The sequence below is a fragment of the Cupriavidus sp. 05T41 genome, assembly GCF_056396525.1.
On record NZ_JBFTLQ010000010.1, the window covers coordinates 1 to 113,204 of the forward strand.

The 113,204-nt window shown below is 68.0% G+C and carries 98 protein-coding genes and 2 pseudogenes (1 of these 100 running past the window's edge); 54 read left to right on the forward strand and 46 right to left on the reverse strand.

What is annotated here, in order from left to right; genetic code table 11:
• Positions 1-49 precede the first annotated feature (49 nt).
• From AC1DKV_RS07965 to AC1DKV_RS07980, 4 genes are all read right to left on the reverse strand, one after another.
• Positions 50-778 carry an amino acid ABC transporter permease gene (locus tag AC1DKV_RS07965; RefSeq protein WP_441613604.1) on the reverse strand — a complete coding sequence of 243 codons (729 nt, stop codon included), beginning with the start codon at positions 776-778 and terminating at the stop codon, positions 50-52.
• A gap of 63 nt (positions 779-841) precedes the next feature.
• Positions 842-1,741 (reverse strand): glutamate/aspartate ABC transporter substrate-binding protein, encoded by a 900-nt coding sequence (locus tag AC1DKV_RS07970; RefSeq protein WP_441613605.1) that lies wholly within the window; start codon positions 1,739-1,741, stop codon positions 842-844.
• 409 nt (positions 1,742-2,150) lie between these two features.
• A complete protein-coding gene (locus tag AC1DKV_RS07975; protein WP_441643555.1) occupies positions 2,151-3,458 on the reverse strand; it encodes a Glu/Leu/Phe/Val family dehydrogenase in 1,308 nt (435 codons plus the stop codon).
• A 118-nt stretch (positions 3,459-3,576) separates the two neighbouring features.
• Positions 3,577-4,554, reverse strand: a complete 978-nt coding sequence (locus AC1DKV_RS07980; protein WP_441613607.1) for a LysR family transcriptional regulator — start codon at positions 4,552-4,554, stop codon at positions 3,577-3,579.
• Between the two features lie 174 nt (positions 4,555-4,728).
• Between AC1DKV_RS07980 and AC1DKV_RS07985 the strand changes: the two genes are divergently transcribed.
• Together AC1DKV_RS07985 and AC1DKV_RS07990 are read left to right on the forward strand one after the other, a co-directional pair.
• Positions 4,729-5,298, forward strand: coding sequence for a cysteine dioxygenase family protein (locus tag AC1DKV_RS07985; protein WP_441613608.1), 570 nt, complete (start codon positions 4,729-4,731; stop codon positions 5,296-5,298).
• 68 nt (positions 5,299-5,366) lie between these two features.
• On the forward strand, positions 5,367-5,825 hold the full coding sequence (locus AC1DKV_RS07990) for an Lrp/AsnC family transcriptional regulator (RefSeq protein WP_441613609.1): 459 nt from the start codon (positions 5,367-5,369) through the stop codon (positions 5,823-5,825).
• Positions 5,826-5,884: 59 nt separating this feature from the next.
• Here the strand turns inward: AC1DKV_RS07990 and AC1DKV_RS07995 are convergent.
• Both AC1DKV_RS07995 and AC1DKV_RS08000 read right to left on the reverse strand, forming a co-directional pair.
• Positions 5,885-5,974: pseudogene (locus AC1DKV_RS07995) on the reverse strand (ABC transporter permease); the annotation flags it as partial.
• A gap of 59 nt (positions 5,975-6,033) precedes the next feature.
• A complete protein-coding gene (locus tag AC1DKV_RS08000) occupies positions 6,034-7,929 on the reverse strand; it encodes an ABCB family ABC transporter ATP-binding protein/permease (RefSeq protein ID WP_441613610.1) in 1,896 nt (631 codons plus the stop codon).
• Between the two features lie 228 nt (positions 7,930-8,157).
• Between AC1DKV_RS08000 and AC1DKV_RS08005 the strand changes: the two genes are divergently transcribed.
• From AC1DKV_RS08005 to AC1DKV_RS08015, 3 genes are all read left to right on the forward strand, one after another.
• Positions 8,158-8,562, forward strand: a complete 405-nt coding sequence (locus AC1DKV_RS08005; protein WP_441613611.1) for an acyl-CoA thioesterase — start codon at positions 8,158-8,160, stop codon at positions 8,560-8,562.
• A gap of 269 nt (positions 8,563-8,831) precedes the next feature.
• The gene (locus AC1DKV_RS08010; RefSeq protein WP_477137589.1) at positions 8,832-11,036 is read left to right on the forward strand and encodes a TonB-dependent receptor; all 2,205 of its coding nucleotides are present in this window, start codon (positions 8,832-8,834) and stop codon (positions 11,034-11,036) included.
• A gap of 77 nt (positions 11,037-11,113) precedes the next feature.
• On the forward strand, positions 11,114-11,797 hold the full coding sequence (locus tag AC1DKV_RS08015) for a Fe2+-dependent dioxygenase (RefSeq protein WP_441613612.1): 684 nt from the start codon (positions 11,114-11,116) through the stop codon (positions 11,795-11,797).
• Between the two features lie 40 nt (positions 11,798-11,837).
• Here the strand turns inward: AC1DKV_RS08015 and AC1DKV_RS08020 are convergent, their stop codons facing one another.
• The 7 genes and pseudogenes from AC1DKV_RS08020 to clsB all read right to left on the reverse strand — a co-directional run bounded on the left by AC1DKV_RS08020 (position 11,838) and on the right by clsB (position 21,690).
• Positions 11,838-12,614 (reverse strand): enoyl-CoA hydratase, encoded by a 777-nt coding sequence (locus AC1DKV_RS08020; protein ID WP_441613613.1) that lies wholly within the window; start codon positions 12,612-12,614, stop codon positions 11,838-11,840.
• A 48-nt stretch (positions 12,615-12,662) separates the two neighbouring features.
• Entirely contained in the window at positions 12,663-13,619 is a 957-nt protein-coding gene (locus AC1DKV_RS08025) for a DegV family protein (RefSeq protein WP_441613614.1), read from the reverse strand.
• A 174-nt stretch (positions 13,620-13,793) separates the two neighbouring features.
• Positions 13,794-14,993, reverse strand: coding sequence for an acetyl-CoA C-acyltransferase (locus AC1DKV_RS08030; RefSeq protein ID WP_441613819.1), 1,200 nt, complete (start codon positions 14,991-14,993; stop codon positions 13,794-13,796).
• Positions 14,994-15,011: 18 nt separating this feature from the next.
• On the reverse strand, positions 15,012-17,438 hold the full coding sequence (locus AC1DKV_RS08035) for a 3-hydroxyacyl-CoA dehydrogenase/enoyl-CoA hydratase family protein (protein WP_441613615.1): 2,427 nt from the start codon (positions 17,436-17,438) through the stop codon (positions 15,012-15,014).
• Between the two features lie 169 nt (positions 17,439-17,607).
• A pseudogene (locus AC1DKV_RS08040) lies at positions 17,608-19,329 on the reverse strand (acyl-CoA dehydrogenase C-terminal domain-containing protein); the annotation flags it as partial.
• 75 nt (positions 19,330-19,404) lie between these two features.
• A complete protein-coding gene (locus AC1DKV_RS08045) occupies positions 19,405-19,995 on the reverse strand; it encodes a TetR/AcrR family transcriptional regulator (protein ID WP_043343612.1) in 591 nt (196 codons plus the stop codon).
• Positions 19,996-20,367: 372 nt separating this feature from the next.
• Positions 20,368-21,690 (reverse strand): cardiolipin synthase ClsB, encoded by a 1,323-nt coding sequence (gene clsB, locus AC1DKV_RS08050; protein WP_441613617.1) that lies wholly within the window; start codon positions 21,688-21,690, stop codon positions 20,368-20,370.
• 130 nt (positions 21,691-21,820) lie between these two features.
• Here clsB and mobB point away from each other — a divergent pair, with 130 nt between their 5' ends.
• A complete protein-coding gene (gene mobB, locus AC1DKV_RS08055) occupies positions 21,821-22,327 on the forward strand; it encodes a molybdopterin-guanine dinucleotide biosynthesis protein B (RefSeq protein ID WP_441613618.1) in 507 nt (168 codons plus the stop codon).
• 45 nt (positions 22,328-22,372) lie between these two features.
• Here mobB and AC1DKV_RS08060 read toward each other — a convergent pair whose 3' ends face one another.
• A complete protein-coding gene (locus AC1DKV_RS08060; protein ID WP_441613619.1) occupies positions 22,373-23,074 on the reverse strand; it encodes a short chain dehydrogenase in 702 nt (233 codons plus the stop codon).
• A 65-nt stretch (positions 23,075-23,139) separates the two neighbouring features.
• Here AC1DKV_RS08060 and AC1DKV_RS08065 point away from each other — a divergent pair, with 65 nt between their 5' ends.
• On the forward strand, positions 23,140-24,036 hold the full coding sequence (locus AC1DKV_RS08065; protein ID WP_441613620.1) for a LysR family transcriptional regulator: 897 nt from the start codon (positions 23,140-23,142) through the stop codon (positions 24,034-24,036).
• Between the two features lie 123 nt (positions 24,037-24,159).
• Here AC1DKV_RS08065 and AC1DKV_RS08070 read toward each other — a convergent pair whose 3' ends face one another.
• The 7 genes from AC1DKV_RS08070 to AC1DKV_RS08100 form a co-directional block, all read right to left on the reverse strand.
• Positions 24,160-24,936 (reverse strand): endonuclease/exonuclease/phosphatase family protein, encoded by a 777-nt coding sequence (locus AC1DKV_RS08070; RefSeq protein ID WP_441613621.1) that lies wholly within the window; start codon positions 24,934-24,936, stop codon positions 24,160-24,162.
• Complete coding sequence (gene nudB / locus AC1DKV_RS08075; RefSeq protein ID WP_441613622.1) at positions 24,933-25,406, reverse strand: dihydroneopterin triphosphate diphosphatase; 474 nt, start codon at positions 25,404-25,406, stop codon at positions 24,933-24,935. The genes AC1DKV_RS08070 and nudB overlap by 4 nt, the downstream gene beginning before the upstream one ends.
• 171 nt (positions 25,407-25,577) lie before the next feature.
• On the reverse strand, positions 25,578-26,471 hold the full coding sequence (locus AC1DKV_RS08080; RefSeq protein WP_441613623.1) for a hypothetical protein: 894 nt from the start codon (positions 26,469-26,471) through the stop codon (positions 25,578-25,580).
• A 228-nt stretch (positions 26,472-26,699) separates the two neighbouring features.
• The gene (gene aspS / locus AC1DKV_RS08085) at positions 26,700-28,505 is read right to left on the reverse strand and encodes an aspartate--tRNA ligase (protein ID WP_441613624.1); all 1,806 of its coding nucleotides are present in this window, start codon (positions 28,503-28,505) and stop codon (positions 26,700-26,702) included.
• 43 nt (positions 28,506-28,548) lie between these two features.
• On the reverse strand, positions 28,549-29,250 hold the full coding sequence (locus tag AC1DKV_RS08090) for a DUF502 domain-containing protein (RefSeq protein WP_441613625.1): 702 nt from the start codon (positions 29,248-29,250) through the stop codon (positions 28,549-28,551).
• A 14-nt stretch (positions 29,251-29,264) separates the two neighbouring features.
• Complete coding sequence (locus AC1DKV_RS08095; RefSeq protein WP_477137590.1) at positions 29,265-29,621, reverse strand: FmdB family zinc ribbon protein; 357 nt, start codon at positions 29,619-29,621, stop codon at positions 29,265-29,267.
• A 198-nt stretch (positions 29,622-29,819) separates the two neighbouring features.
• The gene (locus AC1DKV_RS08100) at positions 29,820-31,256 is read right to left on the reverse strand and encodes a high affinity choline transporter 1 (RefSeq protein WP_441613627.1); all 1,437 of its coding nucleotides are present in this window, start codon (positions 31,254-31,256) and stop codon (positions 29,820-29,822) included.
• A gap of 449 nt (positions 31,257-31,705) precedes the next feature.
• On the opposite strand from AC1DKV_RS08100, the gene AC1DKV_RS08105 reads away from it, so the two are divergent.
• Positions 31,706-32,320 carry a hypothetical protein gene (locus tag AC1DKV_RS08105; RefSeq protein WP_441613628.1) on the forward strand — a complete coding sequence of 205 codons (615 nt, stop codon included), beginning with the start codon at positions 31,706-31,708 and terminating at the stop codon, positions 32,318-32,320.
• 131 nt (positions 32,321-32,451) lie between these two features.
• On the opposite strand, the gene ubiB is transcribed toward AC1DKV_RS08105, so the two are convergent.
• The 9 genes from ubiB to AC1DKV_RS08150 form a co-directional block, all read right to left on the reverse strand.
• The gene (ubiB, locus tag AC1DKV_RS08110) at positions 32,452-34,029 is read right to left on the reverse strand and encodes a ubiquinone biosynthesis regulatory protein kinase UbiB (protein WP_441613629.1); all 1,578 of its coding nucleotides are present in this window, start codon (positions 34,027-34,029) and stop codon (positions 32,452-32,454) included.
• Positions 34,030-34,116: 87 nt separating this feature from the next.
• Positions 34,117-34,803 (reverse strand): ubiquinone biosynthesis accessory factor UbiJ, encoded by a 687-nt coding sequence (locus tag AC1DKV_RS08115; protein ID WP_441613630.1) that lies wholly within the window; start codon positions 34,801-34,803, stop codon positions 34,117-34,119.
• Between the two features lie 235 nt (positions 34,804-35,038).
• Entirely contained in the window at positions 35,039-36,025 is a 987-nt protein-coding gene (locus AC1DKV_RS08120) for a Tim44 domain-containing protein (RefSeq protein ID WP_441613631.1), read from the reverse strand.
• A 51-nt stretch (positions 36,026-36,076) separates the two neighbouring features.
• On the reverse strand, positions 36,077-36,808 hold the full coding sequence (ubiE, locus tag AC1DKV_RS08125; RefSeq protein WP_441613632.1) for a bifunctional demethylmenaquinone methyltransferase/2-methoxy-6-polyprenyl-1,4-benzoquinol methylase UbiE: 732 nt from the start codon (positions 36,806-36,808) through the stop codon (positions 36,077-36,079).
• Positions 36,809-36,851: 43 nt separating this feature from the next.
• On the reverse strand, positions 36,852-37,265 hold the full coding sequence (locus AC1DKV_RS08130) for a gamma-butyrobetaine hydroxylase family protein (RefSeq protein ID WP_441613633.1): 414 nt from the start codon (positions 37,263-37,265) through the stop codon (positions 36,852-36,854).
• A 51-nt stretch (positions 37,266-37,316) separates the two neighbouring features.
• Positions 37,317-39,191 (reverse strand): ABC transporter ATP-binding protein/permease, encoded by a 1,875-nt coding sequence (locus tag AC1DKV_RS08135; protein WP_441613634.1) that lies wholly within the window; start codon positions 39,189-39,191, stop codon positions 37,317-37,319.
• Between the two features lie 137 nt (positions 39,192-39,328).
• Positions 39,329-39,763 (reverse strand): HIT family protein, encoded by a 435-nt coding sequence (locus tag AC1DKV_RS08140; protein WP_441613635.1) that lies wholly within the window; start codon positions 39,761-39,763, stop codon positions 39,329-39,331.
• Positions 39,760-43,734 (reverse strand): DUF3683 domain-containing protein, encoded by a 3,975-nt coding sequence (locus tag AC1DKV_RS08145; protein WP_441613636.1) that lies wholly within the window; start codon positions 43,732-43,734, stop codon positions 39,760-39,762. Before AC1DKV_RS08145 ends, AC1DKV_RS08140 begins: the two co-directional genes overlap by 4 nt.
• A 156-nt stretch (positions 43,735-43,890) precedes the next feature.
• Positions 43,891-44,469 carry a YqaA family protein gene (locus tag AC1DKV_RS08150; RefSeq protein ID WP_441613637.1) on the reverse strand — a complete coding sequence of 193 codons (579 nt, stop codon included), beginning with the start codon at positions 44,467-44,469 and terminating at the stop codon, positions 43,891-43,893.
• Positions 44,470-44,793: 324 nt separating this feature from the next.
• Between AC1DKV_RS08150 and AC1DKV_RS08155 the strand changes: the two genes are divergently transcribed.
• The 8 genes from AC1DKV_RS08155 to AC1DKV_RS08190 all read left to right on the forward strand — a co-directional run bounded on the left by AC1DKV_RS08155 (position 44,794) and on the right by AC1DKV_RS08190 (position 53,173).
• Positions 44,794-45,282, forward strand: coding sequence for a (2Fe-2S)-binding protein (locus AC1DKV_RS08155; RefSeq protein ID WP_441613638.1), 489 nt, complete (start codon positions 44,794-44,796; stop codon positions 45,280-45,282).
• A gap of 10 nt (positions 45,283-45,292) precedes the next feature.
• Positions 45,293-47,671, forward strand: coding sequence for a xanthine dehydrogenase family protein molybdopterin-binding subunit (locus tag AC1DKV_RS08160; protein ID WP_441613639.1), 2,379 nt, complete (start codon positions 45,293-45,295; stop codon positions 47,669-47,671).
• A 14-nt stretch (positions 47,672-47,685) separates the two neighbouring features.
• Positions 47,686-48,486, forward strand: a complete 801-nt coding sequence (locus AC1DKV_RS08165; RefSeq protein ID WP_441643137.1) for an FAD binding domain-containing protein — start codon at positions 47,686-47,688, stop codon at positions 48,484-48,486.
• Positions 48,487-48,748: 262 nt separating this feature from the next.
• Positions 48,749-49,642 (forward strand): AAA family ATPase, encoded by an 894-nt coding sequence (locus AC1DKV_RS08170; protein WP_441613641.1) that lies wholly within the window; start codon positions 48,749-48,751, stop codon positions 49,640-49,642.
• A 3-nt stretch (positions 49,643-49,645) separates the two neighbouring features.
• Entirely contained in the window at positions 49,646-50,953 is a 1,308-nt protein-coding gene (locus tag AC1DKV_RS08175) for a vWA domain-containing protein (RefSeq protein WP_477137591.1), read from the forward strand.
• Positions 50,944-51,525: an SRPBCC family protein gene (locus AC1DKV_RS08180; protein WP_441613643.1), complete on the forward strand. Its 582-nt coding sequence runs from the start codon at positions 50,944-50,946 to the stop codon at positions 51,523-51,525. The genes AC1DKV_RS08175 and AC1DKV_RS08180 overlap by 10 nt, the downstream gene beginning before the upstream one ends.
• Entirely contained in the window at positions 51,498-52,526 is a 1,029-nt protein-coding gene (locus AC1DKV_RS08185) for an XdhC family protein (RefSeq protein WP_441613644.1), read from the forward strand. Before AC1DKV_RS08180 ends, AC1DKV_RS08185 begins: the two co-directional genes overlap by 28 nt.
• A 38-nt stretch (positions 52,527-52,564) precedes the next feature.
• The gene (locus AC1DKV_RS08190; protein ID WP_441613820.1) at positions 52,565-53,173 is read left to right on the forward strand and encodes a nucleotidyltransferase family protein; all 609 of its coding nucleotides are present in this window, start codon (positions 52,565-52,567) and stop codon (positions 53,171-53,173) included.
• A 27-nt stretch (positions 53,174-53,200) separates the two neighbouring features.
• Here the strand turns inward: AC1DKV_RS08190 and otsA are convergent, their stop codons facing one another.
• The 3 genes from otsA to otsB all read right to left on the reverse strand — a co-directional run bounded on the left by otsA (position 53,201) and on the right by otsB (position 57,250).
• The gene (gene otsA, locus AC1DKV_RS08195; protein WP_441613645.1) at positions 53,201-54,592 is read right to left on the reverse strand and encodes an alpha,alpha-trehalose-phosphate synthase (UDP-forming); all 1,392 of its coding nucleotides are present in this window, start codon (positions 54,590-54,592) and stop codon (positions 53,201-53,203) included.
• 35 nt (positions 54,593-54,627) lie between these two features.
• The gene (locus AC1DKV_RS08200; protein ID WP_477115742.1) at positions 54,628-56,391 is read right to left on the reverse strand and encodes a glycoside hydrolase family 15 protein; all 1,764 of its coding nucleotides are present in this window, start codon (positions 56,389-56,391) and stop codon (positions 54,628-54,630) included.
• Positions 56,392-56,476: 85 nt separating this feature from the next.
• Positions 56,477-57,250 (reverse strand): trehalose-phosphatase, encoded by a 774-nt coding sequence (gene otsB / locus AC1DKV_RS08205; RefSeq protein ID WP_441613647.1) that lies wholly within the window; start codon positions 57,248-57,250, stop codon positions 56,477-56,479.
• A gap of 260 nt (positions 57,251-57,510) precedes the next feature.
• Between otsB and ilvA the strand changes: the two genes are divergently transcribed.
• Together ilvA and queF are read left to right on the forward strand one after the other, a co-directional pair.
• Positions 57,511-59,037, forward strand: a complete 1,527-nt coding sequence (ilvA, locus tag AC1DKV_RS08210) for a threonine ammonia-lyase, biosynthetic (protein WP_441613648.1) — start codon at positions 57,511-57,513, stop codon at positions 59,035-59,037.
• Positions 59,038-59,121: 84 nt separating this feature from the next.
• Positions 59,122-59,955, forward strand: coding sequence for an NADPH-dependent 7-cyano-7-deazaguanine reductase QueF (gene queF / locus AC1DKV_RS08215; RefSeq protein WP_441613649.1), 834 nt, complete (start codon positions 59,122-59,124; stop codon positions 59,953-59,955).
• A gap of 31 nt (positions 59,956-59,986) precedes the next feature.
• Here queF and AC1DKV_RS08220 read toward each other — a convergent pair whose 3' ends face one another.
• Entirely contained in the window at positions 59,987-61,315 is a 1,329-nt protein-coding gene (locus tag AC1DKV_RS08220) for a carbohydrate porin (protein WP_441613821.1), read from the reverse strand.
• Between the two features lie 335 nt (positions 61,316-61,650).
• Here AC1DKV_RS08220 and AC1DKV_RS08225 point away from each other — a divergent pair, with 335 nt between their 5' ends.
• From AC1DKV_RS08225 to AC1DKV_RS08245, 5 genes are read left to right on the forward strand one after another with little or no spacing between them, the layout of a single operon-like run.
• A complete protein-coding gene (locus tag AC1DKV_RS08225) occupies positions 61,651-62,358 on the forward strand; it encodes a TetR/AcrR family transcriptional regulator (RefSeq protein ID WP_441613650.1) in 708 nt (235 codons plus the stop codon).
• Positions 62,359-62,390: 32 nt separating this feature from the next.
• Complete coding sequence (locus tag AC1DKV_RS08230; protein ID WP_441613651.1) at positions 62,391-63,365, forward strand: HlyD family secretion protein; 975 nt, start codon at positions 62,391-62,393, stop codon at positions 63,363-63,365.
• The gene (locus AC1DKV_RS08235) at positions 63,362-64,393 is read left to right on the forward strand and encodes an ABC transporter ATP-binding protein (protein ID WP_441613652.1); all 1,032 of its coding nucleotides are present in this window, start codon (positions 63,362-63,364) and stop codon (positions 64,391-64,393) included. Before AC1DKV_RS08230 ends, AC1DKV_RS08235 begins: the two co-directional genes overlap by 4 nt.
• Positions 64,390-65,577, forward strand: coding sequence for an ABC transporter permease (locus AC1DKV_RS08240; protein WP_441643138.1), 1,188 nt, complete (start codon positions 64,390-64,392; stop codon positions 65,575-65,577). Before AC1DKV_RS08235 ends, AC1DKV_RS08240 begins: the two co-directional genes overlap by 4 nt.
• Positions 65,578-65,588: 11 nt before the next feature.
• Positions 65,589-67,172 carry an efflux transporter outer membrane subunit gene (locus AC1DKV_RS08245; RefSeq protein ID WP_441613654.1) on the forward strand — a complete coding sequence of 528 codons (1,584 nt, stop codon included), beginning with the start codon at positions 65,589-65,591 and terminating at the stop codon, positions 67,170-67,172.
• On the opposite strand, the gene AC1DKV_RS08250 is transcribed toward AC1DKV_RS08245, so the two are convergent.
• The 4 genes from AC1DKV_RS08250 to AC1DKV_RS08265 form a co-directional block, all read right to left on the reverse strand.
• Positions 67,149-68,342 carry a pyridoxal phosphate-dependent aminotransferase gene (locus tag AC1DKV_RS08250; protein ID WP_441613655.1) on the reverse strand — a complete coding sequence of 398 codons (1,194 nt, stop codon included), beginning with the start codon at positions 68,340-68,342 and terminating at the stop codon, positions 67,149-67,151. The two genes, AC1DKV_RS08245 and AC1DKV_RS08250, sit on opposite strands and share 24 nt — an antisense overlap.
• Before the next feature lie 193 nt (positions 68,343-68,535).
• Entirely contained in the window at positions 68,536-68,844 is a 309-nt protein-coding gene (locus AC1DKV_RS08255) for a hypothetical protein (protein ID WP_441613656.1), read from the reverse strand.
• A 122-nt stretch (positions 68,845-68,966) separates the two neighbouring features.
• On the reverse strand, positions 68,967-74,897 hold the full coding sequence (gene uvrA, locus AC1DKV_RS08260; RefSeq protein WP_441643139.1) for an excinuclease ABC subunit UvrA: 5,931 nt from the start codon (positions 74,895-74,897) through the stop codon (positions 68,967-68,969).
• A 306-nt stretch (positions 74,898-75,203) separates the two neighbouring features.
• A complete protein-coding gene (locus AC1DKV_RS08265) occupies positions 75,204-75,956 on the reverse strand; it encodes a GntR family transcriptional regulator (RefSeq protein ID WP_441613658.1) in 753 nt (250 codons plus the stop codon).
• A gap of 160 nt (positions 75,957-76,116) precedes the next feature.
• On the opposite strand from AC1DKV_RS08265, the gene AC1DKV_RS08270 reads away from it, so the two are divergent.
• The 5 genes from AC1DKV_RS08270 to AC1DKV_RS08290 are packed head-to-tail and all read left to right on the forward strand — an operon-like array spanning position 76,117 to position 80,604.
• Positions 76,117-76,398, forward strand: coding sequence for a UxaA family hydrolase (locus tag AC1DKV_RS08270; RefSeq protein WP_441613659.1), 282 nt, complete (start codon positions 76,117-76,119; stop codon positions 76,396-76,398).
• Positions 76,399-76,452: 54 nt separating this feature from the next.
• Positions 76,453-77,628, forward strand: a complete 1,176-nt coding sequence (locus tag AC1DKV_RS08275) for a UxaA family hydrolase (RefSeq protein WP_441613660.1) — start codon at positions 76,453-76,455, stop codon at positions 77,626-77,628.
• Entirely contained in the window at positions 77,628-78,563 is a 936-nt protein-coding gene (locus AC1DKV_RS08280) for a hydroxyacid dehydrogenase (RefSeq protein WP_441613661.1), read from the forward strand. Before AC1DKV_RS08275 ends, AC1DKV_RS08280 begins: the two co-directional genes overlap by 1 nt.
• Positions 78,560-79,564 carry an Ldh family oxidoreductase gene (locus AC1DKV_RS08285; protein WP_441613662.1) on the forward strand — a complete coding sequence of 335 codons (1,005 nt, stop codon included), beginning with the start codon at positions 78,560-78,562 and terminating at the stop codon, positions 79,562-79,564. Before AC1DKV_RS08280 ends, AC1DKV_RS08285 begins: the two co-directional genes overlap by 4 nt.
• A 56-nt stretch (positions 79,565-79,620) precedes the next feature.
• Entirely contained in the window at positions 79,621-80,604 is a 984-nt protein-coding gene (locus AC1DKV_RS08290; protein ID WP_441613663.1) for a Bug family tripartite tricarboxylate transporter substrate binding protein, read from the forward strand.
• A 25-nt stretch (positions 80,605-80,629) separates the two neighbouring features.
• Here AC1DKV_RS08290 and AC1DKV_RS08295 read toward each other — a convergent pair whose 3' ends face one another.
• Positions 80,630-81,562 (reverse strand): LysR family transcriptional regulator, encoded by a 933-nt coding sequence (locus AC1DKV_RS08295; protein ID WP_441613664.1) that lies wholly within the window; start codon positions 81,560-81,562, stop codon positions 80,630-80,632.
• Positions 81,563-81,769: 207 nt separating this feature from the next.
• Here AC1DKV_RS08295 and AC1DKV_RS08300 point away from each other — a divergent pair, with 207 nt between their 5' ends.
• The 8 genes from AC1DKV_RS08300 to AC1DKV_RS08335 all read left to right on the forward strand — a co-directional run bounded on the left by AC1DKV_RS08300 (position 81,770) and on the right by AC1DKV_RS08335 (position 89,431).
• Positions 81,770-82,483: a succinate dehydrogenase/fumarate reductase iron-sulfur subunit gene (locus AC1DKV_RS08300; protein WP_441613665.1), complete on the forward strand. Its 714-nt coding sequence runs from the start codon at positions 81,770-81,772 to the stop codon at positions 82,481-82,483.
• Entirely contained in the window at positions 82,480-82,833 is a 354-nt protein-coding gene (locus AC1DKV_RS08305) for a succinate dehydrogenase (RefSeq protein ID WP_441613666.1), read from the forward strand. Before AC1DKV_RS08300 ends, AC1DKV_RS08305 begins: the two co-directional genes overlap by 4 nt.
• Positions 82,830-83,183 carry a succinate dehydrogenase, cytochrome b556 subunit gene (gene sdhC / locus AC1DKV_RS08310; protein WP_441613667.1) on the forward strand — a complete coding sequence of 118 codons (354 nt, stop codon included), beginning with the start codon at positions 82,830-82,832 and terminating at the stop codon, positions 83,181-83,183. Before AC1DKV_RS08305 ends, sdhC begins: the two co-directional genes overlap by 4 nt.
• Before the next feature lie 65 nt (positions 83,184-83,248).
• On the forward strand, positions 83,249-84,244 hold the full coding sequence (locus AC1DKV_RS08315) for a Bug family tripartite tricarboxylate transporter substrate binding protein (RefSeq protein ID WP_441613668.1): 996 nt from the start codon (positions 83,249-83,251) through the stop codon (positions 84,242-84,244).
• A 106-nt stretch (positions 84,245-84,350) separates the two neighbouring features.
• Positions 84,351-85,226, forward strand: coding sequence for a fumarate hydratase (locus AC1DKV_RS08320; RefSeq protein WP_441613669.1), 876 nt, complete (start codon positions 84,351-84,353; stop codon positions 85,224-85,226).
• 2 nt (positions 85,227-85,228) lie between these two features.
• Complete coding sequence (locus AC1DKV_RS08325; protein ID WP_441613670.1) at positions 85,229-85,843, forward strand: fumarate hydratase C-terminal domain-containing protein; 615 nt, start codon at positions 85,229-85,231, stop codon at positions 85,841-85,843.
• Positions 85,840-87,567 (forward strand): L-aspartate oxidase, encoded by a 1,728-nt coding sequence (locus AC1DKV_RS08330; protein WP_441613671.1) that lies wholly within the window; start codon positions 85,840-85,842, stop codon positions 87,565-87,567. Before AC1DKV_RS08325 ends, AC1DKV_RS08330 begins: the two co-directional genes overlap by 4 nt.
• A gap of 238 nt (positions 87,568-87,805) precedes the next feature.
• On the forward strand, positions 87,806-89,431 hold the full coding sequence (locus AC1DKV_RS08335) for a thiamine pyrophosphate-binding protein (protein ID WP_441613672.1): 1,626 nt from the start codon (positions 87,806-87,808) through the stop codon (positions 89,429-89,431).
• A gap of 27 nt (positions 89,432-89,458) precedes the next feature.
• Here the strand turns inward: AC1DKV_RS08335 and AC1DKV_RS08340 are convergent, their stop codons facing one another.
• On the reverse strand, positions 89,459-90,229 hold the full coding sequence (locus AC1DKV_RS08340) for a sulfite exporter TauE/SafE family protein (protein WP_441613673.1): 771 nt from the start codon (positions 90,227-90,229) through the stop codon (positions 89,459-89,461).
• 222 nt (positions 90,230-90,451) lie between these two features.
• On the opposite strand from AC1DKV_RS08340, the gene AC1DKV_RS08345 reads away from it, so the two are divergent.
• The 5 genes from AC1DKV_RS08345 (at position 90,452) to AC1DKV_RS08365 (ending at position 94,116) form a co-directional block, all read left to right on the forward strand.
• Positions 90,452-91,402, forward strand: coding sequence for a LysR family transcriptional regulator (locus tag AC1DKV_RS08345; protein WP_441613674.1), 951 nt, complete (start codon positions 90,452-90,454; stop codon positions 91,400-91,402).
• Positions 91,403-91,565: 163 nt separating this feature from the next.
• Positions 91,566-92,549: a Bug family tripartite tricarboxylate transporter substrate binding protein gene (locus AC1DKV_RS08350; protein WP_441613675.1), complete on the forward strand. Its 984-nt coding sequence runs from the start codon at positions 91,566-91,568 to the stop codon at positions 92,547-92,549.
• A 37-nt stretch (positions 92,550-92,586) separates the two neighbouring features.
• The gene (locus AC1DKV_RS08355) at positions 92,587-93,114 is read left to right on the forward strand and encodes an FAD-dependent oxidoreductase (protein WP_441643142.1); all 528 of its coding nucleotides are present in this window, start codon (positions 92,587-92,589) and stop codon (positions 93,112-93,114) included.
• Positions 93,115-93,152: 38 nt separating this feature from the next.
• Positions 93,153-93,611, forward strand: coding sequence for an FAD-dependent oxidoreductase (locus tag AC1DKV_RS08360; protein ID WP_441613677.1), 459 nt, complete (start codon positions 93,153-93,155; stop codon positions 93,609-93,611).
• A gap of 292 nt (positions 93,612-93,903) precedes the next feature.
• On the forward strand, positions 93,904-94,116 hold the full coding sequence (locus tag AC1DKV_RS08365; protein ID WP_441613678.1) for a hypothetical protein: 213 nt from the start codon (positions 93,904-93,906) through the stop codon (positions 94,114-94,116).
• 56 nt (positions 94,117-94,172) lie between these two features.
• On the opposite strand, the gene AC1DKV_RS08370 is transcribed toward AC1DKV_RS08365, so the two are convergent.
• Positions 94,173-95,684, reverse strand: a complete 1,512-nt coding sequence (locus tag AC1DKV_RS08370; RefSeq protein WP_441613679.1) for a class I adenylate-forming enzyme family protein — start codon at positions 95,682-95,684, stop codon at positions 94,173-94,175.
• Positions 95,685-95,881: 197 nt separating this feature from the next.
• Between AC1DKV_RS08370 and AC1DKV_RS08375 the strand changes: the two genes are divergently transcribed.
• Positions 95,882-96,565, forward strand: coding sequence for a Crp/Fnr family transcriptional regulator (locus AC1DKV_RS08375; RefSeq protein ID WP_441613680.1), 684 nt, complete (start codon positions 95,882-95,884; stop codon positions 96,563-96,565).
• A 33-nt stretch (positions 96,566-96,598) separates the two neighbouring features.
• Here the strand turns inward: AC1DKV_RS08375 and AC1DKV_RS08380 are convergent, their stop codons facing one another.
• On the reverse strand, positions 96,599-98,380 hold the full coding sequence (locus AC1DKV_RS08380; RefSeq protein WP_441613822.1) for a cytochrome c biogenesis protein DipZ: 1,782 nt from the start codon (positions 98,378-98,380) through the stop codon (positions 96,599-96,601).
• Between the two features lie 246 nt (positions 98,381-98,626).
• Here AC1DKV_RS08380 and AC1DKV_RS08385 point away from each other — a divergent pair, with 246 nt between their 5' ends.
• Both AC1DKV_RS08385 and AC1DKV_RS08390 read left to right on the forward strand, forming a co-directional pair.
• Positions 98,627-99,370, forward strand: coding sequence for a response regulator (locus AC1DKV_RS08385; RefSeq protein WP_441613681.1), 744 nt, complete (start codon positions 98,627-98,629; stop codon positions 99,368-99,370).
• Positions 99,367-100,698: a sensor histidine kinase gene (locus AC1DKV_RS08390; RefSeq protein ID WP_441613682.1), complete on the forward strand. Its 1,332-nt coding sequence runs from the start codon at positions 99,367-99,369 to the stop codon at positions 100,696-100,698. The genes AC1DKV_RS08385 and AC1DKV_RS08390 overlap by 4 nt, the downstream gene beginning before the upstream one ends.
• Positions 100,699-100,736: 38 nt before the next feature.
• Here the strand turns inward: AC1DKV_RS08390 and AC1DKV_RS08395 are convergent, their stop codons facing one another.
• Complete coding sequence (locus AC1DKV_RS08395) at positions 100,737-101,789, reverse strand: alpha/beta fold hydrolase (protein WP_441613683.1); 1,053 nt, start codon at positions 101,787-101,789, stop codon at positions 100,737-100,739.
• A 153-nt stretch (positions 101,790-101,942) separates the two neighbouring features.
• The gene (locus AC1DKV_RS08400) at positions 101,943-102,506 is read right to left on the reverse strand and encodes a thioredoxin family protein (RefSeq protein WP_441613684.1); all 564 of its coding nucleotides are present in this window, start codon (positions 102,504-102,506) and stop codon (positions 101,943-101,945) included.
• Positions 102,507-102,948: 442 nt separating this feature from the next.
• On the opposite strand from AC1DKV_RS08400, the gene AC1DKV_RS08405 reads away from it, so the two are divergent.
• The 4 genes from AC1DKV_RS08405 to AC1DKV_RS08420 all read left to right on the forward strand — a co-directional run bounded on the left by AC1DKV_RS08405 (position 102,949) and on the right by AC1DKV_RS08420 (position 106,562).
• Entirely contained in the window at positions 102,949-103,689 is a 741-nt protein-coding gene (locus AC1DKV_RS08405) for a response regulator (RefSeq protein ID WP_441613685.1), read from the forward strand.
• Positions 103,686-105,002 (forward strand): ATP-binding protein, encoded by a 1,317-nt coding sequence (locus AC1DKV_RS08410; protein WP_441613686.1) that lies wholly within the window; start codon positions 103,686-103,688, stop codon positions 105,000-105,002. Before AC1DKV_RS08405 ends, AC1DKV_RS08410 begins: the two co-directional genes overlap by 4 nt.
• A gap of 414 nt (positions 105,003-105,416) precedes the next feature.
• Positions 105,417-106,010 (forward strand): copper resistance protein CopQ, encoded by a 594-nt coding sequence (locus tag AC1DKV_RS08415; RefSeq protein ID WP_441613687.1) that lies wholly within the window; start codon positions 105,417-105,419, stop codon positions 106,008-106,010.
• Positions 106,011-106,142: 132 nt separating this feature from the next.
• Positions 106,143-106,562 carry an organic hydroperoxide resistance protein gene (locus AC1DKV_RS08420; RefSeq protein ID WP_441613688.1) on the forward strand — a complete coding sequence of 140 codons (420 nt, stop codon included), beginning with the start codon at positions 106,143-106,145 and terminating at the stop codon, positions 106,560-106,562.
• A gap of 130 nt (positions 106,563-106,692) precedes the next feature.
• Here AC1DKV_RS08420 and AC1DKV_RS08425 read toward each other — a convergent pair whose 3' ends face one another.
• Positions 106,693-107,154 (reverse strand): MarR family winged helix-turn-helix transcriptional regulator, encoded by a 462-nt coding sequence (locus tag AC1DKV_RS08425; protein WP_441613689.1) that lies wholly within the window; start codon positions 107,152-107,154, stop codon positions 106,693-106,695.
• A gap of 149 nt (positions 107,155-107,303) precedes the next feature.
• On the opposite strand from AC1DKV_RS08425, the gene AC1DKV_RS08430 reads away from it, so the two are divergent.
• On the forward strand, positions 107,304-107,459 hold the full coding sequence (locus AC1DKV_RS08430; protein WP_441613690.1) for a hypothetical protein: 156 nt from the start codon (positions 107,304-107,306) through the stop codon (positions 107,457-107,459).
• On the opposite strand, the gene AC1DKV_RS08435 is transcribed toward AC1DKV_RS08430, so the two are convergent.
• Positions 107,432-108,772: an MFS transporter gene (locus AC1DKV_RS08435; RefSeq protein WP_441613691.1), complete on the reverse strand. Its 1,341-nt coding sequence runs from the start codon at positions 108,770-108,772 to the stop codon at positions 107,432-107,434. The genes AC1DKV_RS08430 and AC1DKV_RS08435 overlap by 28 nt on opposite strands.
• Positions 108,773-109,056: 284 nt before the next feature.
• Between AC1DKV_RS08435 and AC1DKV_RS08440 the strand changes: the two genes are divergently transcribed.
• The 5 genes from AC1DKV_RS08440 to AC1DKV_RS08460 all read left to right on the forward strand — a co-directional run.
• Positions 109,057-110,031 carry a chromate resistance protein ChrB domain-containing protein gene (locus AC1DKV_RS08440; protein WP_441613692.1) on the forward strand — a complete coding sequence of 325 codons (975 nt, stop codon included), beginning with the start codon at positions 109,057-109,059 and terminating at the stop codon, positions 110,029-110,031.
• Between the two features lie 40 nt (positions 110,032-110,071).
• Positions 110,072-111,277, forward strand: coding sequence for a chromate transporter (locus AC1DKV_RS08445; protein WP_441613693.1), 1,206 nt, complete (start codon positions 110,072-110,074; stop codon positions 111,275-111,277).
• 18 nt (positions 111,278-111,295) lie between these two features.
• The gene (locus AC1DKV_RS08450; RefSeq protein ID WP_441613694.1) at positions 111,296-111,886 is read left to right on the forward strand and encodes a superoxide dismutase; all 591 of its coding nucleotides are present in this window, start codon (positions 111,296-111,298) and stop codon (positions 111,884-111,886) included.
• A gap of 37 nt (positions 111,887-111,923) precedes the next feature.
• Positions 111,924-112,385, forward strand: a complete 462-nt coding sequence (locus AC1DKV_RS08455) for a chromate resistance protein ChrB domain-containing protein (protein ID WP_441613695.1) — start codon at positions 111,924-111,926, stop codon at positions 112,383-112,385.
• 76 nt (positions 112,386-112,461) lie between these two features.
• Positions 112,462-113,204, forward strand: the 5' portion of a protein-coding gene (locus tag AC1DKV_RS08460; protein ID WP_441613696.1) for an MFS transporter. 490 nt of this gene lie beyond the right edge of the window; only the first 743 of its 1,233 coding nucleotides appear in the window; the start codon lies at positions 112,462-112,464; its stop codon lies off the right edge, out of view.

The following is a 113,204-nucleotide window of genomic DNA, read 5'->3' on the forward strand; positions in this document are numbered from 1 at the left end:
GTCGCGTTGATCGAGCTGAAATCGAATGTATATGCCATGACGTGTCCTCTTACTTGCCGCCGATGAAGCCGGGCACGCGCGTGCGGCCTTCGACCCAGCGCATCAGCAGCATCACGACGATGTTGATCAGCGCGTACATGAGGGTCACCGCGATGAAGGACTCATACGGGCGCGCCGTGTAGTCCACCAGTTGCCGGCCTTGCGCCGCCAGTTCCAGCAGGCCGATCGTCGACGCGACCGCGGAATTCTTGAAGATGTTCAGGAACTCGGAAGTCAGCGGCGGCACGATGACGCGGAACGACATCGGCAGCAGCACGAAGCGGTAGGTCTGCGCCAGCGTGAAGCCCATCGCCAGGCCCGCGTTGCGCTGGCCGGGCGGCAGCGAGTTGATGCCGGAGCGGACCTGTTCGCAGACACGGGCCGCGGTGAAGGTGCCCAGGCAGAGCATGGCTGCCAGGAACTGCTGCGCGAACGGGTTCATCTGCTTGAACATTTCGCCGCCGGGCAACAGCTCGGGCATGACGAAGTACCAGATGAACAGCTGCACCAGCAGCGGAATATTGCGGAAGATCTCGACGTAGGTCGCGGCAAGGCCGGACAGCCACTTGTTGGGCACCGTGCGCAGCACGCCGAGCACCGAGCCAATGACGAGGGCGATCACCCACGACGAGAGCCCGAGCGCCAGCGTGACCTTGAGCCCGGAAATCATCCAGTCAAGATAGGTCTCGTTCTGGGCGGCTTGTTCGAGGAATACACCCCAATGCCAGCTGTAATTCATGATGAGTCCTCAAAAAGAAACGGAAGGACATGCCTTCCGTTTCGCACAACCGGAATCCCAGGATCAGTCGAGCGCCTTGTCATTCGGCGTCTTGAACAACGCCTTCATGTCTTCGGACAGCGGGAAGTCCAGGTTCAGGCCCTTCGGCGGCACCGGCTGCTGGAACCACTTGGTGTAGAGGGTGTTGATCGAACCGTCCTTCATCATGCCGGTGATCACGGTGTCCGACAGCTTCTTGAACGGTGCGTCGTCCTTGCGGATCATGCAGCCGTAGGACTCGCGCGATTGCGGCTTGCCCACCACGATCCAGTCGTTCGGGTTCTTGGCCTTGGCGCGTTCGCCGTACAGCAGCGCGTCGTCCATCATGAAGGCGACCGCGCGGCCCGATTCCAGCGTCAGGAACGACTGGCCGTGGTCCTTGGTGCTGATGATGTTCATGCCCAGCTTCTGGTCATCGTTCATCTTGCGCAGCAGGCGCTCCGACGTAGTGCCGGCGGTGGTCACCACGTTCTTGCCCTTGAGGTCGGCCCAGTCCTTGATGCCGCCATCCTTCTTCACCATGATGCGGGTGCCGATGATGAAGATGCTGGTGGTGAACGATGCTTGCTTCTGGCGCTCGAGGTTGTTCGTGGTCGAGCCGCACTCGATGTCGATGGTGCCGTTCTGCAGCAGGGTGATACGGTTCTGCGAGGTGATCGGGATTTCCTTGACCTGCAGGTTCGGCAGCTTCAGGTGGTCCTTGATGGCTTCCACGATCTTGACGTTGATATCGTAGGAATAGCCGACCTGGCGCACGCCGCCGAGGTTGTAGTTGAACGGAATCGACGATTCACGAACGCCAAGCGTAATCACACCGGTGTCTTTGATCTTCTGCAGCGTGCCCGTCAATTGCTCGGCTGCTTGCGCGGTACCGCAAAGCACGCCGGCTGCAATCATCAGGGAAGCCAACTTGGCAACATTCATAACATCTCCTTGACCATGAAGAGAGAAAGGCGGGACTCTAACAAAAAACCACCCGCCGACGAAATAGTATTGCGCAGGCAGACACCCAAGACAACGGGTTTTTCCCCTAACAAAGCCAATACAGGCATGGTTTGCGGGGGAGTCGGGCCATGCCTCGCCCCCACCCCGCGCATGCCGCGCCAAACCGCTTTTTCCCATTTCCGCAACACCGGACGCCGCCCGGAGCCGGCAGGCAGGAAGCCGTCGCCGGCCCGTTATCCGGCCGCCCGGCGCCAGCGCCGCGAGGCAGGAAACATACGACAACGCGGCTGCCGGGAAGCCCGACAGCCGCGTTACCAAAAGTCCGGCCCGGTTGCTGCGACGCAGCATCACCAATTGGCGATGCCGCAACGGCAACCGGCGTTGAGGATCAGGGGTAGAGACCGCGCATTTCGCGCGCCTGCAGAATCCGCGTGCACGCCACGATGAACGCGGCCGTGCGCAGGGTCACCTTGTTTTCCTGGGCGACCTGCCAGATCGCACGGAATGCCTCTTGCATGATTCGTACCAGGCGCTGGTTAATTTCCTCTTCGGTCCAGAAAAAGCTGGAAAAGTCCTGCACCCACTCAAAATACGAAACCGTGACGCCGCCGGCATTGGCGATGACGTCCGGCGCCACCAGGATGTTGCGCTCGCGCAGGATGTCGTCGGCCTCGGGCGTGGTCGGGCCGTTCGCACCTTCAATGACCATGCGTGCCTTGATGTGGGGCGCGTTCTTGGCGGTGATCTGCCCTTCCAGTGCGGCCGGGATCAGGATTTCGCAATCGACCTGCCAGAACTGCTCGGCGGAGATGGTCTCGCCCTGGAAGCCTTCGATGGTGCCGCTATGCGAGGCGTATTCCATCATGGCGGGCACGTCCAGGCCGGCCGGGTTGTACAGCGCGGTGCGGTGATCCTGCACGGCCACCACCTTGGCGCCGGCTTCGTGGAACAGCTTGGCCGCCACGGCGCCGACATTGCCGAAGCCCTGCACCGCCACGCGGGCGCCCTTGATATCCAGGCCAATGTTGCGTGCCGCCTCGGATCCGACCACGAACACGCCGCGGCCGGTCGCCTCGTGGCGGCCCAGCGAGCCGCCCAGCGAGATCGGCTTGCCGGTCACCACGCCGGTCGCGGTGCTGCCCGAATTCATCGAGTAGGTATCCATCATCCAGGCCATCACCTGCGCGTTGGTGTTGACGTCGGGCGCCGGGATGTCCTTGTTGGGCCCGATGATGATGTTGATCTCGCTGGTGTAGCGGCGCGTGATCCGTTCCAGTTCGCCCTGCGAGAGCGTGCGCGGGTCGACGCGGATGCCGCCCTTGGCGCCGCCGTAGGGCACGTTGACCGCTGCGTTCTTGACCGACATCCAGGCCGACAGCGCCATCACTTCCGACAGCGTCACGTCCTGGTGGAAGCGCACGCCGCCCTTGCCGGGGCCGCGCGACAGGTTGTGCTGCACGCGGTAGCCCTCGAAGTGGGCGATGGTGCCGTTGTCCATCTCGATGGGCACGTCAACGACCAGGGCGCGCTTGGGGCGCTTGAGGGTCTCGACCCAGCGTGCGAGCGAGCCCAGGTAGGGCGTGACACGATCGACCTGCTGCAGGTAGATGCCCCAGGGGCCGAGCGCCTCGGGATTGAGGTAGGACGGCAGCGTGTGAGTCATGACGGCAGGATTGGACGGCGCGGCGGAAGACATCGTTTGGTCTCGGTGTGAAAGTGCGGCCAGCTTAGAGGAGGCCGCCCCGCCGAAGCCAATGCCGTTTGATTATCCCGTTATGCACCGATTGCATAACCTTGCGGCGACATCCGTGCGCCTATGCGCCCGGCGGCGCGGACATGGGCAGGCTGCGCGCCGCCAGCGAGTTCCACACGCGATCCACCAGCTGGCGCTTGTTGCGCAGCTGCGCGCTGCGCCGCTCGCTGGCCTGCTCGCCGGGTTTTTCACGGTAAAGCCGGATCTCCATGTCGATCGACAGCGGCGCGCCGCGCGCCGGCTCGGCACGCACCAGCCGGTGCCGGGCCAGGTCCTCGCGCACCGCGCTCTCGGGCAGGAAGGCCATGCCATGCCCCGCCAGCGCCATCACCTTGAGCGCCTCGGCCATATCCGTCTCGTAGCACTTGTCGAGCTTGAGGGCGTCGGGGGTCTCGTCGAGCAGCATGTCCACCATGCGGCCGAGGAAGGCGTTCGGCGTGTAGCTCAGGAAGGGCACCGGCTTCTTGTCCGTGCCCGGCAGGCGGTACAGCGGCTTGCCCGCGGCGTCCGGCACGCTGTACGGCGACAGCCGCTCGATGCCCAGCACCATCATGTCGTAGTGCGCCGGATCGAGCTGGATGGCCTGGCGCGCGTGGTGGTAGACCATGACCAGGTCGCAGCCGCCGTCGACCAGCGCCAGCACGGCGTCGTGGACGTTGAGCGCGCGCAGCCGGCACGGCAGGGTGCCGATCTCGCGCTCCACCGCCTTGAGCCACTCCGGGAAGAAGGTCAGCGACAGCGTATGCGGCACCGCGAATTCCAGCACCTGGGCATTGGCCGAACGCTGCCCCCGCATCAGCGCGCGCGTCTCGCTGACCTGCGCCAGCATCGCCAGCGCCTGCTCGTAGAACACCTTGCCCGCCGGCGTCAGGCTGGTGGGATAGCTGGAGCGGTCGATCAGCTCCGTGCCCACCCAGGACTCCAGCGACTGGATCCGGCGCGAGAACGCGGGCTGTGTCACATGACGCTGCTCGGCCGAGCGCGAGAAGCTGTGCGTCTCGGCCAGGCTGACGAAGTCTTCAAGCCATTTGATTTCCATGAGGCGGCATTATCCACCGGCTTCCCCCGTCCGGCGCGCACTCAGGAACAAAATTCTACTATCTTGAGTTTTTGTGGAATCAGATTACACTGCAACCTAGATTTGCACGACAAGACGCACGCGTTTGCTACGGACCGGGCGCTATGATGGGCGCATACCAACAAGGAGCCCGTCATGGCCACCCAGCAAGCCGGCACGCCCGGCCCCGTCGCCCACCCCGCGCCCGGCGCCCCGCCCGGCGCCCTCTTCGCCCCGCTGTCCGACGGCATGTCTTCGGCCTTCGCGGCGAGCGCGCGCATGGTGGCCGAGGGCATCGAAGCCGGCCTGCCCGACGCCGCGGCCCTGCTGGCACTGCTGCCCGAATCGCTGCGCGAAGGCTCGCCCCACGGCTATGTGCGCCACCTCGTCCACGCCGATCCGCTGGCACGCTTCTCGGCCATGCTGATCGTGTGGCGGCCCGGCCAGCACAGCCCGGTGCACGGCCACCAGACCTGGTGCGCCTACCGCGTGTTGCGCGGCACGCTGCACGAGCGCCACTACCGCTGGGATGCGCAGGCGCGGCGCGCGCGGCAGTGCGGCGAAATGCCGCGCACGGCGGGCGACACCTTCAGCGTGCCGGCCGGCCTGCGCCATATCCACGCGCTCGGCAACGACAGCGATGAAGTGGCCGTGTCGCTGCACATCTATGGGGTGGACCAGGAGCACATCTGCAGCGGTGTGAACCTGCTGGTGGACGCTGCCTGATCCGCGGGCGTGCGTGCGGCCGGACACCGACCGATGCTGCACGACAGGAACCCGACAGGAACCACGCCATGGACCGCTACGACCGCCAGATACTCGCCGCCCTGCAGGAGGACGCCACCTTGCCCGTGGCCGAACTCGGCGAGCGCGTCGGCCTCACCTCCACGCCTTGCTGGCGGCGTGTGCAGAAGCTGGAGGAAAGCGGCGTCATCCGCAAGCGCGTGGCGCTGCTGGACCCGGCCCTGCTGAATGTGGGCGTAACCGTATTCGTCTCGGTCCGCACCAACCAGCACAACGCCAAGTGGCTCAAGACCTTCCACGACCTGGTCGCCTCGATTCCCGAAGTCACCGAGTTCTACCGCATGGCGGGCGATACCGACTACCTGCTGCGCGTGGTGGTGCCGGATATCGCCGCCTACGATCGCGTCTACAAGAAGCTGATCCAGGGGGCCGAGCTGGCCGATGTCAGCTCCAGCTTTGCCATGGAGCAGATCAAGTACACCACGGCGCTGCCCCTTGACTATGCGTAGGCGAGGCTGGCGAGACTAGCGAGGCTGGCCGCACAAGCCAGACCGGCACACACCCGCCCTCACCCGCGGCTGGCCCAGCCCGTCATGCGCCGCTCCACCACCGCGAAGAACTCATACATCACCATCGCCATCACCGCGATCACCACCAGTCAAAGGCGCGTGCCATGATCTGGCGCACCCGCGCCTGTCCGATGCGGACCGTCGCGCCTCAGGCGTCCTGCGTGGCGTCGCCCGCTTCGATGGCCAGCGTCGCGTCTTCCACCGGTGTGGCGTTCTGCGCGGCGCTGCGCGCCTGGATGCGCCACATCTCGGCGTAGCGGCCATCCATGCGCATCAGGTCGGCGTGCGTGCCGCGTTCGATCACGCGGCCGTGGTCCATCACCAGGATCTGGTCGGCATGCACCACGGTCGAGAGCCGGTGCGCGATCAGCAGCGTGGTGCGGTTCTGCGCCAGCCGGATCAGCTCGGCCTGGATGGCCTGCTCGGTGCGCGAATCCAGCGCCGAGGTGGCTTCATCGAAGACCAGGATGGGCGGGTTTTTCAGCAGCGTGCGCGCGATCGCCACGCGCTGCTTCTCGCCGCCGGAGAGCTTGAGGCCGCGCTCGCCCACCGGCGTGTCGTACCCCTGCGGCAGCTCGCGGATGAAGGTGTCGATCTGCGCCGCGCGCGCCGCCGCGATGACTTCATCGTGGCTGGCCTCGGGGCGGCCGTAGGCGATGTTGTAGTAGATGCTGTCGTTGAACAGCACCGTGTCCTGCGGCACGATGCCGATGGCGCCGCGCAGGCTGTCCTGGGTGACCGCGCGGATATCCTGCCCGTCGATCTCGATGGCGCCGCTGCCGACGTCGTAGAAGCGGAACAGCAACCGCGCCAGCGTGGACTTGCCCGAGCCGCTGTGCCCGACCACCGCGGTGGTGGTGCCCGCCGCGATGGTGAAATCCACGCCATCCAGGATCGTGCGGTTGCTCTCGTAGCCGAAGCCGACATGGGCGAAACGCACCGCGGCGCCCCGCACCCGCAGCGGCTGGGCGCCCGGCGCATCGGCGACTTCGCGGTTGGTGCCCAGCAGCACGAACATGCGGTCCATGTCGGTGGTGGCCTGCTTGATCTCGCGATAGATCACGCCGAGGAAATTCAGCGGGATGTACAGCTGGATCATCAGCGTATTGACCAGCACCAGGTCGCCCAGCGTGAGCTTGCCGGCTGCCACGCCCACCGTGGCGCGCCACAGGATCAGGATCAGGCCGGTGGCGATGATCGCCTGCTGGCCAAAGTTGAGCAAAGACAGCGAGTTCTGCGAACGGATTGCCGCGGAGCGGTAGGTGAGCAGGTTCTCGTCATAGCGGCGGGCTTCATACTCCTCGTTGCCGAAGTACTTCACGGTCTCGAAGTTGAGCAGCGAATCGATCGCCTTCTGGTTGGCGCGCGAATCCAGCTCGTTCATCTTGCGCCGGAAGTGCGTGCGCCACTCGGTCACCACGATCGTGAACACGATGTAGCTCACCAGCGCGCAGCCGGTGATGGCGGCGAACCAGATGTCGTAGTGCAGGATGAAGAAGCCCATCACCAGGCCCATCTCGACCAGGGTCGGCAGGATGCTGTAGAGCGAATAGGAAATCAGCGACTGGATGCCGCGCGTGCCGCGCTCGATGTCGCGGCTCATGCCGCCGGTCTGCCGCTCGAGGTGAAAGCGCAGCGACAGCGCGTGCAGGTGGCGGAACACCTGCAGCGCAATCTCGCGCACCGCGCTCTGCGTGACCTTGGCGAACAGGATCTCGCGTAGTTCGGTAAACAGCGTGCCGGACAGCCGCAGTACGCCATACGCCAGGATCAGCCCCACCGGCACCACCAGCAGCGCGGTGGCGCTGCCGGCAGGCACGTTCATGTTGTCCACCAGCTTCTTCATCAGCACCGGCACGCCGAGGTTGGCCACCTTGGCCGCGACCAGGCACACCAGCGCCAGGATCACGCGCCATTTGTAGTGCCAGACGTAGGGCAGCAGGTTGCGCACGGTCTGCCAGTCGCTGCGGGGAGCGCCTGGCTTGCCGAACAGGGAAGCGGGCTGGGCGGGGGACGGCTCGGCCGACGAGGAATAGCGTCGCATACGTTAGAATTTGGGCGAATATGCGATTGTGGCAGAGATCGGCTGGCTCAGCCGGCACCACCCTGGCATCCGTCTTTGTCGCGGCTGTGTTCCGGCCATGCCACCATGCCGGCGCCGTGCGGCGGCCAGCTCACTCCGTCCACTCCGGCAAGCATCGCCATACCGTAGCGGCATCGCGCCGCGATCCCGGCGCCCCGCCCCAACCCTGTTTTCCTGCCTCAAGCCATCATGAATCAAGCCACCGTCCTACCCTGCCTGCCGCCCGGCAAGAATCCCGCACTGCGTGTGGTCCCCATGCCTGCCGACGCCAATGTGCACGGCGACGTGTTCGGCGGCTGGATCATGGCGCAGGTCGACCTGGCCGGCTCGATCCCCGCGGTGGAGCGCGCGCAGGGCCGCGTGGCCACGGTGGCGGTGAACTCCTTCCTGTTCAAGCACCCGGTCTTCGTCGGCGACCTGGTCAGCTTCTACGCCGATATCGAGAAAACCGGCCGCACCTCGATCACTGTGTCGGTGGAGGTCTACGCGCAACGCATGCGCCACAGCAACGAAATCGTCAAGGTGACGGAAGCCACGCTGACGTATGTGGCGACCGATGACACGCGACAGCCGCGGGTGCTGCCGAAGCTCTGAGTTGCCGGCCCGCCGGCGCGGCCCTTGCGCGGCATCCTGAACCAGGCTGAACCAGGCTGGCTCGGGAGCCCACCCTCCCCGCGACCCGCCTGCGGTCCTCCCTGAAGCGTCCCGCGCACATCGCGGGGCGCAATCTCCCCGCCCCGCCCCTCCCGTCCGCCCGGAAGAAAGCAGAAATTTCTGCCTGCGCGTTCAGACATTTCCAATTCCTTCACCTCGCTCCACGCACTTAAATGCAAATGATTCTCAAATGCACTTAGGAGCATGGAATGAGCCGATACATAAGATCCGCCGCGCTGCCGCCGCGTCGCCCCCTGGCCTGCGCCGTCCTGGCAATGGCGACCTGCGCCGCGCCAGTGCTGGCGGACGACCGCGAACGGCAGGGCAGGCCTGTCGAGCTGGAGCCTGTCACCGTACGGGGAACGCCGCTGCCCGGCGCCAAGGTCGATGTCTCCGGCTCGGCCAAGTACGCCGCGCCGCTGCTCGACACCCCGCAGACCATCTCGGTGGTGCCGCAGCATGTGATGGAAGAACAGAACGCCCTGAGCCTGCGGCAGGCGCTGTACAACGTCTCCGGCATCACCTTCAACGCGGGCGAGGGCGGCGCCGGTTCGGGCGACAGCATCAATATCCGCGGCTTCAGCGCCAACGCGAACATGCAGGTCGACGGGCTTCGCGACAGCGGGCAGAACAACCGGACCGACCTCTTCAACGTCGAGGCGGTCGAAGTGATCAAGGGGCCGAACTCGGTCTTCGGCGGCGCCGGCACCACCGGCGGCAGCATCAACATGATCAGCAAGCAGCCCGGGGCGGAGCGGTTCACGCATGCCGGCGCCGGCCTCGGGACCGACAATTTCCGCCGGCTGACCCTCGATACCAACCAGCCGCTGCCGTGGGGCGGGGGGTCCTCCGCGGTGCGCCTGAACCTGATGGCGCACGAGAACGACGTGCCGGGGCGCGGCCCCGTCGACCGTCGCCGCTGGGGCATCGCGCCGTCGATCGTATTCGGCCTGCAATCGCCGACGCGCCTGACGCTGAGCTACTTCCACCAGCGCGACGACAACCTGCCCGACTACGGCGTGCCGGCGCTGCATGGCAACCCGCTCGCGGGCGTCGGCCGCCACAGCTACTTCGGCTGGCGCAACCTGGACAAGGAGGACATCACCACCGATGCCGTCACCGCCAGGTTCGAGCATGAGTTCAACGGCAGCCTCAAGCTGCAGAGCCTGACCCGCTACTCGCGTCTTCACCGCGACACGGTGATCTCCGCCTCGCACGTGGACCTGTCGGGCCTGCCGCCCGGCCGCTACAAGCCGGCCGGCCCGCAAGGCTATGGCCGCGACTCGACCAGCGGCATGTGGATCAACCAGACCAACCTGACCAGCCACTTCGGCACGTTCGGGCTGGGGCACACGCTGGTCACCGGCTTCGAGATCTCCCGCGAAACCTACGACCGCTCCACCTATTCCTACAATCTCGCCAGGTACTATCCCGCAAACGGCTTCGACCTCCGGAATCCGCCTGGCTTCTGGAGCGGCCCGATCGCCAGGCAGGACAGCGCGAGCAACAAGACCTGGCTGGATGTCAAGGCGCTGTACGCCCTCGACACCATTGCCCTGGGCAAGCACTGGGACCTGAATCTGGGCCTGCGCTACGACTGGATCGACGGCACCTCGGAGAGCACCCCGACAGGCAAGGCGACGGAGCGTGCGGACAGCTCGGACCGGCAGCTCAGCACCCGGGCGGGGCTGGTGTTCAAACCCGCGGATAACGGCAGGATCTACGTTGCCTACGGCACCGCCTTCAACCCGTCCGCGGAATATCTGGTCACCACCGGCTCAGGCGTGGACAAGGCCACCGGCTCGCTCGCGCCGGAGAAGAACAAGACGTATGAGGTGGGCAGCAAATGGGAGTTCATGGCGCGGCGCCTGGGACTGAACGCAGCGCTGTTCCAGGTCGAGAAGAGCAATGCACGCGAACGCCTGGCCGACGGCAGCTACGCCCTGGCGGGCAAGCAGCGCGTGCGCGGCGCAGAGCTGGGCGTGGCCGGCAAGCTGACACCGCAATGGGAGATCCTGGCCAACTACACCTACCTGAACAGCAGCACGCTCCGGTCGCGGGCCACGCCCGAGCGCGAGGGCAAGGCAATGGCCAACACGCCGCCCCATACGCTCAGCCTGTGGACCACCTACCAGCTCCCGTCCCGCTGGACGCTGGGCTATGGCGCGCGCTATGTCGGCAAGCGCAACGTCACTTCCGCGGGTGACGGCAAGCTCGGCGGCTACTGGCTGCACAACGCCATGCTCGGCTATGCGCCGAACCGGCACCTGCGGTTCCAGCTGAACATCGACAACCTGTTCAACAAGGCCTATGTGGACCGCGTGCGCCAGGTGCTGGGCAACGCATCGCGCTCGTCGGCGATCGAGTACGGCGATGGCCGCTCGGCCGTGCTGAGCGCCGTCTATTCTTTCTGATCCGCCTGCCTGCCGAGCGCAGGATTCCAAGCCGTGGCCCCGCCCGAGGCGGGGCCCGCGAGCCCGAGGTCTAAGCGATGATGGTGCATATCCCCGGCGTGCTGACGCCGGAACAGGTACGGGAAAGCGTACGCCTGCTGATGGAGGCCGACTGGGTCGACGGCAAGGGGACCGCGGGATTCCAGTCCGCGCTTGCCAAGGACAACCTGCAGTTGCCGCACGACTCCCGCCAGGGCGCGCATATCGCCGCGATGATCGAGCAGGCGCTGCGCCGCCATCCGCTGTTCCTTTCGGCGGCGCTGCCTGCCAGGATCTATCCCAAGCTGTTCAACGCCTACCAGGGCGGGCAATCGTTCGGCACCCATGTCGACAATGCCATCCGCTATCTTCCGGACAGTTCGGGCAGCATCCGCACCGATCTCTCCGCCACGCTGTTCCTGCGCGGGCCCGACGACTACGACGGCGGCGAGCTGATCGTCGAAGACACCTACGGCACGCACGCGGTCAAGCTGCCCGCTGGCGACATGATCCTGTACCCGGCCTCGAGCCTGCATCGCGTCAGCCCGGTGACCCGCGGCACGCGGCTCTGCTCGTTCTTCTGGATCCAGAGCCTGGTGAGGAACGATGCCCGGCGCGCCCTCCTCTTCGACCTGGATACCGCCGTCCAGGAAACCGCGCAGGCGCTCGGCCATGGGCACGCCACCACGGTGCGGCTCACCGGCGTGTACCACAACCTGCTGCGCGAATGGGCGACGCCCTGATGCCCTGATGCCCTTTCACGCCCCCCGGCGCCGGCGCGGCTCAGTTGAAGCGGGAGAAATCCGGGCGGCGCTTCTCGAAGAAAGCGGTGAAGGCTTCCTTGGCCTCAGGCGCCTGCAGCATGCGCCGGAACGACTCGCCCTCCTCCGCCATCCTGGCCTGCACCGCGTCCTTGTCGCCGCCCTTCATCAGCCGCTTGGTCTCGCGCAGCGACGACGCCGGCAGCGCAGCCAGCTTGCGCGCCTGCTGCAGCACGAAGTCGTGCAGCTCGGCCACCGGCAGCACGCGCGTGACCAGGCCGATCTGCTGCGCTTCCTGCGCACCGAAGGGCTCGCCCAGCAGCAACTTCTCCGCGGCGCGCTGGTAGCCCAGCAGGCGCGGCAGCAGCATGCTCGAGGCGGCTTCCGGGCACAGCCCGAGCTGCGCGAACGGCAGCGACAGCCTGGCCGTCTCGGAGGCATAGACCAGGTCGCAATGCAGCAGCATGGTGGTGCCCACGCCAACCGCTGGCCCGCTCACCGCCGCCACCAGCGGCTTGCCGGCCTGGCTGATCTGCTGCAGGAACTGGAACACCGGCGCCGGCTGGTCGCCTTCGACCGAGGTGGGCGGGCGCTGCATGAAGTCCTCGAGATCGTTGCCCGCCGTGAAGACTTCCGGCTTGCCGCGCAGCACGATCACGCGCACGGCGGGGTCGGTCTCGGCGGCGCGCAGCGCGTCGGCCAGGGTCTGGTACATGGCCGCGGTGATCGCGTTCTTCTTGTCCAGACGATCGAACTCGATGGTCAGGACGCCTTGCTCGATGTTGGTCAGGATGCTCATGGAATCGTCTTCTCCTTACTGCCTGGTTGACTTGTGTATCGCCGCAGCCTATTCCAGCGGCGGCGGATCCTCGCAAAGATAGCTCATCCCGAACGCATTCGCGCCGACGTTGAGCGCGACCGTCAGGCTCATCGGCGCGAGCATCAGCTCCACCTCGTGCCGTTGCGCGGTGCGCGCCAGCGACTGGAAGGCGGCGGTGGCGCGGATCGCCTCGGGCGGTCCCGCATAGCTGAGGGAAACTGCCGGGCTGAGCAGGCGGCCGCCGCGGATGCACCGTTCGGCATGGGCCATCACGCGGCGCATGCCTTCGTCAGCGCCGCGCACCTTGGCCACCGCCTCGGTCTGCCCGCGGTGCATATGCACGACGGGACGGATATTGAAGGCGCTGCCCAGCATGTAGCGGCCCCAGGTGATGCTGTTCTCGCCCTTGTGCCGCGCCCGCGTGTACATATAGAGCAGCTCGTCCGGCACCAGGAACATGTGCGCCGCGTCGCGCAGGCGCGCCTCCACGGCCTCCACGACGGACTGCGCGCTGGCGCCGCCGGCCAGCATGCGGGCGGCCTCGCGCACGATCAGCGCCTGCCCCGGGCCGATCGCGCCGGTGTCGATCACGGTCAGGTCGAACAGGCCGCTGCGCCCCGCATCCTTGCGTGCCTTGAAGCTCTTGGCCACGGTCCCGACCACCGCGCCGGACGCGTGCGCGTACAGCTTGCTGCGCGTGCTGGCGATGGTAAGCAGGAGCGCGCGGTCGCAAGTGGTCACCACATGCTTGAGCAGGTGGTCCTCGATCTCCCGCTCCAGCAAGGGAATCGATTCGGCGTAGTGATCCTGCTTGCCGACCAGGTATTGCGCGTAAAGCGTGGGCAAGGCCGGCTCGTCGCGCACATCGGCCACGAAGCGATCCCCTGCGCGAATGCGGAACGGCAGCGTCTGTACCCCGAGTTGGGCCATCAGCGCGCGCGGCATGTCGCACGCGGCGTCGGCCACGATGACTGTCTCCTGCATCTTGTTGTTTCCTCCCTGTCCGGTGAGCCGCATCGTGGCGGCAGCTGTCTCCTTGTCATGGCACTGCTTTCTTCACCTGATCGAGAGAGTGGCGAAATGGGCCGCGGGGCTGCGGGGCCACGGGGCCACGGCGCGAAACCGTGTCCCCGTGGCCCCATTTCGCCGGCGGCGCGTTCAGACGCGCTCGAAGATCCCTGCCGCGCCCATCCCCGTGCCGACGCACATGGTCACCATGCCGTACTTGAGGTTGTGGCGGCGCAGGGCGTGCACCACGGTGGCGGAGCGGATCGCGCCGGTGGCGCCGAGCGGGTGGCCCAGGGCGATGGCGCCGCCCATGCGGTTGACCTTGGCGGGGTCCAGTGCCAGGTCGCGCGTCACGGCCAGCGCCTGCGCGGCGAAGGCTTCGTTGAGCTCGATCCAGTCGATCTGGTCCTGCGTCAGGCCGGCCGCCTTCAGCGCCGCGGGAATCGCTTCCTTGGGGCCGATGCCCATGATCTCGGGCGGCACGCCGCGCACCGCGAACGAGACGAAGCGCGCCAGCGGCACCAGGTTGAATTGCTTGAGGATCTTTTCCGAGACCAGGATCAGCGCACCGGCACCGTCCGAGGTCTGCGAGCTGTTGCCGGCGGTGACGCTGCCCTTGTTGGCGAACACCGGGCGCAGCTTGGCCAGGCCTTCAAGCGAGGTCTCCGGGCGCGGGCCTTCGTCGAGCGAGATGGTGCGCGTCTTGATGCGGACTTCGCCGGTGGCCAGGTCGGGAAATCGCTCGACGATCTCCACCGGCGTGATCTCGTCGTTGAACTCGCCGGCCTGCTGGGCGCGGATGGCCTTCTGGTGCGACGCCAGCGAAAAGGCATCCTGGTCTTCGCGGCTGACCTTCCATTTCTGCGCCACCTTCTCGGCGGTCAGGCCCATGCCGTAGGCGATGCCGATGTTCTCGTCGCGCTCGAAGATCGACGGCGACATCGACGGCGAGTTGCCCATCATCGGCACCATGCTCATCGATTCCACGCCGGCGGCGATCATCACGTCGGACTCCCCCACGCGGATGCGGTCGGCCGCCATCGCTACCGCCGACACGCCCGAGGCGCAGAAACGGTTGACGGTGATGCCGCCCACGCTGACCGGCAGGCCCGACAGCAGCGCGCCGATGCGCGCCACGTTCAGGCCCTGCTGCGCCTCGGGAATCGCGCAGCCGACGATGGCGTCCTCGATCAGCGCCGGATCGAGGTCAGGCACCTGCGCCACGGCCGCGCGCAGGATGGTGGCCAGCAGGTCGTCCGGGCGGGTGTTCTTGTACGCGCCCTTGGGCGCCTTGCCGATCGGCGTGCGGGTCGCGGCAACGATGTATGCGTCTTGCAGTTGTTTCATGATGTCGGTTCCTCGCTTGCCTTAGTTGCGCACCGGCTTGCCGGTCTGCAGCATGCCCATGATGCGTTCCTGGGTCTTGCCCGTGCCGAGCAGCTCGACAAAGGCACGGCGTTCCAGCGCCAGCAGCCATTCCTCGCTGACCAGCGAGCCGGCTTCCACGTCGCCGCCGCAGACGGCTTCGGCGATGCGGCTGGCGATCACGAAATCGTGCGCGGAGATAAAGCCGCCATCGCGCATGTTCGCCAGCGACGCCTTGATGGTGGCGATGCCCGAGCGGCCGGCCACCGGCACCAGCGTGCCCGGCACCGGCGCGCGGTAGCCGGCGCTGGCCAGCGCGCGCACTTCGTTCTGCGCGACGTACAGCAGCTCATGCACGTTGAACACGATGGTGTCCGACGGCTGCAGGTAGCCCATCGCGCGCGCCTCCAGCGCCGAGGCCGAGACCCGGGCCATGGCCGCGTTCTGGAAGCGGCTGGTGACGAACTGCAGGTAGTTGGTGCTGCCGGCCGCCTGCGCCGCGCGTGCCGCGGCCAGCGCGGCTTCCTTCAGGCCGCCGCCCGCCGGCACCAGGCCCACGCCCACTTCCACCAGGCCGACATAGGTCTCCAGCGCGGCCACGCGCCTGGCCGAATGCAGCATCAGCTCGCAGCCGCCGCCCAGCGCGATGCCGGACGCCGCCGCCACCACCGGCACCGCGCTGTACTTCACGCGCATCATGCCGTCCTGGAATTTCTTGACGAAGGGTTCGATCCCCTTGGCGCCGCCCATCATGAAGGCCGGCATCGCGGCTTCCAGGTTGGCGCCCGCGGAGAACGGGCCGCCCGGCGCGCCGAGCTGCAGCGAGGTGGGCTGCCACACCACCAAGCCCTTGTACCCGGCTTCCGCCAGGTCGATCGCGCGCGTGAGGCCGTCGATCACGTCCGGCCCGATGGTGTTCATCTTGCTCTTGAACGAGACCACCAGCACGTCGTCCTGGCCATCGCTGACCCAGATGCGCACCGCATCGTTCTCTTCCACGGTGCGGCCCGCCTTGCGGGGATCGGCCGCGGCCGATCCCTTGAGCGCGGCGCGGAACACCTGGCGCTCATAGACCGGCAGCGCGTTGCGCTGCACGAAGGCCTGCGCGGCCGGCGACCACGAACCCTGCGCGGCATGCACGCCCTGGTTGTCGGCCACCGGGCCGGAGAACACCCATGCCGGCAGCGCGGCGCTGGACAGGCCCTTGCCCGCGTCGACATCTTCCTTCACCCACTCGGCGACCTGCGTCCATCCGGCCGACTGCCAGTCCTCGAAGGGACCGGAGTTCCAGCCGAAGCCCCAGCGGATCGCCAGGTCGATGTCGGCGGCCGAGCCGGCGATCTGCTCGAGGTAGACGCCGATGTAGTGGAACACGTCGCGGAACACCGCCCACAGGAACTGCGCCTGCGGGTTGGTGGATTCGCGCAGCAGCCTGATGCGCTCGGCCGGCTCCTTCTTCAGCATGCGCACCACGATCTCGTCGGCCTTCTTGCCCGAGTCGACGTACTGGCCGGTCTTGGGGTCCAGTACCTTGATGGCCTTGCCTTCCTTCTTGTAGAAGCCGGCGCCGGTCTTCTGGCCCAGCGCGCCCGCGTCGACCAGGCCCTTGAGCACGGCCGGCGTCTTGTACACCGGCGCGAACGGATCGTCCTGCAGGGTGTCCTGCATGGTCTTGATGACGTGGGCCATGGTGTCCAGGCCCACCACGTCGGCGGTGCGGAAGGTGGCGGACTTGGCGCGGCCCAGCTTGGCGCCGGTCAGGTCGTCCACCACGTCGAACGGGATGCCGTACTTCTCGGCCTCGGCGAACACGGCCAGGATCGAGAAGATGCCGACGCGGTTGGCGATGAAATTGGGCGTGTCCCTGGCACGCACCACGCCCTTGCCGAGCGTGGAGGTGAGGAAGGTCTCCAGGCGGTCCAGGATGGCGGGCTGCGTGGTGGCGGTCGGGATCAGCTCGACCAGGTGCATGTAGCGCGGCGGGTTGAAGAAGTGCACGCCGCAGAAGCGCGACTTCAGGTCCGCGTCGAAGCCTTCGGACAGCGCGGTGATCGACAGGCCCGAGGTATTGGTGGCGAAGATGGCATGCGATGCCAGGTGCGGGGCGACCTTCTTGTACAGGTCATGCTTCCAGTCCATGCGCTCGGCGATCGCCTCGATCACCACGTCGCATTCCTTGAGCAGGGCGAGGTTGTCCTCGTAGTTGGCAACCTGGATCAGCGCGGCTTCGTCCTTGATGGCGAGCGGCGCGGGCGAGAGCTTCCTGAGGTTGTCGATGGCCTTGAGCGAAATGCCGTTCTTGGGGCCTTCCTTGGCCGGAAGATCGAACAGCACCACCGGCACGCGGGCATTGACGAGATGCGCCGCGATCTGCGCTCCCATGACGCCGGCACCCAGCACGGCGACCTTCTTGACGATGAAATTGGACATGCGCGCTCCTAGGGAAGTGAGCGTTGAGAAGAGGCAGGGAGTAAGCAGGCGTCGGCCGCGCCGGGTAGTCTCCCCTCGCCCATTCATGGGCAAGGGCCGGGGGAGAGGGCAGGCGCGCGCGGGCGTTGCCGCATCGCAAACCCCTGCCCTCTCCCCCGCCCGTCTCGGCGGCCGTTTCGGGCAGCAGCTTGGCGAAGTAGAAGCGTGCGGTGGCCAGCTTGCTGGTGTAGAACTTGTCGCCGGCGGCTTCCTTCTCCAGCGCGATCTTGGCCATGCGGGCCCAGAAGTACGAGAACACCAGGTGGCCCACCACGCGCAGGTAAGGCACCGCGGCAGCGCCGACTTCGTCGGGGTTGCCCATCGCCTTCATGCCGATTTCCATGGTGAGCTTCTGCACCTTGTCGCCCAGGTCGGCCAGCGGGTTGACGAATTCCTGCATGGCTTCGTTGGTGCCCTCGGCTTCGACGAATTCCTGCACGATCTTGCCGAAGGCCTTCATCTTGGCGCCCATGTCGCCGAGGATCTTGCGGCCCAGCAGGTCCAGCGCCTGGATGGTATTGGTGCCTTCGTAGATCATGTTGATGCGTGCATCTCGCACGTACTGCTCCATGCCCCACTCGGCGATGTAGCCGTGGCCGCCGAACACCTGCATGCCTTCGTTGGTGGCGGTGAAAGCGTTGTCGGTCAGGAAGGCCTTGATCACCGGCGTAAGCAGTGCGACCAGGTCACCGGCCTCCTTGCGCACGGCTTCGTCCGGGTGCGACAGCTCGCGGTCGATCTGCAGCGCGGTCCAGTAGCTGAAGGCGCGGCCGCCTTCGGCGAAGGCCTTCTGCGTCAGCAGCATGCGGCGCACGTCGGGGTGCACGATGATCGGATCGGCGGGCTTGTCCGGCGCCTTGGGACCGGTCAGCGCGCGCATCTGCAGGCGGTCCTTGGCGTAGGCCAGCGAGTTCTGGTAGGCCACTTCGGTCAGGCCCAGGCCTTGCATGCCCACGCCCAGGCGCGCCGCGTTCATCATCACGAACATGGCGTTGAGGCCCTTGTTGGGCTCGCCCACCATCCAGCCGCGCGCGCCGTCCAGGTTCATCACGCAGGTGGCGTTGCCATGGATGCCCATCTTGTGCTCGATCGAGCCGCACTTGATGCCGTTGCGCTCGCCCGGGTTGCCGCTGGCGTCGGGGACGAACTTCGGCACCACGAACAGCGAGATGCCCTTGGTGCCCTGCGGGGCGTCCGGCAGGCGCGCAAGCACCAGGTGGATGATGTTGGCGGAGAGGTCGTGCTCGCCGGCGGAGATGAAGATCTTGGTGCCGGTGATGCTGTAGGAGCCGTCGGCCTGCGGCTCGGCCTTGCTGCGCAGGATGCCGAGGTCGGTGCCGCAATGCGGCTCGGTCAGGCACATGGTGCCGGTCCATTCGCCGGACACCAGCTTGGGCAGGTAGGTCTTCTGCAGCTCGGGCGTGCCGTGCGCGTGCAGCGCTTCGTACGCGCCGTGCGACAGGCCGGGATACATGGTCCACGCCTGGTTGGCCGAGTTCAGCATCTCGAACAGCGCGTTGTTGACCAGGATGGGCAGGCCCTGGCCGCCGTACTGCGGATCGCATCCCAGCGCGGGCCAGCCGGCTTCCACGTACTGGTGATAGGCTTCCTTGAAGCCCTTCGGCGCGGTGACCACGCCGTCGCCGACGTAGGTGCAGCCTTCGCGGTCGCCGCTCTGGTTGAGCGGGAAGACCACCTCGGCGCAGAACTTGCCAGCTTCCTCGAGCACCTGGTTGATGGTTTCCGCGTCGATGTCGGCGTGCTGGGGCAGCGCCTTGAGTTCGGCTTCCACGCCGAGCAATTCATGGAGCACGAACTGCATGTCGCGCAACGGTGCGGTGTACTGGCCCATCAAAGACTCCTTGGAGGTATTGGTGATGCCGCTACGCCGCCCGTGCACGATCTGGCGCGGGACGCCGCGGCGGCGTCAGGTACGGTAAGACTGGATCAACTTGTTGAGCGCGACCATGGCGAGCTCGGCGCTGGCGGGCAGGCGCAGGAAGCGGGCGTCATGATGCAAGCCTAGTTCAAGGCTGTACATCTCGAACAGCATCAGGCGCGGATCGCAGTCCGCGCGCAGGTGCCCCTCTTCCCTGGCCTGGTCGATGGCGCGCGTGAGCGCGGCGCGCCAGATGGTGACGCTCTTGACGAGCTCGTCACGCACCGGGCTTTCCGCGCGGTCGTCGTACTCCACCGCCCCGCTGATATAGATGCAGCCCGTGGTGACTTCCTGGATACGTTTTTCCATCCAGCGCCGCACCATGGATTGCAGCCGGGGCAGCCCGCGCGGTTCGTGCAGCGAGGGATAGAACACCTCCTGCTCGAAACGCCGGTGATACTCGCGCACCACTTCCACCTGCAGGTCCTCGCGCGAACCAAAATGCGCGAACACGCCGCTCTTGCTCATCTGCATGCGTTCCGCCAACAGGCCGATGGTCAAGCCTTCGAGCCCGTCGCGGGACGACAATTCCAGCGCGGCATCCAGAATCGCCACGCGCGTCATCTCCCCCTTGCGCATGGGCGCGGGGGACGCGGAAGTGGCGGATTCGAGACGAGCAGACTGGTGTCGCATGATTTTTTCTCCATTCTCTTCGCGGCGCGATCCCTATCGCTGCCGCGGATGACCCTGACGTAATGCTTTTTTTCGCTGCCTGGCTGCCTGATGACGCCGCCCGGCAGACGCGAATGCACGCAGTCTAAGGCAAAAAAGAACGGTCGTTCAGATTATTGTGACGACGCCCTTCGGCGGCAAGCATTTAATTAGACCGGCGTTTCTAAACGCAGCGCCTGCGTTCGATGCGCCGCAACAAGCTGCGACACGGCGACGCAGCGGCATGCCACGACCGAGAGTGCCGCACCTGCCGCAAAGCAGCAAACGCTTAAAAGCGCTTCAGTAGCGCCCTGTCACGCCGGCGATCACCACGCCTACGCGCAACACCATATAGGCGGCCCAGCTGCCCATGCGGTGCAGCGCCGAGCGGCGCGCGTGGGTGGCGGCCTTGACCTCGGTGCTGCGCGTGGCGATGGCCTGCTCCAGCTCCTGGCGCAACTCGGCGCAGAAGCTGGCATCGTAGACCGCCACATTGGCCTCGCGCGCAAGCAGCAGGCTGAACGGGTCCATATTGCTCGACCCCACCGTGGCCCAGGCATCGTCGACGACCGCCACCTTTGCGTGCAGGAAGCTGTCGGCATATTCGTGGATTTCCACGCCGGCGCCGAGCAAGGTGTCATAGAGCGCATGCGTGGCGTAGTGCTGCAAGCGGTACTCCACCATCCCCTGCAGCAGCAGGCGCACGCGCACGCCGCGCCGGCGACAGGCCAGCAGTGCGCGGCGCATCTTGTGGCCGGGCAGGAAATAGGCGTTGGCGATGATGACCTCGCGGCGCGCGCCGCCGAGAGCCTGCAGGTACTGGCGCTCGATGGCACGGCGGTTGCGCAGATTGTCGCGCAACAGCAGCGCGGCGCGCATGCCGCCGGCAAGATCCTGGCGCGGCAGCGGCAAATCGGTGATCAGGGGAAATTCAGCCGCCACGCCCGCCAGGCCCACGCTGCGCATCTCGCCGCGCAGCGAAAGCTGCCACCACAGGCGCTCCGCGGTCAGCGCGATCTGGCCCACCAGCGGACCGCGCACCTCCACCGCGAAATCATAGCGCGGGCCCAGCCCCTCGCTCTCGAAAGGGCCGTGGTTATGGTCGTCGATGATATTGATGCCGCCGACGAAGCCGACCTGCTGGTCGATCACCGCCAGCTTGCGGTGCAGCCGCCGCAGGTTGCGGCGAGCCAGGCTGAAGCCGCGCAGCGGACGGAACACCTTGAGCCGCACGCCGCCTTCGCGCAGGCGCGTTGCCAGCGCGGCGGGCATGTCGCCCGCGCCGAATCCGTCCACGACCAGCCGCACATCCACGCCGCGGCCGGCGGCGCGGATCAGGGCATCGGTCACGGCCGCGCCGACGTCGTCGTCGGCGTAGATATACGTTTCGAGGGAGACCGAGAGCACCGCGCGGTCGAGGGCGGCGATCAGCGCCGGGAAAAAATCCCGGCCGCAGTGCAGCAGCCGCACGGCGTTGCCGCCAAGCGGCTTGCCGCGGCGCCACTCGGAGCGCAGCGGCCCGGCGCGGCGCGGCGCGCGCGGCGACGCCGGCGCATCGGCATCGTCTCGCAAGGCGGCGGCTGGCGGCGCGTATGGCAGGCGGGTGAGCGGTATCGAAGACATGAGGCACATTATCAGCCACGCCGAAGTCATGTGCGAGCGCGGGGCAACACGCGCAACACTGCGAGCCCGGCCGCGCCGCCCGCGCCGTTCTCTGCTATCTTCAGCGCTTTATCCCGTCTTCCACCCTATCGTGAAGGTTTTCGGCATCTCCGGCTCGTCGGGCAGCGGCAAGACCACGCTGCTGGACCAGTTGATCCCGCGCTTCGTCGCCGCAGGCCTGCGCGTGGCCGGGATCAAGCACACTCACCACGGCTTCGATCCCGATACGCCGGGCAAGGATTCCTGGCGCATGCGCCAGGGGGGCTGCGCCAACGTGGTCCTGGTCGGCGCGCGCCACCTGACGCTGATGCGCAACTATGCGGAGTCGGAGCCCTCGCCCGAGCTGGCCGAAGCGCTCGGCGTGCTGCCTGCCGACACCGACCTGGTGCTGGTCGAAGGCTACAAGCGCAGCGATTTTCCCAAGCTGGAAGTGTTCCGCCCCGCGCTGGGCTTGCCACCGCTGTGGCCTGAGGTGCCCGGCGTGGTCGCCGTGGCCAGCGACCAGCCCGGGAAGGTGGCGGCGATGACCACGCTGCCGGTGCTCGACCTGGCCGACGTGGACGCCATCGTCGCACTGGTGCGCGCGCACACCGGCTAGGCGGCCGCGACGACCCTCCCTGCCGGCATTGCCGGAATTGCCTGCTTACCAGACCCGGTAGATCTCGCCGTTGCCCGGGCCTTCCACGCTGCGCTGGTAGGCCAGCGCCACGCGCGCCGCCGGCACCGCCTCGAAGCCCGGGAAGAACGGGCCGTACGCGCCCCACGATTCCTGCACCACGGTCGGGCTGACCACATTGATGCGCAGGCCCCGGCCCAGTTCCACCGCGGCGGCGCGCACGAAGCCGTCCAGCGCGGCGTTGACGCTGGAGGCATTTGCGCCGGCGTGGATGGGCTGGTCGCTGAGGATGCCGCTGGTCAGCGTGATCGAGCCGCCGTCGTTCAGGTAGTGCTGGCCGACCAGCGCCAGCCGCACCTGGCCCAGCAACTTGTCGTTCAGGCCGATGGCGAAATCCTCGGCACGCATCTGCGGCACCGGGCCGAAGAACACCTGCCCCGTGGCGCAGACGATGCCGTCGACCTTGCCGAGCCGCTCGAACAGCGCCTGCACCGACTCCGGCACCGTGATGTCCACCTGCAGCGCCCCGCTGGTCTTGCCGACCTCGACCACTTCATGGCGGGCCGAGAGATTCGCCACCACCGCCTTGCCCAGGGTGCCGCTCGCACCGATCACGACGATCTTCTTCATTGTTGTTCCTTCAGGATGATGGGGAGGGATGCGGCCGAAATGGCCGAAATGGCCGAAGCGGCGGAATCGGCCGAGGCGCCAATTCCTTCCTTCCGCCAATGGAATTCATTCTGATACGCGGCGGGAACACGATAAATGGGCTAGGATTTCGAGCATTCCTAACCATGGATTCGGAATCGATGGACAAGCTGCGCAGCATGGAGATCTTCGCCGCCGCCGCGGAGGCCGGCAGCTTCACGGCCTGCGCCGCGGCACTGGGCCTGTCGGCGGTGATGGTAGGCAAGCATGTCGGGCAACTCGAACAGCGCCTCGGCGTGCGCCTGCTCCAGCGCAGCACGCGCCGCCAGCGCCTGACCGAAGCCGGCCGCCTCTACCTGGACGAATGCCGGCGCATCCTGGCGCAGGTGCGTGCCGCCGACACCGTGGCCGAGCGCCTGCACAGCGAGCCGCGCGGCCTGCTGCGCGTCGGCGCGCCCGTGACGCTGGGCGAGACCGCGGTGGCCGAGGCGGTGGCGGCGTTCTTGCTGCGTCACCCCGAGGTCAAGGTAGAACTGGTGCTCGATGACGCCTACGCGGACCTGATCGCAGATGGCTTCGACGCCCTGGTCCGCATCGGCACCCTCGCCGGTTCGGATCAACTGGTGGCGCGCCCGCTGCGGCCCTACCGCATGTGCATCTGCGCGGCACCGGCCTACCTGGCGCATGCCGGCGTGCCGCGCACGCCGGCCGAACTGGCCGGCCACCGTTGCCTGAACCATCTGTTGTGGCGCCATGGCATGGGCTGGCCAGAACTGCCGGACGGCGGCGCGGCGGCGGATGGCGCCCCGCTCGGCAGCAACAACGGGCAAGTATTGCGCCGCGCCGCGCTGGCCGGCTGCGGCATCGTGATGCAGCCCGAAGTGCTGCTGGCCGCCGACCTGGCCGCGGGCCTGCTGGTGCCGTTGCTGGAAGACGCCCTGCCGCCGCCGCGCCCGGTGCACCTGCTCTATCCGCGCGACCCGCGCCCGCTGCCCAAGCGGGTACGCTTCGTCGAGGGGATGCTCGAGAAAATGGGGATCTGAGGAAAGGCAAGGCGCGGAAGGTGCGGAGGATGGTGCGGAGGATGGTGCGGAGAAAGGTGCGGCAAGCTGCCGAAGACGCGACGCGCCGGCGCGCACCGGGGGTGGAAGGATGCCCCCCCGGCTTCAGGAGCGGACCTTGGCCTTCAGTGGCCGCTCCGGCACCGCGATGCGGGCCAGCTCCGCCATCAGCGGCACATGGTCCGAACGTTGCGCCCAGTCGCGTCCGGTCAGCGCGCTGGCGCTCTCGATCTCGAAGCCGCGCACATAGATGCGGTCGAGCTGCCACCACGGCATGTGGCTGGGAAAGGTGTGCAGGCGCGAGCCGCCGGCATGCGAGACTTCCGTGGTGCCCAGGGTCGAGCAGATCAGGTCGTCGAGCCGGTGGTTCCAGTCATTGAAATCGCCGGCGATCAGCAGTGGCGCCTCGGCCGGCACCACATCGCACACGCGCTTGACCAGGGCTTCGGCCTGGCGCGCGCGGCTGCGCGCGAACAGCCCGAAATGCACGCAGATCAGGTGGGCTTCGGTGCCGTTCATGTCCGCCACCGCGTGCAGCAGGCCGCGCTGCTCGAAGCGGTGATCGGAGATGTCGAGGTTTTCCGACATCAGGATCGGATGCCGCGACAGGATGGCGTTGCCATGGTGGCCGTGGTCGTACACCGCGTTGCGCCCGTACACCGAATGCGGATAGGCGTCGGTGGCCAGGTAGTTGAGCTGGGTGTAGTCGGGATCGAACAGCGCGGCGGCCACCAGGCGATCGTTGCGGTCCTGCACTTCCTGCAGGAAGACGATGTCGGCATCGACCGTCTGCAAGCCCAGGCGCACGTTCTGGATCCGCGGCTTGCGCGCGATGCCGGTCACACCCTTGTGGATGTTGTAGGTGACGACGCGCAGTCTCATGAAGCGGCTCCGCAGGGAGCGCGCCGTCCCTGCACTCGCCAGTCCAGTTGCAGCACGGCCTGCGCATTGCTGCTCGAGAAACAGCGTGCCGCCGCTTCACGCCACGGCAGCCATTGCCATTGCAGGTGCTCGCGCGGCGCCAGCGTCACCGGCACCGGCCGCGCCACGCGCAGGCCGAACCAGTGCTCGGTATTGCACGTCACGCCCGGCGCGTAGCGGTGGCGCCACTGCGGGTAGATCTCGTAGTCGAGGGTGTGCTGCCAGTCTTCGAGCCGGTGCTCGGCGGCGATAAGCCCGGTCTCCTCGGCCACCTCGCGCGCGGCCGTCACGGCCAGCGGCTCGTCGGGCGCATCCAGGCTCCCGGTGACCGATTGCCAGTATCCCGGCCGGTCGGCACGCTCCAGCAACAGCACTTGCAGGTCTGGCGTATGTATCACGACCAGCACGGATCGGGGAATCTTGTAGGACATGGGATGGAGGCGGACAACGTTCCCAAGCTTACCCCAGATGGGCGGAGCCGCGACGGGAAAACGCCGCGGCTCCGCGATTTCGCGCATGGTGGAACCGGCAGGCATGGGATGGGCCGCGAGCGGCCCTGCGGGCGATCTTTGCGGGCGACTTTTGCGGGCGCCCGCCGGCACTCAGGCAGCGTGTGCGTTCGACGGAGCCGGCGCCTCGCGCAGCCAGGTCTCGAACACGCCAGGCGAATCGCCGTGGCCCCACGCCGCGCGCAGCTGCTGCATGAGCGGCGTGAGCGCCTGCGTGTAGTCGCGCGAAGCGGCGCTGGCATGCGCCGCCAGGCGGTCGGCGGCCAGCTGGGCCTGTGTCTGAAGCTGCGCGCGCTCCTGCGCGATCTCCTTCTCGCGCACGCCCAGCGCGTTGTACTTCTGGATCAGGAAACGCTGGTAGTCGCCGGGTTCCACGCCATGTGCCGCCTGCGCGTTGGCCTGCTCGAAACGCATCACGATGCTCGCGGTCTCCTGCTCGACATGCGCGGCCTCCGCCGCCAGCGCCTGCAGCCCGTCTTGCAGGCGCATCGCCTCGCGGCGCTCGTCACGCAATTGCGCAGCGTACTCGTCGAAGCTGCGCTGTGCCGCCAGGTAAGCCTGCACCACCTGCTGTGGCGCCACCACCAGCAGCGGGTCGGCGCCGCCGGCGCGGCTGCCCTGCAACAGCGCCTCCTCGGCCACGCGCAGGTTGCCCAGGTCCTCCAGCCAGCGCCCGCGTGCCATCACGGTGCCGACGGTGTCGAGCGCAACCCGGCGCAGCGCGTCGGCGCGCTGCATCTCGACCGGCTCTAGCATCGGCACGGCGGCGGCGGCACCGCCGCTCTGCGCGGCATGCGCGATATCGGGCACGCAGGCGGCCACCGTGGTGGCAACCGACTCCGACATGGCGATCGCCGAACGGCGCACCGCGCGCCGCAACTCGAAACGCGCCAGCAACATCATCGCCAGCCCGGCCACCAGCCAGGTCACGATGGTTTCGGCATGGGCCAGCAAAAACTGGCGGATCGGTTCTACATCCAGGGACACGACAGATTCCTCCCGCGCGGCCGGCGTGCCTTCGAAATGGGCTTGCGGCTTGGCGCCATAAAGGAAGAAGACTTGGGCCGGGGGGCTTCGTTCCGCGATGTAACAATTGGAAACCAGCCCGCATGCCGGACACGGCACAGACGCACGGAAATCAAAAAGGGCCCTGGCGGCGCCAACCAGCGTTGGCGCCACACAAGGCCCTTCCATTCAGGCGCAAGCGCCAGGAACTCAGGCGGTCTTCGGCTCGGCCGCGCGCAGGCGGATATGCAGTTCGCGCAGTTGCTTCTCATCGACCGAGCTCGGCGCCTGCGTCAGCAGATCTTGCGCGCGCTGGGTCTTGGGGAAGGCGATCACGTCGCGGATCGAATCGGCACCGGCCATCATCGTGACGATGCGGTCCAGGCCGAAGGCCAGGCCGCCGTGCGGGGGCGCGCCGTATTGCAGCGCGTCCAGCAGGTAGCCGAACTTGGCACGGGCTTCTTCCTCGCCGATATTGAGCGCGCGGAACACCTTGCTCTGCACGTCCTCGCGGAAGATCCGCACCGAGCCGCCGCCCATTTCCCAGCCGTTCAGGACCATGTCGTAGGCCTTGGCGATGCACTTGCCCGGATCGGTCTCCAGGTACTGCAGGTGCTCGTCCTTCGGGCTGGTGAACGGGTGGTGCATGGCAACCCAGCGCGCGTCTTCCTCGTCGTACTCGAACATCGGGAAGTCGATCACCCACAGCGGCTTCCACACGTCTTCGAACAGGCCGGTGGTCTTGCCGAACTCCGAATGGCCGATCTTCAGGCGCAGGCCGCCGATGGCATCGTTGACCACCTTGGCCTTGTCGGCGCCGAAGAAGATGATGTCGCCGTCCTGGGCGCCGGTGCGCTTGAGGATCTCGGCGATGGCGGCGTCGTGCAGGTTCTTGACGATCGGCGATTGCAGGCCGTCGCGGCCCTTGGCCACTTCATTGACCTTGATCCAGGCCAGGCCCTTGGCGCCGTAGATGCCGACGAACTGGGTGTAGGCATCGATCTCGCCGCGCGAGATGGCGCTGCCGCCCGGCACGCGCAGGCCGACCACGCGGCCGTTGTCGCTGTTGGCCGGGCCCGAGAACACCTTGAAGTCGACGTCCTTCATCACGTCGGTCAGTTCGGTGAATTCGAGCTTGACGCGCAGGTCAGGCTTGTCCGAGCCGAAGCGGGCCATGGCTTCGCGGAACTCCATCACCGGGAACTTGGCGTCCAGGTCCACGTCGATGGCGTTCTTGAACACCGTGCGCATCATGTCCTCGAACAGGTCGCGGATCTCCTGCTCGGTCAGGAACGAGGTCTCGCAGTCGATCTGCGTGAACTCGGGCTGGCGGTCGGCGCGCAGGTCTTCGTCGCGGAAGCACTTGGTGATCTGGTAGTAGCGGTCGAAGCCCGACACCATCAGCATCTGCTTGAAGATCTGCGGCGACTGCGGCAGCGCGAAGAAATGGCCGGGGTTGGTACGCGACGGCACCAGGTAGTCGCGCGCGCCTTCCGGCGTGCTCTTGCCGAGCATCGGGGTCTCGATGTCGATGAAGCCCTGTGCGTCCAGGAACTTGCGCACCTCCATGGCCACCTTGTAGCGCAGGCGCAGGTTGTACTGCATCTGCGGGCGGCGCAGGTCCAGCACGCGGTGCGTGAGGCGGGTGGTCTCGGACAGGTTGTCGTCGTCGAGCTGGAACGGAGGCGTGACCGACGGGTTCAGCACGGTCAGCTCGTGGCACAGCACTTCGATCTTGCCCGAGGTCAGGTTGGCGTTCTCGGTGCCCGCCGGACGCGCACGCACCTTGCCGGTGACGCGGATGCAGAACTCGTTGCGGATCTCTTCGGCCGCCTTGAACATCTCGGGACGGTCGGGATCGCACACCACCTGCACCAGGCCTTCGCGGTCGCGCAGGTCGATGAAGATCACGCCGCCATGGTCGCGGCGGCGCTGCACCCAGCCGGTCAGGGCCACTTCCTGGCCCGTCAGTTGTTCGGTCACGAGACCGCAATAGTGAGTACGCATGGAGGACATAAGAGAATTCCCGGAATAACGCGGCCGCTGGTGCGGCCGGCGATCAATTTGAAGGCGTTGTGTCGGCGGATTCGGCGAGGGCTTCGGCCTGCGCCTCGTCGGTGCGCACCGTGCCGCTCTTGCGCGGCAGCTCGGACGGCGCCACCACGCCCATCGAGACGATGTACTTCAACGCGGCGTCGACGGTCATGTCGAGTTCGATGGTATCGGCCTTGGGCATCATCAGGAAGAAGCCCGAGGTCGGATTGGGCGTGGTCGGCACGTAGACGCTGACGTACTCGCCCTGGAGATGATTCTGCACGTCGCCGCCGGGACGCCCGGTCAGGAAGGCGATGGTCCACGAGCCTTCGCGCGGATACTGCACCAGCAGCGCCTTGCGGAAGGCGTTGCCGGAGGAGGACAGCAGCGTGTCGGAAACCTGCTTGACGCTGGTGTAGATCGGGCCGACCACCGGGATGTGGCCGAGCAGCGCTTCCCACCAGCGCACCAGCCGCTGGCCGATGAAGTTGTGGGCCAGCATCCCGACGACCAGGATGCACAGCAGGGTCAGGATCGCGCCCAGCCCCGTCACGCGCTTGCCGAACATCAGGCGGTCCGGCCGCCAGGCTTCGGGCAGCAGCGCCAGGCTCTGGTCCATGGTGCCGATGACCAGGCTGAGCACCCATAGCGTGATGCCCAGCGGCACGAGCACCAGAAGCCCGGTCAGGAACCAGGTCTTGAGGGCGGAGGTTTTCTTCGCCGGCACGGTGCGTTCTGCTTTCAATGGGCGCAAGCGCTGCCGCAACCGCCGGCCGTGCTTGTCGATGCGGTGGTGGTGGAGGCGGCGCTGGTGCCCGCCGCCGCCGTGTCGCCGCCCGATGCGGGCGCCGCGCCGGCGCTGTCGCCACCGCTGGCGGGGGCCGTGGCCGGCGCGGCGGCGGCACTGTTTCCGCCCCCGCGGAAGTCGGTGACATACCAGCCCGAGCCCGTGAGCTGGAAGCCGGCCGCGGTCAGTTGTTTCTTGAAGGTGCCCGCCGCGCCGCAGGATGTGCAGTCGGTGAGCGGGGCATCGCTCATTTTCTGCAGCACATCGCGCCCGTGGCCGCAGGCGTCGCAACGGTAGGCATAGATCGGCATAGTGGCTCTCCGCGAGGATTCTGGAACGGAAATTGGATGGAACCGCGCCGCCGCGCTGGCCGGGAGATTGCCGTTCCCGTGCGTCACATGGCGGTGCAAAGCCTTGAATTATAAACCGTTCTGCGTATGCCGGGCCGCAGGAAAAGGGGCAGAAAATGCCTCAGAACGCACGCCTGGCGCATCCCGGGCCGGCTTCGCTCAGGCGAGGTGCACTTCCTTGACCCGCGGATGGTCGCCGATCCACTGCGGCAGCAACGATCCGAACACCATGCCGCCGAGCGAGAACATCAGGCCGACCATCTGCGGCGGCACCGCCGCGTCGGCAAAGGCGATCTCGCAGCACAGCCACGACGCCAGCCCCAGCAGGATGGCGGCCAGGCCGCCCTGGCGCGTGGCCGGCTTCCAGAACATGCCGAACGCGAGCGGCACGAAGGACGATACCAATGTGACCTTGTAGGCGTTTTCCACCATATGGAAGATCGACAGGTGCGAGTTCAGCGCGAACAGGGTCACCAGCACGGCGAACGACAGCACCACGGCCTGCATCACGCGCAGGAAGCGGCGGTCGTCGAGGTGGCGGAAGTACGGCCGCAGGATGTTCTCGGCGAAGGTCACGGACGGCGCCAGCAGGGTGGCCGAGGCGCAGCTCTTGATGGCCGACAGCAGCGCGCCGAAGAACATGACCTGGGCAAACATCGGCGCATGGGTGAGGATCAGCTTGGGCAGGATCAGCTGCGAGTCCGTGTTGATGTACTTCTGCACCATCTCGGGATCGATCATGGTGGCTGAATACGCCAGGAACATCGGGATGAAGGCGAAACAGAAATACAGCACGCCGCCGAGCACCGAGGCGCGCCCGGCGATCTTCTCGGTGCGCGACGAGGTGACGCGCTGGAACACGTCCTGCTGCGGAATCGAGCCCAGCATCATGGTGAACAGCGCAGCCGCGAAGCCGATGATCTGCACCAGGTCCAGCGAGGGCAGGAACTCGAACTTGCCCGCCGCCGCCGCGTGCGACACCACCGCCACCACGCCGCCGGCCTGGCCGCTGACCTCAAAGCCGATATACAGCATGCCGATCACGATGATGATCATCTGGATGAAGTCGGTCACCGCCACCGCCCACATGCCGCCGAACAGGGTGTAGACCAGCACGCTGGCGGCCCCGATCATCATGCCGGCGTCCTGCGACAGAGCGCCGTCCGAAACGGTGAAGAACACCAGCCCGAGGGCCTTGATCTGCGCGGCGACCCAGCCCAGGTAGGACATCACGATGCACACCGTGGTCAGCACCTCGGCCAGCCGCCCATAGCGGTTGTGATAGTAGTCGCCGATGGTCAGCAGGTTCATGCGGTACAGCGGACGCGCGAAGAACAGCCCGACCAGGATCAGGCACAGCGAGGAACCGAAGGGATCGGACACCACCCCGGACAGGCCCTCCTTGAGGAAGACCGCGGGGATGCCCAGCACCGTCTCCGAGCCGAACCACGTGGCGAACACGGTGGCGGTGACGACGTAGAACGGCAGGCTGCGGCCGGCGACCGCGAAGTCCGCGGTGTTGCGCACGCGCAGCGCGGCCCACAGGCCAATGCCGACGGAGATTACCCAGTAGATGACGACGAACCAGATCAGCATGCTGCTGCCCTATCCCAGATATGCCCTTGCGGCGAGAAACCGGTTGCCGGGCGGGCGGGATGCGCTGGTCTGCCCCTCTGCCCCGTCCCGGGTCCAATTCATCGGTCGGGGCCGCATGGGTGGCTGATCTAAGCCTGCGGTCGTAGCCGAATCAAAACGCGGATTATAGCCACGCAGACAGCTGCGAGCGAAGAAAATTCCCGGCCGCGCGGAAATTGCCGTGCCGATGCTGCGCAGGCGCCACAGGTGGCCGGGGCACCCGACCGCCGCGCCACGGGCGTCGCCGGCCATGCGGCTTACGCCCGGTTACACAGCTTACAAAGCTGCCGTCAGCGTCACCCGTGCCTTGCGCATTAAAGCAGGCAAGGCAGCGCCACCGAGCCGCCCGCCGGCACCCCGCCGGCGCGCCGCGCTGCCGCCCACGACCTCAAGAGGAAAAGGAGAACACCATGGCCAACCGCAACCGTCAGACCCAGATGCTCAAGACCCTGCTGCTCGCCGCCGGCTTGCTCGGCGCAGGACTGGCCGGCGCGCAGACCGCCGCGGTCTCGCAGGACGTGCAGCGCAACGTGAACCAGGAACAGCGCATCGAGAACGGCCTGCAGTCCGGCAGCCTGAACACGCGCGAGGCGGCCAGCCTGCAAAAGCAGACCGCCCGGGTCGACCGCATGGAATCGCACGCGCTCGCCAACGGCTCGGTCTCGCCGCGCGAACAGGCGGCCATCCAGCGCGCCGAAAACAACGTCAGCCGCGATATCTCCCGCGACACCCACAACGGCGTCACCGGCAATCCGGCCAGCGCCTCGTCGCAACGCATGCAGGCTGACGTGCAGCGCAATATCAACCAGGAGCAGCGCATCGAGAACGGCGTGGGCAATGGCTCGCTGACCAACCGCGAGGCCGGCAAGCTCGAGCGTGGCCAGGCCCGGGTGGACCGCCGCGAGGCGCGCGCCGGTGCCAACGGTCACGTCGGGGCAGGTGAACAGCGCGGCATCCAGCGCGCCGAGAACCATGACAGCCGGGCGATCTATCGCGACAAGCACAATGGCCGCGTACGCGGCTGACGAGGTGAGCGGGCGCTTACGAGCGCCTGCCTGACAAGCGCCTGCGCCAGATCGGCAGGCAGGCCGGTCCGGGCGCGCCCGCGCCCTTGCCGGTCCGGGTCAAGCCCTGCCGCCTTGTTGCCTTGCCGGCGCTACAGGTAGCCGCCCAGCGACAGCATCTCGGTCAGCACGATGCCGGCGAGGAAGCCGCCGGCCAGCAGCAAGGCGGTGACGATCAGGCGGTTGGTGCGACGCTGCTCGGAGATCAGCGCGCCCAGCAGCTTTTCCTGGTTATTGTTGTCCACCAGCGCGCGGCGCTCCAGGAACTGGTGCGCCAGGCGCGGGAAGTCCGGCAGCATCTTGGCCCATTGCGGCGCTTCCACCTGGATGCGTTCCCAGGCGCCCTTCCAGCCCACCTGCTCGTGCATCCATTTCTCAAGGAAGGGCTTGGCGGTCTTCCACAGGTCCAGGTCGGGATCGAGCTGGCGGCCCAGCCCTTCGATATTCAGCAGGGTCTTCTGCAACAGCACCAGCTGGGGCTGGATCTCGACGTTGAAGCGGCGCGAGGTCTGGAACAGGCGCATCAGCACCATGCCCAGCGAGATCTCCTTGAGCGGCTTGTCGAAATAGGGCTCGCAGCAGGCGCGCACCGCGCTTTCGAGTTCCTCCACCCGCGTGTCGGGCGGCACCCAGCCGGATTCGACGTGCAACAGCGCCACCCGATGGTAGTCGCGGCGGAAAAAGGCGATGAAGTTCTGCGCCAGGTAGTTCTTGTCGAACTCCGAGAGCGCGCCGACGATGCCGAAGTCGAGCGCGATATAGCGGCCGAGCGTCTCCGGTGCCACCGATACGAGGATATTGCCCGGGTGCATGTCCGCATGGAAGAAGCCGTCGCGGAAGACCTGGGTGAAGAAGATCTCCACGCCCTCTTCGGCCAGCTTGTGCATGTCGACGCCGGCCGCCTTGAGCGCTTCGTTGCGCGAGATCGGGATGCCGTGCATGCGCTCCATCACGAAGACTTCCCTGCTGCAGAAATCCCAGAACACCTCGGGCACCAGCAGCAGCTGGGTATCGCTGAAATTGCGGCGCAGCTGGCTGCAATTGGCGGCCTCGATCATCAGGTCGAGTTCGTCGTGCAGGTATTTGTCGAACTCGGCCACCACCTCGCGCGGCTTGAGGCGCTTGCCGTCGGCCCAGAAGCGCTCCAGCCAGGTGGCGAGGTCGCGCATCAGCGCCAGGTCGCTGTCGATCACGGGCAGCATGCCAGGGCGCAGCACCTTTACCGCCACCTCGCGGCCGTGGCTGGAGCCGCCCTTGAGCGTGGCGAAGTGCACCTGCGCGATCGACGCGCTGGCCACCGGCTGGTGGTCGAAGCTCTCGAACAGCGTGGCCAGCGGCCGGCCGAGCGAACGCTCGATGATCTTGACCGCCACCACCGGATCGAACGGCGGCACCTGGTCCTGCAGCTTGGCCAGTTCATCGGCGATATCGGCCGGCATCAGGTCGCGCCGGGTAGAGAGCACCTGGCCGAACTTGACGAAGATCGGCCCGAGGCGCGTCAGCGCCAGCCGCAGGCGTTCGCCGCGCGGCATGTCGAGCTTGCGCCCGATGGTGATGACCCGCACCAGGAAGCGGATGCGGCGGCTTTTGAAACCGGACAGCACGAGTTCGTCCAGCCCGTAGTAGAGGACGACGAAAACAATCTTGCAAAGGCGCAGGAAGCGGGTCATGCAGGTTCTTCAGTATTTGGGCGGTACGGATTGGCCGGGGCAGGCAATACAGGCGACGTGCGTGGCATCGGCAAGGCGCTGGCGGGTTCAGCGGTGGGCTGACGGCAGGCTGCCCGCCCCGCCCGCCGCGCCGCCTTGCATGCGGGCGCCCTGCTCGAGCTTCTCCAGCCGCTTCTCCAGCCGCGCGAGATCGTCGCCGAGCGCGCGCACCCCGGTGCCGAGCTCGTCGAGCGCGGCATGGCGCACCAGCGTGGGCTGCTCGTCGAGCAGGTATTCGGTCACGTTCTCGACCAGCGTGCGGCCTAGCCGCGTGGCCTGCGCATGGACCTCCTGCGCGCCCTGCACCACCCGCTGCGCCACGCTGTCGCTGAGCGGTCCGCCCAGGATGCCCCGCAGCGCGCGCGACAAGTCCTCGGCGGCGTCCCAGCGCAGGTTGCGCGCCAGCATCGACACCGTATTGGCCAGTTCGGCGTCGCCTTCGATGCGCACATGCTTCATCGCCGCCGCCTGCCCGCCGCTGGCCACGTCGGACGCCACCAGCGGCCATTGCTGCAGCGGCACGGTCAGCGTCACCGCCGGCTCTTCCACCGCCGGCGCCAGCTCCGTCAGTCCCTGCCCGGTAATGCGCAGAGCCAGCGTAAACGCGGCCGCATCGAAGCGGATCACGCGGCCGGCGAAAGGCTGGAGCAGCGAAACCGCCCAGGGCTCCTGCTCCAGCAGATGATTCAGGGCAGTGATGGGGGGCGCGGTCAGGGGGGTGGGAAGGGTGGGCATAGGAACGGGGTGGGCTGGGGGCGGGGCCTTTCAGTTTTCAGTGCTGACGGGTTGGAATCGGCTTGGCCGGCGGGCCGGTGCCTGCGCGGCCGCGCGGCCGCCACTGGAGAAGACGCGCCTCCTTGCACCCGCACCGCATCGCCGAACAAAAAAAGCCCACGTTTTCACGTGGGCCTCCATTCTAAGCCACCTGCCGGCCGCGCAGCAGCCGGCCGGACAAGAAGGACTGACGCGGTCAGGAAACCTGCTGGATCCCCGCCAGCACCCAGCCGCCGCTACCGCTGACGGGCTTGGCCAGGTTCCAGACTTCGGCAAACGGCTGCGCCGGATCGCCCGCCTTTTCACGGATCATGCCGGAGAAGCGCACGCTCGCCAGATGCTGCGCCGGGCTGTCTTCGATGCCCAGCAGCTCGGCTTCCAGCGTGACGACGTCGGTCTTGTTGACCTCGGCGCCGCGCTCGGACAGGTCCATCTTGATCTCGGCGAACATCTCGGGCGTGGTGAACTCGCGGATGTCCTCGAGGTTGCCGGCATCCCACGCGGTCTGCAGACGCACGTAGTAGACCTTGGCATTGCGCAGGAAGGCCTCGGTATCGAAATCGGCCGGCACGCCCCAGGGCTGGGCTGCCGCCACGGCGCCCGCCGCGCCTGCCATGACCGGCGCGACCGGCGATTGCGACGCAGCAGGCGACGCCATCACGGGATTCGACGCAGCCGCCGGCGCCTGCTGGCGCAGCGTCGGTTCGCTGCCGAGGCCATTGCCGCCACCGGCGCCGGCGTAGGCCGGCTGCTGCGGACGGCTTGCGCCGCCACGGAACTTGCGGATCAGCCACATCGCCACGAAGACCACCAGGGCGATCAGGATCAGGTTGGACAGGAAGCTCATCGCCGCCCCGCCCAGGCCGAAGTGCGACAGCAGCCAGCCGATACCCAGGCCGGCGGCGATGCCGCCCAGCATGCCACCCCAGTTGCGCTTGGGCGCGGCCGCTGCGGCTGCGCCCGCGGCGGCGCCAGCCGGTGCGGCCTGCTGGGCCGGTTGCTGCGCAGGCGGCTGCGACGGCTGCTGTTGCGGCGGGGTCTGCTGGCGCTGCGTCACGCCGGACGATTGCTTGCCAATGCTGCGCGACCCGCCCAGGCGTTTGGCGTTGGCATCGAGTGCCAGGCCGAGGGCCAGTGTGCCGATCAGCACACATGCCATGAATTTTCCACGAAATAGCGACATATCAGTGCTTCCCCTGTTAAGTTCGCTCAATTTTTGCTGAGCCTTTATTGTCTAGTACTTTCGTCCGACGTGAAGCGCCACGACGCCCGCGGTCAGATTGAAGTATTCGACATTCTCCAGGCCCGCATGTTCCATCAGGCGTACAAGTGAAACCTGGTCTGGATGCATTCTGATGGATTCCGCCAGATAACGATAGCTGTGGGAATCCTGGGCCACGCGCTCGCCAAGCCATGGCAGTACCTTGAAAGAATAGATGTCGTAGGCCTTTTCCAGCGGCTTCCAGACCTTGGAAAACTCCAGCACCATCACCTTGCCGCCCGGCTTGACCACGCGGCGCATCTCGGCAAGCGCGGCATCCTTGTGGGTCATGTTGCGCAGGCCGAATGCCACGGTGACGAGGTCGAAGTGGTTGTCCGGGAACGGAATGCGCTCGGCGTCACACAGGCAGACCGGGGTGACGATGCCCTTGTTCAGCAGGCGGTCGCGCCCCACGCGCAGCATCGATTCGTTGATGTCGGTCAGCCAGACCTCGCCGGTCGGACCCGCCTGGCGGGCAAAGGTCTTGGACAGGTCGCCGGTGCCGCCGGCGATGTCGAGCACCTTGAAGCCCGGCCGCACGCCGGCCTGGGCGATCGTGAACATCTTCCACAGCCGGTGCATGCCGCCCGACATCAGGTCGTTCATGACGTCGTACTTGCTGGCCACCGAATGGAAAACGCCGGCCACCTTGCCGGCCTTCTCATCTTCATTGACCTTTTCGAACCCGAAGTGGGTTTCGCTCATGACTTGCTCCGTAAATCAGTAATCGCGCGCGCGGCGCTCAAGCTCAATGGTTGCCGCAGGCGTGGCCGCCGGCGGCGGGCATCGGGGCGTCGCGGTCGACCCCGGCTGCTTCCAGTCGCTTCAGGTAGGCCTGCCAGGTCGCGTCGTGCTCCGCGCCGAGGCGGTAAAGCAGTTCCCAGGAAAAGATGCCGGTATCGTGCCCGTCGGAAAAACGGATCAGGACGGCATAGTTGCCCACCGGCTCGACGGCGACGATGGTCACGTCGCGCTTGCCGGTCTGCAGGACTTCCTGCCCGGGACCGTGGCCCTGCACTTCGGCCGAGGGGGAGTTGACGCGCAGGTATTCGAAGGGCAGCCGGAAGGCGGCGCCGTTGTCGAAGCCCACCTCCAGCACGCGCGACTGGGTGTGCACGGTAAGGGCGGTGGGATGGGGAGTATCTTTTTCGAGGCCTGCCATGATGTGTGGCGCGCGGCTGCAAGCGGGCCGCAGATTGCGGCCGCACCGCCCTCACGCTTCGTGTACGACCCGATAGCTTACCGCAGCCGCCTCGCCTTGCCCACTTTGCCGGCTCTGGTCCGCTTCCCAGTGCGCCCCGTCCGCGGCCACATAGCGCAGCCGGCGGCCATGGAATGCCGCCACCGTGCTGCGGTGGGCGATGCTGACGATGGCCGCGCCGGGCAGCGACTCCACCATCAGGCGGTACATCGCTTCCTCGGTTTCCTCGTCGAGCGCGCTGGTGGCTTCGTCGAGGAACAGGTAATCCGGCCTTTGCAGCAGCGCGCGCGCAAAGGCCAGCCGCTGCTGCTCGCCCGGCGACAGCCGCAGCGACCAGTTGTCGAATACGTCGAGCTGCCCGGTCAGCGCGCCCAGCCTGGCCTGGACCAGCACTGCCTGCAGCGATTCCCGGCTGTGCACGGTGCCGGCGTCCGGATAGGCCAGCGCGTCGGCCAGCGAGCCGATCGGCAGGTAGCTGCGCTGCGGCAGGAACAGCATGCGCGCCGCGCGCGGCATTGCCACCGTGCCGCTGCCATAAGGCCAGATACCGGCCAGCGCGCGGAACAGCACGCTCTTGCCGCAGCCCGAAGGCCCGCTCACCAGCCAGCGCTCGCCGGGCGCGATCTGCAGCGAGAACGGCGCCACCAGCGGGCGCTGCAGGATCTCGCCGCGGATCGTGGTGCGCACCGGCAGCGCCAGCGCCAGCGAATCGATGCGGATGGCCTCGGCGTCGGCCTGGTCGACCTCGATATCGCGCACGCCGGTGTGTTCCTGGTCCTGGCGCTCGGCCACGCGGATGGCATCGCGGAAATCGATCAGCCGGTTGGCCGCGGCCTTCCAGCCGACCAGCGTGGCGTAGCTGTCGACGAACCAGGACAGCGCGCCCTGCACCTGCCCGAAGGCGGAGCTCATCTGCATCAGCCCGCCCAGCGTCATCTTGCCGGCGAAGTAGCGCGGCGCCGCGACGATCAGCGGGAAGATGATGGCGAACTGGCTGTAGCCGGAATTCACGAAGGTCAGCCGCCGCGTGTAGCGCATCAGCTGGTTCCAGTTGGCGCGGATGCGGTCGAAGCGCGAGTGCAGGCCGGCCTGCTCGGTCGGCTCGCCGCGGTACAGCGCCACCGGCTCGCTGTTCTCGCGCAGGCGCACCAGCGTGAAACGGAAGTCCGCCTCGTACTGCTCCTGCTGGAAGTTCAGGCCGATCAGCGGGCGCCCCACCAGGTGAGCGATCAGCGAGCCGATCACCGCGTAGCCCACCGCGAACCACACCATATAGCCGGGGATGGTGACGGTGCTGCCGCCCAGCGCGAAGCTGATCGGCCCCGACACCGCCCACAGGATGCCGACGAAGGACACCAGCGTCACCACCGAATTGAGCAAGCCCAGCGAGAGCGTCAGCGCGCCGTCGGTAAAGGAGCGCAGGTCATCGGCCAGCCGCTGGTCGGGGTTGTCGGTGGCGTGGGTCTGCTCGATGCGGTAGTAGGCCTGGTGGCTGAGCCAGTGTTCCATGAACTGGCCGGTCATCCAGGTCCGCCAGCGCATCTGCAGCATCATGGTGTAGTACTGCCGCGAGATGGCCGCCACGATGAAGAAGCCCGCAATCCACGAAAAGCGGATCAGCAACTCCTTGAAGGAGGTGTAGTCATGCTGCTCCAGCGCGTTGTAGAACACCCGGTTCCACTCGTTGAGCAGCACGTTGATATAGACGATGCCGAGGTTGAGCGCCACCACGAAGCCCAGCAGCCCGAGCCCGGCCTTGCGGTCCTCGGATCCCCAGTAGGGCTTGATCAGATCCCAGGTCTCGACCACGCGCAGGCGGCTCTGGATCTTGAGGGCACGGGCCGGTACGGCCGGGCCGGGAACGGTAACGGAGGTCGGTGTGGACATGGCACCTTTCGCGCAAGCAGGACACGCACGGCCGGCGGCCTGCGCTAGTGGGAGATATTAGCCTCTTAGAAGCCGGCAGCGCGTGCCAGGTTCCGTGACCCCTTCAACGCGTTGCGCCGGCCCGGCGTGGACGCGCCCTAGCCGGCGTCCGCGATGCCCGCCAGCGCATCGCGCAGCACCGGCAACCGCGACGCCAGCTCCGCCACCCGCGCGGCATCGGCCTCGCGCTGCGGCGCGGCCCACACGGCTTCCGGGAAATGCGTGTCCCAGCGATAGCGCGGAATGATATGCCAGTGCAGGTGCGGCACCATGTTGCCGAAAGCGGCCAGGTTGACCTTGTCTGGCGTCATCACGTCGCGCACCGTGCGCTCCACGCGCGCCACCAGGCGCATCAGCCAGGCCTGGTCCTCGTCGGAGAGGTCGGTCTGCTCGGCCACATGGTCGTTCCAGACCACGCGGCAGAAGCCCGGGAAGCGCTCGTGCTCGACCAGGATGACCCGGGCGCGCTCGCCGCGCCAGACCAGTTCGCCGCCGTCGGACTGGCACAGCGGGCAGGCAGCGGCGCGCGTCACACCAGCACCCGCTCGATGCCGCCCGAGTTGGCCTTGGCGACGTAGTCGGGCATCCAGTTCTCGCCCAGCAGGTGCTTGGCCATCTCGACCACGATGTAGTCGGCCGTGACGGTGGCATCTTCCTTGTAGCGCGACAGGCCTTGCAGGCAGGACGGGCAGCTGGTCAGGATCTTGACGTCACCGGCGAAGCCGTCGGTGCGCAGCTTGTCCGCGCCCCTGGTCATCTCCTCTTCCTTGCGGAAGCGGATCTGCGTGGAGATGTCCGGGCGGCTGACCGCCAGCGTGCCCGATTCGCCGCAGCAACGCTCGTTCTTCTCGATCTTGCCGCCGCCTTCGTTGCCGCCCATCAGCTCGTTGACGAGCTTGGTGGGGTCCATGGTCTTGATCGGGGTGTGGCAGGGATCGTGGTACATGTAGCGCGTACCGGTCACGCCTTCCAGCTTGACGCCCTTCTCGAGCAGGTACTCGTGGATGTCGATGATGCGGCAGCCGGGGAAGATCTTGTCGAATTCATAGCCGGCGAGCTGGTCGTAGCAGGTGCCGCAGCTCACCACCACGGTCTTGATGTCGAGGTAGTTGAGCGTATTGGCGACCCGGTGGAACAGCACCCGGTTGTCGGTGACCATCTTCTCGGCCTTGTCGTACTGGCCGTTGCCGCGCTGCGGGTAGCCGCAGCACAGGTAGCCCGGCGGCAGCACGGTCTGCACGCCCACATGCCACAGCATGGCCTGCGTGGCCAGGCCGACCTGCGAGAACAGCCGCTCCGAGCCGCAGCCCGGGAAGTAGAACACCGCCTCGGTCTCGGGCGAGGTCCGCTTCGGGTCGCGGATGATCGGCACGATCTCGTTGTCCTCGATATCGAGCAGCGCGCGCGCGGTCTTCTTGGGCAGGTTGCCCGGCATCTTCTTGTTGATGAAGTGGATCACCTGCTCCTGCACCGGCGCGCGGCCCACCGTGGCGGGCGGCTGCGCGGTCTGCTTCTTCGCCAGCTTCTTGAGCAGGTCGTTGCCCAGGCGCTGCGCCTTGTAGCCCCAGTCGATCATGACCTTGCGGGTCATGTTGATGGTCTGCGGGCTGGTGGCGTTGAGGAAGAACATCGACGCCGCCGTGCCGGGGTTGAATTTCTTCTGCCCCATCTTGCGCAGCAGGTTGCGCATGTTCATCGACACGTCGCCGAAATCGATCTTGACCGGGCACGGCGTCACGCACTTGTGGCAGACCGTGCAGTGGTCGGCCACGTCGGAGAACTCGTCCCAGTGCTTGATCGAGATGCCGCGCCGGGTCTGCTCCTCGTACAGGAAGGCCTCCACCAGCAGCGAGGTCGCCAGGATCTTGTTGCGCGGGCTGTACAGCAGGTTGGCACGCGGCACGTGGGTGGCGCACACCGGCTTGCACTTGCCGCAGCGCAGGCAGTCCTTGACGCTGTCGGCAATGGCGCCGATATCGCTCTGCTGCATGATGATGGACTCATGCCCCATCAGGCCGAACGACGGCGTGTACGCATTGCGCAGGTCCGCGCCCGGCAGCAGCTTGCCCTTGTTGAAGCGGCCCTGCGGATCCACGCGCTGCTTGTACTGGCGGAACTCGCCGATCTCGTCCTCGGTCAGGAACTCCAGCTTGGTGATGCCGATGCCGTGCTCGCCGGAAATCACGCCGTCGAGCGAGCGCGCCAGCGCCATGATGCGGGCCACCGCGCGGTGGGCGTCCTGCAGCATGTCGTAGTCGTCGGAGTTGACCGGGATGTTGGTGTGCACGTTGCCGTCGCCGGCGTGCATGTGCAGGGCCACGAAGACGCGCCCGCGCAGCACCTGCTTGTGGATCTTCTGCGCCTCGTCCAGGATGGGCTTGAACTCGCCGCCGTTGAAGATATTGCGCAGTTCGGCGCGCACTTCGCTCTTCCACGACACGCGGATGGTGCGGTCCTGCAGCAGGTGGAACACGTTGGCGTCCGGCTGCTGCGCGAGGCGCGCCTCGAAGGCCGGTCCGAGCAGGCCCAGGCCGTGGCCGATCAGCGCGGCGCGCGCGGTGGCCAGCGGCGTGTCGAGGTGGTCCTGCAGGTAGATCCAGCGCGAGCGGATCTCGCGCAGCAACTGCAGCGCGTGCTGCACGCGGTCTTCGAGCAGCTCGGCGCTGGGGATCTCGTTGGCGTCGTCGCTGCGGCCCAGCGGCAGGTTGCCGCGCGCGAAGAAGGCTTCCAGCGCGTCGGTCAGCTTGAGCTTGTTCTTGATCGACAGCTCGATATTGATGCGCTCGATGCCGTCGGTGTACTCGCCCATGCGCGGCAGCGGGATCACCACGTCTTCGTTGATCTTGAAGGCGTTGGTGTGCTTGGCGATGGCGGCGGTGCGGGAACGGTCCAGCCAGAATTTCTTGCGCGCCTCGGGGCTGACCGCGACAAAGCCTTCGCCGCTCTTGCCGTTGGCCATGCGGATGACTTCCGAGGTGGCGCGGGCCACCGCGTCCTGGTCGTCGCCGACGATGTCGCCGATCAGCACCATCTTCGGGAAGGCGTTGCGCTTGCTCTTGGTGGCGTAGCCGACCGCGCGCAGGTAGCGTTCGTCCAGGTGTTCCAGGCCGGCCAGGATGGCACCGCCCGGCGTGCGCGACTCGGCGTCCAGGTAGTCCTTGATCTCGACGATGCTGGGGATGGCGTCGCGGGCCTGGCCGAAGAATTCCAGGCAGACCGTGCGCACGTGCGCCGGCATGCGATGCAGGATCCAGCGGGCGCTGGTGATGATGCCGTCGCAGCCTTCCTTCTGGATGCCGGGCAGGCCGGCCAGGAACTTGTCGGTGACGTCCTTGCCCAGGCCTTCCTTGCGGAACTTGCGCCCTTCGATGGCAAGGGTTTCCGTGCGCAGCGGCTTTTCGCCGGGCGCGCGGTTGCCGTCCGACCACTTCAGCTCGAAGGTGGCGACCGGCACGTCATGGATCTTGCCCAGGTTGTGGTCCAGCCGGGTGACTTCCAGCCAGTTGCCTTCCGGGTCCACCATGCGCCACCAGGCCAGGTTGTCGAGCGCGGTGCCCCACAGCACGGCCTTCTTGCCACCGGCGTTCATGGCCACGTTGCCGCCGATGCACGACGCATCGATCGAGGTCGGGTCGACCGCGAACACCAGCCCTGCCTTGTCGGCGGCATCCGCCACGCGGCGCGTCACCACGCCGGCGCCGGAGAAAATGGTGCCGACCTTGTGCGACACGCCCGGCAGGTCGGTCTGCTCGACCGGCCCGAGCTGTTCCAGCTTCTCGGTGTTGATCACCGCGCTCATCGGCGTCAGCGGCACGGCGCCGCCGGTATAACCGGTGCCGCCTCCGCGCGGGATGATGGTCAGGCCCAGCTCGAAGCAGCCCTTGACCATGCCGGCGATCTCTTCCTCGGTGTCCGGGGTGAGGACGACAAAGGGATATTCCACGCGCCAGTCGGTCGCGTCGGTCACATGCGAGACGCGCGACAGGCCGTCGAACTTGATGTTGTCCTTCTGCGTGATGCGTCCCAGCACGCGCTGGGTGCGCTTGCGCAGCTCGTAGGCGTCGGCGAATTCCTGCTTGAAGTCCTCGATGGCCTGCTTGGCAAAGCTCACCAGCTGCTCGACGCGGTGGGAACGGCCTTCGGCGGCCGGCTCGGCGTGCTCGGCACGGTCGGCGGCACGGCGCTTCTCCACTTCGGACAGGCGGTGATGCAGCGCCGTCACCAGCATCTGGCGGCGCTTGGGATTCTCGAGCAGGTCGTCCTGCAGGTACGGGTTGCGGCGCACCACCCAGATATCGCCCAGGACTTCGTACAGCATGCGGGCCGAGCGGCCGGTGCGGCGTTCGCTCCGCAGTTCGTCCAGGATGCGCCAGGCCTCTTCGCCCAGCAGCCGGATGACGATCTCGCGATCCGAGAAAGACGTGTAGTTATAGGGGATCTCACGCAGGCGCGGCGGGGCATCCTGCGCGGCGAGTTTGGCATCGAGCACGAGTGGGGCGTTCATGGGGAGGGACCGCTACCTGTAGCGCACGGGGACGGTGCGCCGGATCGTCTTTAAAGGGCAATTGTACTTCAAGGCCTGCTTTCGCCGCACCGCAGCATGCGGGAATGGAATACCCCCCGCCGCTCCCGCCAACCCGCCCGCACCCGCGAATCCGCTCTAGAACAGGCTTCTGAGGCCGGCGCCGATACCACGCCAGAAGCTGTCCGGCACCGTCAGCAGGGCGCCGGTCATGGCGAGGTAGCGCAGGAACTTGCCGATCGCCATGTATACAAGGCTAGGCCAGAATGGCAGCCGCAACCACCCCGCCAATGTGCACAGAGGATCACCAATACCCGGCAGCCAGGAGGCCAGCAGGGTGGGCGGGCCCAGGCGGCGCATCCAGCGGAAGTAGCGCTTGTCGAGCGCCGGCCTGCGCGGCTGGCGCGGATGGCGCCGGTGCTCCGCGTGCTCCGTTTCGTGCTCGCGCTGCTGGCGATGCTTGCGGTAGCGCACCAGCGCCAGCTTGGCCGCGTAGCCCAGCCACCAGTCGATGGCGCCGCCGATGGTGTTGCCCAGCGTGGCCACCACGATAGCCGGCCAGAACATGTGGGGGTTGAGCTTGATGTAGCCGAATACGGCCGGCTCGGAGCCCAGCGGCAGCAGCGTGGCCGATATCAGGCTGACCACGAAGATGGCCGGCAGCCCCACCTTGGGCAGGGCCACGGTGCCGAACAACCAGTCGATGAAGCCTTCCATGGGCAAAAGCCGTCCTGTAGTGCCGCGCTGCCCCGGGGCCCGCCGCAAGGGGGCAACCCGCATGGCATACACGGTTGATTTGTGATTAACTGTTAGAGCCTGACGCGGATAAACGTTCGCGGTCCAGTCGCGGTCTGGCCGTTTTTTGCCGCATGGATTCCATTGTCGGCGCCCGCCGCACCCTAGCAGCCGCAGCACCCGCAGTACCAACATCACGAAATAGCCGTCACCAGCAAACGGCAGTAACGCGTCGTGGCCAGTCCCGCGCAGCATTTCGGGATTCGCGGATTGGTCATGCACGTGTCCACCCACATGGAGACAAGCATGGCGATTCCTATCCGCCTGACCGTCAACGGCCGCATCATCGACGCCCAGGTAGACCCCACCACCCTTCTCGTCCAGTTCCTGCGCGAGCACCTCCGGCTCACCGGCACCCATGTGGGCTGCGACACCGCCCAGTGCGGCGCCTGCACCGTGCACCTGGACGGCCGCGCGGTCAAGTCGTGCAACCTGCTGGCAGCCCAGGCGGACGGCACCACCATCACCACCATCGAGGGCCTGGCCCCCGAAGGCCAGCTCCACCCGATGCAGGAAGCCTTCCGCAACTGCCACGGCCTGCAGTGCGGCTTCTGCACGCCCGGCATGGTGATGAGTGCCACCGCGCTCGTCAAGGCGCAGCCGAATGCCGACGCCACCGCCATCCGCGCGCAGCTCGACGGCAACCTGTGCCGCTGCACCGGCTACCACAATATCGTGCGCGCCGTGCAGGAAGGCCAGGCTGCGATGCGTGGCGCCACCGCCAGCGCCGAATAAGGGGACAGCCATGAACGCACCCGACAACCAGCACCTCATCGGCGCCTCGGTCAGGCGCAAGGAAGACTACCGCTTCCTGACCGGCAACGGCCAGTACACCGACGACGTCGTCCTGCCGCAGCAGAGCTACGGCTACTTCCTGCGCTCGCCGCACGCGCACGCGCGCATCGCCTCCATCGACAAGACCGAGGCCCTGGCCTCGCCCGGCGTGATCGCCATCTTCACCGGCGACGACATCGCCGCCGACAAGGTCGGCGGCCTGCCCTGCGGCTGGCTGATCCACAGCATCGACGGCAGCCCGATGAAGGAGCCGCCGCACCCGGTGCTGGCGCAAGGCAAGGCCCGCCACGTGGGCGACCAGGTCGCGCTGGTGGTGGCCGAGACCCTGCAGCAGGCCAAGGACGCCGCCGAAAAGATCGAGGTGGACTACGAAGAGCTGGAAGCCGTGGTCCACACCGCGCAGGCCGCGTCCGCCGGTGCGCTGGTGCACGACGACGTGCCGCAGAACACCAGCTATGTGTGGGGCCACGGCGACCGCGCCGCCACCGACGCCGCCTTCGCCAGGGCCGCGCACGTGACGACGCTGGATATCGTCAACAACCGCCTGATCCCGAACGCCATCGAGCCGCGCGCCGTCAACGCCAGCTACACCCGGCAAGATGACAGCTACACCGTCTACGTCGCCAACCAGAACCCGCACGTGGAACGCCTGCTGATGGGCGCCTTCGTGCTGGGCCTGCCCGAATCGCGGCTGCGCATCATCGCACCGGACGTCGGCGGCGGCTTCGGCTCCAAGATCTTCCTGTACGCGGAAGACGTGGCGCTGACCTGGGCCTCGAAGAAGGTAAAGCGCCCGATCAAATGGACCGCCGAGCGCTCGGAATCCTTCCTCACCGACGCGCACGGGCGCGACCACGTCACCAAGGCCGAACTGGCGCTGGATGCCGACGGCAAGTTCCTGGCGATGCGGGTGCACACCACCGCCAACATGGGCGCATACCTCTCGACCTTCGCTTCGAGCGTGCCCACCATCCTCTACGCCACGCTGCTGGCCGGGCAGTACACCACGCCTGCCATCTACGCCGAGGTGCGTGCCGTATTCACCAACACCGCGCCGGTGGACGCCTACCGCGGCGCCGGACGCCCGGAAGCCACCTATGTGGTCGAGCGGCTGGTGGAAGCCGCCGCGCGCGAGCTGAAGATGGACCCGGCCGAACTGCGCCGCAAGAACTTCATCCGCGAGTTCCCCTATGCCACCCCGGTCGGCCTGACGTACGACACCGGCGACTACGAGCCGTGCCTGGCGCGCGCGCAGGAACTCGCCGACGTGAAGGGTTTCCCCGCGCGCAGGGACGAAGCAAAGCAGCGCGGCAAGCTGCGCGGCCTGGGCTATTCCTGCTACATCGAGGCCTGCGGGCTGGCGCCTTCGAATATCGCCGGCGCGCTGGGCGCGCGCGCGGGGCTGTTCGAAGTGGGCGAGATCCGTGTCCACCCGACCGGCACCGTGACGGTGTTCACCGGCTCGCACAGCCATGGCCAAGGGCATGAAACCACCTTCGCGCAGGTGGTGGCGGACCGCCTGGGCATCGCGCTCGACGCGGTGGAGATCGTGCACGGCGATACGGGCCGCGTGCCCTTCGGCATGGGCACCTATGGCTCGCGCTCGCTGGCGGTGGGCGGCTCGGCCATCATGAAGGCGCTCGACAAGATCGAGGCCAAGGCCAAGAAGATCGCGGCCCACCTGCTGGAAGCCTCCGATGCCGACATCGAGTTCAAGGACGGCGTATTCAGCGTGGCCGGCACCGACCGCAGCAAGACCTTCGGCGAGATCGCGCTGACGGCCTACGTGCCGCACAACTATCCGCTCGACAAGCTCGAACCCGGCCTCAACGAGAACGCCTTCTACGACCCGACCAACTTCACCTACCCGTCCGGCGCCTATATCTGCGAGGTGGAAGTGGACCCGGACACCGGCGAGAGCCATGTGGTCAAGTTCACCGCGGTGGACGATTTCGGCAACATCATCAACCCGATGATCGTGGAAGGGCAGGTGCACGGCGGCATTGGCCAGGGGCTCGGCCAGGCGATGCTGGAGCAATGCATCTACGACGACAGCGGCCAGCTGCTGACCGGCTCCTACATGGACTACGCCATGCCGCGCGCCGACGACCTGCCGGACTTCACCGTGGAGACCGCCAAGGGCACGCCCTGCACGCACAACCCGCTGGGTGTGAAGGGCTGCGGGGAGGCCGGCGCCATCGGCTCGCCGCCGGCCTTCATCAATGCGCTGGTGGATGCGCTCGCGCCGCTGGGCGTGCGCGACATCCAGATGCCCGCCACGCCGCATCGCGTGTGGCAGGCGATCCGCCAAGCGCAAACCGCCAACTGAATCGGAGGCAGACCATGTACGCATTCAATTTCGAACGCGCCGCCGATGCCAAGTCCGCGGTGGCCCGGCTCAAGGCCGATGCCGACGCCAAGTTCCTCGGCGGCGGCCAGAGCCTGCTGGCCGCGATGAAGCTGCGGCTGGCGGCGCCTTCGGCGCTGGTGGACGTGTCGCGCATCGCCGGCATGGCCGATATCCGCATGGACAACGGCGAACTGGTGATCGGCGGGGCCGCGCGCCATGCCGATGTGGCGGCCAGTGCCGAGGTGGCCAGGGCGATTCCCGCGCTGGCCGCGCTGGCGGGCGGCATCGGCGATCGCCAGGTGCGCGCCATGGGCACGCTGGGCGGCTCGCTGGCCAACGACGATCCCGCCGCCTGCTATCCGGCCGCGGTGCTTGCCCTGAACGCCACGGTGGTGACCGACCGCCGCAATATCACCGCCGACAACTTCTTCAAGGGGCTCTACGAAACGGCGCTCGAACCCGACGAACTGATCACCGCGGTACGGTTCCCGCTGCCCGAGCAGGCTGCCTATGTGAAGTTCCGCAACCCGGCCTCGCGTTTCGCGCTGGTGGGCGTGATGGTGGCGCGCTTCGGCAAGACGGTACGCGTGGCGGTCACCGGCGCGGCCGACAGCGTGTTCCGCTGCGCGCCGCTGGAGCAGGCGTTGTCCGCCAGCTTCACGCCGGCCGCGGCGCGCGCGGCGACAGTGGATGCGAGCCGGCTGAGCACCGACCTGCACGCGTCGGCGGAGTACCGGGCGCATCTGATCCCGGTGCTGGCTGCCAGGGCGGTGGAACAGGCCAGCCAGGGCTGAGGCAAGGCGGGCGCCTTCGCCGTATCGGGCGCCCGCCCTCTCCCCCGGCCCCGCTCCCGCAAGTGGGCAAGCAGGAGAGGGGAACGGACCGACCGCGGGCAGGAAGCGCGGGAGGACCGTACAGAGAAGCGGGCGGCCCGCCGGCTTTCTCCTCTCTCCCGTCCACGGCAGCAGCGCCGGGGGAGAGGGCAGGCACTCACAGCGCCAACCGCCTATCACATCGAATCACCGCCCTTTCCAGCACCCGGCATCACATCCCACCATGCTCCCCACGTCCATCGACCACACCGCCGCCCTGCTGGAGGCGCAGCAATATTTCGCCGACCGCGAGACCGCCACCGTGCTCTACCTGGCGCTTCGCATGCAACGCCCGCTCTTCCTGGAAGGCGAGCCCGGCGTAGGCAAGACGGCGCTGGCGCGCGCCATCGCGGGCGCGCTCGGCACGCGGCTGCTGCGCCTGCAATGCTACGAAGGCCTGGATGCGTCCAGCGCGCTGTACGAATGGGACTATCCGCGCCAGATCATGGCGCTGCGCCTGGCGGAGGCGCGCGGCGAGCGGCCCGAGGCGCAATCGCTCTACCATGACGATTTCCTGCTCAAGCGTCCCCTGCTGGAATCGCTGCTGCCCGACCCGGCGGCGCCGGACATGCCGCGCGTGCTGCTGATCGACGAGATCGACCGTGCCGACGAGCCGTTCGAGGCCTTCCTGCTGGAAGTGCTGTCCGAATACCAGGTCTCGATTCCCGAGATCGGCGTGGTGCAGGCCGAGCAAGCCCCGCTGATCGTGGTCACGTCCAACCGCACCCGCGAGGTGCACGACGCACTCAAGCGCCGCTGCCTGTACCAGTGGATGGGCTATCCGCAGCGCGAGCGCGAACTGCAGATCGTGGCCGCGCGCGCGCCAGAGGCCGCGGCCGCGCTGCAGCACGAGGCCATCGACTTCGTCCACGGATTGCGCGGCATCGATCTGTTCAAGGCGCCCGGCATCGCCGAGGCGATCGACTGGTGCCGCGCGCTGGCCGCGCTCGGCGTGACCGAGCTCGACCCGCAATCGGTGCGCGACACCCTGGGCGTGCTGCTGAAGTACCAGGACGACCTGGCCCGCGTGGACGGCCCCACCGTGGCCGAACTGCTGGCCAGCCCGCCGGGAGCCTGAGGCATGCCGAGGCTGCATCCGGACGCCAGGCCCGCCGGCACGCCCGTCGGCGGCACCCTGCCCATGCTGGCGCGCAACGTCACGCACTTCGTGCGGCTGCTGCGCGACGCCGGCTTCGCGCTATCCCCCGCGCACGCGGTGGATACGCTGCTGGCGCTGCAGTACGTCGACATCGGCCAGCGCGGCGAAGTGCGCGCGGCGATGGCGGCGCTGATGGTCAACGGCCCCGACCAGCGGCCCCTGTTCGATGCCGCCTTCGACCTGTTCTGGCGCGACCCCGACTGGGAGGGCAAGCTGCGCGCCCTGCTGCTGCCGCGCGTGGACGCCGGGGCCCCGCCGCCGCAGCGCAGCAACCGCCTGGCCGACGCCCTTGCCGCGCAGCGCCCGCCCCAGGCCAGCCAGCGCGGCAAGGAGAACGAGGAACGCTTCACTGCGCCGCTCACCTTCTCGGCGCAGGAACGGCTTGCCAGGCGCGACTTCGAGACGCTTGGCGCCGAGGAATGGCGCGCACTGCAGCATATGATCCGCTCCCGCCACACGCGGCTGGCCACCGAGCGCACGCGCCGGCTGCGCCCCGCCGCCAGCGGCCCGCGCGCCGACCTGCGCGCCAGCTCGCGGCTGGCGGTGCGCCAGCAAGGCGAGTGGCTGCGCTGGAAATTCCGCCGCCATGCCGAACGCCGGCCGCCCCTGGTGCTGCTGCTCGACATCTCCGGCTCGATGAGCCAGTACTCGCGCGCGGTACTCTACTTCTGCCACGCGCTGACGCAGTCGCGCGAGCGCCTCTCGGTCTTCCTGTTCGGCACCCGCCTGACCAATATCACCCGCTCGCTGCGCGAACGCGACCCCGACGAGGCGGTCGAGGCGATCACCGGCCAGGTGCGCGACTGGGCCGGCGGCACCCGCATCGGCGCGGCGCTGGCCACCTTCAACCGGCAATGGGCGCGCCGCACGCTGTCCGGCCGCGCCACCGTGCTGCTGGTCACCGATGGCCTCGACCATGAGGATATCGACCTGCTCGGCACGGAAATGGCGCGCCTGCGCCGCTTCGCCCATCGCATCCTCTGGCTCAATCCGCTGCTGCGCTACCCGGGCTTCACCCCCCAGGCGCGTGGCGTGCAGGCCATCCTGCCGCACGTGGATGCGCTGCGCTCGGCACACAACCTGGACAGCCTGTTCGCGCTCGAATCATTGCTGGCCGAGCCCCGTCATGAACTGCCCGCCTTCGCGCCGCCCGCCGCGCGCGACGCCATGCCCGCCATGCGGACAACGCCCGGCAGGCACAACAAGGAGACCGCCCCACCATGGAAATGACACAGACACGGCAACTGCCGGTGGCCCAGCAAGCCGCCTGGGAAGCCCTCAACGATACTGCCCTGCTCAAGCAGTGCATCCCAGGATGTGAGAGCATCGAGGCTGACGGCGACAACGACAACGCCTACCTGCTGGCGCTGACCGCCGCGGTAGGCCCGGTCAAGGCGCGCTTCAAGGGGCGCATGGCCCTGCAGGACATCCAGGCACCCGACAGCTACACCATCCAGTTCGACGGCCAGGGCGGCGCGGCCGGCTTCGGCAAGGGCAGCGCGCGCGTGACGCTGGCGCCCGAGGGCGACCACACGCTGCTGACCTACACGGTCAGCGCCCAGGTCGGCGGCAAGATCGCGCAGATCGGCTCGCGGCTGGTGGATGCGGCGGCGCGCAAGATGGCCGACGCCTTCTTCGACCGCCTTACCGCGGCGCTGGGAGGCGCCACGCAAGCGGATGCCGGTACCGGAGACGATGTCGCCAGGGACGAGGTGGCGCCCGCCGAGGGCAGCGCACCCGATGAACAGAACGGTGAGACAAAGCGGAAACGATCATGGACAGCGTGGATCTCGAAGTCCTGAAGTGCAGCGTGCGCTGGCTGGCCGAAGGCCACCGCGCGCTATTGGTGACGGTGGTCAGGACCTGGGGCTCCTCGCCCCGCCCGGAGGGCGCCATGCTGGCGGTGCGCGATGACGGCCTGGTGGTCGGCTCGGTATCGGGCGGCTGCATCGAGGACGACATCATCGACCGGGTGCGCCGCGAAGGCATCGCCGGCTCACGCCCGGAGGCCGTCAAGTACGGTATCAGCGCCGAGGAAGCGCACCGCTTCGGCCTGCCCTGCGGCGGCACCATCGAACTGGTGAGCGAGCCGCTGAGCGCGGTCAGCGGCCTGGAAGACCTGCTCGCCGCCGTGGAAAACGGCAGGCTGGTGGCGCGCACGCTGGACATGGCCACCGGCCGCGCCACGCTCGGCCACGCCGAGGCCGCCGACGGGCTGTCGTTCGACGGCAGCACCCTGCTCACCATCCACGGGCCGCGCTACCGCATGCTCGTGATCGGCGCCGGACAACTCTCGAAATACCTGTCGCAGATCGCGGTGGGCCTGGGCTTCCAGGTCACCGTGTGCGATCCGCGCGAGGAATACACCGAGACCTGGGACATCCCCGGCGTCACCATGGTGCGCACCATGCCGGACGACACGGTGATGGACATGAAGCTCGACGAGCGCAGCGCCGTGATCGCCGTCACCCACGATCCCAAGCTCGACGACCTGGCCCTGATGGAGGCGCTGCGCACGCGCGCCTTCTACGTGGGCGCGCTGGGTTCGCGCCGCAACAACCAGGCGCGCCGCGAGCGGCTCAAGGAATTCGATCTCAACGAAGTGCAGCTGGCGCGGCTGCACGGCCCGGTCGGCATCTATATCGGCAGCCGCACGCCGCCGGAGATCGCCATCTCGATCCTGGCCGAAGTGGTGGCCGCCAAGAACCACGTGTCGCTGCCCGACATCCTGCAGGTCGAAGGCGCCAAGGCCGCCCGCGAACTGGCGGCGGACGCCGGCAGTTCCTGCGGCACCGACCAGTGACCAGTCGCTCCGACGGCGCCGACCCGCTGGCCGGCCCCATCAGCGACGCCACCAAGGTGGTGTTCAACGCCGCCGAGCCGCCCACCGGGATCTTGCTGGCAGCGGGCTTCGGCCGCCGCTTCGACGCCAGCGGCAGGCAGAACAAGCTGCTCGCCAGGCTGCCGGACGGCCAGACCGTGGCCGGGCGCAGCGCGCGCTCCCTGGCCAACACCCTGCCCGGTGCCCTGGCGGTGATCCGCCCGGGCCACGCCGAGCTGGCGGCCGAATTGAGGCAGGCCGGCTGCCGCGTGCTCGAAGCGCCGGCCGCCGAGGCGGGCATGGGCGCGGCGCTGGCCGCGGCGGTCGCCGCCACGGCGCAAGCGCGCGGCTGGGTGGTGGCGCTCGCCGACATGCCGTGGCTGCCAGCCGGACTGGTGCGCGCGGTGGCGCTCACCATCACCACGCCCGACGCCATCGCCGCGCCCTGGCGCGATGGCCGGCGCGGGCACCCGGTGGGATTTGGGGCCGCCTGGCGCGACACGCTGCTCAGGCTGGACGGCGACGAAGGCGCGCGCGCCTTGCTCAAGACGCAGGCGGTGATACGGATCCTGACCGAGGATGACGGCGCCTTCAGGGACGTGGATGTCGCCGGGGACCTGGAAGGCTGACCACAGCCTTCCGGCGGGCGGCGCGCCTTAGTTGGCGTCCGCCTCGCTCAGCGCCCGCAGGTACTCCCGCCGCCACCAGTGCACGTCCTGCGCGCGGATGCGTTCCAGCAGTTTCTGGTGGCGCGACTGGCGCTCGGCCAGCGGCATGTGCAGCGCCTGCTGGATCGCCTGGGCGGTGGCGTTGATATCGTAGGGATTGACCAGCAGGGCCTCGCGCAACTGCTCGGCGGCACCGGCAAAGCGCGACAGCACCAGCACGCCGGGATCGTCCGGGTCCTGCGCGGCGACGAACTCCTTGGCCACCAGGTTCATGCCGTCGCGCAAGGGCGTGACCAGGGCCACGCGGCAGGCGCGGCACAGGCCCGGCAGGCGGCGCCGCGCCGTGGTGCGGTGGATGTAGCGCACCGGCATCCAGTCCAGCTCGCCATACTCGCCGTTGATGGCGCCCGACAGCCCCTCCATCTCGCGCCGCAGGTCCGCGTAGGCGTCCACCGTCTCGCGCGACGGCGCGGCAATCTGGATCAGCGTGGCGCTGCGGCGGTTCTCGGGATACTGCGCCATCAGCGCGCGCACCGCCTTGAGGCGCTGGGGCAGGCCCTTGGAATAATCCAGGCGGTCGATGCCGAGCAAGAGCCGGCGCGTGGCGTACTGGCCCCGCATCATCTCGTAGGTCTCGCGCGATTCCTCGCCGCGGCCCAGCGCAGCGAACTCGTCCACGTCGATGCCGATCGGGAAGGCCTGCGCGCGCACCGTGCGGTGGAAGGCGCGGAAGCGGTTGTCGCCCATCGGCTCGGCCTGCGCCTCGCGCTGCACGTAGCGCGAGAAATGCTCCAGGTCCAGCTGGCTCTGGAAGCCGATCAGGTCATAGGCGAACAGCGCGCGCATCAGCCATTCGTGCTGCGGGATCGCGGCCAGGATCAGCGGCGGCGGCAACGGGATATGCAGGAAAAAGCCGATGCGCTGGCCGCAGCCCATGGCGCGCAGCTCGGACGCCAGCGGGATCAGGTGGTAGTCGTGGATCCAGATCACGTCGTCGGGGCGCAGCAGCGGCGCGAGCTTGCGCGCGAACAGCTGGTTGACGCGCCGGTACACGTTCAGATGCGCGGAATCGAAGTCCGCCAGGTCGATGCGATAGTGGAACACCGGCCACAGCACGCCGTTGCTATACCCCTGGTAATACGAGTCGTGGTCCTCGCGGCACAGGTCCACCGTGGCCAGCGTGACATTGCCCGCCTGCTGGATATGCAGTTCGCCCTCGCCCGGCGTGCCGCCCTGCGCCGCCTCCACGGTCTTGCCGCTCCAGCCGAACCAGACCCCGCCGGTGGCCTTGAGCGCCTCGCCCAGCGCCACCGCCAGTCCGCCCGCGGCAATGTTGCGGGGATCGGCCACGCGATTGGATACCGCAACTAGTCTGCCCATATCGTCCTTTGTCGTTCCACGCCCGGCTCAGCCGGTCAGATCACCGCGTCCCACGGCGCCGACAGGCGCGTGGCGCCGTTGATCAAGCCCACCATCGAATAGGTCTGCGGGAAGTTGCCCCACATCTCGCCGGTCACCGGGTGGGTATCCTCGGACAGCAGGCCGAGCGGATTGCGCGCCGCCAGCATGGCTTCGAAGATCTCGCGCGCCTCTTCGCGGCGCCCCACGCGGGCCAGCGCGTCGATGCGCCAGAAAGTGCAGATGTTGAAGGCGGTCTCGGGCCTGCCGAAATCGTCCGGCGCCTCGTAGCGGCGCATGTAGGGCCCGTCGCACAGCGAGGCTTCCATCGCCTCGAGCGTGGACATGAAGCGCTCGTCCTGCGGCGCGATGAATCCCACCTCGGCCATCAGCAGCACGCTGGCGTCCAGCTCGCGTCCGCCGAAGCTCTCGGCGAAGGCCTTGCGCTCCTCGCTCCAGGATTCGCGCACGATGCGCTCTTTCATGACGTCGGCGTGCTGGCGCCAGTACGCGGCGCGGTCCGGCAGCTGCAGCGCGTCGCCGACCTTGGCCAGGCGGTCGCAGGCGGCCCAGCTCATCAGCGCCGACGAGGTGTGCACGCGCGCGCGGGTGCGCAGCTCCCACATGCCGGCGTCGGGCGTGCCGAACACGCGCACCGCCTGCTCGCCCACGGTTTCCAGCACGCGGTATTCGGCGGCCCCGCCCCGGTGCAGCAGGCGATGGTCGTGGAAGGCCTGCGCCGCGCCCAGCACCACGTTGCCGTAGACATCGTGCTGGAAGTGCTCCTGCGCCTGGTTGCCCACGCGCACCGGGCCCATGCTGCGGTAGCCCGGCAAGTGATCGAGCACGCTCTCAGGCAGTTCCAGCTCCAGCCCGATGCCGTACAGCGGCTGGATATGACCGTCCTTGGACTGCATCACCACATTGGACAGCCAGCGCAGGTAGTCCTCCATGGTGCCCACCTCGGACAGGCTGTTGAGTGCGCGGATCACGAAAAAGGCGTCGCGCAGCCAGCAGAAGCGGTAGTCCCAGGTGCGGCCGCTGCCGGGCGCCTCCGGAATGCTGGTGGTCATGGCCGCGACGATGGCGCCAGTTTCCTCGAACAGCGACAGCTTGAGCGTGATGGCGGCGCGGATCACCGCGTCCTGCCATTCGCGCGGCACCGCCAGGCGCCGGCTCCACATGCGCCAGTAGGCGGTGGTTTCCTGCTCGAAGTCGCGCGCGATCTCCTCCACCCCGCCCTGCAGCGTTTCGTCGGGGCCGAGGATGAAGTCATGGTCGCGCGTGAGCAGGAATGGCGTCTGCGACAGCACATAGGTCAGCGGCGCGTTGGTCGTCATGCGCAGGGTCATGCCGTCGCCGATATAGCGTACGTGGCTGCTGCCCCGCGTGATCTCCGGCACCACGCGGCCCCAGTCGAAACGCGGCGCCACCGTGACGCGCACCCGCGGCGCGCCACGGATGGGGCGGATGCGGCGGATCAGCGTGGTGGGCCGGAAGTAGCGGCCGAGGCGGAAGAAGCGCGGCGCGAAATCGGTGATCTCCATGCAGTTGTTGTGGCGGTCCGTCAGCCGCGTGCGCAGCACCGCGGTGTTCGGCTCGTACCATTGCTGCGCTTCCTGGAAGTCCTCGATCTCGATGGCGAAGTGGCCGGCGTTTTCGCTGGGATCGAGCAGCGCATTGAAGACCGGGTCGCCGTCGAAGCGCGGCAGGCAGCACCAGACAAAGCGGCCGCGCCCGTCGACCAGCGCGGAGATCGCGCAGTTGCCGATCATGCCCATCGAGAGCGACGGATCGGCGTGTTGGCGCGCGGCGGCGCGCGGACGGTTGTCCTCGGTGGATGGTTGGCTCACAGCGAATTCCCCCTCAAGACGTCGTTGCGGATGTGGAAGCGGCCCCGGCGGCAGCCATGACTTCCAGCGCCTTGGCCGAACGATGCAGCCAGCAGCGCAGCGCCGCCGGCCCGGTCACGCTGACCGTGGCCGCGCTGGGGCGCTGGCCGACCAGCACGCCCACGCCGCCCAGGCGGCGCACCACGGCGAAGCCGGCTTCGTCGGTGATGTCGTCGCCGGCGAACAGCGGCGTGCGCCGCGCGAACGGCGGGCCGCGCATGAAGGTGTCGATGGCGCCGCCCTTGTCCACGCCGGCCGGCTTGAACTCGACCACCATCTTGCCGTGCAGGAGTTCGACGCCGGGCACGCCGGCCGCCAGCGTCGCGGCAAAGTTGCGTACCAGGCCCTCGAGTTCGGGAACGGCGCGATAGTGCACCGCGACCGCGACGGATTTGCGTTCCAGCTGCAACCCGGGGTGGGCGCTGACCAGCGCCTGCAGCGGCGGCAGCAGCAAGGGCACGCCGGGATCGGGCTCGCGCAGGCGGTGGCCGCCCGCGTCACGCAACTCCGCGCCGTGCACGCCGGCAGCCGGCAGCCGCAAAGGCTTGAGGAAGTCGTCCAGCTCGGCGATCGGCCGGCCGGACACCAGCGCGAGGGCGCCGTCCAGGTGACGATGCAGGGCGCGCAACGTCCCCACCAGTTCCGGTTCGACCTGTACGAGATCAGGGCGTGGCGCAAGGTCAGCCAGCGTACCGTCGAAATCCAGGAACAGCGCCGTGTTTGCTTCGATAAGAGGTAAGGGAGGCATTGCATTACACCGTAGCAGAGTGTTTTGACAGCGTCCACCGGACGGCGTCCTACATGGTGCGCCGGCGCGCGCGCCGCGTCACGGCGGTGCCTGCGCCGGCACTGGGCGGCTGCCGCGCCCGCGCGCACGTGCGCTCGCCTGCCCTTGGCGGCGAGGGGCTTGCCGGTCCGGCCGGCGCTCCGGGTGCCGGCACAAGCATCGGGGTGGCGCGCCATCCTTTATCATTGACGGTTTCGCCTACCCCGCCCTGGCTGTCCACGATGACCCGCAAACCCGACTACCTGAGAAAAATCCTGACCACCAAAGTGTATGACGTGGCGCAGGAAACCGATCTCACCTTTGCCCAGCAGTTGTCCGCGCGCACCGGCAACTCGGTGTGGTTCAAGCGCGAGGACACCCAGCCGGTGTTCTCGTTCAAGCTGCGGGGCGCCTACAACAAGATGGCATCGCTGTCGCCGGAGGAACTCAGGCGCGGCGTGATCGCCGCCTCGGCCGGCAACCATGCGCAGGGCGTGGCGCTGTCGGCGGCGCGCCTGAAGTGCAAGGCGGTGATCGCCATGCCGGTCACCACCCCGCAGGTAAAGATCGATGCGGTGCGCGAGCACGGCGGCGAGTGGGTCGAGATCGTGCTGCACGGCGACTCCTACAGCGACGCCTACAACCATGCCGCGGAACTGGAAAAGAAGCACAAGCTGACCTTCATCCACCCGTTCGACGACCCGGACGTGATCGCCGGCCAGGGCACCGTCGCCATGGAGATCCTGCGCCAGCATCCGGGGCCCCTGCATGCCGTGTTCGTGGCGATCGGCGGCGGCGGGCTGATCTCCGGCATCGCGTCCTACATCAAGGCCGTGCGCCCCGAGATCAAGGTGATCGGCGTGCAGACCATGGATTCCGACGCGATGAAACGCTCGGTCGACGCGGGCAAGCGCGTGGAACTCAAGGAAGTGGGCCTGTTCTCGGACGGCACCGCGGTCAAGCTGGTCGGCAAGGAAACCTTCCGCATCACGCGCGAGCTGGTCGACGAGATCGTGCTGGTGGACACCGACGCGATCTGCGCCGGCCTCAAGGATGTGTTCCAGGACACCCGCAGCATCCTCGAGCCGGCCGGCGCCATGGCCGTGGCCGGCCTCAAGCTCTACGCCGAGCGCGAGAAGCTCAAGGGCAAGCACCTGGTGGCCATCGCCTGCGGCGCCAACATGAACTTCGACCGCCTGCGCTTCGTGGCCGAACGCGCCGAGGTGGGCGAGGCGCGCGAAGCCGTGTTCGCGGTCAGCATCCCCGAGGAGCGCGGCAGCTTCAGGCGCTTCTGCGAACAGGTCGGCACGCGCAACGTGACCGAGTTCAACTACCGCATCGCCGACAACAGCATGGCGCATATCTTCGTCGGCGTGCAGATCGCCAGCCGCGCGGAGAACGACAAGATCGCCGCGGGCTTCCGCCGCCACGGCTTCGATACGCTGGACCTGTCCAACAACGAGCTGGCCAAGCAGCATATCCGCTACATGGTGGGCGGCCATTCGCCGCTGGCGCATGACGAACTGCTGTACCGCTTCGAGTTCCCCGAGCGCCCGGGCGCGCTGATGCGCTTTCTCTCCAGCATGAGCCCGAACTGGAACATCAGCCTGTTCCACTACCGCAACCAGGGCGGCGACACCTCCAATATCCTGGTCGGCATCCAGGTGCCCAAGAACGAGAAGCGCGCGTTCCGCGCCTTCCTCGCCACGCTCGGCTATGTACACTGGGAAGAGACCGAGAACCCTGTCTACAAGCTGTTCCTGTCCTGAATCGCCGACCCCGCCAGCTGGCTTTCTCCCCCGGCCCCGCGCCCACCGAAGTGGGCGCGGGGAGAAAACCAAACCGGAGCCCCCATGAGCCTTCCCGAACATTCGCCGCTGGGCAAGCCCTCGGCCTACAAGACCGAATACGATCCCACCCTGCTGTTCCCGATCCCGCGCCAGCCCAAGCGCACCGAGATCGGCCTGGCCGAAGGCCGCGCCCTGCCGTTCTTCGGCGTGGACATCTGGAACGCCTACGAACTGTCGTGGCTGAACCTGAAGGGCAAGCCGCAAGTCGCGCTGGCCAGCTTCATCATTCCCGCCGACACGCCGAATATCGTCGAGTCCAAGTCGTTCAAGCTCTACCTGAACTCGTTCAACCAGAGCAAGATCGCCTCGCCCGAGGCGTTGCAGCAACTGCTGCACCATGACCTCTCGGAAGCCACCGGCGGCACCGTGCAGGTACGGCTGGTGACCGAGGCCGAACTAGGCGGCCAGAAGATGGGCGAGCTGGACGGCGTGCCGCTGGACCGCCTCGACATCGAGACCGATATCTATGAGCCCGCGCCGCACCTGCTGCGCGCCAGCCAGGACGAATCGCCGGTGGAAGAGACGCTGGTGTCGCACCTGCTCAAGTCCAACTGCCTGGTCACGGGCCAGCCCGACTGGGGCAGCGTGCAGATCCGCTACGTGGGCGCGCCGATCAACCAGGAAGGCCTGCTCAAGTACCTGATCTCGTTCCGCAACCACAACGAATTCCACGAGCAATGCGTGGAGCGGATCTTCACCGACGTGATGCGCCAGTGCAAGCCGGTGAAGCTGGCGGTCTACGCGCGCTATACGCGCCGCGGCGGGCTCGACATCAACCCGTTTCGCACCAACTTCAACACGCCCTGGCCGGACAACCGCAGGAACGCGCGGCAATAGGAAATAGGGGCGATGGCGCCGGACCCGGCGCTCAGAACTCCGCGTGCAGCCGCACGCCGTAGAACGTGGCCGGACCGCGGTCGCGGTTGTAGCCGGGATTGCGGACGTACTGGAAGTCCGGGCTGATGCTCAGGTACTTCACCGGCTGGAAGCTGTAGTACAGCTCCAGCACCTGCTCCGGGCCGTAGCGCAGCGCGCCGTCACCGAGGAACGCGCCCATCCCGCCCGCCGCCAGGTAGGCCTGGTGGCGCGAACCCAGCATGTTCACCGCCAGCGCCAGGCCCACCGCGTCGCGCGGCCGGCCCCAGGCATTGCCATTGAGCACGCCGCCCGCCGACACCTGCCGGCCGATCTCGGTAAAGGCGTAGGTCTCGGTCTTGTCGTCGGACATGCTGGCCCGTGCGAACACCCCCAGCGAATCGTTGACCCGTTGCAGCAAGGTCAGGCCCACGCCGATCTTGGCGTGTTCCTCGCGCACATTGGCCAGGTCCGGCGTGGTGCCGGTGGCGGCGCCGAACTGCACGGCATCGCTGAACGCGCCCATGCGCGCCTTGTTGCGGAAGAACAGCAGGCGCGCCGTACCGGGCTGGCCCGCGATGCTGTAGCGCTTCTCCAGCTCGAGGATGTCGCCATAGTGCTGGAACATGCGCGTGTCCAGTTCCAGCCCGTTGGATTCCAGCGGCTGCAGGAAGCGGCCGATCCGCGCCGACCAGCTGTCGCCGATATACTCCAGCGCCACGCCCCAGTCATAGCCGCGCGCATCGGCCGGATAGTCGAAGGCGCCGTGCGTCAGGAACGACCAGTTCATGAACTGGCTACGCGGGTCCGAACCGAATTCATTCAGGTCGAACACATCGAGCACGCCGAAGTTGCCCGCGGTCAGCACCACGCGGCGCTTGTCGACGTTGCCGGCGAACTGGTTGAAATCCGCCTCCACCTCCTCGCTGCCGCCGCCCAGGCCCCAGGTCTGCCGGACGAAGGCGCGCGCGCGGTAGAACACCGGGGTGGTGCTCGACGCCTTGGCCAGCTCGCCGTTGGTAAGGCCGCCCATGCCGTGCAGCCCGGAGAACGGCACGCCCTGCGTCACTTCCGGGTTGAAATGGAATTCGGCGCCGCGCCACAGGCGCAGCCCGAGGTCGAGCGTGGTGCTGAACGAATAGCTCTTGGCACGCGCGGTGCCCAGGCTGTTCTCGCCCGAATAGGCCGCGCCGAACGACGGCTTGCGCTGCCAGATATAGGTGGTCTGGCCGTGGAAGGAGAACGGCGAATCGACGGAATTGACGAGATCGGCCGGCGCCACCACCGCGCTGCCGTCCGCGCTCGCGCCTTGCACCGCTTCCTGCGCCTGCGCCGGCGCCATGCCCGCGCAGGCCGCGAGCGACAGGGCGGCCGCCGACAGGCGGCAGGCGGAAGCGGACAGGCGAAGCCGCGCCGGGGCGGCAAGGAAACGACGAAGCAACATGGAAAATCCGGGGAGAAACGGGAGAAACGGGAGCCTGCGGCGCGAATATGCGACCGAGTGGATCGGCGGACGAAGCATAGCCAAGGGTTTATGACATGTCTACCTTGTATTGCTGCAACGCAACATGAAACGGTGCTGACCGAGCCATGTCGCCAAAGGCCGTCTTTGTAACCGCGCTTGAATTAATTAACTCACCAATTAATATTAGGTCAGTTGCCTGAGACGTACCACCAATGCCCACCGATCGCCCATCCCCGCCCCGTCGCCCGGGCCGCCCCGTCGCCGCCGACAAAGCCGCCGCGGCCGGCCAGCGCGCGCAGTTGCTCGACGCCGCCACCACCCTGTTCGCGCAGCACGGCGTGGCCGCCACGCCGATCAAGACCATCGCCAGCCATGCCGGCGTCACGCCCGCGCTGGTGCACTACTACTTCCGCGACCGCGACCAGCTGCTCGACGCGGTGGTGGACGAGCGCCTGCAGCCGCTGGTGGAACAGGTGTTCGCGCCCGCCCTGGCGGACCCGGCCGAGCCCACGGCCATGCTGGTCGGCATCGCCGCGCGGCTGATCCGCATCGCCGCGGCCACGCCGTGGTTCCCCGGGCTGTGGATCCGCGAGATCGTCAGCGTGGAGGGCCAGTTGCACCAGCGCGTGCTCCAGAAGATCGCGCTGCAGCGCGCCGGCCTCGTCACCGGCCGCCTGGCCGCGGCGCGCGCGGCCGGCGCGCTCAACGCCGGCCTGGAGCCGCCGCTGCTGATGGTGTCCCTGATCGGCCTGACGCTGTTGCCGCTGGCCACCACGCATATCTGGCAGCGCCTGCCCGGCGCCGAAACGGTCGACGCCGAAGCGCTGGTGCGCCACGTCAGCGCGCTGCTGGCGCACGGCCTCGCCCCGGCGCCGCCGCCTCCCGGCGTCGCCGGCCCATCCACCCCGCCCTCAGCCTGAAACGGAAACAGCCCTGCGCCCGGGAGCCGAACATGCATCGCTACAGCCCCACCCTTCGCACCACCGCCACGCTCCTGCCCGCCCTCGCCGCCGCGCTGCTCGGCGCCTGCGGCAACAACGCACCACCTTCGTGGCAAGGTTATGTGGAAGGCGAATTCGTCAGCGTCGCCTCGCCCTTCGCCGGGCGGCTGGACAAGCTCTCCGTGCAGCGCGGCCAGCAGGTCGCCGGCGGCGCGCCACTGTTCGCGCTCGAAGCCGACGACGAAACCGCGGCACGCCAGCAGGCGGCAGCGCAATTGCGCACGGCCGAATCGCAGCTTGCCGACCTGCAGACCGGCAAGCGCCCGCCCGAAGTGGACGCCACCCGTGCCCAGCTCGCGCAGGCCCAGGCCAGCGCGGTGCGCAGCGCGGCGCAGTACAAGCGCGACCAGGCGCAGTTCGCCATCGGCGGCATCGCCCAGTCGCAACTCGATGAAAGCCGCGCCACGGCCGCCTCCGATGCCGCCCGCGTGCGCGAACTGCAGCGCGACGTGGAAGTGGCGCGCCTGCCCGGACGCAGCGCCCAGCTTGCCGCGCAGGAGGCCCAGGTGGCCGCCGCGCGCGCCACGCTGGCGCAGGCAGAATGGAAGCTCTCGCGCAAGACCGTGGGCGCGACCCAGGCTGGCCTGGTGTACGACACGCCGTTCCGCCCGGGCGACTGGGTGCCGGCCGGCAGCCCGGTGGTCAGGCTGCTGCCGCCGGGCAACGTCAAGGTGCGCTTCTACGTGCCGGAAACCGTGGTGGGCGCCCTCAGGAACGGCGAGGCGATCCGCGTGCGCTGCGACGGCTGCGCCGCGCCCGTCGATGCCACCGTCAGCTACATCTCCAGCCAGGCCGAGTACACGCCGCCGGTGATCTACAGCAACGAGACGCGCGGCAAGCTGGTGTTCCTGGTGGAAGCGCGCCCGGCGGCAGCCGATGCGCCCAAGCTGCATCCGGGCCAGCCGGTCGAGGTGGCACGGCCATGAACGCGGCACCCGGTCAGGCCACGCCGCGGGCACCGGACGGACCCGGCGGCAACAACGGCAGCCACGGCAACAACGGCGCACTGGTCATCGACGTGCGCGACCTCAGCAAGCGCTACGGCGACAAGGTGGTCGTCGACAAGCTCAGCATGCAGGTGGCGCGCGGCGAGATCTTCGGCTTCCTCGGCCCCAACGGCAGCGGCAAGACCACTTCGATCCGCATGATGTGCGGGCTGCTGACGCCCGACGGCGGCAACGGTACCTGCCTGGGCTACGACATCCTGCGCGAGAGCGCGCAGATCAAGCGGCGCGTGGGCTATATGACGCAGAAGTTCTCGTACTGGGACGACCTCTCCATCCGCGAGAACCTGGATTTCGTGGCGCGCGTGTATGGCATGCCGAAGCGGCGCGAGACCGTGGACCGCGCGCTCGAGGATCTCGGCCTGGCCAGCCGCGCGCAGCAGCTTGCCGGCTCGCTCTCGGGCGGCTGGAAGCAACGCCTGGCCCTCGCCGCCTGCCTGCTGCACGAGCCGCAGCTGCTGCTGCTCGACGAACCCACCGCCGGCGTCGACCCCGCGGCGCGCCGCGATTTCTGGGAGCAGCTGCACCTGCTGGCGGCGCGCGGCATCTCGGTGCTGGTCAGCACACACTATATGGACGAGGCCGAGCGCTGCCACAAGCTCGCGTATATCGCCTACGGCAAGCTGCTGGCGCAAGGCACCGCCGCGGAAGTGGTGGCCGGGCAGAAGCTGGTCACCTGGAGCGTGCAGGGCGACCAGCTCGCCGCGCTGTCCGAACAGCTGCGCGATGCGCCCGGCGTGGAACAGACCGTGGTGTTCGGCAACGCGCTGCACGTCACCGGCCACGACGCGCCCACGCTCGAAGCCACGCTGCGCCGCGTGGCCGGCACGCAGCACCGGATCGAGCGGATCGACACCAGCCTCGAGGACGTCTTCATCCACATGATGAGCGGCGCCGAGGACAATATGCGCGCCGGCAAGCCGGAAGGCGGCAAGGAGAAGAGGCAATGAGCGCCGACCGAACCAAGCCGGACGGCCCGGCGCGCGATGCCGGCGGCGGGCGCTTCGGCTTCTCGCCGCAACGCTGGTGGAGCATCGTCATCAAGGAATTCCTGCAGCTGCGCCGCGACCGCGTCACCTTCGGCATGATCGTGGGCCTGCCCATCATCCAGCTGATGCTGTTCGGCTTCGCCATCAACACCGATCCGCGCCAGCTCACCACGGCGGTGATCGCGGCGGACCACAGCGAGTTCACGCGCTCCTTCGTGGCCGGCATGCAGGCGTCCACGTATTTCCGCGTGACCCGCACGCTGCCCGACGAGGCGGCCGGGCACGAGGCCCTGCGCCGCGGCGACGTGCAGTTCGTGCTCACGATCCCGCCCGACTTCACCGCGCGGCTGCTGCGCGGCGAGCGCCCGGCGCTGCTGGTCGAGGCCGACGCCACCGACCCCTCCGCCACCGGCCAGGCCATCTCCGCGCTGCCGCAGCTGGCGTACTCGGTGGCCGACAAGGACCTGCAGGGCGCGCTCGCGCCCCTGGCCGGCGGCAAGGCACCTTTCGAGGTGCAGGTGCAGCGCCTCTACAATCCGGAGGGCCTTACGCAGTACAACATCATCCCCGGCCTGATGGGCGTGATCCTGACCATGACGATGGTGATGATGACGGGCCTGGCGATGACCCGCGAGCGCGAGCGCGGCACCATGGAGAACCTGCTCGCCACGCCGGTCATGCCGCTCGAGGTGATCACCGGCAAGATCGTGCCCTACGTCTTCATCGGCCTGATCCAGGCCACCATCATCCTGCTCGCGGCGCGCTGGATCTTCCATGTGCCGTTCGTGGGATCGGTGGTCGCCGTCTACCTGGCGTCGCTGCTGTTCATCGCCGCCAACCTGACGGTGGGCATCACGCTGTCGTCGCTGGCGCAGAACCAGCTGCAGGCCGTGCAGCTCACGTTCTTCTATTTCCTCCCGAGCATCCTGCTGTCGGGCTTCATGTTCCCGTTCCAGGGCATGCCGGCCTGGGCGCAGGGGGTCGGCAGCATCCTGCCAATGACCTACTTCAACCGCATGATACGCGGCGTCCTGCTCAAGGGAAACGGCTGGATCGAGCTATGGCCCAACGTCTGGCCGCTGCTCTTGTTCACCGCCGTGGTCATGACCATCGCGCTGCGGTTCTACCGCCGCACACTCGATTAAGGGAGCCGGCCATGCAAGCCCTGCCGCCTCGCGGTTTCACCAGGCCCACGTCCGCCCTGCCGCGCCTGCCGCTCGCCATCCTGGCCGCGGCCGCGCTCTGCTCCTGCGCGGTGGGCCCCGATTTCAAGCTGCCGGCCGCTCCCGGCGGCGACACCTACACCGCCGGCACGCAGCCGCGGCGCACCAGCGCGGCCGACACGCCGGGTGGCCAGGCCCAGGCCCTGCAGGTCGGCGCCGACGTGCCCGCGCAATGGTGGACCCTGTTCCGCAGCCCGGCGCTGGACCTCACCATCCGCGCCGCGCTCGCGGCCAGCCCCACGCTGGCGCAGGCACAGGCGCGGCTGGAGCAGGCGCGCCAGGACCTGGCCGCCAGCACCGGCTCGCTGCTGCTGCCGCGCGTCGACGCCAAGCTCGACACCACGCGCGAGCAGGTCAACCTCGCCTCGGCCGGCATCACCGCGATCCCCAGCCCGGGCCCGTTCACGCTGTACGGCGCCAGCGTCGAAGTGTCCTACACGCTCGACCTGTTCGGCGGCGCGCGGCGCGAGCTCGAAGGCTTGCGCGCGGCGGTGGACTACCAGCGCTTCGAGCTGGAGGCAGCGCGCCTGGCGCTGGCCGGCAACGTGGCCACCGCGGCGATCCGCGAGGCCAGCCTGCGCGCGCAGATTGGCGACACCGAAGCCATCGTGCAGGCCCAGCAGCAGCAGCTCGGCATCACGGAAAAACGCTTCCAGGCCGGCGGCGTGGCCGCGGTCGACGTACAGCGCCAGCGCAACGAGCTGGCGCAGAACCAGGCGCTGCTGCCGGGACTGGCGCAGCAGCTTGCCGCCACGCGCCACCAGCTTGCGGTCTACGTGGGCGAGGCGCCATCGGCCGCCACGCTGCCGGAATTCCGCCTCGAAGACCTGACCCTGCCCGACACGCTGCCGGTCAGCCTGCCGTCGGCGATGGCGCAGCGCCGCCCCGATATCCGCGCCGCCGAAGCGCTGCTGCACCAGGCATCGGCCAATATCGGCGTGGCCACCGCACAGCTCTATCCGCAGCTCACGCTGACCGGCAGCGCCGGCACGCAAGCCATGTCCGCGCGCGACCTGTTCAGCAGCCTCAATGTATGGTCGCTCGCCGCCGGGATCGTGCAGCCGGTCTTCCGCGGCGGCGAGCTGGTGGCGCGCAAGCGCTCGGCCGAAGCGGCCTACGAACAGTCGCTGGCGGCTTACCGGCAGGCCGTACTGGCCGGCCTGCGCGAAGTGGCCGACACCCTGCGCGCGCTCGAGGCCGATGCCGACATACTGCAGGCGCGCGCGCTCAGCGCCCGCCAGACCGGCGACACGCTGAACATCGTGAGGGAGCAGTACCGGCTCGGCGGCGTCAGCCAGCTGGCGGTGCTGGATGCCGAGCGGCAGGATCGCCAGGCGCGGCTGTCGCTGGCGCAGGCCAGGGCGAACCGGTTCTCGGACTCGGCGGCACTGCTGCAGGCGCTGGGCGGCGGCTGGTGGCAGGAACCCGGGCAGGAACCGGGGCACGAACACGGGCAGGCGCGCAGACCGCCCGCCGCCGGCAGGGACCTGGCGTCAGCGTCCCAGGAACGTCCGTAGCCGCCTGACGCCCTCGTCCAGCCTGGCCGTGTCGCAGGCATAGCACCAGCGCACGAAGCCCTCGCCTTCGTCGCCGAACGCGCTGCCCGGCGCGAGACCCAGGTGGGCCTCGCGCACCAGTTGCTTGCACAGCGCGAGGCTGTCGCCGGCACCCTCCAGCCGGAAGAACACATACATCGCCCCTTGCGGCGCATGGACATCCACGCCCGGCACCTCCGCCAGCGCGCCCACCAGATGGTCGCGCGCCGCGCGCAACCTGCCCACCAGCCCGCGCGTGAAGGCCTCGCCTTCGCGCACGGCGACGATGCCCGCCTCCTGCACGAAGGACGGCGCACACGAGGTGTTGTACTCCACCAGCTTGCCGAGGTCGTCGGTCAGCGCCGCGGGCAGCACCATCCAGCCCAGCCGCCAGCCCGTCATCAGCCACGCTTTGGAGAACGAATTCACGCAGATCACGCGCTCGTCGCGGCTGGCGATATCGAGGAAGGACGGCGCCACGGCATCCTCGCCGGCGCCGTAGTAGAGCCGCTCGTAGACTTCGTCGGCGATGATCCAGATACCGTGGCGGCGGCAATGCGCAAGCACCGCCTGCTGGTCGGCGCGCGACATCACCCAGCCGGTGGGGTTGTTGGGCGAATTGATCATCAGCAGGCGCGTGTCCGGCGTGAGCGCGGCCAGCAGCTTGTCGAGGTCGAGCGTCCACCCGTGCGCGCCGTAGTCGAGCGAGACCGTTTCCACCTCGGCGCCGAGGATCTTCGGGATCTCCACCAGGTTGGGCCACAGCGGCGTGACCGCGACGGCGCGGTCGCCGGGGCCGGCCACCAGCTGCGCGGCCAGCATCAGCGCGTTGACGCCGGCGCTGGTGACCACCACGTTGTCCATGGCGGTGGCGCCGTGCAGCGCGCTCACGTAGTCCGCCAGCGCGCTGCGCAGCGGCGCGATGCCGAGATTGTGCGTGTAGAAGGTGGCACCGCCGGCCAGCGCGCGGCTGGCCGCGTCGCGGATAAAGTCCGGCGTGACCTGGTCCGACTCGCCGAACCAGAATGGCAGCACATCGGCCAGGCCGATGCCGGCATTGGCCACCTCGCGGATGCGCGAGGCGCGCAGGTGATGGACGGCGGCGCGGGCTGCGGCCGGGGCGGACGCAAAGCCGGGCTGGCTGGTGGACATCGGCACTCCTTGTGGTGTGAGGGTGGAATCGGCCCGAATGCTGCAGACCCGACAGCGTAGCGCAAAGCGACGGGCGCCGGTATCGGTGCCTGCCGCCTGCCGCACTCCGCTTGCTAACCACCCGCGAGCCACTCGTTAGCCACCCGCAAGCCACCTCTTGGGGCAAGGCGCCGGCGCCAGCCTGCCCGCGCGGCTATCGCCCGCCTGCGTCCTCGCCCTGCGACGCCCAGCCCGGCTTCATGCGCAGGCCGAAGCTGCTGCGCGGCTGGGCCTCGCGTTCGGGGCGCAGCGAATACTGGTCGTGATTGCCCTGGGAAGACGGCTGCGCCGCCTGCTGGACGGCCTGCGAAGTGGGCGTGCTGCTGCCCGCGCGGGGCGCAGGCTTGCCCGCCGCGCGGGCCTCGCTGGCAGGCTGCTCGGACGTGCCCGCCAGCGCCGCCTGGGTGGCCACGCCGGCGCACAGCGCCAGGAGAAAGAAGGGGATAAGGGGTTTCTGGATCACTGTCACTCGGCGGCGCGGCAAGGGGTTGCCCGGCGCTTGCCGCCAGTTGCTCAAGCCCCCATTGTCTCAGCTAGCGGGGCCGCCGGGTAGATCGCCCCCGGCGGCCCGCGCGGACTGCCCTATTACGACGCCGCCACGCGCCGTCCGGGGGCGCCTTCATGGCCATCCGCATCACCCGATGCGACCCTGGCCGATACCGCGCTCCCCGCCTTGCCGCGCGCCAGCACCGGCGCCAGCGCCGCGCCGGTATGGCTGGCCTTGACCTTCACCAGCCCTTCAGGATCGGTCGCGGCAACGATGGCGCCGCCGGCAACGCCACCCTCGGGCCCAAGATCGATAATCCAGTCCGCCTCGGCAATCACATCGAGATCATGCTCGATCACCACCACGCTGTGGCCGCCATCGGCCAGCCGGTGCAGCACGCGGATCAGCTTGGCCACGTCGGCCATGTGCAGGCCCACGGTGGGCTCGTCCAGCACGTACAGCGTGTGCGGCGCCTGCTGCCCGCGGCGGGTGATGTCGTCACGCACCTTGGACAGCTCGGTCACCAGCTTGATGCGCTGCGCCTCGCCGCCGGACAGCGTTGGCGACGGCTGGCCCAGCGTGAGATAGCCCAGCCCCACGTCCTTCATCAACTGCAGCGGGTGCGCGATATTGGACATGGCGGAGAAGAACTCCACCGCCTCGTCGATCTCCATGGTCAGCACGTCGCCGATGTTCTTGCCGCGCCAGGTGACCGCCAGCGTCTCCGGGTTGAAGCGCTGGCCGTGGCACACGTCGCACGGGACCTTCACGTCGGGCAGGAAGCTCATGCCGATGGTGCGCACGCCCTGCCCTTCGCACGCCGGGCAGCGCCCGTCGCCGGTGTTGAACGAGAAGCGCGAGGCGGAGTAGCCACGCGCCTTGGCTTCCAGCGTCTGCGCGAACAGCTTGCGGATGGTGTCCCACACGCCGATATAGGTGGCCGGGCACGAGCGCGGCGTCTTGCCGATCGGGGTCTGGTCCACTTCCAGCACGCGGTCGATGCTCTCGAAGCCGGTGATGCCCTCGCAGCCCTGCCAGTCGTGCGTGACATCGAGCTTGCGGCGTGGCGTGGCGGCCGCGGCCGCCCTGGTCCTGGCTGCGTTGGCCGCATCGGCGCCGGCGGCCTTGCGCGCGCGGCGCGTGGCCGGCGAGGACATCACCGAGCGGCCCACCGCGTCGAGCAGGTTGGTCATCAGCACATCGCGCGCCAGCGTGGACTTGCCCGAGCCGGACACGCCGGTGATGGCCACCAGCCGCGCGAGCGGGATGCCGACGGTGACGTCGCGCAGGTTGTGCAGCGAGGCGCCGTGCACGGTCAGCCATTGCGCCGGCACCGCTTCGCGGCCCTTGCCTTCGGGCCGCACTGCGCGGCGCGGCTGCAGCGGGTGCTGGATCGGCCGGGCCAGGAACTGGCCGGTGAGCGAATCGGCGCTGGCCGACAACGCCGCCACCCCGCCCTGCGCCACCAGCGTGCCGCCGCGCTTGCCGGCGCCGGGGCCGATGTCGATGATGTGGTCGGCGCGGCGGATGGTGTCTTCGTCGTGCTCCACCACCACCAGCGTATTGCCCTTCTCGCCGAGCTTGCGCAGCGCGTCGAGCAGGATCTGGTTGTCGCGCGGATGCAGGCCGATGGTTGGCTCGTCGAGCACGTAGCACACACCCTGCAGGTTGCTGCCGAGCTGCGCGGCCAGGCGGATGCGCTGCGCCTCGCCGCCGGACAGGCTGGGCGCGGCGCGGTCCAGGCTGAGGTAGCCCAGGCCCACTTCTTCGAGGAACTGCAGGCGGCTGCGGATCTCGCTCACCACGTCGCGCGCGATCTCGGCGTCGCGCCCGGCCAGGCGCAGCGTCTGCACCCAGCGGTGGGTGTCCGACACCGTCCACTGCGCCACGTCAGTGATGGCGTGCGCGTCGAAGGTGACCGCGCGCGCCACCGGGTTCAGGCGCGTGCCGCCGCAGTCCGGGCACGGCAGGTCGGCCACGTCGTCGGGCTCCTGCTGCTCGGAGGGCAAGGTCTGCTCGCGGCCGCGGTTGTCGTCGGCCATGACGGTGTCGTCGAAGGCCGCGCGCTGCTCCCGCGTGAGCGTGAGGCCGGTGCCCACGCAACTGGTGCACCAGCCGTGCTTGCTGTTGTAGGAGAACAGGCGCGGGTCCAGTTCCGGATAGCTGGTGCTGCACACCGGGCAGGCGCGCTTGGTGGAGAACACCGTGGTGGCGCCGATGCCGCGCGTGCCGCCGTTGCCCATGGCATGTTCCAGCCCGTCGAGCGGAGCCAGCAGGTGCATCACGCCCTTGCCCGCTTCGAGCGCCTGGCCGAGCAGCGCGCGCAGCGCGGCTTCATTCTCCGCCGACACTTTGATGTCGCCGACCGGCAGCTCGATGGTGTGCTCGCGGAAACGGTCCAGGCGCGGCCACGGATCGACCGGCAGGAATTCGCCGTCCACGCGCAGGTGCGTGTTGCCGCGCGCCTTGGCCCACTTGGCGAGGTCGGTGTAGACGCCCTTGCGGTTGACCACCAGCGGCGCCAGCAGCCCCACGTGCTGGCCCTTGTAGTCGCGCAGCAATTGCGCGGCGATGGACTCGGGGCTTTGCGAAGTGACCGGCGTGCCGTCGTGGATGCAATGCTGGATGCCCAGCTTCACGTACATCAGGCGCAGGAAGTGCCAGACCTCGGAGGTGGTCGCCACCGTGCTCTTGCGCCCGCCGCGCGACAGGCGCTGCTCGATCGCCACCGTGGGTGGAATGCCGTACACCGCATCCACCTCGGGGCGCCCGGCCGGCTGCACGATGGAGCGCGCGTAGGCGTTGAGCGATTCGAGATAGCGGCGCTGCCCTTCATGGAACAGGATGTCGAAGGCCAGCGTGGACTTGCCCGAGCCGGACACGCCCGTGACCACGTTGAACTTGCCGTGCGGGATATCGACGTTGAGCGCCTTGAGGTTGTGTTCGTGCGCATTGACGATGCGCACCACGTCCTCGCCCTCCACGGCGCGGCGCTCGCGCGCGGCGCGCAGCGCGGCCTGCAGCGGCACGCCTTCGTCTTCCAGGGCGAAGGCGTGGCCGATGGCGCGATCGTAGTGCAGCAGCGCCTGGCCGGTATGGGAGCTGGCGCACTTGCGCACGTCCTGCGGCGTGCCCACGCACAGCACCTCGCCGCCGGCGTCGCCGCCCTCGGGGCCGAGGTCGATGATCCAGTCGGCCGCGCGCACCACGTCGAGGTTGTGCTCGATCACGATCAGCGAGTGGCCGCCGTCGAGCAGCTTGCCGAACGCGCGCATCAGCTTGGCGATGTCGTCGAAATGCAGGCCGGTGGTGGGCTCGTCGAACATGAACAGCCGGCCTTCGTGCGCCAGCGGCTTGTTGCGCGACGACATGGCGCTCTGCGCGGTCTCGGCCAGGTAGCCGGCCAGCTTGAGGCGCTGCGCCTCGCCGCCGGACAGCGTGGGCACGGGCTGGCCCAGCTTCACGTACTCCAGGCCCACATCGACGATGGGCTGCAGCACGCGCAGCACCGCCGCGTCGCCGGCGAACAGCGCCACCGCCTCGCTCACGGTCAGCTCCAGCACGTCGGCCACGCTCAGCAGGCGCGCGGGCTCGCCCGGCAATGCGCGCTCGATCTTCACTTCGAGGATCTCGGCGCGGTAGCGGCGCCCATCGCAGTCGGGACAGCGCAGGTAGACGTCGGAGAGGAACTGCATCTCCACGTGCTCGAAGCCGGAGCCGCCGCAGGTGGGGCAGCGCCCGTCGCCCGAGTTGAAGCTGAACATGCCGGCGGTATAGCTGCGCTGCAGCGCCATCGGCGCCTTGGCGAACAGCTTGCGGATCTCGTCGAAGGCGCCGACGTAGCTGGCCGGGTTGGAGCGCGCGGTCTTGCCGATCGGCGACTGGTCGACGAAGACCACGTCGCTGACCTGCTCGGCGCCCGCCAGGTGGCGGAACGCGCCCGGCGCGTCGGTGGACTTGCCGAAATGGCGCGCCATGGCGGGATGCAGCACGTCCTGCAGCAGCGTGGACTTGCCCGAGCCGGACACGCCGGTCACGCACACCAGGCGCTGCAGCGGGATCTCCACGGTGACGTCGCGCAGGTTGTGCTCGGTGGCGCCTTCCAGCACGATGCGCGGCGTGGTGCTGTCCACCGGGCGCGGCGCCCAGGCGGAAAGATCGGTCACCTGGCGGCGCCCCGCGAGATACTCGCCGGTGAGCGTGCCGGAGGCGCGGATATCGCCCGGCGTGCCGTCATAGATGATATTGCCGCCGCGCTCGCCGGGGCCGGGGCCCATGTCGATCAGGCGGTCGGCGGCCAGCATCACGGAAGGGTCGTGCTCCACCACCACCAGCGTGTTGCCGGCGTCGCGCAGGCGCTGCATGGCCTCGACGATGCGGTTGAGGTCGCGCGGGTGCAGGCCGATGCTGGGCTCGTCGAGCACGAACAGCGTCTTCACCAGCGAAGTGCCCAGCGCCGTGGTCAGGTTGATGCGCTGCACCTCGCCGCCGGACAGCGTGCGGCTCTGGCGGTCCAGCGTAAGGTAGCCCAGGCCCACGTCGCACAGGTATTTCAGGCGCGTGCGCACTTCGGCCAGCAGCAGCTTGAGCGCGTCGTCGAGCATCAGGCTCGGCAGCGTGAGCTCATCGAAGAATTTGCGGATGCGCTCGATCGGCATCAGCATCAGGTCGTGCACGGTCAGGCCCGGCAGCGCCTCGAGCTGGCCGCGCTCCCAGTCCACGCCACGCGGCAGGAAGCGCCGCGCGGGGGCGCACACCGCATCGGCGCCGGCCTTGCTGCCCAGGCGCCACAACAGCGCCTCGGTCTTCAGGCGCGCGCCGCCGCAGGTCTCGCACGGGGTGTAGCTGCGGTACTTCGACAGCAGCACGCGGATATGCATCTTGTAGGCCTTCGACTCGAGGTAGTCGAAGAAGCGCTTGACGCCGTACCAGTGCGTGTTCCACTTGCCGTTCCAGTCGGGCGAACCGTCGATGACCCAGGCGCGCTCGGCCGCGGTGAGGCTGGACCACGCTACGTCGCGCGGGATGCCGGCCTTGGCCGCGTAGCGCATCAGGTCGTCCTGGCATTCCTTCCAGGCCGGCGTCTGCATCGGCTTGATGGCGCCGTCGCGCAGGCTCTTGCGCTCGTCCGGGATCACCAGGCCGAGGTCGACGCCGATCACGCGGCCGAAGCCGCGGCAGGTCTCGCAGGCGCCGTAGGCGGAGTTGAACGAGAACAGCGCCGGTTGCGGGTCGGCGTAGCGGATATCGCTTTCCGGGCTGTGCAGGCCGGTGGAGAAGCGCCACACCTGCGGCTCGGCGGCGGCGGTGTCGTCGCCGCCGGCGTTCAGCACATAGACGTTGACGCGGCCAGCGCCACGCTTGAGCGAGGCCTCGATGGCCTCGAGCGCGCGCACCTTTTCCGTGTTGCCCAGGCGGAAGCGGTCGGCCACCACATCGAGCACCTTGCGCGGGCCGGTGGGCGACTCGACCACGCGCTGCGCCTGCACGCGCGTGTAGCCGCTCACCGACAGCCACTGCTCGATCTCGGCCTCGGTGGTGGTCTCCGGCAGCTCCACCGGGAAGGTCACCACCAGGCGCGGGTCGTCCTGCGCGGCGCGCGCCTGCAGCTCGGCGTAGATGGTCTCGGGCGAGTCGTGGCGCACCGGCTGCGCGGTCTTGCGGTCGAACAGCTCGGCCGCGCGCGCGTAGAGCAGCTTCAAGTGATCGTTCAGCTCGGTCATGGTGCCGACCGTGGAGCGCGAGCTGCGCACCGGGTTGGTCTGGTCGATGGCGATGGCCGGCGGCACGCCGTCCACGCGGTCCACCTGCGGCCGGTCCATGCGGTCGAGGAACTGGCGCGCGTAGGCGCTGAAGGTCTCGACGTAGCGGCGCTGCCCTTCGGCATAGAGCGTGTCGAACACCAGGCTCGACTTGCCCGACCCGGACGGTCCCGTCACCACGGTCATTTCACCGGTGTGCAGGTCGAGGTCGAGATTCTTGAGATTGTGCTGACGGGCTCCGCGGATGCGGATGACACCGGATGACATGGATTGCGTCCTTATGACTTGCGGTTTGCGGGCGGCTTGCGGGGGCTTGAGACGGAAAGCCGGCCGCGCAGGCGAGTGGCGCCGGCGCCACGCTGCACGCGGTATGGATACGGTCAGGCCGCTATCCTATCCCGAAGGGCGGCAGCGTGCCGCGCCCCAGCGTGTGGCGCTGACATCTCCTGACAGTACGCTGTCAGGAGGAAATGGGGACGAATACGCGAAAAGGAAGCGTGGCGGCGCCGCCCGCAGCCCGCGGAAGCCGCAAAAGCCGCAAAAGCCGCAACACAGCCGGAATCCAGGCGGAACTCAGCTTTCTTCCCTGGGCATCTGCGAGACGACGAACTCATGCTCGGCGGTGTTCAGCGTCGAGACCCGCCATTCCACCGCTTGCCGGTGGAAGGAAAACGCCACGCGGTGGATCCGCATCAGCGGCGCGCCCGGCTCCACCCCCAGCAGGGCCTGCTCCCGCTCGGTCGCCAGCACCGAGCGCAGGCGCTCTTCGGTCTGGATCACGTTGACCCCGAAGGCTTCCTGGTAGAAGTTGTACAGCGTATTGGGCCGGCCGCGCAGCATCGCCTCGCCCAGGCCGGGAAACAAGCGCTCCGGCAGCACGATGTCGTCGATCATCACGGGACGTTCGTCCAGCGACAGCACGTTGGTGAAGTGCAACGCGCGCTCGCCGGCCTCGAGCCCGAGCAACGCGCATACGCTCTTGTCGGCCCTGGCCTTGCGGAACGACTCCAGCTCCACCGTCGGGTAGCCGCGATGGCCGTCCTCGTGGATCACCTTGAAGAAGCGGAAGAAATGATCGTCGCGCCGGTGCGTGGCGACGAAGGTGCCGCGGCCCTGATGCCGGATCAGCAGGTTCTCCGCCACCAGTTCGTCGATGGCCTTGCGCAGCGTGCCGATGGACACGCCGAAGCGTTCGACCAGTTTCTTCTCCGACGGTATCGCTTCGCCGGGCTTCCATTCGCCGTCCGCCAGCGCCTGCAGCGCTTGCCGTTTCACGTCCTTGTACAGCACGCCGCCGGGGGGAGGGATATCTCGCAGGTTGCTCATGGCTTGGTGATATTTCTGGATACATCGAATGTACCAGAGATTCACTCATACAACTCATACATATGACATAGTTGACATGAAGGAATTCCCCTCCTATTCTTTGCTTCATCGGTCGCCGCCCAAAACATGCTGCGCCGTAACAAAACCCACAGGAGGAGCAATGATTCACGTTGTGCTGCACGATGCAAAAGACACCGTCGCCGTCGCGGTGGTCGAGGGGATCCAGGCCGGGACCGAGCTGAACGCCTGGATCATGGACGAGGACAAGATCATCTCGGTGGTGGCCAAGCAGGCCATCCCGATCGGGCACAAGGTGGCGCTGCGCGACATGGGCGTGGGCGAGACGGTCTACAAGTACGGCATCGACATCGGCAAGGTGGTCGCCGCCATCAAGGCCGGCGACCATGCCCATGTCCACAACATCAAGACCAAGCGCTGGTAAGCCGCGCCCGCCTTCCCCGCTCGTCCCCCGTACAACATACCGAGAGAACATCCAATGTCCGTCATCGACAACCAGACCACCTTCCGGGGCTATCGCCGCGACAACGGCCGCGTCGGCGTGCGCAACCACGTCATCATCCTGCCGCTGGACGACCTCTCCAACGCCGCGGCCGAAGCCGTCGCCGTCGCCATCAAGGGCACCATGGCGATCCCGCACCCGTACGGCCGCCTGCAGTTCGGGCCCGACCTCGACCTGCACTTCCGCACCCTGATCGGCGCGGGCAGCAATCCCAACGTGGCCGCCGTCGTGGTGATCGGTATCGAAGACGGATGGACCAAGAAGGTGGTGGACGGTATCGCCAGGACCGGCAAGCCGGTGGTGGGCTTCGGCATCGAAGGCCACGGCGACCACGACACCATCATGCGCGCCTCGCGGGCCGCCAAGGAGTTCGTGCAGTACGCCACCGCGCTGGAACGCGTGGAATGCCCGATCAGCGACCTGTGGGTGTCGACCAAGTGCGGCGAGTCCGATACCACCTCCGGCTGCGGCGCCAACCCGACCGTCGGCAACGCCTTCGACAAGCTGCACCCGCTCGGCACCACGCTGGTGTTCGGCGAGACCTCCGAACTCACCGGCGGCGAGCACATCGTGGCCGCGCGCTGCGCCAATGCCAAGGTCCGCGAAGAGTTCATGATGATGTTCAACCGCTACCAGGGCATGATCGACCGCTGGAAGACCACCGACCTGTCCGAGTCGCAGCCGACCAAGGGCAATATCGCTGGCGGCCTGACCACCATCGAGGAAAAGGCGCTGGGCAACATCCAGAAGATCGGCAAGAAGTGCACCGTCGACGGCGTGCTGGACAAGGCCGAGGAACCGACCGGCCCCGGGCTCTGGTTCATGGACTCCTCCTCCGCCGCCGCCGAAATGGTCACGCTGTGCGCCGCCGCGGGCTATGTCGTGCACTTCTTCCCGACCGGCCAGGGCAATGTCATCGGCAACCCGATCGTGCCGGTCATCAAGCTGTGCGCCAATCCGCGCACCGTGCGCCTGATGAGCGAGCACATGGACGTGGACTGCTCCGGCCTGCTGCAGCGCGAGCAGACGCTGGACGAGACCGGCGACAAGCTGCTCGAATGCATGATGGCCACCATCAACGGGCGCTGGACCGCCGCCGAGGCGCTGGGCCACCGCGAGTTCGTGCTCACGCGCATCCACGAGTCCGCCTGATGAAACAGGTCTGCATCAGCGAGTTCATGGACGCCGATGCGGTGGCGGTGCTGGACCGTTGCGTCCGGCTGCGCTACCAGCCGGACTGGGTCGACCAGCGCGATGCCCTGCTCGGCGCGCTGGGACAGGCCGATGCGCTGATCGTGCGCAACCGCACCCGGGTCGACACCGAGCTGCTCGACGCCGCCCCGGCGTTGCGCGTGGTCGGCCGGCTCGGGGTGGGGCTCGACAATATCGACGTCAGGTCCTGCGAGGCGCGCGGCATCCGCGTGATCCCCGCCACCGGCGCCAACGCGCGCTCGGTGGCCGAGTACGTGGTCACGACCGCGCTGCTGCTGATGCGCGGGGCCTACCTGAGCCACGCCGGCATGGTGGCAGGCAAGTGGCCGCGCGCGCGCCTGTCCGAAGGCCATGAAGCCCTCGGCAGGACGCTCGGGCTGGTCGGCTTCGGCGATATCGGCCGGCTGACGGCGCGGCTCGCCACGGCGCTGGGCATGCGGGTGGTGGCGCACGACCCGATGTTGCCCGGCGACCATCCGGCGTGGCGCGAGACCGGCGCGACCCCGCTGGCACTGGAGGCATTGCTGGCCACCGCCGACGCGGTGAGCCTGCACGTGCCGCTGGTGCCGGCCACGCGCCACCTGATCGACGCGAAGCGCCTGCGCGCCATGAAACGCGGCGCGGTCCTCATCAACACCGCGCGCGGCGGGGTGGTCGACGAGGCCGCGCTGGCGGCGGCGCTGCACGAGGGCTGGCTGGCGGGCGCGGCGCTCGACGTCTTCGAGACGGAACCGCTGGGCGCCGCCAGCGTGCTGGCCGACGCGCCGAACCTGGTGCTGACGCCGCATATCGCCGGCGTCAGCCACGAGGCCAACGTGCGCGTATCGATGATGATCGCGGACGCGGTCAGGAACGCACTGGGAGTCACCGTATGACGATGTATCGTGCAGAAGAACTGGTACGCCGCGCCACGCAGGCCCTGCGCCATGCCGGCGCCGGCGCGGCGCAGGCCGAACCGACCGCGCGCGCGCTGGTGCAGGCTGACCTCGCCGGCCTGCCCTCGCACGGCGTGTCGCGCGTGCCCATGTACGTGGCGCACCTGCGCCACCGGCGCGTCAACGGCGACGCGCAGCCCGTCATCGCGCGGCAGACGCCGGGCTCCACGCTGGTCGATGCGCAGGCGGGCTTTGCCTTTCCCGCCTGCGCGCTGGCCGTGTCGGCCGCCGTGGCGAGCGCGCGCGAATGCGGCATCGGCGCCGGCGTGGTGACCAACAGCCATCACTTCGGCGCGGCGGCGCTGCATCTCGATCCCGTGGCGCAGGCCGGCATGATCGGCATCGCCATGGGCAATTCGCCCGCGGCCATGCCCGCCTGGGGCGGCAGCAAACCCCTGTTCGGCACCAATCCGATCGCCGCGGTGTTCCCGCGCAAGGATGCCGAGCCGCTGGTCATCGACCTGTCGCTGTCCGAGGTGGCGCGCGGCAAGATCATGGTCGCGGCCAAGCAGGGCAAGCCCATTCCCCTGGGCTGGGCGCTCGATGCCGAAGGCAGGCCCACCACCGACGCCCAGGCCGCCTTGCGCGGCTCGATGCTGCCGGCGGGCGGCGTCAAGGGCGCCATGCTGGCCCTGATGGTGGAACTGCTGATCGTGTCGCTGGCCGGCGCCCGCTTTGGCGCGGAAGCCGACTCGTTCTTCGAGGACGCGGGCAACCAGCCGCGTATCGGCCAGTTGTTCCTGGCCTTCAACCCGGCCGGCTTCGCCGGCGACGCCACTTACCACGCCCGGCTCGAAACCCTGATCGCGGCTATGCTGTCGGACCGCGGCACGCGCGTGCCCGGCGCGCGGCGCACCGACGCGCAGGCGCGCGCGCGCGAGCACGGCATCGACATTCCGGAAGCCCTCGACAAGGAGCTGCAAACCCTCTCGCAAGCCTGACCGCACAACATGCACGGCGCCCGCCAGAAGGCGCCGGTCCCACCCCAGGAGACAACATGAATTGCACCTTCGTCCGACGCATTGCCGGCTCGTCGCTGGTACTGCTTGCGCTGCTGGCGGTACCGGCCGGCGCGAGCAACGCGCCCGCACCCTTCCCGGCCAAGCCGGTCCGCTATGTCGTGCCGTTTGCAGCAGGCGGCCTGACCGACATCTCGGCGCGGCAGGTCGGCCAGTACCTGGCCGAGGAATGGAAGCAGCCGGTGGTGGTGGAGAACAAGCCTGGCGGCAACGCGAATATCGGCGCGGCGGAAGTCGCCCGCGCCGGCGCGGACGGCTATACCTGGCTGGCGGTGACGCTGGCGCATTCGTCCAATGTGTCGCTGTTCCCGCGCCTGCCCTTCAATATGCAGAAGGACCTGGTGCCGGTCGCGCGCATCGCCTCGTCGCCGATGATGGTGGTGGTGCCGGCCAGCTCGCCGGTCAAGTCCCTCAAGGACCTCGCCGAAGCGGCGCGCAAGGGCCGCCTGAGCGCCGGCTCGAGCGGCAATGGGACGCCTCCGCACCTGGCGCTGGCGCTGTTCGAGCGGCTCAGCAAGACCAGCATCGTCCATGTGCCCTACAAGGGCGGCACCCCCTCCCTCACCGACCTGATCGGCGGGCAGATCGACGTGGTGTTCTCCAATTTCCCGGAATCGCTGCAGAACGTGAAGGGCGGCAAGCTGCGCGCCCTGGCCGTGACGACGCGCGAGCGCCATCCCTTGATGCCGGACGTGCCGACCGTGGCCGAGGCCGGCTTCCCGGATCTCATCGTCGAGAACTGGACCGGCCTGATGATGCCGGCGGGCACGCCGCAGGCAGTGATCGACAAGGTCGGCAACTCGGTGACGAAGATGCTGGAGGACAAGGGCGTGCGCGATCGCATCATCGCCAGCGGCTTCACGCCGGCGCCGCTGGCGAGCGCGGCCTTCGCGACCTACTTCAACAGTGAAGTCGCGCGCTGGGCCAGGCTGATCAAGGAACAGGACATCCACGCCGACTGACCCCGGCGCGTCCTCGCGGCGGGTATCACGAGGCTGTGCGCCGCGCGTGCACGGTCTGTGCCGGCTTGCCGCCGCGAATGGCCCCACTGTGCCGGAAGTATCCCTTGATGACGTCGGTGAATGCCGTGCGCGCATGTGTCGTGCGCTCCAGCAACCCTACGTGGCGCCACACGTCGATACCCTCGAGCGGCACCAGGCGCAGCAGGCTGTCGCCCTCCCACGTGACATTGGCAAGGCGCGGCACGATCGATACGCCAAAGCCCTGGCGAACCAGTTCGATGATCGCTTCGTTCGAGTTCAACTGCATGCTCTCATTCACCGTGACGCCACACCGGTCCAGTACCTCCTGCACCAGGTTGCCTGTCCACGTGCCCGGCTCGAAGCGGATGAAGGGCGCTTCGCGTAGGATCTCCATGCCCTCCCCGGGCAGGAAGAAATGCGGGTGGCGCGGCACGATCAGCACCATCGGCTCCGTGTACAGCTCGGTCCATACCAGGTTCGCGGCCAGGGCGCGCGGCGAGCGCGTAACCACCGCGGCGTCCAGTTCGCCCTGCTCGACCTTGAGGGCAAAAGCGGCCGAGAGGCCGGCGAACAGGCGCACGTCGAGCCGCGGGTGTTCCTGCTTGATGGTCCACAGTGCGTCGGCGAACGCGCCCATCAGCACCGACACCAGCGCGCCCACCAGCACCGTCCCCGACAGGCCGTCTTCCCGCCCGGCCGCAAGCGCCTCGTACCGCTGCACCAGCGCCTCGAGCTCCGGGACCATGCTGCGCCCGGCGGGATTGAGAATCGCGGCGCGCGCGCTGCGGTCAAACAACTGGCAGTTCAGGTCCTCCTCGAGCGCGCGGATCTGCAGCCCGACGGCCGCGGGCGTGAGTCCGACCTGCTTGCCCGCGGCTGCCAGCGTGCCGTACCGGGCCACTGCCAGGAAGGTCTTGATGGTACGGATGGAAGGCATCGGCGCGGCTCCAGGCAAGCGGCAAGCGGGATGCGCCTGCGCAAGAAGCGGCACGCGCGAACGCAAAGGTTTTCTTTATCTGGACAAGAGAATTACTAGCTTTTTGTTCGCAACGCAATCCGAAACAATACGAAAAGAAGAGCGAGCAGACCGGTCCCCGGCGCCCAAGGCCGCGGCGCACTGAACACCACCCCCGAGACGATCCCCATGACAACACTCAACGTTCGTGTATGGCGCGGCAATGAGGACGGCGAGTTCGTCGTCTACACGGTGCCGCGCAACGCCAGCCAGACCATCCTCGATGTGGTGACCTACATCCAGCGTCATCTCGAACCGGACCTGGGCTACCGCTTCGCATGCCGCGTCGGCATGTGCGGCTCCTGCGCCATGACCGTCAACGGCAAGGCTTGCTGGACCTGCCGCACGCACGTCGCGAAAGTCGCGAAAGGCAATGCGCTGGAGATCGCCCCGCTGTCGAACCTGCCGGTGATCAAGGACCTGGCGACGGACATGAGCACGTTCTTCGACAAGTGGGCTGCCGCGAAGGGACAGTTCAAGGGTGCGGCGACGCGGCACGACCCGTTCGCAAGCGTCGCGCCGGCCTCGCCCGAGCGCAAGGCCGCCGATGCCGGCATCGAGTGCATCGGCTGCGGGGTCTGCTACGCCTCCTGCGATGTGGTCGGCTGGCGCCCCGACTATCTCGGGCCGGCCGCGCTGAACCGCGCATGGACGCTGGTCAACGACGTGCGCGACGTGCGGGGCGCCGAGCGCCTGCGCGCGGTTGCCGGCGACGCCGGTTGCCACAGCTGCCACACGCAAGGCTCGTGCACCGAGCGATGCCCCAAGCAGCTTGCGCCGACCGCCGCCATCGCCGGCCTCAAGCACAAGGTCGCCAAGGCCGCCATGAAGGGGGAGCTATGAACGAGACCCTGTCGGTCGCCACCCAGGCCAGGCTCTGGTACTGGCAGCGCCTCAGCGCCATGGTGCTGGCACTGTGCGTGGTGGGGCATATCGCCGTGATCATGGTCGCCGTGCGTGGCGGCTTGTCCGGCGCCGAGGTGCTGGCGCGCACGCGCGGCAACTGGCTGTTCGGCGCCTTCTACGCCTGTTTCGTGCTGGCCTGTACCGTGCACGTGCCGGTCGGCCTGATGCGCATCGCCGAGGAATGGCTGGCCTGGCGCTCGCGCAGCGTGGTCGCCGCCGCGTGGCTGTTCGGCGCGTTGCTGGCCTGCGCCGGCCTGCGCGCGGTCTACGCGGTGGTGATGCCATGAAGAAGAACGACATGCGCGCGCGCAACCACGCCGCCTACTGGGCCTTCCTGATCCACCGGCTGTCGGGCCTCGGGCTCGCGCTTTTCCTGCCGCTGCACTTCTGGGCGCTCGGGCAAGCCATCCATGGCGAGGCGGCCCTCGACGGCTTCCTCAGGCTCGCCGACAACCCCTTGTTCAAGGCCGGCGAGTGGGGCCTGGTGATCCTGCTGTCGCTCCACCTGATGGGCGGCATCCGCCTGTTGCTGATCGAGTTCCGGCCATGGACCGGCCTGCGCAAGGACTGGATCGCGCTCAGTCTCGGCGCCGGGCTGTGCACTGGCCTGGCGTTCATGCTTTCGCTGTTTTCGTAGGCCGACCACGATGAGCGCCGCCGCATGAAGCGGCGCCATTTCCACCTGCACAAAAGGAGACCGCAATGACGTTGTCCGCATCATCCACAAGCCGCAGGATCTGGGCTTCGCTTAGCCTGTGCGCCGCCACGGCGCTCTGCGTCGGGAGCGCCCGCGCCGATACGTGGCCCAGCAAGCCGGTCACGATGATCGTTCCCTTCGCGGCGGGCGGCAGCACCGACGTGCTCGGACGCGTGGTCGGCCAGAAGCTGGGCGAAATGTGGAAGCAGAGCGTGGTGATCGAAAACCGGCTGGGCGCGGGCGGCGCGGTCGGCGCGCAGGTGACGGCAAAAGCCCCGGCCGACGGCTACACGATGATGCTGGCCTCCGGCAGCATGTTCACCGTCAACCAGTACATCTACCAGCGACTGCCCTATAGCGCGAGGGACTTCGCCTTCATCACCAGCGTGGCGAGCGGGCCCATGCTGGTGGTCGTGAACCCGGGCCTGCCCGCCAGGAACCTGAAGGAGCTGGTCGCGCTGGCGAAGTCGCAGCCGGGCAAGCTCAACTTCGGCTCCGCCGGCACCGGCAGCCAGGTCCACATGGCGGGCGAGGCGTTCGCCGATGCCGCCGGCGTCAATATCACGCACGTTCCCTACAAGGGCGAATCGCTGGCCTACAACGACCTGATGGCCGGGCAGCTCCAGCTGATGGTGGGCAATATCGCGGCCGCGTCGCAGTTCGTGAAGGGCGGCAAGCTGCGCGCGCTCGCGGTCACCGGCACCGAACGCTCGCCGATGCTGCCCGACGTGCCTACCGCGACCGAAGCCGGCCTCACGGGCCTGGAAAACGTCACGGGCTGGTTCGGCTTCGTCATGCCGGCCGGCACCCCGCCCGACATCCTCAGCAAGGTCCAGCAAGACACCGTCAAGGTGCTGGCCGATCCCGACACCCAGGCGCGCCTGCTTGCGCAGGGCATGAAGCCGGTCGGCAACACGCCGCAGCAACTGGGCACGGCCATCGCCGCGGAATCGCTGCGGTGGGAGAAGGTCGTCAGGAACCGCAACCTCACTGCCAACTGAGCGCCAACTGAGCGCCAACCTAGCGCCAGCCGGGCGCGAGACAAAACGCAGGACCGGCGCGCCGGCGAGCGCCGGCAACCATCGCAGCCAAGCATCGGGGACCAGCATGCAAATCAATCTTTCCGCCCTGGAGGACACGGCCAGGGAACTGTATATCCGCGCGCTGAAGATCCTGCCGCCCGACGTCAAGGCGGGCATCGGGCGCCTGCAGGCGCAGGAAACCTCGGCCACGGCGCGCAGCGTCCTGGCCACCATGAGCAAGAACATCGCCATTGCGGAGCAGACCGACAACCTGCTGTGCCAGGACACCGGCGTGCCGATCTACAACATGGTGATCGGCACCGGCGTCGCGGTCGACGGGCATGCATTCAAGCAGGCCATCCGCCGCGGCTGCGAGCGCGCCACGCGCGAACATCCGCTGCGCTCGTCGGTGGTGCACCCGCTGACGCGCCAGAACAACCATACCTCCTGCGGCATCGAGGTGCCGGTGATCCATATCGACTTCGACGACACGCCCGGCCGGCTGACGTTGGAGATGGTGCCCAAGGGCAGCGGCTCGGAGAACAACTCCTTCCTCAAGATGGCGATTCCCGCCGAGGGCATCGATGCGATCAAGACCTTCGTGATCGACAGCGTGATCGCCGCAGGCGGCAAGACCTGCCCGCCGACGATCGTCGGCGTCGGCCTGGGCGGCACTTCGGACCTGTGCGTGGCGCTCGCCAAGCGCGCCGCCACGCGCGCGCTCGGCACGCGCTGCGCCGACCCCGCGGGCGCGGCGCTGGAAGCCGAGCTGTCGCTGGCAGTCAACCGGCTCGGCGTGGGCCCGCAGGGCCTGGGCGGCGATGCGACCGCCTATGCGGTGCATATCGAGCTGGCCTCCACGCACATCACCATGAACCCCATCGCCGTCAACATGCAGTGCCACTCCGCGCGCCGCGCGAGTGCCACCTTCAGCGCTGACGGCGTCAGCTACGGATTCTGACCATGGCGCACTACGAACTCTCCATGCCCGTGACCGAGGAACAGGTCCGCCGGCTGCGCGTCAACGACACCGTGACCTTGCAGCAGACCCTGTTCGGCATCCGCGACGCCACCCAGATCCACATGTTCGACCGGCAGCGCACCACGCGCTTCGACCTCGCCGGCCACGCCGTGATCCACACCGCGCCCAATGTCCGCAAGGTGCCCGCCAGCGCCGAGCACCCCGCCGGCTACCAGCCGGTGTGCATCGGCACCACCACCTCGGACCGCATGGAGCGCTTCACCCAGCCGCTGATGCGCCGGTGCGGGGTGCGCATGATCGTGGGCAAGGGCGGCATGCGCGAGGATTCGCTCGCGGCGTTCGGCGAACTGGGCGGTGCGTACCTGGCCATCATCGGCGGCACCGCCGCGCTCGAGACCACATGGGTCGAGCAGATCGAGGACGTCGATCTCGACGACCTCAACCCGGAATCGCTGTGGAAGTTCAGGATCCGTGATTTCGGGCCCCTGCTGGTGGCCATGGACAGCCACGGCCAGAGCCTCTATACCGCCGTCAGGCAGAACACCGCCGACCAGCGCGCCGCCGTGCTGGCCAGCCTTGGAGTGGCAAAGCCATGAAAATCACACGACTGCAGACCGATGTGCTGATCCTCGGTTCCGGCGGGGCGGGCCTGTTCGCCGCCCTGCACGCGCACCAGAACGCGCCGGAACTCTCGATCACCGTGGCGGTGAAGGGGCTGCTCGGCAAGTGCGGCTGCACCCGCATGGTCCAGGGCGGCTACAACGTGGCGCTGGCGCAGGGCGATTCGGTCGAGCGCCACTTCATGGACACCGTGGAAGGCAGTAAATGGCTGTCCGACCAGGAGCTGGCCTGGACGCTGGTCACCAAGGCGGTGGAGCGCATCCACGAACTCGAGAACGAACTGGGCTGCTTCTTCGACCGCAACCCCGACGGCACGGTCCACCAGAAGGCCTTCGCCGGGCAGACCTTCGACCGCACCGTGCACAAGGGCGACCTGACCGGCATCGAGATCATCAACCGGCTGGCCGAGCAGGTCTGGAGCCGCGGCATCGGCCGGCTGGAGGAGCACCGCGCGGTCGAGCTGATCAAGACCCCCGATGGCCAGGCATTGGCCGGCGTGCTGATGATCGACATGCGCAGCGGCGAGTTCGTCTTCGTGCAGGCCAAGGCGGTGCTGCTGGCCACCGGCGGCGGCCCGACCATGTACAAATTCCACACGCCATCGGGCGACAAGAGCTGCGACGGCCTGGCGATGGCGCTGCGCGCCGGGCTGCCCCTGCGCGACATGGAGATGGTGCAGTTCCACCCCACCGGGCTGCTGGCCGGCACGGACACGCGCATGACCGGCACGGTGCTCGAAGAGGGCTTGCGCGGCGCCGGCGGCTACCTGCTGAACGGGAGCAAGGAACGCTTCATGCACAACTACGATGCGCGCGGCGAGCGTGCCACGCGCGACATCGTCTCGCGCGGGATCTACGCCGAGATGCGTGCCGGCCGGACTTCGCCCAACGGCGGCGTCTATATCCAGATGGGGCATCTCGGCCCGGACAAGGTGCGCAAGCAGTTCAAGGGCATGGTGGAGCGTTGCGGCGACTGCGGCTTCGATCTCGCGGGCGACCTCGTCGAGGTGGTGCCGACCGCCCACTACATGATGGGCGGCCTGCAGTTCCGTCCCGACTGCAGCACCGAACTGCACGGCCTGTTCGCCGCCGGCGAGGATACCGGCGGCGTGCATGGCGCGAACCGGCTCGGCGGCAACGGGGTCGCCAACTCGACCGTGTTCGGCGGCATCGCCGGCGACAGCATGGCAGCCTGGACCCGCCGCAACGGGGCGCTGCGCGCGCCCGATGAAGCCGCCATCGCGGCCGCTGTCGCGGCCATGGAGGCGCCCTTCGGCCAGCGGCCGGGCAGTCTCGAACCGGTCCGCGAGGCGCTCTTCGACTGCATGTGGGACGAAGTAGGCATCATGCGCACGCGCGATGGCCTGCTGCGGGCCCGTCATCGCCTCGCGGAGCTGGAGCGCACGCTGCTGGCCACCGGCGTGGCCGACGGCCAGCGCGGGTTCAACGTCACCTGGCATGACTGGATGAACCTCAGGAGCCTGATCGGCGTTAGCCAGGCCATCGTGGAAGCCGCGCTCTCACGCGAAGACTCGCGCGGGGCGCATTTCCGCGAAGACTTCCCGGCCACCGGCGACCTGCCAGGCTCCAGCTTCACCGTGGTGCGCCAGCGCGGCGGCACGCTGCAACTGACCCGCTCACCCGTGCAGTTCACCCGCGTCGCTCCGGGGCAGACGATTCTGGAGGAGGAGGCGGCCTGAGGAAAGTCCGGAGGTGGAGGAGAGCTGAAGAAGAGATGACGGCGCTGGTCGGCAACCTCAAGGGTGGCAAACTGCGGGCTGTGGTGACCACTTCGCCGCAGCGCCTGCCGGCCCTGCCCGAGGTGCCGATGGCAAGCGAGGCCGGGCACCCCCCGGCGGCGCTCAACGTCGAAGCCCTGGTCATCATGTACGAGCAACCCGGCAAATCCCTCGATATCCAGCTCAAGCAGGAAAGCAAATGGCGAAGTCTCACCGCGGCGCAGACGCGCTCGCCGGCACGCTGGCACAGGCCGGCGTCAAGCGCATATTCACCTTGTCGGGCAATCACATCATGCCGGTCTTCGACGCCTGCCTCGACGCCGGCGTCGGGCTGCTGCACACGCGCCACGAGGCCGCCACCGTGCACATGGCCGATGCCTGGGCGCGCCTGACCGGCGAGTTCGGCGTGGCCATGGTCACCGGCGGGCCCGGCCACGCCAATGCGGTCTCCGCGCTCTACACCGCGCAGATGTCGGAGTCGCCGCTGGTGTTGCTGTCGGGCCATGCGCCGAACCGGCAGCACGGCTTCGGCGCCTTCCAGGAAATGCGCCAGGCCGAGATGGCGGCGCCGGTAGCCAAGGCAGCCTGGACCTGCGCCGGCGCGGACAGCATCGCCGCCGACATGGCGCTGGCCATGCAGATCGCGGCCTCCGGCCGGCCCGGCCCGGTGCACCTGAGCCTGCCCACCGATGCGCTGGAGGACGCCGTGCGGGAGGCCGGCGTGCCCGCCTCCATCGCCGTCCCGGCGCACGCGCCCGCGCTCGCTGCGCAGGACGCATCCGCCGTGCTGTCGGCGCTGGCGGGCGCGCGGCGCCCGCTGATCCTTGCCGGCCCGGCCTGGCTGACCGCGCGCGCACGCGTGCGCACCGCCGAGCTGGAGGCGCGCACGGGCATTCCCGTGGTCGGCATGGAGAGCCCGCGCGGCAACAACGATCCCAGCCTCGGTGCATTCGCGCAGATGCTGGCGCAGGCCGACTGCGTGCTGTTGCTGGGCAAGCGCCTCGACTTCACGCTCAGGTTCGGCGGCGCGCCCGCCTTTGCGGCCGACTGCAGCTTCCTGCAGATCGATGCTGACGAGAGCGAGCTCGCGCGCAGCCGCCGCGCCGCCGGCGACCGCCTGCGCTTCGCACGGCGCGCGGACGTCGGCAGCGCCATCGCGCAGCTCGTGGCCGGAGCAAGCGGGCCGCAGCGGCACCGCGCGTGGCTGGACGAAGTGGCGGCCGCCATCCGCTACCGGCCCGATGCATGGAACACCGCCACGGCCGCCGGGGCGCTGCACCCGGTCCAGGTATGCCGCCCGCTGCAAGCCATCCTGGATAGCCACCCGGATGCGGTGCTGGTGTCCGACGGCGGCGAGTTCGGGCAGTGGGCGCAGGCGTGCCTGCATGCGCCGCACCGCGTCATCAACGGGCCCGCGGGCGCCATCGGCGCGGGCCTGCCGATGGCGCTGGCGGCACGGCTGGCGCAGCCGGATGCGCCAGTGATCGCCATGATGGGCGACGGCACCACCGGCTTCCATGTCGCGGAGTTCGATACCGCGGTGCGCTACGGCTTGCCGTTCGTCGCCGTGGTCGGCAACGACGCGCGCTGGAATGCCGAGTACCAGATCCAGCTCAACAGCTATGGCAAGGAGCGGCTGGTCGGCTGCGAACTGCTGCCCACCCGCTACGACCAGGTGTGCGCGGCCTTCGGCGGGCACGGCGAGCTTGTGCAGGCGCCGGACCAGCTCTTGCCTGCCGTGCGGCGCGCCATCGCATCGGGCCGTCCGGCCTGCGTCAACGTGCGGATGGAAGGCGTGGCGGCGCCCGTCGTGGCGCGCCGCTGAGCGACACGGCCGCGGCGCGCCCGGCGCTCAGCCCAGCGCGCTGCGATAGACCAGGCCGAGTCCGGCCATGACGAGGACGCCCCATACCGCGTGGATGACCTTCGCCGGCGCGATGCGCCGGTGCAGCCAGCCGCCGGCGAGATAGCCGGCGATCGCGCAAGGCATCAGCACGGCCGCCAGCACGAAGATGGCGGTATTGGCGTACAGTCCCGCCGCCGCGAACATCGCCAGCCTTGCGAAAGCGGTCAGCACGATCAGCGTGCTGGTGGTGGCCCTCAGCTGCCCGGGATCGCGCAGCCGGCCGGCCAGGTAGATGGTGTAGACGGGGCCGCCGGTGCCGAACAGCGCGGTCAGCACGCCGCCGGCGAGGCCGAACGGCACCGACAGCCGCGGATCCAGTTCACTGTAGCCGCGCTTGAACAGCAGGCTCCATGCGGAGTGCAGCAGCACGAACAGGCCAAGCACCAGCAGCAGCGGGCGTTCCGGCGCATGCATCAGCAATGCCAGGCCGCACGCCATGCCGGCCAGCACGCCCGGCACCAGCCGCCGCAACTCTGCCGTATTCACCTGCCGGCGGCTGCGCAGGCCCAGCAGCGTTCCGGCGACCAGATCGAAGAACAGGATCATCGGCACGGCCGTGCGCAACGGCACGATCTGGGTCAGCAGCGGCATGGCCATGATGGAAGAGCCGAACCCGGTGAGCCCGAATATCGTATAGGCCCAAATGACGATCGGCACCAGGCAGGCAAGCTGGAACAGCGACAGGTGCGTCTGCGACAGGAGGAATTCGGTCAGCAAGATGGGCAGCCGATGGGAAGGGGACGGGGGCGGGAGGGATCCGGCGCTGCGAAGCGTGCCCCATCATATGGGTCGCTCACCCTCACGTCAACCACATCATCTATATGACATGGGTGATTGGAGAAGCCTCGCGCGGTCGCCGGGGCCGGCGCCGCGCGGGCCTCGCCGCAAGGCGTGCACAATGCCGGCTGTTGCTTCGGGCACGGGAATCGGGAAAGGAACATGGAACTTCGACAGCTACGCTATTTCGTCCAGGTGGTGGAACTGGGCAGCATGGGCCAGGCGGCGCAGAAGCTGGGCGTGGTCACCTCCGCCCTGAGCCAGCAGATCAGCCGGCTGGAGAGCGAGCTGTCCACGCGGCTGCTGCAGCGCACCTCCAGTGGCACCGTGCCCACCGACGCGGGCCTGGCCTTCTGGCGCCAGGCGCAGCTGGCCATCCGCCATGCCGATGACGCCGTGCGCGCGGCCCAGCTCGCGCGCCTGTCCGGCCATGTGAGCGTGGGCATGGCGCCCAGCACGATCGCCGTGCTCGGGCTGCCCTTCATGCTGGCCATGCGCGAGCGCTATCCCGATATCCGCCTGCACCTGGTGGAGAACCTGTCCGGCAACCTGGCCGCGATGATCGGCGCGCGCCAGCTCGACCTGGCCGTGCTGTTCCAGATCGAGGGCAGCCAGCGCTGGAGCGTGACGCCGCTGCTCGAGGAACGCCTGTTCGTGATTGCGCGCACGGGCCAGGCCGGCATGCCCGCGGGCGCGCCGGTGGAGCTCGAACAGCTCGGCGCCCTGCCGCTGATCCTGCCAAGCAGCCCGCATGGCCTGCGCGCCCTGCTCAACAAGGCCTTCGCGCGCAGCCGGCACCAGCCCAATGTGGTGGCCGAGATCGACGGCCTGGCGATGCTGATGGACGCGGTGCGCGCCGGCCTGGGCGCCACCATCCAGCCCGGCGCGGCGGTGGCGCGGCTGCTCGGCGAGCCACTCGACATGATCGAGATCGCCGACGGCGGCGGCGCCAGTGGCACGAACGGCGCGGTGTGCCGGCCCAACATGCTGGTCAGCCTGTCCGACGACGAGCTATCCCCGGCCGGGCTGGCGGCGCGCACCGTGCTGGCCAGCGTGACCCGCACGCTGGTCAGGGAAGGCCGCTGGCCCGGCGCCACCCTTCACGAATCCTGAAGACCCCTTGCCGTAACGTGACTGGCGCCGCCTCGCCGCGCTTCGTACAGTCACGCCACCATCGCGCCGCGCCGGCGCATGCCCTGCATTGGCCCGGCGCCGCGCGCACGCGCGGCAGCCGGCCCGCGCGCCGACGACAAGAACCATCCCTCCAGGAGACACCATGCAGTCCACCGCCCGCCGCGCCGCGCTCGCCGGCATCCTCGGCACCATCCTCATGTCGGCAGGCGCCGCCTCCTTCGCGGCGGACCCGTGGCCCGCCAAGCCGGTCACGCTGGTGGTGCCCTTCGCCGCCGGCGGCACCACCGACATCATCGGCCGCACCATCGGCCAGAAGCTCGGCGAGGCGCTGCGCCAGCCGGTGGTGGTCGACAACCGGCCCGGCGCCGGCGGCACGCTCGGCGCCGGCATCGTGGCGCGCGCCCAGCCGGATGGCTACACCCTGCTGCTGGCCACCGTGGCGCACACCATGGCGCCCGGCATCTACAAGACCCTGCCCTACGACTTCACCAGGGACCTGGACCCGATCGGCCTGGCCGCGCTGACCCCCAACGTGCTGCTGGTCAACCAGTCCATCCCGGCGAAGACGGTGCCCGAACTGATCGCCTACATCAAGGCGCATCCCGGCAAGGTCAACTACGGCTCCGCCGGCACCGGCAGCACCGAGCACCTGTCCGGCGAGCTGTTCCGCTCGATGACCGGCACCGATATCGCCCACGTGCCCTACAAGGGCGGCGCGCCGATGATGACCGACCTGATCGCCGGCCAGATCCAGATGGCCATCGAGACCAGCCCGTCGGCCGCGCCCCATGTGCGCAGCGGCAAGGTCAAGGCGCTCGCCGTGACGACGGCCAGGCGCTCCGGCGCCTACCCCGGCGTGCCCACGCTGGACGAGAGCGGCGTGAAGGGCTTCGAGGTCACCACCTGGTACGCCGTGATGGCCCCGCACGGCACCCCGCCGGCCGTCGAGCAGCGCATCGGCGCCGAACTGGCGAAGGTGCTGAAACTGCCGGAAGTGCAGAAGCGCTTCGAGGAACAGGGCGTGACCGCCGGCGACATGACGCCCGCGCAGCTGGCCGGCTTCATTCGTGCGGAGACGAGCAAATGGACCAAGGTGGCCAAGGAGTCCGGCGCCAGCGCGGAGTGAGATGAACGCGGTGCGTCGCGGGCGGGGGCGGGGGCCAATGCTGTCCAACGCGCTGGCGCTGAAGAAGGCGCCCGCCGCGCTGGCGAACTTCGATGCCGCCGCGATGGCACGGCAACTCGGCGCGACGGTGCGCACGCACCAGGTGGTCGGGCGCATCCGTGCGGAGGCGCATGCCGTCGAATCGCACGGCACGGCGCTGGAATACAGCCGGCTGGTGCTGGCCGTGGGCGCCGATCCGCGCCGGCCGCCGCTGCGGGGCACGGGCGCCGCCGACGTGTTGTGCATCAACGACCTGCGCGACTACGCGCGCTTCCGCCTGGCGCTGGCGAACTGCCGCTCGGTCGCCATTCTCGGCGCCGGGCTGATCGGCTGCGAATTTGCCAACGACCTGGCCTCGGCCGGCTTCGTCGTGTCGCTGATCGACCCCGCCGCCGCGCCGCTGTCGCGGCTGCTGCCGCAAGCCGCCGGCCATGTCTACGCGCGCGGCCTGCACCGGCACGGCGTGCGCATGCTGCTCGGGCGCAGCGTCAGCACCATCGAGCACGAGGGCTGGGCTACCGCCTGACGCTGGCCGACGGCGGCACGCTCGATGCGGATCTCGTGGTGTCGGCCATCGGGCTGGCACCGCGCACCGCGCTGGCGCGCGCGGCGGGCATCGACACCGGCCAGGGCATCCGCACCGACGCCTGCTGCCGCACCAGCGCGCCAGATGTGTATGCCCTGGGCGATTGCGCCGAGATCGAAGGCAAGGTGCAGCCTTATGTGCTGCCGATCACGCACGCCGCGCGCGCGCTCGCGCGCACGCTGTGCGGCGAGCCGACGCCGGTGGTGTTCCCGGTGATGCCGGTCAGCGTGAAGACGCCCGCGGTGCCCGCCGTGGTGGCAGCGCCCCCGCCGGGCAGCGGCGACTGGCTGGTCGAACAGGCCGCCGGCCCGGTGGACGAATCACTGCGCGCGCTCTGCACCGATGCCGCGAGCGGCCAGCTCGTCGGCTTTTCGCTGCTGGGGAGCGCGGTGCAGGAACGGGCGGCCCTGACCAGGCGCATGGAGGCACGGAACTGAGCTGCCGGCATGCGCGGCGCATCGTCCGAAGGCTGTCAAGTCCGCGGTGCCGGGATCGGGTCTTTCCTGCCAGGCACGCACACCTGTGCAACCAGGCCCGCCAGGCATCGGGCGCCAGGCTGACGGCGCGCCGCCTGCTGGCGGCCGCCGCGCCGCCGTCCGGCGCGAGTGAGGCGGCGGCGCGACGGCCCGCACGATAAAGCCATGCCGTGCGGCGAAACACCTCTATACTGGATGAAATGCTGCACCACAGCATTTCCCGGCCCGCGTGGCCATCCAAACGGAGGCAGGCATGTCACTCTGCGATCTATGCATCACGCAAGTGGACCGACCCGGCCATTTCCCGCCACACCCCCGGCTGGCCAAGGTCACCATGCTGCGCGAAGCCATGCGCGGCACGGGCTTTGTCTACCGCTGCGAGGCGTGCGGGCAGACCCTCGTGTTGTCCGCCGCGAACGAAGACGCGCCGGACCGCTGGACGCTGCTCGATAGTCCGCAGCGCTGAGCCGGGCCAGCCACCGGCGCGCGTGCAGGCGCCCCGTGCCCGCACGCGCGCTGCGCTCAGCCGCGCAGCGCGCGCCGCAGGATCTTGCCCGACCCGGTCTTGGGCAGGTCGTCCACGAACGCCACCAGCCTTGGCACCTTGTAGGCGGCGAGCCGCGTGCGGCAAAACGCCAGCAAGGCCTCTTCCGTGACGACGTGCCCGCGGGCGGGAACGATGAATGCCTTGGCCAGCTCGCCCTTCAACGCGTCGGCCACACCGACCACCGCCGCCATCGCCACGGCGGGATGCTCGCACAGCACACTTTCGAGTTCGGCCGGATAGATATTGAAGCCACCGGTGATGATCATGTCCTTGAGGCGGTCGACCACGAAGATATAGCCGTCGCTGTCCATGTACGCGAGGTCGCCGGTATGCAGGAAACCCTCGGCGTCGATGGCCTGCGCCGTGGCATCCGGGCGGTTGAGATAGCCGTCCATCGTCAGCGGCCCCTTGAGCACCAGTTCGCCCACTTCATGCGGCGGCAGGACGGTGCCGGCGGCATCGGCGCGCACGATGCGCGCCTGCATGAAGGGCAGCGGGATGCCGATCGAGCCGAGCCGCCGCGGGCCGAGCAGGCAATGGGTGGTGCCCAGGCCGCCCAGCTCGGTCATTCCCCACAGCTCAAGCAGTGGTGCGCCGAAGCGCGCCTGCACTTGCTCCATCTTCGCCACCGGCATGGTCTGGCCGCCCACCGTGCAGCGCGTGAGCGAACTGATGTCGTAGTCGCCGAACTGCGGATAGTCCAGCAGGTACATGTACATCGTCGGCACGCCTTCGAAGAGGGTGGCGCGATGCGTGGCGATACTCTGCAGCACCACTTCCGGCCTGAACACGGCGTGCAGCACGAGCGTCATGCCATACGCCATCGCGCAGTTCATGACGATGTTGCCGTACACGTGCGACAAGGGCAGCGCGCTGACCACGGTATCCGCCTCGGTTCGCCCGTGCATGGTCGCGGTCATGGCGGTGTTCATCAGGATCGACCGGTGCGAGAGCACGGCGCCCTTGGGCTTGCCGGTGGTGCCCGAGGTGTAGCCGATCGTGCTGATCTCGCCGAGGCGGTCCTGGTCCAGGCGCAGGCCCGGGTCGGGCGGCGTGCCGGTCCAGTCGGCGAACGCTTCCATGCCTGCCGTGGTGCCCTGCAGCGAGACCAGTGCCGGGCAGGCCTCGCCCAGCGCCTCGCGCAGCGCCAGCAGCTTGTCGCCTTCCCCGAACACCACCGACGCGCCGCAGTCGCCCACCGCGTAGGCCGCCTCCGGCGCTGTCAGCATCAGGTTGAGCGGGTTGGCGATGCAGCCCGCCTTGAGGATGCCGTAGTAGGCCACGATCCATTGCGCGCAGTTGGGCGCGTAGAGCGAGATCGTGGTGCCATGGCCATGTCCGCGTTGCAGCAGGCGGGTGGCCACGCCGGACGACAGGCGGTCCAGTTCGGCAAAGGAATAGCGTTGCCCGTCGGCCACCAGCGCCGTCTTGTCGCCGAAGCGCGCGGCAGCCTGCGCGATCAGCGCGCCGAGTGAAGTCTCCATCATCGTCTCCGGTTGGCCGCGCGCGCGAATTCCCGCAGAATATGCGGCGGAACGCTTCGCGTCATGCCATGGCTGGCATTGCGCGCGTCTTCGATGGTTGCCACTCTAGGCATGGGCGCGGCGCAAGTCTGTCCCGTGCGCAACAATCCGCGGCAATCCCGCGCCGGAGCCGGCCGACACACAAGCCAACCCCGCAAGCCATGGACACGATCGACCAGTTGCTACTCACCGCGCCGTGGTTCGGGGCGCTCGACCCCGGGCTGCAAGCGCAGGTGCGCGCCGGAACCAGCCTGCGAGTGGTAGCGCCGGACGGCTACGTGTGCCGGCGCGGCGAGCCGAGCCATTGCTGGTTCGGCGTGGTGGACGGGCTGGTCAAGGTGTGCAATACGTCGAGCGAAGGCCGGCTGATGACGTTCGCCGGCATTCCGGCCGGCGCCTGGTTCGGCGAGGGCACGGTCATCAAGGCCGAAGCCTGGCACTACGACGCCGTCGCGCTGCGCACCTCGCGCGTGGCGTGCCTGCCCGCCGCGCTGTTCTTCAAGCTGCTTGACTGCAGCATCCCCTTCAACCGCTTCCTGCTCGAACACGTCAACGAACGGCTCGGCCAACTGATGGCCATGGTCGAGAACGACCGCCTTACCGAGCCCGTCCTGCGCGTCGCCAACTGCCTGCTGGCGATGTTCAATCCGCGCCTCTATCCCCTGGGCAAGGCCGAGATACCGCTGACGCAGGAAGAGATCGGCTATCTGTCCGGCGTCACGCGGCAAAAGGTCAATCTTGCCGTGCGCCGGATGGAGACGCATGGCCTGCTGGCGATCACCTACGGCCGCGTCACGGTGATCGATCTGCCCGGGCTGCGTGCCTTTGCCGCGCAGGCGGCCTGACCGGCGCCCGGCGACGCCTTCCGGGAAGGGCGGTCAGCCGAAGGTGAAGACGAAGGCCTGGACACCCGGGTCGAGGAAGCGGATCTCGAAGGTGCGTTCAGCGACCTCGCCCGACTGGCGCACGAGCTGGTAGAGGCGCGTCTGGGTGACGGTGCCGTTGCCCGCCGCGTCGATATCGGCACCGTGGCTTTCTGCCGGCGCCTTGCCGTCCACCTTCACCTGGAAGCGCACCGGCTTGCCGTCGGCGCCCGCGCCAAGGACCAGATGGAGATCGCGCGCGCGGAACCGGTAGGTGATGCCGCCATTCGCCCGGTTCAGCGTCGCCTGCTCGGCGCCCACCGTCCAGTTCCCGTCCAGCCCCCAGCGATTGAGGCGCGGAGCGCCGATGGTGTAGTTCCGCGCGACATCGCTCGTCAGTCCTTCGGGCGAGGCAAAGTTCGACGCCTGCTGATAGCCGATGTAGGTCTCGGCCGAGCGCACGTTGTCGAGGTCGGGTGCGGCCTGCGCACCCGTGGCGTCCGGCGTCACGGCAGGTGTCGCGGCCTTCGCGGCGCCCGCTTCGGCAAGCAAGTCCTGGATGACCTTCTCGGCCTTGTCGTAGTCGCCCTCGCCGAACTGGTGATAGCGGATCCGCCCCTTGGCATCGACGAAGTAGATGGCCGGCCAGTAGTGATTGTCGAATGCACGCCAGATCTTGAAGTCGCTGTCCACCGCGACGGGATAGCCGATACGGAAGCCATCGATCGCCTTGCGGATGTTTCCGGCGTTTCGTTCGAAGGCGAACTCGGGCGTGTGCACGCCGATCACGGTAAGGCCCTGGTCCTTGTACTTTTCCGCCCAGGCCCGCAGGTAGGGGATGGTGCGAATGCAGTTGATGCACGAGTAGGTCCAGAAATCGACCAGCACGACCCTGCCGCGCAGTTGCTCGCTCGTCAGCGGCGGCGAATTAAGCCACCCCACTGCGCCATCGAGCGACGGCAACGATCCCTCGACCGGCAAGCCGCTGCGAAACGCGGGGCGCGCGTCGGCGGCGACCCGCATGATGCCGTCGCGCACGCGCGCGGCCGTCCTGGTCGACGGCGGCTTTGCGTGCGCGGGGAAGGTATCGAGAAGCGCCTGCTCGAACCTGGCCGTGCCGGCGTTCGAAAACCGCGCAAGCAGCCCGGTATCCGCACCCAGCCCGATGGCTGCGACACCGCACAGGACCGCCGCGCCGAGGCCCCGGCGCACCCATTCGCCGGCACCCAGCGATTGCTTCATGGCGGTGAAGACCCGGCCGCCGATCAGCAGCGCAACCGCGAGCGACGTTGCCGCGCCCGCCGCATAGGCCACAAGCAGCAGCGTGGTCTTTGCGTTGGCGCCGTGCAGCGCCGCGCCGGTCAGCACCAGGCCGAGGATCGGCCCCGCGCAGGGCGCCCAGAGCAGGCCGGTGGCAATGCCGACCAGCAAGGCAGCGCCGGAGGTCGGCGCCTGCGACGTCCCGCCCGTCGATTTCATCAAGCGGTTGGCCAGCGCGACGACCGGCTGCGTCAGCGCGCCGGCAAGCCGTGGCGAGAGCAGCGTGACACCGGACACGGCCAGCAGCGCGAGCGCGGCGTAGCGTCCGTATTCGTTGGCCTGCACCACCCAGCCGCCGCCGACCGACGCCAGGGTGGCGACGAGGGCAAAGGTCATGGCCATGCCGGCGAGCATCGGCAGCGTGCTGCGCACGAAGGGCTGCTGCGCGCGCGCAAAGACGAACGGCAGCACCGGCAGGATGCACGGGCTGAGTATCGTCAGCACACCCCCGAGATAGGCAACGGCCAGAAGCGTAATCATGATCGTCCTTTTTGCGTGAATGCTGGGAGGCGCGGCTGTATCCCGGCCATGCATGTATGAAACACCACCGACATATCCCCGATGTATCGGGATCGGCCGCACGCGTATGGAAGTGTGCGCGGCGCCCCGGCAGATACATTGCGATACAAAGAGAAGCGCTTACAATCCCCGGAAACAGTCCGCGTTGACGCATTTCCCGGGCCGCTGCCAATCCGTATCCAATCCACGTCGAAGGTGCTTACGATGGACCCTCATATCGATCACATCCTGATCGTCGATGACGATCGCGAAATCCGGGAACTGGTCTCGACCTATCTCACCAAGAACGGGCTGCGCGTCACCGTCGCACCCGACGGCCGGCACATGCGGGCTTTCCTGGAGGCCAACACCGTCGATCTCATCGTGCTCGACCTGATGCTGCCCGGCGACGACGGCCTGGTCCTGTGTCGCGAACTGCGTGCCGGCAAGCACAAGGCGACTCCGGTGCTGATGCTGACGGCGCGCAGCGACGAGACCGATCGCATCGTCGGCCTGGAGATGGGCGCCGACGACTATCTGGCCAAGCCGTTCGCTGCGCGCGAGCTGCTGGCCCGCATCAAGGCCGTGCTGCGCCGCACCCGCATGCTGCCGCCGAACCTCCAGGTGAGCGAGGCCGGCCAGCTGCTGAGCTTCGGCACCTGGCAGCTCGACACCTCCGGCCGGCACCTGATCGACCAGGAAGGCACGGAGGTGGCGCTCAGCGGCGCCGAATACCGCCTGCTGCGCGTATTCGTCGATCATCCGCAGCGCGTGCTCAACCGGGACCAGCTCCTGAATCTCACGCAGGGGCGCGAAGCGGAACTGTTCGAGCGGTCCATCGACCTGCTGGTCAGCCGGCTGCGCCAGCGCCTTTGCGACGATGCGCGGGAGCCGGCCTACATCAAGACCGTGCGCAACGAGGGCTACGTCTTTTCCATGCCGGTCGAGATCACCGAGATCCGCCGATGAACGCCATCCCCGTGCCCCGGCGGTTCCTGCCCTGGCCCCGCACGCTGGCATCGCGGTTGTTCCTCATCCTTCTCGGCGGCCTGACGATTGCCTATGGCCTGTCCTTCGGCGTGGTGTTCCTGGAGCGCTACGTCACGGCCAGGGCGATGATGCTCGGCACGCTCGAGACCGACGTGGCGACCTCGATCGCCATTCTGGACCGCCTGCCGGCCAACGAGCGGGCAGACTGGCTGTCGCGGCTCAACCGCGGAACGTATCGATATGTGCTGGGCCCGGGCTTGCCCGGCGTCCCCGACCTCACCAGCCGGGGGGCCGACATTGCCGCGCGGATCCAGGACGCCGGCGGCCAGCGCTTTCCCGTCAAGGTCGAATCCATACCGGGCGACGGCAAGCGCCTGCAGGCCCACCTGACCCTGAGCGACGGCAATCCCCTGACGATCGACGTGCACCCCGCCGCCATGCCGCTGGCACAGTGGCTGCCCTATGTCCTGATCACGCAGCTCATTCTTCTGGTGCTTTGCTGCTGGTTCGCGGTGCGGCTGGCGATACGCCCGCTGGCGGACCTCGCCAATGCCGCCAATGCGCTCAACCCGAACAAGCAGGCACCGCGGCTGAGCGAAACGGGGCCAAGCGAAGTGGCGCATGCCGCCACGGCCTTCAACGCCATGCGGGACCGCATCGCCCACTATGTCGAGGAGCGGGTCCAGATCCTGGCGGCGATCTCGCATGACCTCCAGACCCCGATCACGCGCATGAAGCTGCGCGCCGAAATGGCGGAGGACTCCGTCGAAAAGGACAAGCTGGTTCAGGACCTGGCCGAGATCCAGCGACTCGTCCAGGAAGGCCTGGCCTATGCGCGCAGTACGCATGGCGATACCGAGAAGCCGTCCCGCATCGACATCGGGTCCTTCATGGAGAGCCTCGCCTACGACTACCAGGACACCGGCAAGGCCGTGACCATGGCGCAGAAGCTCGACGGCACCATCCTGACGCGTCCCCACGCCCTGCGCCGCATCCTCACCAATCTCATCGACAACGCCTTGAAGTTCGGCGGCTCCGCGGAGCTCTGCGCGCAGACAGATGCGCAAGGCTCGGTCATCATCAAGGTGATGGATCGCGGGCGCGGCATTCCCGAGGCGCAACTCGAGGCCGTCATGCAGCCCTTCTTCCGCCTGGAACAGTCGCGCAGCCGCGAGACCGGCGGGACCGGGCTCGGACTGGCCATCGCGCACCAGCTTGCGCTTGCGATCGGCGGCTCGCTCAAGCTGAGCAACCGCGAAGGCGGCGGGCTCTGCGCGGAAATCACCATCCCTTGCGCAACGCCTTGACCCGCGGCGCCGGGCCTCGCTGAAATGCCCGCGCCTGATCAGTACCGGTCGACTTCGACGACTGCCTCGGCGAAGGCCTGGGGCGCCTCTTGCGGCAGGTTGTGCCCGATGCCCTTGATGATCCGGTGCGTCCGTTTGCCGGTGAACATCTTCGCGTAGGCGGTACCGTCCGTAGCCGGCGCGACGCCGTCCGAATCGCCGTCCAGGGTGATCGTGGGCACGCCAATGGCGGGACCCGCCGCGAGCCGCTTTTCCAGCTCGTCGTATTGCGGATCGCCCTCGGCCAGGCTCAGCCGCCAGCGGTAGTTGTGGATCACGATGCTGATGTAGTCCGGGTTGTCGAAGGACGACGCGGCGCGATTGAACGTGGCATCGTCGAAATCCCACTTCGGCGAGTTGACCTTCCAGATGAGCTTGGCGAAGTCCTTGCGGTTTGCCTCGTAGCCGGCCTTGCCGCGCTCGGTGGCGAAGTAGAACTGGTACCACCATCCCCATTCGGCCTTCGGCGGCAGCGGCACCTTGTTGCGTTCGCGGTTGTTGATCAGGTAGCCGTTCACCGAGACCATGGCCTTGCAGCGCTCCGGCCAGAGCGCCGCGATGATGTTGGCCGTGCGCGCGCCCCAGTCATAGCCAGCGAGGATCGCGCGCTGGATCCCGAGGGCATCCATCAGGGCGATGATATCGAGCGCGACCACCGCCTGCTGGGCATTGCGCTGCGTCTGGGCGGAGAGGAAGCGCGTGGTGCCGTGCCCGCGCAGATGCGGCACGATCACCCGGTAGCCCGCCGATGCCAGCATGGGCGCCACGTCGACGAAGCTGTGGATGTCATAGGGCCAGCCGTGCAGGAGGATGACCACGGGGCCGTCGGCGGGGCCCGCTTCCGCGTAGCCGACATTCAGGACGCCGGCATCGATCTGCTTCAAGGCGCCGAACGATGTATTCGTACCCGGCTTGATGGCGGGCAGGCTTGCCGGTGCTGCCTTGCCGGCCTGCGCCCGGGCGGAGCCGGCCAGGCCGAACTGGGCGGCGGCGATAGTCATGGCCGCAGTCCCGAAGATGCGGCGGCGAAGGTGGTTGATTTCATCCGACATTCTCTCTCTCCCAATGGATTGCACTCGGACCGCAGAATAGGCATGCCGTGTATCCGGCATATTTCCGCGGCCCGGCGCGATTGCATGCGCATGTAGCTTTTGCGCCTCCGGATACATGGCGCTACAAAGGCCCAAGCCGACGGCACCGGCCGCTCATTGCGCGGCGCGCTCCTGCTTGCGCTCCGACAGCAGGCGCTCGATGGTCGCCTCCGTTTCCTTGTAGTTTCCTTCGCCGAAGTGCTGGTAGACGATCTTGCCGCTGGCGTCGATCAGGTAGAGGGCGGGCCAGTACTGGTTGCCGTACGCGCCCCAGGTTGCGTACGCGTTGTCCTGCGCGACCGGGTACTTGATGCCGAAGCGCTTGAGCGCGTCCTGTACGTTCGCGGTCGATCTTTCGGACGCGAACTCGGGCGTGTGCACGCCCACCACCACCAGCCCCTGGTCACGGTATTTTTCGTGCCACTGCTTGACGTACGGCAGCGTGTGAATGCAGTTGATGCAGCTGTAGGTCCAGAAGTCGACCAGCACGACCTTGCCGCGCAGCGAGGAAATGGACAGCGGCTCCGAGTTCAGCCATCGCTCGATGCCGGTGAACTCCGGCGCCATCCCGTGGCTGGCAGGCGCCGGGGTCGCCGTGTTGGCGTAGGTCGCGGCGAGCAGGGTGGCTGCGCCGAGAAGGGTGACTGCTGCGATACAGGCGCGGATTGCGTGGCGCATGGTTCAGGCTCCAGGGTTGGATGGGAAAATCGCCCGGTCTGCGAGGCAATGCATATCTGCCGGCACCGGCCGCCTGCATGGAAGCGGTAGACGCATTTCAACGCCCGCGCGTATCCCGCCTGTTTCGAAAACCGCCTGATTTGAAAAGTATCTTGTCTGGCGGCGGCCTGGATACACAGCGATACAAGGGGCCGCGCGACCCCACACATAATTGCCTCACCGCGCAAAAGCGCGCCTTCGCAACCTGTGAGGAGGACCATCGAATGACGCGTCCGTTGCTTGTCGTCGCCATGATCTTGTCCGCGTTCGTGTATGAGCTGCGCGGCTCCGTGACCTGCCGCTGGGGGCCTGCGAATCCGCCTGCCGTGCGGACCGTCGGCGCCCCCCGGCGCAAGACGCACTCCAGATGACCGGCCCCCCAACCTGCCCATGGAATGCGTAAATGATCCAGCCTGACCATATCCTCATCGTTGACGACGACCGCGAGATCCGTGAACTGGTCGCCACCTACCTGGAGCGCGGCGGGATGCGGGTCACCCTGGCTGAGAACGGCCTCCAGATGCGCTCGGCGCTCGAAACCGGCGCGGTGGACCTCGTCGTGCTGGACCTGATGCTTCCCGGCGAAGACGGGCTGACGCTATGCCGCGACCTGCGCGCCAGCGATCGCAGGAACATGCCGGTCTTGATGCTGACTGCCCGCAACGAGGAAACCGACCGCATCCTGGGCCTCGAGATGGGCGCCGACGACTACGTGGTGAAGCCGTTTGCGGCGCGCGAGTTGCTGGCCCGGATACGTTCGGTGCTGCGGCGCACGCGCATGCTGCCGCCCAACCTGCAGGTCACCGAAGCCGCTACCGTGCTGGCCTTCGGTACCTGGCGGCTGGACACGACCGCGCGGCACCTGCTCGACGAGAACGATGTCGTCGTTGCCCTCAGCGGCGCGGAGTACCGGCTGTTGCGCACCTTCCTGGATCATCCGCAGCGGGTGCTGAACCGCGACCAGTTGCTCAACCTCACGCAGGGCCGCGACGCCGAGCTGTTCGAGCGCTCCATCGACCTGATGGTAAGCCGGCTGCGCCAGCGCCTGCGCGACGACGCGCGCGAGCCCCGCTATATCAAGACAGTGCGCAACGAAGGCTATGTATTCGCCGCGACGGTGGCAATCCACGAGGAGCGCACATGAGCTTTGCCACCCACGCCTTGCGCATATGGCCGCGCACCTTGTTTGCACGCCTGATGGTCATCCTCGTGATCGGTCTCACGCTTGCGCAAGGGCTTTCCTTCGGGCTTGTCGTGATGGAGCGCAGGGAAGCCGCCGACAGGCTGATGCTGGACAACCTCGAACTCGACGTGGCGGGATCCGTCGCGGTCCTCGACCGGCTGCCGGCGGCGGAACGGCCGGCCTGGCTGGACCGCCTGCGGCGAGCGGCATATAGCTACAGGCTCGATCACGGAACGCCCGGCATGCCATTGCATTCGTCGGAATCGGCGCGGGCAGCCACGACCATCGCACAGGCGCTGGCGGGGCGCTACGAAGTGCAGGCAAACGCGCTGCCGGGCAAGCGCGAGCATCTCCAGGTGCACTTGCGGCTGAGCGACGGCAGCCCGCTCACCATCGATATCCTGCCGGCCCGCATGACGGTGTCGACATGGCTTCCGGTGCTGCTGTGCATCCAGCTCGCCCTGCTGGCGGGATGTGCGTGGATCGCCGTGCGCCTGGTCACGCGTCCGCTCAAGCAGCTGGCGAAAGCCGCCGAGATGCTGGGACCGGACCTGAAGGCCGAGCGGATCCCGGAACGCGGACCCGCCGAGATCGTGCACGCCGCCACAGCCTTCAACGCCATGCAGCAGCGGATCGCCGGATACCTCGCCGAGCGCATCGAGATTCTCGCGGCGATCTCCCATGACCTGCAGACCCCCATCACGCGCATGCGGCTGCGGCTGGACCTGATGGACGAATCCGAGACGCTGGGCAAGCTGCGCAGCGACCTGCGCGCGATGGAGCATCTGGTGCGCGAAGGCATCACTTACGCGCGCACGCTGCATGGCAGCGCGGAGACGCCGGTTCGCGTCGATGCCGACGCGCTGCTCGACAGCCTGGCGGGAGACTACCTGGACGGCGGGCATGCGATTGCCATTGACGGCAAGGTATGCGCGCCGATCGTGACGCGGCCGCAGGCGCTGCGGCGCATCCTGACGAACCTCGTCGACAACGCTCTGAAGTTCGGCGGCGACGTCGCCGTCTGCGTGTCACGGGAGGCCGACGGGCGCCTTGCCATCGCCGTTCGCGACCGCGGGCCAGGTATCCCCGAGTCCGAACTGGAGCGGGTGATGCAGCCGTTCTATCGCCTCGAGATGTCGCGCAACAGGGGAACCGGCGGCACCGGGCTGGGCCTGGCGATCGCGCAGCAACTGGCGCAGGCCCTCGGCGGCGGGCTGGTGCTTTCCAACCGCGAAGGCGGAGGTCTCCAGGCCAAGCTCACCCTGGCCGTCTAGCGGCCGGTTCCGCCCGGCGCCGGCGCCGGGCTCACCGCCTTGCCTCCTTTGCCCCGATCGTGGCCGTGGGCGTAACCGTGTGGAAGCACGGCTACGGTTGCGGCCCGCCATTCCTGGCGCGTCCTGCGTCGCCCCCCTCCCCCCGCCAGCCTGCCTTTTCGCCGCCTTCGTCACATGCCGCAGCCGCGGCCGACGACTTTGTATTCGCTTGTATCGGCTGCTCGACACGATACGTGTGATCACAGATGTGCTCCTGCACGGATACGGGCCAGATACTTCGGTCGCCTTAAATGCATCTCATGGCGCGGCGGGAACGACAAACCCCGGAAAAACCCGGACAACCCAGCGGCGGCAGCAACACAAGCCCCGGACCAGGACTGGTCCACGGACCCTGAATACAGCCTAGGAGTCATCATGAACACCATCATTGCAAAGCGCTTCGTTTCCGCCATCGCACTGGTCGCCGCCGCAAGCGGCGTGCAGGCGGCCTTCGCGGCGGACGCGGCCACGAATCACGGCTTTGGCCAGAGCGCGGCGGCAGCCCGCATCAGCGAACGCGACCCGTTCATCGACGGTGCCCGCACCAGCGAACGCGACCCGTTCATCGATGGTGCCCGCATCGGCCAGCGCGATGTCTTCACCGACGGTGCCCGCACGCTCGCCGGCCTGGACCGCAGCGGCCCCTCGGCCGACCCGGCCCGCGCCATCGACCCGTACCTGGACGGCGCCCGCATCGGCCAGCGCGATGTCTTCACCGATGGTGCCCGCACGCTCGCCGGCCTGGACCGCGCCGGCGTGTCGGCCGACCCGGCCCGCGCCGTCGACCCCTACCTGGACGGCGCCCGCATCGGCCAGCGCGATGTCTTCACCGATGGTGCCCGCACGCTTGCCGGCCTGGACCGCACCGGCGTGTCGGCCGACCCGGCCCGCGCCGCCGACCCCTACCTGGACGGCGCCCGTATCGGCCAGCGCGATGTCTTCACCGATGGTGCCCGCGCCGCTGCCTGAGGCCCCCGCGGGTCCCGCCTGCGCGCAACGGCACATCCACGCAATACCCACGCTGATTCTGTACCCCGGGCACGGCAGCCGTGCCCGCTTTCAAAGAATCCGAAGGCAGTTTTTTACTCTGAGGAGTCCATCATGACCCAAGTCGAAAACAAGGTCCTGTACACCGGCAAGACCCACACCACCGGCGGCCGCGACGGCAGCTCCCGCAGCACCGATGGCCACCTGGACATCAAGCTTTCGTCGCCCGGCACGACGGGCAGCGGCACCAATCCGGAGCAACTGTTTGCCGCCGGCTGGTCGGCCTGCTTCATCGGCGCGATGGGGATTGCGGCCGGCAAGCTGAAGGTCGCGCTCCCGGCCGACCTGGCCGTCGACGCCGAAGTGGACCTGGTCAACGGCGGCGACGCCTACTTCCTGCAGGCCCGCCTCAACGTCAGCCTGCCGGGACTGGAGCGCGACGTTGCGCAAGCCCTGGCGGACAGCGCGCACCAGACCTGCCCTTACTCCAAGCTCGCGCGCGGCAATATCGACGTCGTGATCAACGTGGTCTGAGCCACGCGCATCACGGCCCCGGCCCGCCCGCGCCGATCGGGCGGGCTGCCCCCTGCCTTGCAGGCCCCGCCAGACATCTCAGGCGTTTCCCCGGGCCTGGCAGCAAGCTTCTGACCGGCCGTGCCGGCCGTCACGCCTCGCTTCGCACAGCCTTGACGAGATTGTTGCGCAGCCCGACGATGTCCTTTTGCAGCTTCGTGAATCCCTGGGGCGTGAGGCCGCAGGCCTCCACCAGATTGACGTCCTGGGCCCGTTCGCGCAGGCGCCTCCCGCTTTTCGTCAGGCTGACCCGCACCTGGCGCTCGTTGGCCGCATCGCGCTTGCGCTCCACGTAGCCCACCGCTTCGAGTTTCTTGAGGATCGGCGTGAGGGTATTCGATTCGAGAAAGAGCTTCTCGCCGAGGCCGCTGACCGTCTGGTCGTCCTCCTCCGAAAGCGCGATGATCGTGACGTATTGGGTGTAGGTGAGGCCGAGTTTATCGAGGAGCGGCCTGTAGGCCTTGCCGAACGCCAGGTTCGCCGAGTAGACCGCAAAGCACAGGAAGTCGGCCAGTTTTACGTCTTCGGGATCGGCCCGTACATTCGATTTCATCTGTATCCCTCGCGTTAGCGCTGTCCGTTGAATGACACAGCATACATCGGATACGCGTTAATCGGAACCGCTATGAAAATCGGGAACGGAAACACCGGGGGTGCCTGTTCCGATGGCGTCACATCCGGGTTCACCGCTTCGGGCAGTGGATGTCCGAGGAGGCTCTGCCTGCTGACACGCTAAATATTGAAAGCCTGTTTCAGCAAGCTCTGGCCTCACTCGAAGCCGTGGAAGTTGAGGCCATCAAAGCGATCGCCCGCGAGGCGAGCGGCATCGATTACCACTTGCCGGGCCATTCCCGGTGAAGGTCGTCAATCGTGAAAGCGTGGCGATGCCTGCGTTGTCCGGTCCTCTCTCCTTCTTCCAGGTGGGCATCCAGTTCGTCGCCTTCAGGATGCTCGTGCTCCAGCATGTCGGGGTCATTGGCCGGCCATAGCCGCCATGCGCAAAGGACACCAATCAAGGAGATGCCGGCCAGCACTGCAAACGCTGCAGTCATGCCATACCCGGCGCCGATCTGGCCGGCCAGCGGATAGGCGATCAACCAGCATGCATGTGACAGGGAGAATTGCGCGGCAAACACCGCCGCTCGGTCGGGCGAGGTGGCGGATCGCCTGAGCAGGCGTCCGCCCGGCGTCTGCGTCATCGAGTAGCCAGCGCCGATCACAAACCACGTCAGAAGAAATGCCGGCCACTCGGCCGCCGGCGCAAGGCCGGTCAGCACCACGCCGAACGCAAGGCCAAGGGTCATGATGAACGCCCCGGTCAGCATTGGGGGCCGGTCCGGACGCGCATTGAGGAAGCGCGGCAGCATCAGCGCAACAAGCATCGAGCCGAAACCGAATGCCGCCAGTCCGAACGGCACGTCCGATGCCGGACGCTGCAGATTGCCCTGCACGTAGACAACCGTATTGACGATCACCATCGAACTGGCGGCTGCCGCGGCAAGGTTCAGCGCAAGCAGCCCTCGCAGGCGCGGGGTACGCAGGTAGATGGAGATCCCGCGAAAGGTCTTCGCGTAGATGCTGCCCGTACGGTCCACGGCACGGGACTGCGGCAGACGCACCGATACCACCAGTGCGGCCGAGCAAAGGAAGCCAATGACCGTGCCACCAAACAGCCAGTGAAAACTGATGACCGACAGCAATGCCGCAGCAAGCGCAGGACTCGCCAGACTCTCCATGTCGTAGGCCAGGCGCGACAACGACAGTGCACGGGTATAGTCCTTCTCCTCCGGCAGCACGTCCGGGATCGTCGCCTGGAACGTTGGCGTGAAGGCGGCGGAGGCCGATTGCAGCAGGAAGATCAGCACGTAGATCTGCCAGACCTGTGTCACGAACGGCAGCGAAATGGCCACGGCGGCACGCACGAGGTCCATCGCCACGAGAAATGCGCGGCGCGGCAGGCGGTTGGCGAAGGCGCCCACCACGGGCGCGATGCCGACATAGGCCACCATCTTGATAGCGAGCGCCGTGCCAAGGACGCTTCCAGCGTTTGCCCCGGCGAGGTCGTAGGCCAGCAGCCCAAGCGCAACGGTTGCCAGCCCCGTCCCGACCAGTGCAATCACCTGCGCCGCAAACAGGTGCCTGTACGTGCGATTTCCCAGTACTTCAAGCATGACGTCTCCGACGCTTCAAAACGCTCACTACACTTCGACCAGTGCGCTGTCGCCTGTGACGGCATGCCGTTGCCGGCCCAGGGCCACGCCGCGCCGCATGGGGCCGGCAGGACAAACAGCGTCGGCACGGTCGCCATGATGCGTCCACCAATGACGACTATCGCCAGCGGCGTCTGAACTTAAGCGCCCGTGCCTGTGACGATTGCGCATCTTTACCGGATTCCCGGAATTGTAGAGATATCTACAACATTGAAGAGGCGACTACGGCCAGCTACGCTTGGCGCATGAACCCTCTCCAATCAAGCCCCCAGGCCGCCTGGCTGCTGCTGATCGTCAGCCTGCCGACATCGGCCGCCACGCCGCGCATGCGACTGTGGCGCGGCATCAAGTCGCTCGGCGCAGCGCCGCTGCGCGACGGCGCCTATCTTCTGCCCGACCAGCCAGGATTGCGCGGCCAGCTCGAAAAGCTGGCCGGGGACGCGAAAAGCGAGGACGGCAAGGTCTGGATTCTTTCGGTCCAGACGAACGATGCGCATGAAGATGCCGAGTATCGCGCATTGTTCGACCGGTCTGCCGAGTATGCGACCTGGACGGCCGAACTCTCCGGCGCCCGTGCAACGTTGGGTGACGCGGACGAAGCGGAACTGCTGCGCCTGGTGCGCCGTCACGGCCGGGCATTCGACGCGATCCGGAATATCGATTTCTTCCACAGCGATGCGTCAGCCCGGGCGGAAGCGCAATGGCGCGACTTCAACGCGGCCGTCGACATCCTCCTGTCGCCCGGCGAACCGCACGGAGTAGCCGGCCGCATCCCGCGACGCGATCCCGCCCAGTATCAGGGAAGGCGCTGGGCGACCCGCCGGCACCTCTGGGTGGACCGAGTCGCCTGTGCCTGGTTGATCCAGCGCTTCATCGATCCCCACGCCACCTTCCTCTGGCTCGACGACGTGCGCCAATGCCCGGACGATGCGCTGGGATTCGATTTCGATGGCGCGACCTTCACCCATATCGGCGACCGCGTTTCGTTCGAGGTGTTGCTCGCCAGCTTTGGGCTCGACGAGGACAAGGGACTGGCGCGCCTTGGCCAGATGATTCACGTACTCGACATCGGCGGCACGCCCGTCGCGGAAGCGAGCGGCTTCGAGGCCATGCTGACCGGTGCCCGCGAGCGGCTGCCCGATGACGATGCCCTGCTGGGCGAGATGAGCCATGTCCTCGATTCGCTCCATGTGCACTTCTCCGGCAGCCGCAAACGCTAGGCCACTCCCCCCCAATCAAGCTCACCCCTCGAGACTAACGATGAACTCGCCCCAACCAGCCGATACCTCGTCGGCCCAGCCAACGCATAGCCGCCCCGGCTACACGCTGCGGCAACTGGTGCTCTACTTCCTGCGACTTGGCACCTTCGGCTTTGGTGGCCCGGTAGCACTGGCCGGCTACATGCACCGTGACCTGGTGGATGCGCGGCAGTGGATCACCGATGCCGACTACAAGGAAGGCATCGCGCTGGCACAACTGGCGCCAGGGCCGCTGGCGGCCCAGCTGGCGATCTATCTTGGCTATGTGCATTACCGCATCCTGGGCGCGACGCTCATCGGCATCGCCTTTGTGCTGCCATCGTTCCTGATGGTGCTGGCGCTCGGCTGGGCGTACCTGCGCTTCGGCGGGCTGACGTGGATGCAGTCGGTGTTCTACGGCGTGGGTGCAGCCGTCATCGGCATCATCGCGATCAGTGCCTACAAGCTGACCAGGAAAAGCGTGGGCAAGGACAAACTGCTGTGGTTCATCTACCTGGTCCTCGTCGCAGTGACGGTCATCACCGAGTCGGAGGTGGCCTGGCTATTTCTCGCGGCCGGCATTCTGGTCTGGTTCTGGCGTGCGCCGCCGAAATGGCTGCGTCAAGGCAAGCTGAATGCGATGGCAGCAACACCCTTCCCGGCGGCAAGCGGCCTGCTGAGTACGGTGGACTGGCCACTGCTCTCGCAGATCGGTGTGTTCTTTGCCAAGGCCGGTGCGTTCGTCTTCGGTTCAGGGCTTGCCATCGTACCGTTCCTGTACGGCGGCGTGGTGACTGAGCACCAGTGGTTGAACGACAAGCAGTTTGTCGACGCCGTGGCCGTGGCCATGATTACGCCTGGCCCGGTCGTCATCACCGTCGGCTTCATTGGCTATCTGGTCGCGGGACTGCCGGGTGCCTGCGTGGCAGCGGCGGCGACTTTCCTGCCCTGTTACCTGTTCACCATCCTGCCGGCGCCTTACTTCAAGAAGTACGGCAAGCTGCCCGCCATCCTGGCGTTCGTGGATGGCGTCACCGCAGCCGCCATCGGCGCCATCACCGGAGCGGTCATTGTGCTGGCCAGGCGCTCGATCGTCGATATTCCCACCGCGCTGCTGGCGCTGGTCACCGTTGCGCTGCTGCTTAAGTTCAAGAAGCTGCCCGAACCCATGATTGTTGCGGGTGCTGCCGTGATCGGCCTGGTGGCCTATCCGCTGCTGCATCACTGAGTCGCCAAAGGAGACACCATGACTTACCAGACGAAGCCGCTCTCATGCGATCCAACCAGGCTGCCGGGCCTGTCCGAGAAACTGATCGTCAGCCACTACGAGAACAACTACGGTGGTGCGGTAAAGCGGCTCAACGCCATTACGGCGGAGCTTGTCGCACTGGATATGGCGACCGCACCCGTGTTCTTGCTCAATGGCTTGAAGCGCGAGGAGCTGATCGCCACGAATTCGATGATCCTGCATGAGGTCTATTTCGACAGCCTTGGCGATGCCGGGCCGCCGGAAGGCAATCTGAAGGCCACCATCGAGCGCGATTTCGGCTCGTTCGCACGCTGGCAGGCCGAATTCACGGCCATGGGCAAGGCGCTTGGCGGCGGCTCGGGCTGGGTGCTGCTCACCTACTCGCCGCGCGACCATCGGCTTGTCAACCAGTGGGCGTCGGATCACGCTCATACGCTGGCCGGTGCCACGCCCATCCTGGCGCTCGATATGTATGAGCATTCCTATCACATGGACTACGGCGCCAAGGCCGCGGCCTATGTGGATGCATTCATGCAGAACATCCACTGGAAACGCGTGGCCGACCGACTGGCGGCCCTGCAGCAGTAGGCTGGATGCATCCTGCAAACCAACGGAGACTGTCACCATGCAGTGGATCACGCGGGAACGCCCCAAGATCGATCGCATCGCCTGCCCATGGCTGATCGCGCGCTTTATCGACGAGACACCGGACTTCCTGTACGTGCGGGCCGGGGACGTCGCGCGCATCGCCAGCGAAAGCGGCGCAATTCCTTATGACATCCCTGGTGTCGAACTGACGCATGTGGGCGAGCTTTGCAGCTTCGACGCATTCCTCGGCAAGTACAAGCTCGGCGGTGATCCGGCCCTGCAGCAACTGGCCGGCATCGTGCGCGGCGCGGATACATCACGGCTGGACCTCACACCGCAGTCGAGCGGCCTCTATGCCATTTCGCTGGGGCTGTCTCACGTTTTCACCGACGACCATGAAATGCTTGAACATGGCATGGTGATGTACGACGCGCTATATGCTTGGTGTCAGAGTTGCCAGGCGGAGACACATGCGTGGCCGCCGCAAATGTCCGCATGAAAAGCGCTGGGGCATCAGATGAAACGGATTTTCGCCGCGAGCTTGCGGAGTACAAGACGGGACTGAGGTGTCGGTAATGGCCACCGTCCACACCAAGCTCGCGGGGATTCTGCTTCCGCAGGGCATCGACGCACGTGTCACGCCGCTTCTCATTGGGCGAGCGCTGCGCGGATTGTGCGACGGGTTCGTCGCGGTACTCTTGCCGGCGTACCTGCTGGGGCTCGGCTTTGGCCAGCTGGCTGTCGGGCTGATCAGCAGCGCCACGCTGATCGGCTCTGCCCTCGCTACGATTCTGGTCGGGCTCGTCGGCAGCCGTTTTCCACAACGTCGCTTGCTGAAACTGGCGGCAGTGCTGATGGCGGCGACCGGGGTGGGCTTTGCCGGCCTGTCCTCGCTCTGGCCGCTGTTGATCGTCGCTTTCATCGGCACGCTGAACCCGAGTTCCGGCGATGTCAGCGTGTTCCTGCCGCTGGAGCAGGCCCGGCTGGCAGAGGCGGCGATACCCGACGCGCGCACCGCGCTATACGCCCGCTACAGCCTTGTTGGCGCCTTCTCTGCTGCCATCGGCGCCCTGGCCGCAGCCCTGCCCGGCTGGATTTCCTTGCATGCCGGCCTGTCGCTTCTGGCTGCAATGCGCCTGATGTTCGGCATCTACGCCTTGACCGGCATTGCGCTCTGGGGCCTCTATGCGCGGCTGCCCGAAAGCCCCCCGCAGTCGGTCTCGGCAACAACGCCTCTGGGCCCGTCTCGTCGCATCGTCATTCGTCTGGCGATGCTGTTCAGCGTGGACGCGTTCGCGGGCGGGCTGGTGGTCAATGC

What these genes read in the sequence shown, in the direction of transcription:
- AC1DKV_RS08065 (WP_441613620.1), top strand. Translation starts at nt 23,140, where the DNA reads ATGGATTCGGAATCGATGGACAAGCTGCGCAGCATGGAGATCTTCGCC.
- AC1DKV_RS08200 (WP_477115742.1), bottom strand. Translation starts at nt 56,391, where the DNA reads ATGGGCATGATCGGCAACTGCGCGATCTCCGCGCTGGTCGACGGGCGC.
- AC1DKV_RS08025 (WP_441613614.1), bottom strand. Translation starts at nt 13,619, where the DNA reads ATGCAGGAGACAGTCATCGTGGCCGACGCCGCGTGCGACATGCCGCGC.
- AC1DKV_RS08230 (WP_441613651.1), top strand. Translation starts at nt 62,391, where the DNA reads ATGCATCGCTACAGCCCCACCCTTCGCACCACCGCCACGCTCCTGCCC.
- AC1DKV_RS08435 (WP_441613691.1), bottom strand. Translation starts at nt 108,772, where the DNA reads ATGCTTGAAGTACTGGGAAATCGCACGTACAGGCACCTGTTTGCGGCG.
- AC1DKV_RS08035 (WP_441613615.1), bottom strand. Translation starts at nt 17,438, where the DNA reads ATGTCCAATTTCATCGTCAAGAAGGTCGCCGTGCTGGGTGCCGGCGTC.
- AC1DKV_RS08245 (WP_441613654.1), top strand. Translation starts at nt 65,589, where the DNA reads ATGCAAGCCCTGCCGCCTCGCGGTTTCACCAGGCCCACGTCCGCCCTG.
- AC1DKV_RS08250 (WP_441613655.1), bottom strand. Translation starts at nt 68,342, where the DNA reads ATGTCCACCAGCCAGCCCGGCTTTGCGTCCGCCCCGGCCGCAGCCCGC.
- AC1DKV_RS08045 (WP_043343612.1), bottom strand. Translation starts at nt 19,995, where the DNA reads ATGCGCAAGGGGGAGATGACGCGCGTGGCGATTCTGGATGCCGCGCTG.
- AC1DKV_RS08290 (WP_441613663.1), top strand. Translation starts at nt 79,621, where the DNA reads ATGAATTGCACCTTCGTCCGACGCATTGCCGGCTCGTCGCTGGTACTG.
- AC1DKV_RS08160 (WP_441613639.1), top strand. Translation starts at nt 45,293, where the DNA reads ATGAACGCACCCGACAACCAGCACCTCATCGGCGCCTCGGTCAGGCGC.
- AC1DKV_RS08440 (WP_441613692.1), top strand. Translation starts at nt 109,057, where the DNA reads ATGAACCCTCTCCAATCAAGCCCCCAGGCCGCCTGGCTGCTGCTGATC.
- AC1DKV_RS08295 (WP_441613664.1), bottom strand. Translation starts at nt 81,562, where the DNA reads ATGCCTTCCATCCGTACCATCAAGACCTTCCTGGCAGTGGCCCGGTAC.
- AC1DKV_RS08100 (WP_441613627.1), bottom strand. Translation starts at nt 31,256, where the DNA reads ATGCTGATCTGGTTCGTCGTCATCTACTGGGTAATCTCCGTCGGCATT.
- AC1DKV_RS08165 (WP_441643137.1), top strand. Translation starts at nt 47,686, where the DNA reads ATGTACGCATTCAATTTCGAACGCGCCGCCGATGCCAAGTCCGCGGTG.
- AC1DKV_RS08420 (WP_441613688.1), top strand. Translation starts at nt 106,143, where the DNA reads ATGACCCAAGTCGAAAACAAGGTCCTGTACACCGGCAAGACCCACACC.
- AC1DKV_RS07980 (WP_441613607.1), bottom strand. Translation starts at nt 4,554, where the DNA reads ATGGAAATCAAATGGCTTGAAGACTTCGTCAGCCTGGCCGAGACGCAC.
- AC1DKV_RS08325 (WP_441613670.1), top strand. Translation starts at nt 85,229, where the DNA reads ATGGCGCACTACGAACTCTCCATGCCCGTGACCGAGGAACAGGTCCGC.
- AC1DKV_RS08370 (WP_441613679.1), bottom strand. Translation starts at nt 95,684, where the DNA reads ATGATGGAGACTTCACTCGGCGCGCTGATCGCGCAGGCTGCCGCGCGC.
- uvrA (WP_441643139.1), bottom strand. Translation starts at nt 74,897, where the DNA reads ATGTCATCCGGTGTCATCCGCATCCGCGGAGCCCGTCAGCACAATCTC.
- AC1DKV_RS08385 (WP_441613681.1), top strand. Translation starts at nt 98,627, where the DNA reads ATGGACCCTCATATCGATCACATCCTGATCGTCGATGACGATCGCGAA.
- ilvA (WP_441613648.1), top strand. Translation starts at nt 57,511, where the DNA reads ATGACCCGCAAACCCGACTACCTGAGAAAAATCCTGACCACCAAAGTG.
- AC1DKV_RS08185 (WP_441613644.1), top strand. Translation starts at nt 51,498, where the DNA reads ATGGACAGCGTGGATCTCGAAGTCCTGAAGTGCAGCGTGCGCTGGCTG.
- AC1DKV_RS08180 (WP_441613643.1), top strand. Translation starts at nt 50,944, where the DNA reads ATGGAAATGACACAGACACGGCAACTGCCGGTGGCCCAGCAAGCCGCC.
- AC1DKV_RS08130 (WP_441613633.1), bottom strand. Translation starts at nt 37,265, where the DNA reads ATGGCAGGCCTCGAAAAAGATACTCCCCATCCCACCGCCCTTACCGTG.
- AC1DKV_RS08265 (WP_441613658.1), bottom strand. Translation starts at nt 75,956, where the DNA reads ATGAGCAACCTGCGAGATATCCCTCCCCCCGGCGGCGTGCTGTACAAG.
- AC1DKV_RS07965 (WP_441613604.1), bottom strand. Translation starts at nt 778, where the DNA reads ATGAATTACAGCTGGCATTGGGGTGTATTCCTCGAACAAGCCGCCCAG.
- AC1DKV_RS08010 (WP_477137589.1), top strand. Translation starts at nt 8,832, where the DNA reads ATGAGCCGATACATAAGATCCGCCGCGCTGCCGCCGCGTCGCCCCCTG.
- ubiE (WP_441613632.1), bottom strand. Translation starts at nt 36,808, where the DNA reads ATGAGCGAAACCCACTTCGGGTTCGAAAAGGTCAATGAAGATGAGAAG.
- AC1DKV_RS08365 (WP_441613678.1), top strand. Translation starts at nt 93,904, where the DNA reads ATGTCACTCTGCGATCTATGCATCACGCAAGTGGACCGACCCGGCCAT.
- AC1DKV_RS08345 (WP_441613674.1), top strand. Translation starts at nt 90,452, where the DNA reads ATGGAACTTCGACAGCTACGCTATTTCGTCCAGGTGGTGGAACTGGGC.
- AC1DKV_RS08350 (WP_441613675.1), top strand. Translation starts at nt 91,566, where the DNA reads ATGCAGTCCACCGCCCGCCGCGCCGCGCTCGCCGGCATCCTCGGCACC.
- AC1DKV_RS08155 (WP_441613638.1), top strand. Translation starts at nt 44,794, where the DNA reads ATGGCGATTCCTATCCGCCTGACCGTCAACGGCCGCATCATCGACGCC.
- aspS (WP_441613624.1), bottom strand. Translation starts at nt 28,505, where the DNA reads ATGTCCTCCATGCGTACTCACTATTGCGGTCTCGTGACCGAACAACTG.
- AC1DKV_RS08135 (WP_441613634.1), bottom strand. Translation starts at nt 39,191, where the DNA reads ATGTCCACACCGACCTCCGTTACCGTTCCCGGCCCGGCCGTACCGGCC.
- AC1DKV_RS08305 (WP_441613666.1), top strand. Translation starts at nt 82,480, where the DNA reads ATGAACGAGACCCTGTCGGTCGCCACCCAGGCCAGGCTCTGGTACTGG.
- queF (WP_441613649.1), top strand. Translation starts at nt 59,122, where the DNA reads ATGAGCCTTCCCGAACATTCGCCGCTGGGCAAGCCCTCGGCCTACAAG.
- AC1DKV_RS08150 (WP_441613637.1), bottom strand. Translation starts at nt 44,469, where the DNA reads ATGGAAGGCTTCATCGACTGGTTGTTCGGCACCGTGGCCCTGCCCAAG.
- AC1DKV_RS08235 (WP_441613652.1), top strand. Translation starts at nt 63,362, where the DNA reads ATGAACGCGGCACCCGGTCAGGCCACGCCGCGGGCACCGGACGGACCC.
- AC1DKV_RS08270 (WP_441613659.1), top strand. Translation starts at nt 76,117, where the DNA reads ATGATTCACGTTGTGCTGCACGATGCAAAAGACACCGTCGCCGTCGCG.
- AC1DKV_RS08315 (WP_441613668.1), top strand. Translation starts at nt 83,249, where the DNA reads ATGACGTTGTCCGCATCATCCACAAGCCGCAGGATCTGGGCTTCGCTT.
- clsB (WP_441613617.1), bottom strand. Translation starts at nt 21,690, where the DNA reads ATGTCTTCGATACCGCTCACCCGCCTGCCATACGCGCCGCCAGCCGCC.
- AC1DKV_RS07985 (WP_441613608.1), top strand. Translation starts at nt 4,729, where the DNA reads ATGGCCACCCAGCAAGCCGGCACGCCCGGCCCCGTCGCCCACCCCGCG.
- AC1DKV_RS08455 (WP_441613695.1), top strand. Translation starts at nt 111,924, where the DNA reads ATGCAGTGGATCACGCGGGAACGCCCCAAGATCGATCGCATCGCCTGC.
- AC1DKV_RS08015 (WP_441613612.1), top strand. Translation starts at nt 11,114, where the DNA reads ATGATGGTGCATATCCCCGGCGTGCTGACGCCGGAACAGGTACGGGAA.
- AC1DKV_RS08000 (WP_441613610.1), bottom strand. Translation starts at nt 7,929, where the DNA reads ATGCGACGCTATTCCTCGTCGGCCGAGCCGTCCCCCGCCCAGCCCGCT.
- AC1DKV_RS08405 (WP_441613685.1), top strand. Translation starts at nt 102,949, where the DNA reads ATGATCCAGCCTGACCATATCCTCATCGTTGACGACGACCGCGAGATC.
- nudB (WP_441613622.1), bottom strand. Translation starts at nt 25,406, where the DNA reads ATGTCCTACAAGATTCCCCGATCCGTGCTGGTCGTGATACATACGCCA.
- AC1DKV_RS08070 (WP_441613621.1), bottom strand. Translation starts at nt 24,936, where the DNA reads ATGAGACTGCGCGTCGTCACCTACAACATCCACAAGGGTGTGACCGGC.
- AC1DKV_RS08120 (WP_441613631.1), bottom strand. Translation starts at nt 36,025, where the DNA reads ATGTCGCTATTTCGTGGAAAATTCATGGCATGTGTGCTGATCGGCACA.
- AC1DKV_RS08330 (WP_441613671.1), top strand. Translation starts at nt 85,840, where the DNA reads ATGAAAATCACACGACTGCAGACCGATGTGCTGATCCTCGGTTCCGGC.
- ubiB (WP_441613629.1), bottom strand. Translation starts at nt 34,029, where the DNA reads ATGACCCGCTTCCTGCGCCTTTGCAAGATTGTTTTCGTCGTCCTCTAC.
- AC1DKV_RS08145 (WP_441613636.1), bottom strand. Translation starts at nt 43,734, where the DNA reads ATGAACGCCCCACTCGTGCTCGATGCCAAACTCGCCGCGCAGGATGCC.
- AC1DKV_RS08375 (WP_441613680.1), top strand. Translation starts at nt 95,882, where the DNA reads ATGGACACGATCGACCAGTTGCTACTCACCGCGCCGTGGTTCGGGGCG.
- AC1DKV_RS08280 (WP_441613661.1), top strand. Translation starts at nt 77,628, where the DNA reads ATGAAACAGGTCTGCATCAGCGAGTTCATGGACGCCGATGCGGTGGCG.
- AC1DKV_RS08355 (WP_441643142.1), top strand. Translation starts at nt 92,587, where the DNA reads ATGCTGTCCAACGCGCTGGCGCTGAAGAAGGCGCCCGCCGCGCTGGCG.
- AC1DKV_RS07975 (WP_441643555.1), bottom strand. Translation starts at nt 3,458, where the DNA reads ATGTCTTCCGCCGCGCCGTCCAATCCTGCCGTCATGACTCACACGCTG.
- AC1DKV_RS08300 (WP_441613665.1), top strand. Translation starts at nt 81,770, where the DNA reads ATGACAACACTCAACGTTCGTGTATGGCGCGGCAATGAGGACGGCGAG.
- AC1DKV_RS08430 (WP_441613690.1), top strand. Translation starts at nt 107,304, where the DNA reads ATGTCCGAGGAGGCTCTGCCTGCTGACACGCTAAATATTGAAAGCCTG.
- AC1DKV_RS08275 (WP_441613660.1), top strand. Translation starts at nt 76,453, where the DNA reads ATGTCCGTCATCGACAACCAGACCACCTTCCGGGGCTATCGCCGCGAC.
- AC1DKV_RS08220 (WP_441613821.1), bottom strand. Translation starts at nt 61,315, where the DNA reads ATGGCGCCGGCGCAGGCGCAGGAAGCGGTGCAAGGCGCGAGCGCGGAC.
- otsB (WP_441613647.1), bottom strand. Translation starts at nt 57,250, where the DNA reads ATGCCTCCCTTACCTCTTATCGAAGCAAACACGGCGCTGTTCCTGGAT.
- AC1DKV_RS08425 (WP_441613689.1), bottom strand. Translation starts at nt 107,154, where the DNA reads ATGAAATCGAATGTACGGGCCGATCCCGAAGACGTAAAACTGGCCGAC.
- sdhC (WP_441613667.1), top strand. Translation starts at nt 82,830, where the DNA reads ATGAAGAAGAACGACATGCGCGCGCGCAACCACGCCGCCTACTGGGCC.
- AC1DKV_RS08225 (WP_441613650.1), top strand. Translation starts at nt 61,651, where the DNA reads ATGCCCACCGATCGCCCATCCCCGCCCCGTCGCCCGGGCCGCCCCGTC.
- AC1DKV_RS07970 (WP_441613605.1), bottom strand. Translation starts at nt 1,741, where the DNA reads ATGAATGTTGCCAAGTTGGCTTCCCTGATGATTGCAGCCGGCGTGCTT.
- AC1DKV_RS08115 (WP_441613630.1), bottom strand. Translation starts at nt 34,803, where the DNA reads ATGCCCACCCTTCCCACCCCCCTGACCGCGCCCCCCATCACTGCCCTG.
- AC1DKV_RS08450 (WP_441613694.1), top strand. Translation starts at nt 111,296, where the DNA reads ATGACTTACCAGACGAAGCCGCTCTCATGCGATCCAACCAGGCTGCCG.
- AC1DKV_RS08170 (WP_441613641.1), top strand. Translation starts at nt 48,749, where the DNA reads ATGCTCCCCACGTCCATCGACCACACCGCCGCCCTGCTGGAGGCGCAG.
- AC1DKV_RS08175 (WP_477137591.1), top strand. Translation starts at nt 49,646, where the DNA reads ATGCCGAGGCTGCATCCGGACGCCAGGCCCGCCGGCACGCCCGTCGGC.
- AC1DKV_RS08005 (WP_441613611.1), top strand. Translation starts at nt 8,158, where the DNA reads ATGAATCAAGCCACCGTCCTACCCTGCCTGCCGCCCGGCAAGAATCCC.
- AC1DKV_RS08400 (WP_441613684.1), bottom strand. Translation starts at nt 102,506, where the DNA reads ATGCGCCACGCAATCCGCGCCTGTATCGCAGCAGTCACCCTTCTCGGC.
- AC1DKV_RS07990 (WP_441613609.1), top strand. Translation starts at nt 5,367, where the DNA reads ATGGACCGCTACGACCGCCAGATACTCGCCGCCCTGCAGGAGGACGCC.
- AC1DKV_RS08105 (WP_441613628.1), top strand. Translation starts at nt 31,706, where the DNA reads ATGGCCAACCGCAACCGTCAGACCCAGATGCTCAAGACCCTGCTGCTC.
- otsA (WP_441613645.1), bottom strand. Translation starts at nt 54,592, where the DNA reads ATGGGCAGACTAGTTGCGGTATCCAATCGCGTGGCCGATCCCCGCAAC.
- AC1DKV_RS08240 (WP_441643138.1), top strand. Translation starts at nt 64,390, where the DNA reads ATGAGCGCCGACCGAACCAAGCCGGACGGCCCGGCGCGCGATGCCGGC.
- AC1DKV_RS08020 (WP_441613613.1), bottom strand. Translation starts at nt 12,614, where the DNA reads ATGAGCATCCTGACCAACATCGAGCAAGGCGTCCTGACCATCGAGTTC.
- AC1DKV_RS08445 (WP_441613693.1), top strand. Translation starts at nt 110,072, where the DNA reads ATGAACTCGCCCCAACCAGCCGATACCTCGTCGGCCCAGCCAACGCAT.
- AC1DKV_RS08320 (WP_441613669.1), top strand. Translation starts at nt 84,351, where the DNA reads ATGCAAATCAATCTTTCCGCCCTGGAGGACACGGCCAGGGAACTGTAT.
- AC1DKV_RS08410 (WP_441613686.1), top strand. Translation starts at nt 103,686, where the DNA reads ATGAGCTTTGCCACCCACGCCTTGCGCATATGGCCGCGCACCTTGTTT.
- AC1DKV_RS08395 (WP_441613683.1), bottom strand. Translation starts at nt 101,789, where the DNA reads ATGTCGGATGAAATCAACCACCTTCGCCGCCGCATCTTCGGGACTGCG.
- AC1DKV_RS08415 (WP_441613687.1), top strand. Translation starts at nt 105,417, where the DNA reads ATGAACACCATCATTGCAAAGCGCTTCGTTTCCGCCATCGCACTGGTC.
- AC1DKV_RS08390 (WP_441613682.1), top strand. Translation starts at nt 99,367, where the DNA reads ATGAACGCCATCCCCGTGCCCCGGCGGTTCCTGCCCTGGCCCCGCACG.
- AC1DKV_RS08095 (WP_477137590.1), bottom strand. Translation starts at nt 29,621, where the DNA reads ATGCCGATCTATGCCTACCGTTGCGACGCCTGCGGCCACGGGCGCGAT.
- AC1DKV_RS08285 (WP_441613662.1), top strand. Translation starts at nt 78,560, where the DNA reads ATGACGATGTATCGTGCAGAAGAACTGGTACGCCGCGCCACGCAGGCC.
- AC1DKV_RS08335 (WP_441613672.1), top strand. Translation starts at nt 87,806, where the DNA reads ATGGCGAAGTCTCACCGCGGCGCAGACGCGCTCGCCGGCACGCTGGCA.